We start from the raw sequence: 115,343 nt of genomic DNA, 5'->3' as shown, positions 1-115,343 counted from the left end.
TAAATCATTATTGGCGCCGATAACGCGATTTTTATCCATAGCTACTAATAGTGAAATCATCAAGATCACTCCTGCTAGTCTATATTTTATACAGCAATTGGCGCTTTTATCGTTGGATATGGATTATAATCGACTACTTCGATATCGTCGACTTCATAATCAAAAATAGATTGTTTTTCCTGATTAAGTTTTAAAGTTGGAAAAGATTTTGGTTCACGCTCAAGTTGAGTTCGGACTTGTTCGACATGATTGGAATAAATATGAGCGTCTCCTAACGTATGAACAAACTCTCCCACCTCTAGATTACACTCTTTAGCAATTAGATGGGTTAGTAGTGCATAACTAGCAATATTAAATGGAACACCTAAAAATACATCTCCACTTCTTTGATATAGCTGACAGGATATTTTTCCATCCGCTACATAGAATTGGAATAATGTATGACATGGCGGAAGTGCCATATTTGGAATATCCTCTGGATTCCATGCAGAAACAATATGTCTTCTTGAATTTGGATTATGTTTAATTCCTTCGATTAGATCTTTTAATTGATCAATCGTTTCATTTTGAGATGTTTTCCAATTTCTCCACTGTTTTCCATAAACAGCACCAAGATGACCATATTTTTCAGCAAATGTTTCATCTGTTAATATTTTTTCCTTAAATAGAGCCATTTGTTCCTGAAATAGCTCATTAAATTCTGGATCCTTTTGACATCTAATTCCGAAGTTAGTCATGTCAGGGCCGGTGTATTCCTCACTTTTCACCCATTTTTCAAATGCCCATTCATTCCAAATGTTATTATTATGTTGTAATAAATAACGAATATTTGTGTCTCCTTTCATAAACCAAAGAAGTTCAGAGACAATTAATTTAAATGGGATTCTTTTCGTCGTTAATAATGGAAATCCTTCTTGTAAATCAAATCTCATTTGATGTCCAAAGATAGAATAAGTTCCAGTATTTGTTCGGTCATCACGTTTATTACCATTTTCAAGTATATGTTGACATAAGTCTAAGTAAGCTTGTTCGCCTTTTATCACGGAATAACCTCCATCTTTTTATAACTATTCAATACACTATATTAACATATTCCGACATTTTTCTACTACCATTCTCTATGAAATTGTTCTAAAAATTGTTCCATAAATTGATGGCGATCTGCAGCAATTTGTTTTGCTTTTTCTGTATTCATCTGATCTTTCAGTCTTAGTAATTTATCATAAAAATGTTGTATAGATGTATCTTGAGGAATTTCATTGTAAATGAATTGGCCCTTTGCTCCCCCATATGCAAAAGTCCGTGCAATACCAACCGCTCCTATTGCGTCTAATCGATCAGCATCCTGAACGATTCTACCTTCTAACGATTCAGGGATGCTCCCTTTACTAAAAGATATATTTTGAATAATATCATTAATCATCTCGATTTCATTATCACTCAACGAAATGTTTTTTAGAAATTGATTCATCTCCTCCAACACTTGTTTCGGTTGTTGGAAAAGCTTATAGTCCCCAATATCGTGTAACCAAGCAGCAGCCTCACAAAGAAATTCATCTGCATTTTCATATTCGGCTATAAATTTAGCCATTTTCGCAACCCTTTTCATATGATAAAAATCATGGCCAGTAACATCCAACTTAAAAAGTTCTTTAACATATTGTTGCATTGCATTCAATTGTTCCTCTTTTTTCATCCTACACACACTCCATATTCATTCTAATTATATTATTATGTATAAAACTTCGGATTTTGTAAACGTTATAAATGTAGAGACAAAAAGTCATAAGTGATTTAGTAAAATATGGCAGCAATTTCTTGACTAACGCTTTCAAATAAGCTATATTAAACATAAGCAAAGAAGATGTACGGATTCATTAATAAACAGGCAACTTCCTAATAGAAGCGGATGTAATAATGATCCTACACTTCTAGTGGAAAGTTGCCTTTTTTATTTAATGTTTTTGTCTCTCTACTTTGTATTAACACGTTTTAATGAACGTTCAAAAAGGAAGATGAAAAGGACCGGGGTCGGCTAAAGTCAGTCGCAACGTCCTGGGGCTTCGATTACTCGCCCCACCGTAAAGATTTGTTGAACGCCGACACTAGCACGTCCTGTGCGTCGCAGTTCGAGGTGGCGTAGCTTTGAGGAACGGAACGTATGCAATTAATACGTGAGTACCGGTGAGTCTTGCCAACTAGAAACGTTGAAGTGTCATTTTCACCGGATTTTTGAACAACCTTTACGACGTGAAAGTTTTTAGGAGGATTAACATGCAAAACGGTGTAGTAAAATGGTTTAATGCTGAAAAAGGCTATGGTTTCATTCAATTAGAGGATGGAAATGATGTATTCGTACATTATTCTGCAATTCAAGAAGAAGGATTCAAATCTTTAGAAGAAGGCCAAGAAGTATCTTTTGAAATTGTAGAAGGCGAACGTGGCCCTCAAGCTGCTAATGTTGTAAAAAAATAGAATATAATAAAAAACTTATATAATACAGCGGGACTCCATTAGGGGTTCCGCTTTTTTGCACTTTTAAATCTTCCCTTTCCCCACTTATCCCTCCTCTCCTTTTCTCATTCAGATGACAGAATAAGAACATATATTCTATTTCTATCACATTATGTTCACAAACTTTTTCAACCAAAAAGTTAGAAAAATCGATAACTCACGGCCAATAAGGGTTCTTGAACAAAGTGTGAATTGTACGAAACCTTGATAAATTCTATTTTCATATTGTGTATGATAAAAACAGATAGATAACTTAGAAAGAAAAAAGGGGTGAAATGATGAAAAAGAAAACACTACCCAATTCTTCTTCACAAGAGCCAAATCTAAAAGGAACCATTATCTCTGTCTCTATTGTTGGCTTTATTATTGTGGCTTCATGGTTTGCAGTTTTTGGTTTATTTTTGTCTCGTTAGTTATTTCTTTAAAGGGGAGGAAAAAAGATGCATTTACACAAATATGAAAAATGGTGGTTGATTTTTGGTGTTGGTACATTAATTACTTTCTTATTGATTCTCGGTTATGGCGCCTTCTATTTAGGAACACATCCACAAAGTCATGGAATTACAATCGATCCACAAGAAATTGAAGCTGAAGAATCTTTTAAGCCCGAGAATTTAGGATTAACAAAAGTGGATGAAGGACAATATGTATTGAATGTAGTTGCTTCCGCTTTTAATTATGATTTAGGAACAGATGAAGAAGGTAAACCTGTCAAACATATTCAAATTCCAAAAGGATCAACAGTACTTGTTCAGGCAGTTACTCCTGACGTTATTCACGGTTTTAACATTGCTGGTACAAACGCAAACATGATGGTTGAACCTGGATTTATTAGTAGTATGGAAGTTACGTTAAACAAAGCAGGAGAATATACGCTATTATGTAACGAATACTGTGGATCCGGACATCATATGATGTTTGCTACTGTGGAGGTGACTGAATAATGGCTATCGAAAAATTACTAAAATATGAACAAGATAGTAGGTTTCCATTAACTTTATCTAAATCAGAATCCCGCCTTTATATGTCATTTATTAGCTTTGCATTTATCGCACTTTTTGTTGGTGGGCTTATGGGGTTATTACAAGTTCTCGTTCGATCTGGTTACTACACGTTACCAGCAGGAATTGATTATTATCAAGTATTAACAGTACATGGAGTTGTATTAGGACTGGTTTTAACCACATATTTTATTATCGGTTTCCAATATACTTTAATGGGAAAGACAGTAGGAATATCTGATACTCAGTATCGTGTAGCTTGGCTTGGTTTCTGGGTAATGACACTCGGAACCGTAATGGCAGCAATAACGATTTTATATGGAAAAGCAAGTGTACTTTATACATTTTACGCCCCACTACAAGCACACCCAGCATTTTATATTGGTTTAGCTCTTGTTATTATTGGTAGTTGGATTGCTTGTTTTGTGAATTGGCGTCAACTTTATGTATGGAAGAAAAAACATCCAGGTGAAAAATCTCCATTACTTGCTTTCATGGTAGTAATCAATATGATTATGTGGTTTATCGCAACTTTAGGTGTGGCAGCATCCGTTCTTTTACAATTCATTCCTTGGTCATTAGGATATGCCGCTACTATTGACGTTCTATTAAGTAGAACTCTATTTTGGTACTTCGGACATCCACTTGTCTATTTTTGGTTATTACCTGCATACATGGCATGGTATGCGATTATTCCTAAAATAATTGGTGGAAAAATCTTTAGTGATTCGCTTGCAAGATTATCATTTGTGTTATTTTTATTCTTCTCCATACCAGTCGGGCTGCACCATCAATTAACAGAACCAGGAGTCCAAACAACATGGAAATTTGTACAAATCATACTGACATTTATGGTTGTTGTTCCAAGTTTAATGACAGCATTCTCCATGTTTGCTACATTTGAAATTACGGGTAGAAGAAAAGGATTCGGCGGACTATTTGGATGGTTCGTTCACTTACCATGGAAAGATGTACGATTTTTAGCTCCATTTGTAGGGATGCTTGCCTTTATCCCAGGTGGTGCTGGTGGATTAATTAATGCATCTTATCAGTTAAATTCCATTATTCATAATACAATTTGGGTTACGGGACATTTTCATTTAACTGTTGCAACAACTGTTATTCTTACATTTTTCGGAATAACCTATTGGCTAGTCCCACACCTTACTGGTCGTAAATTAACACCGTCAGTTAATCGACTTGGAATCATTCAAACGATATGTTGGACAGTCGGAATGACAATTATGTCTGCAGCAATGCATATACAAGGTTTACTCGGGGGCCCAAGAAGATCTGCTTTTTCAGAATACAATGGTTCTGAGCAAGTTGCCGAGTGGGGAGCCTATCAGGTAGCTCAAGCCATTGGTGGAACCATATTATTTATTGGTATTGTCTTGATGATCTATATTTTCATAAAATTAGCTTTCTTTTCACCAAAGGGTAATGAAGAATTTCCAATTGCTGAAGAAGAAAAAGATGCAGAGCCAACGCCAATGTGGTTAGAAAAATGGAGGTTATGGGTGGCGATTACCATTGCCTTAATTCTATTTGCTTATACGATTCCAATAATGGATATCATTCAACATGCACCACCAGGTTCGGCACCATTCGCTTGGCCAATTGGTAATAATTAATCAATGAGGTATATTTTTATTATTCCTTCAATTAGATTGACCATTTGTAAGTATTCTAAAGACTTTTGCTCTGATTAGCATAAAAACTCATTTGCGATTTATAATGGCAAATGAGTTTTTTTCACTAACTAACATTTAGCTCCAATTTAAATTCCCTCACCTTTTATAACTTCTTTACATCCGTACAATAATTGCACCGCCACCGCTTCCCTGGACGTATTTGGTATCTTCTTGATTACACATCGATTGCAATAGTTGATTGTTCAGTTCTATCAATTGATTAAGCCGATATAGTTGATTCTCAAGATTGATCATCATTTGCCTCATGTCCTGTATGTCTGATAATGACCTAGGATTGGTACTAGCTGGATTTGATGAAGTATAACCTTGGCTGGCTGTATCCTGGAAAGGAAGTGTATGCGCTGGTAAAATACCTGATCCATACATATCACTTTGAGCTTTTGTTCCCATTTCCTGCACGTCAGTACTATCATGCCCTTGGTGTCCACCTTGTTTGTCAATAGGTCCCGGGCTTTGACTATAAGGGTACCAACTAAGCTGATATGGATTGTGAGAAGACATCTGTTAACCTCCTTTCATCGTATATCCAGTTTATGCGCCTTTTACTTTTCATGGGTACAATCATCCCAAAAATGATTGATTTGCCCTATTACAAGGCTTCAGTTTATGAACACTTATAGCATATAGAAAGCTAGAAATATATTTAAATTTTTATGTGTTAAGAAATTGACGGTTTTCTGGACACTATTCTATAAATTTATTTTAAAACTGATATTTCTTGCTTAATCAACAAAAATATACTATTATGACTACAGGTCAAAAATGACCATCAGTCAGAAAAGGTGGTTTTTGTTAATGTCGCAAAGAATGGACAAAATATTTTATGAAAGAAATAAAACAATCCTAAATCATGCAGAAACATTATTTAGATTAAAAGGTTTCGATAAAGTAACTATGAATGACATAGCGAAAGAATCAGATGTCGCAAAAGGCACTTTATATTTGCATTTTAAATCTAAAGAGGAACTACTTTTTAACATTTTGAAACCTAAATTGGAAGAATTTAATCATAAGGTAGAACTAATAGACAAAAACGAAAATCTTACAAGAGATAAAATAAAAAAAATAATAATTTATGGGTTTGACAGTGACTTTTTTGACTTTACTAAGGATCAATTTCTTTATATGCATAAGTTATTTAATGTGCAATATCACCATGAATTAAATTCAATTATCGATAAGGTCATAAATAATTTTTCGCTAATCATACAAGAAGGTAAGGAAAAAAACGAAATAAACTCTTCTCTACCTAATAACTATTTATCACATCAATTGATGCACATTTTTGACCCTCAAATTTACTTTAGTTTAGTTGAAAATGAAAAAAACACAAAAGAAAGTTTTGTTCGCAATACGATTACTTTTTATTTAAATGTATTAAGTATAGCTAATTAAAGGAGATAATATAATGGATCTACAATTAAAGAATAAAAGTGCACTTATTACTGGATCAACTAAAGGGATAGGAAAGGCAATAGCTTTCGAACTTGCAAAAGAGGGTGTGGATGTTTTAGTTAACGGTAGAAACAATGAAGAAGTAGAAATTGTTGTTAATGACATAAAGAAAAAATATCCAGAAACTAATCCTCAAAATGCTTTTGGTAATCTATTGAACAAAGATGAAAGAGAAAATATATACAATAATCATCCTAATGTAGATATTCTTGTGAATAATTTAGGAATATACGAAATGATGACTTATGAAAAAGTTAATGATGAAGTTTGGAAGAAATATTTTGACACGAATTTTCTTATTGCTGATAACATGTCAAGGTTTTATATAGATAAAATGCTGAATAAAAATTTTGGCAGAATTATTTTTGTTGCTAGTGAAGAAGCTGTCATGCCTTCAGGAAATATGCCACAGTATGCTGTAACTAAATCAATGATTTTATCTTTATCCAAATCATTATCATTTTTAACCAAGGGCAAAGAAGTGACAATTAATACCATAATGCCTGGACCAACATTGTCGGAGAATGTCGAAAATATACTCAAAGACATATATAGTAATTCTAGTAAGTCTTTCGAACAAATTGAAAAGGACTTTGTATTGTCTAATTTACCTGATTCACATATTGAAAGGTTTATTCGTCCTTTCGAGATAGGAAGAATGGTTGCATTTGTAAGCAGCCCACATTCAGGTGCTATGAAAGGTACAGCAGTTCGAATGGACGGTGGTTTGATACCAACTATTTATTAAAAAGCTAATATTACCATTAATTTAAAACATCTTATTTAATTCAATCCTTTATTCCATTAAAAATGACGCTTTTCCGTATTCCGGAAAAGCGTCTGATTATGCTGCCTATGAAAACAGCCTTTTATTTATTAATCTTTACCCTTCCCAAAGCCTTTTCCTCTAAAGGAATTCTAACTTTCATCAACATCAAATGAAAGAGGGGAAACATTAAAGCAGTGTAATAGGCGCCGAAAAGAAGCGGTATGACTATTAGCTCTAATCCAACGATAACATAATTAGGATGTTTAATATATTTGTACGGCCCCCGTTTCACTAATGCGACATTCGGCAAAACGATAATTTTTGTATTCCAAAATCTTCCTAATGATTGAATACACCATACCCTTGCTAATTGTATAAGCAAAAAGAGCGCAAATAAAAAGTTGTTTAACACATACCCATCCGTACCTCGTATTGCAACTTCAGCGAGAATAGATATAAAAAATAAACTATGTATAACGATAAACCATTTATAATGTTCTTTACCCTTTTCAATCCCTCCGTTTGCCTTCATCCATTGTTCATTTCTTTTCGCTATTATTAGCTCCACTAATCTTTGGACAATAATAAAAATAAAGAGAAGCCATAAGAACAAACTGTGCATCATTCATCCCACTCCAATAATAGTAATTCTGAGCTGAAACCAGGTCCTAATGCAGATAGGATACTTCTATTATTATTGCCCACTTTCTCCTTCATCCATTCTTCTAAAACATACAAAACAGTAGAAGAAGACATATTTCCATGCTCCGATAACACTTTATAAGAATGTTTTAGTTTATTATTAGTGGTTTGTAAGACATGTTCCATAGCTTCGAGTACCTTTTTACCACCTGGATGAGCAATATAGGAGAAAATATCACTTTCAAATAAATGCTGATCTTGTAAAAAGGATTCGATATGTTCTTTCCAAAAGGATTGTACAAGCGATGGAATGCTTTTGGAAAAGATGACTTCTAAGCCACTATTTGTTACATCCCATCCCATCACATCGATACTTTTCGGTTTCAATGAAGAACTGGTTGAAACAATCTTTGGGGATGCTACTTTTCTATAGGTTAAATAGCGAGATTTTTCCCCAACAACCAAAGCCGAACTTATTCCATCGCCAAATATGGCAGTTCCAACAATGTTACTCTTTTTCACATCCCCCTTTTGGAAAGTTAGACTACATAATTCACAACATACTACTAGGGCTGTTTTATCAGGGTTGGCAGAAATCCAATCATAAGCAGTGGACAACCCCATCGCCCCTCCTGCACAACCTAATCCCCATAGAGGTAAACGTCTAACATCTTTACGAAAGGCACGCTCATTAATAATATGAACGTCCATCGAAGGAGCTGATATTCCTGAACTAGAAACAAATATAATCATATCGATTGCCTCATATGGAATAGCATCAGTAAGAAAATCGTGGTTTTGTAAGCATTGATCAATTGCTTGAACCGAATATTCTTTTGCTAGTTTTTGAAATAAATGATTCTTTTCTTCAAAACTATGCTCTTTTGTAAACCATGATTTTTCAACTACAAACTGTCGATCATGAACATAAGCATTATCAAAAACCGGTAGCAATCTTTCCACTTGTCTACTTGTATAACTAAATATATCTTTTACTAATCGTTTGATTTCTTCTTGATTCATATTATATCGTGGTGTGGCGGTACCTATGGAACAAATATAAGGCATGGATTCTATCACCCTTTTATCTTATTTTCCCATTTTTATGTTCTCCCAAAATAAGGGTTATCATTCATAGGGGTAGTGGTGCTCAGAATTAATATAAAAAAAGACATCATGGTAAGATGTCTAATTTCAACCATTTATTAGCGTATTAAAAGGTTTGTCATATTCTTGTAATCGCGAGGTACAAAACAATAAGTACTTGCATCGCTTCCATTCTACCGCATCCAAAGGAAAGTAAGTAATGTGATGATAGAAATTAAAGTTGTACTAAAATTCTAACTCCGTAATAAAATAAACATGATAAATTAAATGATTGGTAACGTGGTTGTAACCACCAAGTGATAACCTTGAGTGTGGCTTAGAAACATTAAAGGGAGTTACGAAATGAACATAAAAGCTATTTTTTGCAAATTATTATTTAAGAAACATAAATATAACTACTTTACTGATAAATGTGTGAGATGTGGAAAGTCAAGGAGTGCCTAAACGATGAGTGAAATTTCAGCGGTAAATTACAATTGGGGCTAATATCGGGGCTGAATAAGCATTTTCAGCCCCCATACCTTAATATGGAAAAAATTAAGAACGCTCCCCAAAATACTGATAATAATTCGTTTGAATAAATCCATTAAATAATTTGCGCTTCTTGGTTGCATTTTTACCATAGGCTTTCTCAAATTCTTCATAAGCCGTCAATATATAAACACTCCAAGATGGATGTTGTTCCATAACCTTACCAAGACCACGATATATTTCTTCTACGGATTCTTTATCACTTAGTCTTTGTCCATAAGGAGGGTTCCCCACAATATATCCATTATTAGCCTTTATCGATAAGTCATTTACCTGCATTTGCTTCCAAGTAACTAAATCACCCAATCCAGCCTCAATTGCATTATTTTCAGCAATGTTTATCATTTTATGGTCTATGTCGGAACCTGTAATGAATAGTTTTTGATCATAGTTGGCCTGATCTTCTGCTTCTTCAAATGCTTTTTCCCAGTGTTTTTTCTTTATTAATGGCCATTCCTCAGAAACAAAATCTCGATTAAATCCTGGAGCGATATTTTGTCCTATTAATGCTGCTTCAATAGGAATCGTACCTGAACCACAAAACGGATCAATAAATGGATCATCGGGTTTCCAGTTGGTTAATAAAATGAGTGCTGCAGCCATTGTTTCTTTTAGTGGTGCTTCCCCTTGACCAACGCGATATCCCCTTTTATGAAGGCCAGTTCCAGAAGTATCAATGGTTAAGGTTGCAATATCTTTAAGAATGGATACTTCAATTTTATACATTGCACCTGTTTCCGGCATTTTATAGACAACACCATGCTTTAATTTCAATTTTTCAGCTATCGACTTTTTTACTATCTTCTGACAGTCAGGTACACTATGTAATTCGGATTTGACAGACTTACCTGAAACAGGGAATTGTCCATCTTCTGGAATGTATTCCTCCCAAGGTAAATGCTTGGTACCTTCAAATAATTCATCAAAGGAAGTAGCTTGAAACTCTCCTACTAAGATTTTAACCCTATCAGCAGTTCTAAGCCATAAGTTACATCTCGGTATCGCTGAGATAGGCGCATCAAAAATTACTTTACCATTGTCTACTTCCACCTCATAACCTAGATTTCGCACTTCGTTTGCCACAACGGATTCTAAACCCATTGCCGCAGTTGCTATTAATGTTACAGTTCGCATCATATAATTCCTTTCAAATAAAAAATTTATTACTATAGTTTACCACACTTAAAGGCAAAAAAACCTTTTCTATAGCATTCGCTATAAAAAAGGTTTAGGAAAACGTACTTAAGACCAATTAAATACTCGATAAGCCATGTTCTGTCCCTTTGTACTGCAAACGGTGGTCTAACCTCGTACTCCGGGCGTAATCATCTATCTACAAGTAAAATACTTGTCCCTCGTTCGGTTGAATTCCCTAGTAAAGGATGCCCCTACCATTATTTGGGTTGCTCACTCGTGGGGTTTACCTCGTTCCACCTGAAATGTTTCCATTCCAGCTACGTCACTGTGGCACTTTCAAGGATTAGATTCCATATCTAAAATGACTTAGGAATACATCCTGCCGTTAGCCCTAAAAGCTACCTTGACTTATGAATTCGTCAAGCACGAACACTACAGACATCTCAGTCTGTGTGAGCATGGACTTTCCTCTGCATGATTAATCATACAGCGATTACGTGAGTATCTAATTAAATTATGTTTATATCATAACATGCATAGACGAACTATTCAATGGTAGATTGTGGTATGATGGTTTAGTTTTCTGCTGAATCAACAAACTTTTTCCCAAAAACAGCTTTTTCTAAATTAGATAATCGTTTCAAAATATCATAATTTACTTGTGTAGGTTGCTGTGGTGCTCTTACCCTTGTAGGTTGTTCATGATCATTATTTTTCTTCAGTTTATCTAACTCTTGCTGTAATCTGTTTATCTCCTGTTGAAGTAAATCATAATCTTGAATAATGATATCAAGAAATTCATCTACCTCTTCTTGATTGTATCCTCGCATTCCAGTTTTAAAATCCTTTTCAAGAATATCTTTACCACTCAAACGAACACCTTTAACACTCATCCGTATCACCTCATAATTCTTCACTAATTACATATATCTCTTTTATTACTATTCGTGTCTATGTAAATACATTATATCATACTTCATTTCTTATTTTCTCCAAATCCTGCTGAAAAAGTGAAATAATTCTATTTTATGTGTAAAACAGGAAACTGAATGTAAGGTTCAGCTTCCTGTTTATATTAACTAAATAAATCATGTTGTCCAAACGAAAATGGTAATAATTCCTCCATTTTAACCTCTTTTGTTTCTTGTTTTAGGTTGGTTAGATATATTTTCATATCTTTGTTAAAAAATTCACTCATTACTTGTCGACAGGCACCACATGGTGGAACAGGTCTATCGGTATCCGCAGCAACCGCCATTTCAATAAATTCACTTTCACCATCTGACAACGCTTTAAATATGGTTACTCTTTCTGCACAACACCCTACAGAATAAGCGGCATTTTCAATATTACACCCAGTATAAATTTTACCAGATTTTGTTTTTAAAGCAGCACCTACGGGAAATTTTGAATAAGGAACATATGCATTTTTTCGTATGTTAATTGCTTCTTGAATTAAATTTGATGTAGACATTAGCAACACTCACCTTTATTTAAGTTCATGTATGATTTGTTCAAATATATATCGAATCGATTTGTGATACTCCATATACCTTCTTTTTCGTATATCTTTGTAATAACTATGCATGATAAGTAGATCCATATTTTCCTTTGTAGAATTAACTTGTCCGGGGTGTATGTTCACCTCTCGGTTTTTAACCGACTTTAAAGCTTGTTCCTCCCACTCTTCTAACAATTCATAAATTGGAGTTACTTCTTCCTTTACCTGGAGGAAGAAAGCTTTATCTCGAATATTATCCGGAGGTTTCCCTTCTTCAAAAAATTCCTTAAGATGCATCAAATGATTCAAAAGTAACTCTGTATTTTTAAATAAATCCATAAACTTCCGCCTTTAATTAGTATTCCTTTTTTTACTTTAACATATTTTCCTTAAAGCGGATATTATATAAACTTCTTAATAGAATTTTCTAGTTTGGAAATTTCATACTGTTGATTTTCGTAACGATAGGAAATTTCATTTTCCGTTTTCATGTTTAATTTTTCATCCATTATACGGATCTGATCTGAAATCTGTTGTAAGGAGGATTCAAATTGATTAATACTAATACCATTCGCGTATTGGTCTAATTTTCGTGCTGCAACTGACATACCATCACCCCATTCCCATTTAGCTTAGTAACAACATATTCTGTAAATGCGTTTAAACTCCTTCCCCTTCGACAAAACTAGAAAAAAACGTACAAAAGAAGTGGAAATCCTAAATCTTTTTTATGAAATTAGACACAATATAAATGAAGGAGGGGTTTAAAAATGAGTAAAAGCAAACAAATATTAAATCAGGAAAAACAACAACGTAAATCTAAATCAGAAATTAAAGGTGATAAGAAATTAAATGGTCCAAACCGACCTTCAACTTAAGAACAAAAGCGGAAGCGCCCGTTTAGCGACGTACGGACTGGACTGAGCCGTAGGAGATAAAGGAAACACGACGAACGGAGTGAGTCGATGTTGACTTATCGCACGGAGGTGAAGGAAGTCTCGCTAGTCGCTGGGCGCTGGAGCTGGACGTGGCCTTCTCTATGACAAGATTTATAGGCTAAATTTTTATACTTTCTAATCTTGCTAAATGAAAACCAATGGTCCTCTTCTTTGAATGACCATTGGTTTTGTGTTGCTATACTAACCATTAATATAAAAGTACAAAATAAGGATATATTTTGTTATCGTAGGACCTTTATAGTGGCTATTTAACCCCTATAATTAAATAAAGAATTTCGTAATATATTTTTCGAAGGTATCAACAAGAAAGATTATAGTGTTTAAAGTCTGTGCATTTTTCGCCAATGATATATAATAAAGGTAAAACATTTCCTTTAGAGTTGTAGTTTATAGTTATCATTTGTCTATTTTTTTGGTATGATACTGTAGATTAGGAGGATATGAATGAATTATCCAAATGGTAAAAAAAAGAACATGACTAGTAAAAAAAGTAGATCAAAACCGAATCACAGTTTCAGTAATAGAGGTATGTCACTAGAGGACGATATTAATGTAACGAATCAGTACTATTTGGAGACCAATCGAGCAGTTATTCATAAAAAACCTACACCGGTACAGATTGTTAAAGTGAATTATCCTAATCGAAGTGCAGCTGTCATTACTGAAGCGTACTTTAAGCAAGCTTCTACTACAGATTATAATGGCTTATATCGTGGAAAATATGTAGACTTTGAAGCAAAAGAAACAAAAAATAAAACCTATTTTCCACTGGCAAATATTCATGACCATCAAATAAAACACATGAATTCTATTCTTAATCATGGTGGTATCTGTTTTACTATTATTCGATTTTCTACTTTTGATGAAACATATCTGCTTCAAGGAACAAAACTTTTGGAATACTGGAAAGACAAAATGAATGGTGGCAAGAAATCGATTCCCTATTTACATTTTAAAGAAAATGCTTTTGAGATACCTTTTAAATACCAAGAACGTGTGGACTATTTAGCAATTATAGATCAATTATATTTTTAGCAGAAAGGAAACAGTTCTTCCTGCATAAGTGCAACTAAGGCATTCGCTAAAACTTAAAAGCGAATGTCAAATTTTCTATAATTTTTCGCATTATATAATTGTTATTTTAAAGAGTGGAGGTTAGAGCTATGGCAGAAAAGGGCCAAACTCGTTCAGCTAGAAGAAAACAAAAAAAATCAACCAAAAAACCTATATGGAAAAAAATATTATTAGGAATCGTTATTTTTATATTGGTAATAGGAATCGGAACAGGTGCAGTTGGGGCTTACTGGATTGCTACCGCTCCTGATATTGATGAGACAATGTTAAAGGATCCATATGCTTCCGTCCTATTAGATAAAGACGGAGAACAATTTGCAGAATTAGGTGCAAATCGTAAAAAAGTGGAATATGAAGACCTTCCACAAATTTTAATCGATGCGGTTACTGCTACAGAAGATGCTAGATTTTTTGAGCACCATGGTATTGACCTTAGAAGAATTGGCGGAGCTATATTAGGCAACGTTGTAAATGGATTTGGTTCACAAGGAGCAAGTACCATTACACAGCAAGTTGTAGAGAAATCATTTTTATCACCTGAGAAAAAGATTAAACTTAAAGTACAGGAACAATGGTTAGCATTAAAGCTTGAGAGAAAGTACTCTAAAGAGGAAATTTTGGAAATGTATTTAAATAAAATCTTTTACGGCGCCAATGCTTACGGGGTCGCACAAGCTGCCGAAAATTACTTCGGTAAAAAAGATTTACATGATTTAACTTTACCGGAAGCTGCTATTTTAGCAGGCTTACCACAGCGTCCAACTGCTTATAATCCATTTCAAAATCCTGAATTAACGAAGGAAAGAATGAATACTGTATTAAAGCTAATGGTTCGTCATAATAAGATTACAGAAGCTGAAGCAAACGAAGCTAGACAAGTAGATGTAGCATCACTTCTAACCGATAAAGAGCCAGATACATTTAAATATGCAGCGTTTGTTCAACAAGTAGAAGCTGAAATAAAAGAAAAACTAAATGGTGCAGATATAAACACAGACGGTTTAGTAATCCATACTACCCTAGACACTGGAGCACAAGAATATGTAGAATTTTTACTTGAAGATAGCGATGAAAATCCAATAAATTATCCACTCGAACAAATGCCAAATATGCAAGGAGCTATGGTTGTATTAGATACCAAAACCGGTGGAATACAAGCAATCGGCGGTAGATTAAACCCTAAGCAATACGGTGAATTAAATTACGCAACCCAAGGTGGAAGTCAAATTGGATCAACAGCGAAACCTATTATGGCTTATGGTCCAGCAATTGAATATAACAAGATTTCTACTTACCATCAAATTAATGACGACAAACCATATGAACCAAACGGATCTAATCCGATTAGAAACTGGAATCGTAGTTATGCTGGCTGGATAAGTGCAAGATATGCATTGGAACAATCATTAAACGTCCCTACTGCAAAACTATTTGATGAAGTTGGGGCAGGTAATGCACAAAAGTTTGCTGAAAGTCTAGGAATTAAATTTGCTGACAATCAAATTAATGTCCGTGATGCAATTGGTGGTACATCTACAAATGTTACTCCACTTCAATTAGCAGGAGCCTATCGTGCTTTCGGTAATGAAGGAGTTTACAATGAGCCATATGCAGTAAGTAAAGTAGAATTTCCAGATGGTGAAACAGTTGATTTAGCACCTAAACCTAAAGCGGTAATGGCCGATTATACAGCTTACATGGTAACAGATATGTTAAAAGGCGTATTAACAAATGGTACAGGTAAACAGGCTAATATTCCGGGACTTCCTGTCGCAGGTAAAACAGGGACAACAAACTTAGAAGGTGGTGGCTCACCTGATTCATGGTTTGCTGGATACACTCCATACTATACAATTGCTGCCTGGACGGGTGGATATGTATTAGATGATGAAAACAAACCTAAGCGTGCTGCGCTTCCTGATACTAAAATATCGCAACAACTTTTCAAACATGCAATGACTAAAATCTCAGAAGGACTTGATACACCAGACTTTAAGAAACCAGATTCTGTGGTGGAGGCAAAAGTAGAAAAAGGATCTAACCCTGCTAGAAAGCCAAGTGCAAATACACCATCATCAAGAATTGTTACCGAACTGTTTGTTAAAGGCACTGAACCAACTAGTGTATCGAAGACATATGATAAATTGAAGCCTGTTTCAAACTTAAATGCTAAATACAATGAAGAAGCAAAATCTATCGACGTATCTTGGGATTATAAACATGATGATGATGTAAACTTCACTGTTAGTGTTAGTGAAAATGGGAAAGAAATGAAAGAATTGTCAACTACAGAAGATACCTCGTTAGTCATTAACAAGGTAGAACCAGGTGATTATCAAATACAAGTTGTTGCAGTTAATAAATCGGACGGAAGTACAAGTGATCCTGTAACAGCAAAAGTTACAATTGACACTGGTGAAGAAGATGATGAAGGAAATATGAAACCAGTTGAAAATCTTTCAGCCGATTATATAGAAGATAGTGGCATCATTAGAGCTTCATGGGATTATAATGGTCCACCAGCACTATTTGAAGTATCTGTTAATGGCCAAGTACATTCCAATAATGTAGAAGCAAATGGAATTGATATTGGTAATTCTACACCTGGGGAAACGTATAATATCCAAGTAACCCCTATTGGTCAAAATGGAGAAAATAGCGGAGTTCGAGGTGAATCTAGATCAATTTCATTTAAAGTTCCGGGACAAGCTGAAGGACAGCCGGAACAACCCGAACAGCCAGAGGAACCTGAGCAACCTGAAGAGGAACCACCGGTAGAAGAAGAACAACCACAACAGGAAAATCCTGAGGAATCTGAAGTGGATGAAAACGAACCAGAAGAAAACGAAAACGAAGAGGAACCTGTTGAAGCTGATCAAAATCAAAATGAAGATGAGGAACAAGAAAATAACGAAGCATAAAACAAGAGGATAACTCCATAAAGGGGTTATCCTCTTGTTGTCTAGGAAATTATAAAATTTGTACGGCTTTGGATAACTTAGATACAGAAATAGCCACGTCCGGCTCCAGCGCCCAGTGACTAGTAGACTTCCTTCACCTCATGACACGATAAAGAAGACTTGCCGATGGTGAAACCAGAGGCTTAGTCGCACTTATACCCTTGCGGTGAAAGTCAACATCAATTCGCTTACGCTAACCGCGTTTCCTTTATCTCTTACGGTAGTGGAATGTCCGATTAAAACCGCCGCTTTACGCGGCAACATCGGACCACCTGGCATGGCCAGGCGCAGTCTATACGTCACTAAACGGGCGCTTGCGCCTTTGTTGTTTTCATTCTCTTTTGTCCTTCTCTGCATATTTCCAATAGTGGACATTCCGGGCAATTGGGATTTCTTGCTTTACAATGATATCTACCGAAAAATATCATGCGGTGATGAGTAATACTCCATTCTTCTCTTGGGATTTTTTTCATTAATGTTTCTTCTACTTCAATAACAGAATCTTTCCACCTACAAATCCCTAGTCTCTTTGAAACTCGTTCCACATGTGTATCAACAGCAATTGCCGGTTCATTAAAAGCTATGGAAGCAACAACATTAGCAGTCTTTCTTCCAACACCTGCAAGTGTCATTAGTTCTTCTTTTGTTCTTGGTACCTCTCCTTGGTATTTATCTACCAAGACTTGGCAAAGCTTTCGAATATTTTTCGCCTTATTTCGATATAACCCTATAGATTTAATATCGTCTTGTAATTCTTCCAATGATACAGCTAAATAATCTTCAGGTGTTTTATATTTTTTAAATAAATTTTCCGTAACTTTGTTTACTAATTTATCTGTACATTGTGCTGAGAGTAATACGGCAATGACTAGTTCAAAAGGATTAGAGTGATTTAGCTCCCCTTTTGCTTCAGGAAACATTTCTGCCATTTTGTCCAAACAAAATCTTATTTGCTTTTTATTTAGCATATCTTACTAATCTTCCCCTTCTAACCAATTATAATAAATAGATGTATCGCTTTTTTTAGGAGCATTTTCTTGTTTTATTGTTTGTTGACCATGATAATTTCTACTTTGTTTTCTGGCTTGGTCAACTGTATGAATTCCCTTCTTCTTCCACTCCCTAAGAATACGATCAATATATTTAAAATTTAATTTACCCATAAGTACAGATTCGCGTAATCCGGCTTTAATTAAAGCTGGTTCAATTTGATCCTCGTCTAGCCACCCATTAATCATTTCTATTTCGAAAGGTGATAAAGGTCTACCAAATTCCTGTTCAAATAATATAAAAATGGTTCCATCTGAACTTTCCTTCTCTTCTAATTCCTTACTATATAATTGATCAAATAATGGTTGTAAGGAATAAGACTCACTTAAAATATGCTGTTCATTCTCTTTTTGTTCAATCGTAAGTAGATTTTTTTGAATCAATTTTCGTAAAATCTGTGCACATTGTTTCTCGTCAATCGACATATGATTTGCAATTTCATTTGGTGTGGGAAAATCATTATTTTGTTTCAAAAAATTAAATAATTGAAGGATGACCATTGTTTCTACTTCTGTTAAACCTAAGAATCTGTAATGCTTGAGTAATTCAACAGGAATAGGAATTTGATCAAACAAAACTTGTTGAATTGAATAAGACTTTGACATGTAAAGCACCTCATTACTAGTATATCACAAAAACGAATAAATCCCTTGCTTAGGCAAGGGATTTATAATGTATGATGAAGTCGATTTTAACTGAATCACAGGTTTTATAATTAAAATATTATTACTTATTTTGATGATTTAAAACAAATCGTTTGATTCGTTTTGCTGCTTCAACTAACTCATCCATTGCTAACGCATAGGACAAACGTACATTGTCATCAAAGCCGAATCCAGAACCAGGAACAAGTGCCACTTTTTCCTCTTCTAAAATTGCTTTAACCCACTCATCTGTATTAGAAAAGCCATTCATTTTCACCGCTTCTTTGACGTTAGGAAAAACATAGAAAGCACCTTTAGGTTTTTTACATGTAATTCCAGGGATTTCCGTAATTAAACGATAGATGGTATCTAATCTTTCGGCAAATGCTTTTTTCATTTCATTTATTGCACTTTCATCGGCTTGATATGCAGCAAGGGCCGCAAATTGTGCAATCGAAGTTGGATTAGAAGTGGAATGAGATGCTAAATTCGTCATTGCTTTAATAATTTCTTCTGGTCCTGCAGCATATCCAATTCTCCATCCAGTCATTGAATGCGACTTAGAAACACCATTAATAACTACTGTATTTTCCTTCAATTCAGATGAAATAGAAGCAATAGACACGTGCTCGTCAGAAGTATAAATTAGTTTTTCATAAATCTCATCAGAAATAATCAAAATATTATGGTCTAAACAAACTTTTCCTAGAGCTTCTAATTCTTCTTTACTATACATCATACCAGTTGGATTACTTGGTGAGTTAATAACGACGGCTTTTGTTCTGTCTGTAACTGCCTTCTTCAATTCACCTGGAGTTAATTTAAATTCATTTTCCTCTAACGCAGAAACAAATACAGGAGTACCTCCAGCTAATTTCACTTGTTCAGGGTAACTAACCCAGAAAGGAGCAGGTATAATTACTTCATCTCCGTCGTTTAATAACACTTGAAATAATGTGTATAATGCATGTTTAGCACCTGAGGTTACGATAATTTCATTTGTGGAATAGGAAAGCTGATTATCTTGTTTAAACTTACGGACAATCGCTTCTTTTAATTCCATTATTCCCCCTGCAGGAGTATATTTAGTCATTCCGCTATCCATTGCTTCCTTAGCAGCTTCTAAAATATAATCTGGTGTATTAAAGTCTGGTTCCCCAGCACCTAATCCGATCACATCATAGCCTTGTTTTTTCAATTCTTTGGCTTTAGCTGTTATAGCTAATGTCGATGATGGTGTTAACGTTTCTACTCTTTTGGATAATTCCATGTCTATGTCTCCCCTCTTTAGTCAAACATCCGATTAAATCGATATTGCTCATATGACGAACCATCGTGAATGGAAAAGTAATCTAAAACATAGCGATCATTCTCGTCATAATATGTAATCTCCCATAGTAATTGATCATTTATCAGGGCAGGAGAAATTTTATTTAGTTCACAATTAGCACAATTTTTTTGCCAACTTTGTAAGATTTGTTCTTTAGGAATGATTTCTGACATGCTAATTGTTGTAATGTCCTTTTCCTTCCCTTTTAATGGATAAAAGATAATTTGTTCTTCCCCTTTTTTATCACTTCCATAAACTAAATGGTATGCTTCATCTCCATGGTATAACTCGATCTTATCTACCTTGGTAATAGGTGTTTGCTCCAAAATCACTTCTTTGGTTTGCTCAAAATTCGCTGTTTTATTTTTCATTGTACCTAGATATAAATATACACCAAAAATGACAGCAACTACAATGATTGCAATAAAAATTATGAAAGACTTTTGTATCCAATTAAGTCCTGTAGATTGTGAAAACTGCTTGTTTTTCATTTTCCTCATCCAATGCTAATCCGAACATTAAATCATCACCCTTTAGAGTTCGATTTAAAATGTCGACGATTTTATAAATTTCTGATGAATGCTCTAATTTGACTGTGGCAAGTGTCTTAGTTTTATGTTGATCCATCATATACCTCCGATTAAAAGTTCCTCATCCATTATCAAAATTTGCTAATTATAGATCCAATAAAACAGTGAACAATAATATTAGTTGATATTATGAAGATGAAGCATCTTTAGTATACCAATTTTAAAAATGATTTGCTTTATTTTATAAAATTTCAACAAAAAATTTCTACACCCCTACCATTACAAAAAACATTTATACTGATGCTCCTGCATCAGTATTTTTTTTAAAATAATTAAGTTTACTTTGGAAGTTCATCTAATTTCCTACGAAAGGCTTGTTCAAAACCATTTTTTAGCTTTTTCCATAAGCTCATTCGTGGAATCAAACGTAATAGGTACTTCTGGAATAGAATTTATAAAATATTTTCCATACCGCGCTTTTATTACCCTAGCATCACAAACAAAAACAATTCCACGGTCATTGGAAGATCGTATTAATCGACCAAACCCTTGCTTAAAACGAATAACAGCATTTGGTAGCGAGTATTCCATGAAAGGATTTTTACGTTTTGTTTTTAAATAATTAGCTTTTGCTTCATAAACCGGATGGTTAGGTGGTTGAAATGGTAACCTAACAATCATTAAACAAGAAAGGTCATCACCCGGTATATCGACTCCTTCCCAAAAAGAGCTGGTTCCTAAAAGTATAGATTGGTTAAAGGATTGGAAGTTTTTCTTTAATCTTGATCTACTTCCACTTGTTATCCCCTGTGCAATAAGCATATATTGACCCATATCCATTTTCTCTTTAAGTATTTTATACGACTGTTTTAACATATCATAAGATGTAAAAAGTACTAACATTCTTCCGTCAGTAATATTAGCCAAATCTAAAATGGTTTCACTTGTAGCCAATATAAAATCATCCATGTTCCTGTAATTAATTTCTGGAAAATCATTTGGTATCAATAATTGTACTTGATCTCGATACGAAAATGGTGAGGTTATTTTTTGAGTAATGTAAGGTTTATTTGATAAACCTAACCTTTCCACCATAAAAGAGAAGGAATTAGCCATTGTTAACGTAGCACTAGTTAAAATAACACTTTCCTTTTCATCAAAAAATTGCTCAGCAAGAAGTGATGAAATATCTGTCGGTTCACAATATAAGTAAACAGCATTGTTCTTTCCTTTTGTATCGATTTCAATCCACTTCGCCTGTGGAATGTCTATATCTGAGATAATTAAAATTTCAAGACTATCAATGAAGTTTTGTAATAGAACTTTTAATCCATTTAAATCTTCTTTATCATATTTGTCTAGCCATTCTTCCTGATCAAATTTTTGTTCTAAAGATGAGATAACGTGAATTAAATCTCTAAAATAAAACGTTAATCTTGTTGCCATCTCCGTAATAACATTCCAAGTTTTATAGTCCTCTTTTTCCTTTTCATATCGATATTGAACTCTTCCTATATCACTTAAAGCCATATCTCTTCTCATACCGAGAACATAATGATACAGAGTTCGGAATAATTCTTCTACTTCATATTTAGTGGAATCGAGAATATCATCCCATTGCTTCATAAGATTTTCTACTTGTAACGCATAAGGGGCTATAACTTTTCCAAGTAATTTATTATTTTCATGGGAATGTCCAATTTGATTTAGTGTATACTGAATCGTTATATAGTCTAACTTTAACCCATAATGATGTGCTGCCGTTTCTTCAAAATGATGGGCTTCATCAATTATTACCTTTTTATAGGGTGGTAAAAATTGGTTATCATTAAATATATCCGTGCATAATAGAGCGTGATTCGTAATAATAATATTAGCTTGCTGAGCTCTTCTTTTCGCTTTTTGATAATACGATTTAGAAAACCACGGGGAATAAGGATCTAAAACACCTTCTGACTCTGTTGAAACATTTTTATAAAATAAATAACCACTAGCAGGTAAGTTTATCTCATCTATGTCCCCTGTCTCCGTTTCGGTAAGCCATACTAATATCATTGCTTTTGTTAAAATAATATCGTAATTATCTTTATTACCATGTTGCAATTCATGAGCAAATTTTTCTAAGCTAATATAATGACTTTTTCCCTTTAATAAGGCAACCTGAAATGGAAAAGGTACGATTTTTTCAAGTAATGGAATGTCTTCATCGAGTAATTGGGATTGAAGCTGAGTCGTGTAAGTACTAATAATAATCCTCTGTTTTGATTTAACAGAGTTATGGATAGCCGGTATTAAATAGGCTAATGACTTTCCTGTACCCGTTTCTGCTTCGATTAGGGCATGTTTTTTTCCTTGAAAAGAATCAAAGACGGCTTCAGACATTTCCCTTTGTCCCATTCTTTTTTCATAATGATTCATATTTTGCTGTAATGTCCCGTTTTCTTCGTATATAACGTCCAGAAAATCTCCAAACGACTGGATATCCGTACTGCTGGGTTGGGCAATACTTTCTGTCTTTTTAAACGCCAAACCTTGAAAAACTTCCACATTTGCATCCTCTTCTGTTGAAAACGCCAATTCCTTTAGTCTATTGGATAATAAACTAGTTAAATCAGACTTAAACATGTTTTCTAGTTTAAGTAATGTATCCAATGTCTCATATGGAAGCGAAAATAACTTTTCTTTTAACTTCAAAAGTATTTTCGCTGTAACATAAGCATCTGATAATGCCCGATGTGGATCGTCATGATAAATATCCAAAAATTCAGCTAACTGGCTCAACTTATAACTCGGTGATTGTGGGAACAAAATACGAGATAATTCTACTGTATCAATTATTGGATTATTTAGGGCGTTTTTTCCACTATTCCTCAATTCCGCATTTAAAAAACCTAAATCGAAAGGTACATTATGTGCAACAAGGTAACTATCCTTAAATAAAGAAATAATTTCATCAGCTTTATCATGAAAAAAAGGCGCATCTTTCACGTCTTCATTATTTATTCCGGTAAGATTAGTTATGAAAGGTGGAATAGATTTATTTGGATTAAAAAAACTTGACTTCGTTTCTATTATCTGGTCGTTTTCAATGACTACAATACCCGCTTCAATAATCTTATCGCCATTTACTGGGGAATGACCAGTTGTTTCTAAATCAATGACAACATATCTGTTTTCCATTATTTAGTCCACCTACCTTTCTAAATCCTGAATGAGCCGGATTCTATTGCAACCTCTTTGTTAATCTTTAAACCAATCGATTTCAGCTGAATACAGTGTTGTTCTATTTCCATCCATATCTTTGGTAATAAGTGCCCCATCATTCGTTATTCCGAGAAATGGAGCTTTCCAATGACTTTTCATTGTTTTTATTGAAATCTCTTTTCCCATTTTAAAACCATAAGTTTCCCATTTTTCTTTAATATCTGTAAAACCATGTTCTAAATAATAATCATATGTTTTTTCAAATGTAACTAATATTTCTTGAATTAAATCATTTAGTTTCCATTCTATATCTGTTTCCACCCTTAGTGATGTTGCTTTGTAGTTTATATTTTCTGGTAGTTCTTCGATTGTATGATTTACATTTAGCCCAAAGCCGACAATAACATACCATATTCGATCTTGTTCAGCTTGCATTTCAGTTAATATACCTGCTGTCTTCTTACCGTTAATTAAGATATCATTTGGCCATTTAATTTGTGGTTCAACGTGAACATAGTTACGAAGAACATCAGCCAATACGGTTGCAGTTAATAATGTTAATTTTGGTGCTTCTTGAGGAGGGATTTCCGGCCTTAAAATCATACTAAGCCAAACCCCTTTCCCGCTTGTAGATTGCCAATTACGAGTGATTCTACCTCTCCCTTTAGTTTGTTCATCCGCAACTATCACAGTTCCATTTATTGCATTATTTTGTGCCTCTTCATGGGCTACCGTTTGGGTGGATGTTACTGTATCAAAATGCTTAATATTTTTACCTAGCCATTTTGTTTTTAATCCCCATTTAATCGTATTTTCACTCATTTTATCTGGAAATTTAATAATTCGATAACCTTTGTTAGACTTACCTTCTATCACATAACCATCTTTTTTTAATTCGTTTATATGTTTCCAAATCGCACTTCTTGAAATATTTAATTCATCCGATAACATTTGACCGGAAATATATTGATCATTATTTTTTGATAAAAGATTAATTAATTTATTTCGGGTGGATTCCATTTTATCCAATCCTTTATATCATTTTTTCTATTTTTCAGATTACCAAAAACAATTTCCTTTTCAACCATCGTTAATAATTTTTGAATCCACGGTCCTTTTTTTATATTTGGGTACCAGGATATTAAATCATTACCGTTAACACATAGTTCTTGACGAGACTGTATCGGTAAATCGTTGTATACCTTGTCCAAATCATTTTCATCCAGTAATGCAGGATGAAAATTATTCATGATATTGGTAAATCCCTTATAATACCTTCGATCAAGCGTATATACGAGCCATTTATCAATTCCGTATTTTTCAAATAAGGAATAGGCTTGCACAATAGCAACAGCTTCCTGTTTAACTTGATTGGAACATTTCCATTTCTTCACCCATTCTACCACACTAACTCTTGTATCTAATAAATGAAAAAACGCTATAATTTCGCCAAATGAATGTAAAGGTTGTATCGAATCCGGGACTTTATAGATTAAATCTGGAATATCTGCAAAAATAGGCAGATACTTATAACTTTCAGATTCCTTCATATAATGAATTCCATTTTTTAGATAATAACCTGCGAACAATTTACCAAATTCCTTTGTGATTCTTTCAATTGCTAAATTAGATATATCTTCACTTACTTCTTTCATCTCTTTTAGTGTCTGCGGATCGATCTTAAAACCGAGTTGACTTGCAAACCTTAACGCTCTAATAATTCGTAGAGAATCTTCCTTAAAACGTTCATAGCCATTTCCAACTGTTCTGATAACCTTTTTTTGAATATCTTCTTTTCCGCCAAAGAGATCAATAATATTACCTTTAATATCCATTGCTAATGCATTTATCGTAAAATCTCGCCGTTCTAGGTCCTTATCTAGTTGATTTATAAAAGTAACGGAATCAGGGTGACGTTGGTCTGAATATCTTCCTTCCACGCGGAAAGTAGTTACTTCATAAGGTACATCATCATAGACAACAATGACGGTGCCGTGTTCAATCCCAACTGGAATAACTTTTGGGAAAATTTGTTGAATGGTAGTTGGAGTTGCAGAAGTTGTAATATCTACATCCCCAATTGGTCGCTTTAATAAAAAATCACGAACACAACCACCAACGTAATAAGCTTGATGGTCATGTTTTTCAATATTTTCTATAACCGGCCTTGCTTTTATAAATGGCTCACTAATCATTCCACTCACCATTTCTTATTTTTTTATTACATCGAAATATAATTTTGTATACTGGTTAACAATTTGTTCAGATTTAAAAGTTGTTTTGGCATGATTATAGGCATTTTTGGAAAACTGTTCTAACTTTTTATCGTCTTCAAACAATTTAATCGCATAATTCGATGCCTGTTCAATATTTCCAGATTTAACGATAAAACCTGTTTCTTCATGTTTAATAACTTCAGGAATTCCTCCAACATTTGTTCCAATACAAGGAACTTTACATGCCATTGCTTCTAACAATACTAGGCCGAAGCTTTCTTTCTCAGACAGTAAGAGCATTAAATCAGATATGGATAATAAATCACTTATGTTATTTTGTTTTCCTAAAAACAATACGTCATCATTCAGTCCCAATTTATGTACTAATTGAACGATATCCGAATATTCCGGACCGTCACCGACTAAAAGTAACTTACTATTAACCTTACTTCTAATACGATTAAACGTCTTAACAATTAAATCCACTCTTTTTACTTTTCGGAAGTTAGATATATGGATAACCACTTTCTCATCAGCTGATATTCCAAATTCCCTCTTCAGCATTTTATTGTCCTTACGGTAATATTCTTGTTCATTTATAAAATTATAAATAACGGAAATATCTTTAGTCGTTTTAAGCATGTCTTTTGTTTGTTCTACTAGATTATTGGAAACGGCTGTTACAGCATCTGATTGTTCGATCCCATATTTAATCATTTTCTTAAAGGTATTATCTACTCCTAATACCGTAATGTCCGTTCCATGAAGTGTTGTTACAATTTTCACATCGTGCTCTGCCATCTCTTTTGCTAAAATGGCACAAATAGCATGTGGGACAGCATAGTGTACGTGTAAGACATCTAACTTTTCCTGATCAATCACATCTGCCATTTTAGTCGCCAAAGCTAAGTCATACGGTGGATATTGAAAAACAGGATAATGTCCCATTTCCACTTCATGATAAAAGATATTAGGGTAAACTTTATCTAAACGAAAAGGAAGACTTGATGTGATAAAGTGAATTTCATTGCCTTTTTCCGCAAGCATTTTTCCAAGTTCAGTAGCGATCACTCCTGAGCCACCGACTGTGGGGTAGCATGTAATTCCTATTTTCATATTTTTCTCTCTTCCTTTGTTTTTTTAATTCCAATTAAAGAAGTTGTTCAAAAAGTCCGGTGAATATGACACTTCGACGTTTCTAGGAACTTCTACTAAGATCGCACACGTCCTGCGCAAATACGTTTCTTACGTATTTACTGAACACGTTCCGGTACTCAAATGCTACGCCGCCTCGAACCTCGGTCCTCCTCATTCTCCTTTTGAACTCTCACTTAAATAACATTTTCCAACCCATAAACGAGCTCATTGAGTTCAAAAACTTTTTCCACAGAAAATTTAACTCCATCCATAAAAGAAGCACGATTAAATGAGTCATGTTTAATGGAAAGTAATTGTCCATCCCCACCAAAAATAACTTCTTGATGTGCAACAAGCCCAGGTAATCTAACACTGTGAATCCTCATGCCATCCATTTCTGCCCCACGTGCACCATTCAATGTTTCTTTTTCATCCGGATGACCTTGAGATTTTAACTCTCTCGTTTCTCTAATCATCTCAGCCGTTTTCACAGCTGTTCCAGATGGAGCATCTAATTTATTATCGTGATGCTTTTCGATAATTTCTACATCTGGCATATATTTTGCTGCCATTTGCGAAAATTTCATCATTAGTACAGCACCGATGGCGAAGTTTGGCGCAATAATTCCACCTAGGTTTTTATTTTTAGTTAATTCTTTGAGTTCCGTAATTTGCTCTTGAGAAAATCCTGTAGTCCCAATAACCGGTCTAATATTGTGTTCAATTGCTTTTTTAGTATGTACGTATCCTACCTCTGGTATAGTTAAATCAACTAGAACATCTGCTTCTACTGAATCAAAACACTCATCAATATCTTCAAAAATTGGTACATCCAGATTAGGGAATTGCGTTAGGTCCATTAATTTTTTTCCATTATTCTTATTGTCTAAGCATGCAACAAGACGGAAATTTTCTTCATTTGTAACCATTCTTACTGCCTCAGATCCCATTTTCCCACGTGGTCCTGCAATTATAATGTTAATCATCGTTAATTCCTCCAAATCATATTAGTCTATAGGTATCCATCGATCATATCTTTTGTTTTAAACTTCGTAATTGCTAAATCAAATACTTTAGATAGGTCGTTATAATCTTTCCCGTCTATATAAGTGTAACGAAGGCATTTACCTCAATTTCTTTTTGTATTGTAAATTGGTTTCTCTATTTCACTTACCTTTATTTAAGATATCTCTTTAATGTTAGCGAATTGAGGGCGATTTGACAAATCATATACTTCTATAAAAATGTTACATAGAAGCTAAATTTGTCTATACTAATAATAAAGTGAAAAATTTAAGGAAGAAATTTCTTCCTTACATGTTTAGGGAACCTAAAGACTTGATGGTTGCCATCATTATTTATTTATTCTACATCCTATGGAGACACGATAAACGGCTTAAAGATTAACAGGAGGAATTTTAAATGAGTATATTTGGTTTAAGGATTAAAAATATTTTATTTATTCTATTGGGTGCTGCTATTTTTTCATTTGGTATCGTTCATTTTAATATGCAACATAATTTAGGGGAAGGTGGATTTACAGGTATTACATTGTTGCTTTATTTTTTATGGGGAATCGATCCAGCTATAACAAATATCATTTTGAATATACCTGTATTTTTTATTGGTTGGAAATTTTTAGGTAGGAATACATTTATTTATACGATTATAGGTACCTTTGCAGTTTCCTTGTTTTTACGTTTATTTCAAATTAAACCATTTGTCATTCATTTAGAGCATGACATGTTCCTAGTTGCTTTATTTGCCGGAGTATTTATCGGAATTGGATTAGGAATTATATTTAGATATGGCGGAACAACCGGTGGTGTAGACATTATCGCACGTATCGTCAATAAAAATGTTGGATGGTCAATGGGACGAACGATGTTTCTCTTTGACTTAGTAGTTATTACAACCTCTATTTTTGTCATTCTAGAATTAAGTGAAGGAATGTATACGTTAGTAGCAGTATATGTCGCTGCAAGAGTAATTGATTTTTTACAGGAAGGTGCTTATTCTGCAAAAGGGGCGACAATCATCTCCGATCACAGTGATGAAATCGCAGAATTAATAAAAAAGAAAATGGATCGAGGAGTCACTGTTTTGGATGGACGTGGAAGCTATTCTGGTATAAAACGCGATGTTCTATACTGTATTGTAGGAAGAAACGAAATTGTTCGTCTAAAAAGTATTATTCGAAACGTAGACCCACACGCATTTGTTGCAGTAACAACCGTACACGATGTATTAGGAGAAGGATTTACGTTAGATGAAAATAAAAATCCTCTAACAGAATAATACGAAAAAAGGATGGTAAGCACCATCCTTTTTTAATCATCATTTGCAGCTACAAATATTAAAATAAACCTTACTAATTCTGCTACAGCTGTTAAAGCAGCAGCAACATATGTCATAGCAGCAGCATTGAGAACTTTTTTCGTCTCCCTTTCCTCATTATTCCGGATAATACCCGAGGAAACAAGTTGGGACATCGCTCTGTTTGAAGCATCGAATTCAACAGGTAAAGTAACAAGTTGAAACAGTACAGCGGCTGACATAAAAATAATACCTAAAAGAAGCCAATTCATTGCACCAAAAATTAAACCAGCAAATATAAAGAAAAATGATAAATTTGACCCAATATTTGCCACAGGTACTAAGGCACTTCTAAACCTCAAGAAAGCATATTCTTGTTCATCTTGGATGGCATGACCAACTTCATGCGCAGCGACTGCTGATGAAGCCATTGAATGACCATGATAATTGTCAGTAGAAAGTCTTACAACTTTTTTACGTGGGTCATAATGATCCGATAAAACTCCTTTTGTTTCTTCAATGCTTACATGATACAAACCGTTATCGTCTAATATCTTCCTTGCTACTTCTGCTCCGGACATATGCGAAGACGTCGGTTTTTTGGAGTATATTTTGTAGGCATTCTTAACTTTTGACTGTGCCCATAAGGGAATTATGAGTAAAAGAGCGATGTAAATGATATACCCTGCCATCTTCATTCCTCCATTAAAAATTTCTATCTTTCTTAAGGTCAATTTTAGTCAAATTAATAAATTTAGTCAATTATTATGACGATCTTTTTTATTATGCTTTTTTTCACCCTTATATTTTCTCCAACTTACATAAGATAATGTAATCCCAATACTTCCAGCAACAATAACTACCGCCCATATAATCGGACTCCACTCAAATATATTAATCGAGAAGAAACTTGCACGAATGGAACTTGCTTCTACTGTATGATTTCCTAGTTGAAATACGATTATCCCTATGAGCAATGTAAACGTTAACACACGATGCACTTTTTTATTATCCATAGAGATCACCCCACATACGTCTTAATTCAATGTATGTTATGGAGTTCTATTATATAACTAACTATCTTCTAGATATGCAACAAAGAATAAACGTTCTTATCCTACATAATTGCCATTAAGCCATTTGTCGAACCTATTAGCGAATCCCACGTTTTCTAATTATTTTTAACAGTTAATCCATAAGCAATCAAAATGGAAATAATACTTAACCAAAAAGTAAAATAACCTATACCATCCATATAATTATGTAAAGATGAATAGTTTGGCATCATTCCGAATACATAGTCGATGATATCATTATGTAAAACAAATATTGCTGCTACTGCGATATGCTTTAACTTTATTGTATAAAATGGCGCATATAGCAATCCCTGAATGGCCATACCTAAATGGGAGATAATTAACATATAACCTGTCCAATGTAAATAACCCTCTATTACTAGGGTGAAAATATTCATCACTACTGCCCAAATGCCATATTTGAATAAAGTTGTAATTGCTAAAGCCTCAATATAGGGTAAATGTTTATGGAAGATAAAAGCAATTAAAAAAATGGTGAAAAATAAACTAGCTGTTGGACTATCTGGAACAAATGGTAAGAAAATTGGTGGGGTGATTGCTAATTGATCTTTGTACCAATAGTACCCATAAATAGTCCCTAATAAGTTTACGAAAAATAATCCAATTAGAAAACGTTTGTCAAGTAATATCATTTTTAACATTTTCTCATCATTCCTTTATTGATAAAGTGTTACTTTACTAAGTCCTATCGTTATGTTTAGAAAACGTGGCATTCGCTATTACAGTTTAGTGATTGCATTAGTTGCACCTATACAGAGAGAAAGTTTCACACGTTCCTATTTACTAAATAAGAAGCACCTTCCTACTCAGTGAAGGTGCTTCTTATTTATCGTTTAATTATTCAGCTGATTCGTTAACTGTAACAATGAAATCGGCTAATTGTTCTAACTCTTCATCTGAACCAGTAAATATTCCTGCAGGCATTGATCCAGTACCATTAACTGCGATATCGGCAATTTCCTCTGCAGAATGTTCAGTACCAACTAGAGTCGGTGCTGCTGGTCCACCTTCTAATTCGCCACCATGACAAGTCATACAGCTGTTTTCATAAACAGCATACCCAGGATGATCCGTGTCAATTGTGACAGAAGATTGAGGAACTGGTTTATTTGCTTCAGCTCTTGCTTCCCAATCTACGTGAGAAGCAGATGTGTATGTTAACCAAATAGTTCCTATCAATGCTAGTATCATCATTCCCACTGCAATAGGACGTTGATGCGGCCTGCGTCCCGGCCCATTGTCCAAAAATGGAGCAAGTAATAATGACCCAAAAACAATACCAGGAATTCCAAGAATACCTAATAATACCCAATCTCCACTAGCAAATTCATATTTTAAAAGTTCATATAAGAATAAGAAATACCAGTCTGGTAGCGGTATGTATGCAGCGTCAGTTGGATCTGCCATTCCTTCTAATGGTGATGGATGTGCTAATGTTAAACAAAGAAATCCTACTAAGAATACTGCACCTACTAACCATTCTTTTAATAAAAAGTTGGGCCAAAATGCTTCGGTTCTACCAGGATATTCAGAATAATCTTTTGGTATCTGCGATGTTTTTTCCGAGGAGATACGAGAGTCTCCAACAAATTTCATACCTTTACCCCTATGCATGCTTTTCCCCTCCTTTTTATAGTGGTCCAGAAATACCTTGTCTACGGATTAAGATAAAGTGTGCAGCCAGAAGTCCGAATAATGCTGCTGGCAAGAAAAATACATGGATAGCAAAGAATCGAGTTAATGTCTGTGCCCCAACAATAGATGCATCCCCTGCTAACAATGTTTTTAATTGTGTCCCGATTAATGGAACTTGTTCAGCAATTTCTAAACCTACTTGAGTTGCAAAATATGCTTTGTTATCCCATGGTAATAGGTATCCAGTAAATCCTAGGCCTAACATAACAAAGAATATTAAAACCCCAACAATCCAGTTTAATTCACGAGGTTTCTTATACGCACCTTGGAAAAACACTCGCAACGTATGTAATAGTAACATTACAATAACAACACTTGCGCCCCAATGGTGCATTCCACGAACAATTTGGCCATGTGCTACCTCTGTCTGTAAGTAGTATACAGATTTCCAAGCGTTTTCAATATCCGGAACATAATACATCGTTAAAAACATTCCAGATAGGATTTGAATAACGACTACAAAAAATGTCAATCCGCCAAAACAATAAACAAATGCTGAAAAATGATGCGCTGGATTAACATGTTCAGGTACTTCGTGGTCAGCAATATCACGCCAAATAGGCGTAATATCTATACGTTCATCGATCCAATCATACATTTTTTGAAGCATAAACCATTACGCCCCCTTTCTTGATATTGTGTTACCTAAAAATAAAATCCCATCTCTTATTTCTTGCTCATAAATAGCTAATGGTGCAGTTGGTGGTGTACCAGGTATGTTTGTCCCATCTTTTTCATATCGACCATCATGACATGGGCAATAGAATTGGTTTGGATATTGTTCACTACCTTCCCAAGAAACAACACAACCGAGATGAGTACAAATCGGGGATAAAGCCACTATATCTCCATTATCGTCTTTATATACCCACGCAGAACGACTAGGCTCAGATTCATACCAACCATCTACCTGTGTAATTGTCCAATCCACACGTTGTGGTTCGCTTGTAATGTCGTCAACAGATATACCGACATTGACTAAGTCACCAGAAGTAGATTCCTTCAGCACAGGATCGATTGCCATTCGAAGCGGAGATACCAATAAACCTGCTGCCATAAACCCCCCTACACCTGTAAGCGTATAATTTAGAAACTGTCTTCGGGATACTTGTTGTTTTTTGTCACTCACGAATTTCCCCCCTCTTTTCCATTATCACAGACTAAATTTAATAAACAGATTACTAGGACAATACCAATGATAGCGCAATCTAATTATTCGGTCAATAAATAACCTAAAGTTATTACTTAATTTGTACTGAAAAGAACCTATTTTCAGGAATTTGCAATTTTTTTATTAGAGATAGTTCAAGAAAGGCGGTAAAAATGATACTTCGAATTTCTTACAAAAACTCTCATACTCCTATGTAGGGCAGCGTTGCAATGACGAATAATTGGAGTCCAAAGATGTTGTGTTTTTACCGACTCGATCCTTTTTGAACACACACTATTCATTTACCAATACGAACGAATTAGTTCACTTATTTCTGAAACCTGCCCACGAACCATTTGTTGTACTTCCTTAGATATTAAGTCTGAAGTCGGAAACCCTGGTAACCATATTAAAGTACCCTCTAAATCTTTTTCAACTTTTTTCCATTGCGAATCAAATGTAATGAAAAATATATGTTTAAAGGGCTGTTCCTGGACATTCGCCACCCATAAATTCAAGCGGTCTTTTTCCAGTTCTAAATCACTTGCTTTTATATAGTGATAATTAGGAGTTAATAAAAGCCTACCTGAGAGTTCCTTTTCCATTTCTGTTAGAAAAAGAGCAAGAGCCTCATTTTGAAATGAATCTTTTGATAGTTCTTGATCCTTAGCCATTTGAAATGGAATTAATGGGATGATTACCGTATCTATGTATTCTTTTGCTTCAACATATTGCTCCATGTCATTCTTTCTCCATTTCACCATACATCCTCCTTTCTGAACACGCATCTATTTGAAATTTCAATATACATCTTATCTTAAAACAAAAAAAAATCAACCTTATTGCTTTTGCAATCTGGGTTGATTAAACATTTTCTCTAATTCATTTAATTCCTTCGATAGTTTAATAAACTTCTCTTGATCCAATTCATCTAGAGCATTATCAATTTCTTGTTGAAGTATTTTCTTTTTATAATTAAAAACGGTTTTATCTAATAACTTTTTAGCCAATAATCTATCTTTTTTTGTAACAAAATAATCATCTGGTACGAATGGATTCTCTTCTATGACAGAAGCATAGTAAGCATGCTGATGGGACTTACTAAAGTTTAGTTGAATATATAAATCCTCGTCTTGATTCATACGAATATCATGAAATGACTTTTCAGCATCTGTCGTAACTATGTGATCTTTATAAAATCGAAAAGGAACCTCAGAAGAACATTGACTCGTTATCACTATACCTCTAGGACAAAACTTTACATCTCTAACAAAATGCACTTTGTTTAAGACTTGTTGATGGTTAAGAATATAATTCAATATCCAAACGCTCTCTCTTTTCTTTAATTGATAATTTTTTAAAAACCACTGAATAAAACTTTTTTTGTCTTGGCGAGAGATAGGAGTATTCATTTAGTTCCCTCCTTTAATCCATTATATATCGTCTTCACTTGTTTGTTTCAAACGATAAAGAAATTCTTCCATTTCAGCATCTAAAGGTACGATGGAAAGGTATGATTTTAATACTGGTATTGCTTGTTCTATCCTCCCTTCTTCCGTTAGAAAATAGCCATATTCTTTCAAGAAGTCACTATCTTGATTTAAACCATTATATGCTTCATTATAGTGTTTTAATGCATTATCAAATGATTCTATTTCATTATTTGCTCGGGCTAATTCCCAGTCATACAAGGAATCCACTGCTCCAGTTCTTTTTATTTCATTAAGCAAATCAATAATTTTCTCATGTTCATCCAAGTTTTTGTAATGATCCACCAAGGATAATACGGCTTGTTTATAATCTGGATCTAACGCAATTGCCTCTCTTAAATATGTTTCCACTTCTTTTGTATTATTTAGTTTATTGGCAACCATTGCTGTTATAAAAAATAATTCTTTATTAAATTCATCAAATTGCAGACCTTTTTGGGCCGTATGAACTGCTTCATCTAATCTCCCCTCATCTTCATACGCCTGTGCTAAATGTTGGTATACTGTGTGATAATACGGATCAAGCTCAACGACTTTTTCCCAAGCCTTTATAGCAATATCCACTCTGTCTGCTTGATATGCAATAATTCCATAACGATAAAGATAATCAGGATCTTTTTGATCATTGTCCTGATAGTAGGTTAAAGCTTTTTCGTATTCGCCAATCGCCGCATTTGCTTCTCCCAATCGGCTTAAAAGAGAAATGTTTCCCACTTCCTCCACTTTTACTTTTTCGTAGTATAAAATCGCCTTTTTATACTCTCCGATTGAAAAGTATAATTCCCCTAATGCAAAGTCAATAATTTCCTCGTTAGGTTCTAATTGTTTTGCTTTTAATAACTTCTGCTCAGCTACCTCAAATAACCCTTGTGCTTGATATAAATCTGCTAATTGGATTAGAGCTTGGGTATAAGCAGTATCCCCTTCGTTGACTTGATTCAGTAACTCCATAGCTTGTTCGTCTTCTTCTATTTCAATATAAATCTCTGCAAGTGTAATTAATATTTCACTTTCGGTAGGATATTTTTGCAGTAATTTATGTAAAATCGTGCTCGCTTCTTGTAAAAAACCTATTTGCATATACATTTGTGCAATCGTAAATTTTTCGTCATCACTTGCTTTTGACTCATACTGTTTTAATAATTGTATTGCTTTTTCGGCTTGATTATTCTCCAATAATTGATATGCTTCAAGTATGGTGTCCATTTGTACACTCATCCTTTCATTTGATTAAGTAAAACTTATAAGACGATCTATAGGTATATTATATTTTAATTAACACGCTTTGTCTCAGCTAGATTCTAACATAATATGAAAATTTTATTCTAAAAGGAAAAAGAGCCTACAAAAGGTAAGCTCTTTTTTAATTCTATATTAAGGAATTCAAATGATCAAAGAAACTTGGGTATGAGATAGATATGGATGATGCATCATCTATTGTAACATGATCGTTTGCAACTAGTGAAGCAATTGCGCTCATCATAGCTATTCTATGGTCGTGATATGCTAATACTTTTCCACCTTTTAAAGGGGTTTTTCCTTTGATAATCATACCGTCTTCTGTTCCTTGAATGTTTGCGCCTAAAGTAGATAATACATCAACTACTGCAGCAATTCTGTCTGTTTCCTTTACCCTTAATTCTTCTGCATCTTTAATGACTGTCTCCCCATTAGCTTGTGAAGCTAATAAGGCAATAATTGGAATCTCATCAATTAGTCTAGGAATAATATCTCCATCAATCGTTATTCCATTGAGTTCTGAATGGCGGATTGTAATGTCCCCAATCCATTCCCCACTAACCAATCGTTTATTTTTAATTTCAAGGTCTGCGCCCATTTTTATTAAAACATCTATAATCCCTGTTCTAGTTTCATTCAATCCTACATTTTTTAAGGTAATTTCGCTGCCTGGAACAATGGCACCTGCTACAAGGAAAAAAGCTGCAGATGAAATATCGCCTGGCACTTGTACATCTGAAGCAATTAGTTCGTTATTACTCGTTACCGTTGTAGATAAACCATTTCTAGTAATATCTGCTCCAAATGCTTCGAGCATATTTTCTGTATGATCTCTCGTTCCAATTTTTTCAATTACTGTCGTTTTACCCTCTGCGAATAAACCTGCTAGTAATACAGCGGATTTTACTTGTGCGCTTTTTACAGGTAATGTATATTCGATTCCTCTAAGCTTTTTTCCCCGAATAGAAAGTGGTAAAAGCTTACCATCATTTCTTCCATCAATCGTTGCATCCATTTCGCGAAGTGGGTTTACAACCCGATCCATTGGGCGCTTTGTAAGAGACTCGTCTCCATAAATGGTAGTAAATAGGTTTAATCCTGATAGTATTCCAAGCATTAATCTTGTTGTTGTCCCTGAATTACCAAAATATAAAGGCTCTTTTGGTTCCTCTAACGCAGAAAAGCCTTTACCATGAATCGTAACAGTGGATCCCTCTTGCGTAATCGGAACACCCATAGATTGAAAAGCATGAATCGTACGCAAACAATCTTCGCCATCTAAAAAGTTAGTGATTTTAGTTACACCATTGGCTAAGGAACCTAAAATAATCGCACGATGTGAAATGGACTTGTCACCAGGTACTTTTATCTCTCCAGATAAAGAATGATTACAAGGTGCTAGTGTTACTTCTGCCATGTTTCTTTTCACTTCCCTTACTTATTCTTGAATCGTTGCTTCGTATCCATGATTCGCTAAAATATTTAGGCTATTTTGTTGTGTTTCTTTTGTATAGAAGCTTAAACGTAATGCTCCAGTTATACCTTCCCTAATCTCTAAAATTTCAATGTTTTTAATACTTATCTTCATATTTGCTAACAGTAATACGATTGATGCAATAGCACCTGGTTTATCGGCAATATCAACATAAATATCATAAAAACCTGGAATCGCTCCCTTATCCTTAACAGGCAATCCATCTCGATAATTTTTGGCATTCGTTAAATATGTAATCATTTCTTGTTTTTCATTATTTTCAACAAGAGATTTTATATCTGTCATCTCTTGTATCCAGCCTTCTAATAATTTTAAAAGCTTCTTGCGATTATGATAAAAAATATCCTGCCATAACTCTGGATTACTGGAAGCAATCCTAGTAATATCACGGAATCCCCCCGCTGCAAGATTCGGTAAAAAAGAGTGAGTTTCTTGCCATTTTCTTGCTTGATGAACGAGTGATGAAGCAATTAAATGTGGAAAATGAGAGACAACCCCAGTCATTTCGTCATGTTCGTCTGAATTAAGTACAACAAATTGACATTTTGTTTGTTTTAAAATTTCTTTCAGAGTCTTTACATGTGCTTCTTTACTGCGTATAGATGGAGTAAGAACATAAATTGCGTTTTCAAACAAATGTTCCTTCGCTGCTTCCACCCCTTTTTTATGAGAACCGGCCATAGGATGCCCACCTATAAATACAACCTTCTCATTTTGTATTTGTTTCGCAGACTCTATGATAGATCCCTTAACGGATGATGTATCAGTCACAATTACTTCTTTCGTTAAAGAAATTGTATCTAGTTCCTTTAGTAATCTAATAGTTTCTGATATAGGAGCGGCAAGGATAATAATATCTGCATGTTGGGCTGCTTCACTGAAATTTGTACTAGCCTCATGAATCATTCCATTATGTAATGCAAATTCTAAGCTATCCTCTTTTACATCAAATCCTATAACATGATTTTCGTTTGTTTTTGATATATTGATTGCAAGAGAGCCTCCAATTAGACCTAATCCCGCAATTAAAATTGTTTGATTCAAACTTATTCACCCTTAATTAAATCTGGTCTTAGTTTTACTGCTTCATTATGATAAATATGATGGATTTCTTCCTGCGGTGTCGTTGTATTGGTTACCATCATGATCCGAATGCATCTTTCAAGACTGTTAGGTACATCGATTTCTGCCATACACATGACCGGAACATATTTCCACCCTTCAATAGTCCTTAATACTTTTGCGGGGAAAGTAGCCGTTAAATCTTTAGTGACAGAAATAAACACATGGGATACATCATGTGCTTGTACCCTATTTTCCTCTATCATTTCTTCTAGTAAGTTTTTTGTGACATCTAAAATTTCCTTTTCATCATTAGCAAGCGCTGTAGTTGCCCCACGTATCCCCCGCGTCATCTTATCACCTTTTCCATAAACGATTGTAAGTATGAATCGATTACTTCATCATCAAAATCTTTCACAGTTGGTTTACCGACTTTCTCCAATAAGACCATTTGTATTTTTTTATTCGTAGCTTTTTTATCCGATTTCATTCGTTCGACTAATTTTTTACTGGTACATTCCCTTATATCAAGTGGATAATCATTGTTTTTAAACCAAGTAAGTAAGGATTCAAGAGGTAAATCAACCTCAAACTCTTTATTGCTTACATATAGTGCAAACAACAAGCCTATTGCAACTGCTTCTCCATGAGTTAATTTTCCATAACTCAATTCTGCTTCAATTGCATGACCTAATGTATGACCTAAGTTTAAATATTTTCTCACACCCGACTCATTTTCATCTTCTTCCACAATTTTCGCCTTTACTTTAATACCAAATGATAAATGTTTCTTTAATTCATCTTTTGAAATTTCGTTTAATCGTATATTCATTAATTGATTAAAAGTAGACTCGTTAGAAATTAGAGCTTCTTTAACTAATTCAGCATATCCGGAACGTATTTCTATATCACTTAGTGTTGATAATGTTTCCACATCGTAAATAACAGCTACTGGGGAATTAAAGTTACCAATCATGTTCTTGCCGAGTTCATGATTAATAGCTACTTTTCCGCCCACACTACTATCATGTGCTAGAATGGTAGTAGGAACTTGGATAAAATCTATACCACGCATATATGTAGCAGCCACAAATCCAGCTAAGTCTCCTACAACTCCCCCACCTAAAGCAATTACAAGGGATTGACGATCTAATCCATATTGAATAGCATCCGTATGTAACTGATAAAAGACATCTATGTTCTTTGATTGTTCACCAGCCGGAATGATGGATACATAAACCTTCTCATTCGCTAGACTTTCTTTAACCGCATCAAGGTGTAATTTAGCTACCTTATCATCTGTGATAATTAAGATAGATGAATATTTTTTTGTTAAATATTGATGAAGGGTATATCTAATACCCTCACCAATCATTATTTTATATTCATGTGTACTGGACTTAACTTCAAGCTTTTCCATTAAAAGCACCTTATTTCTTCACGATATTCATCTATAGCCTTTTTAAGTTTTGAGAATTGATCATTAGGAAATTGCTCCGTTATCGCTTTAGCAAGTTCAAATGCCACAATATGTTCCATAACTACTGAAGCTGCCGGTACTGCACAAGCGTCCGATCTTTCAACAGTTGCTTTAAATGGTTCTTTCGTTTCAATATCAACACTTTGTAGAGGTTTTAACATGAGAGTTGGGATAGGTTTCATCACTCCCCGAACTACAATCGGCATTCCAGAAGTCATGCCACCCTCAAAACCACCTAATCGATTCGTTGTACGGTAGTAACCTTTGTCTTCACTCCAAGCAATTTCATCATGAACTTCACTACCATTTTTTCTTGCTGCTTCAAACCCAATTCCAAATTCAACGCCTTTAAAAGCATTGATACTCATCACAGAACCAGCTATCCTTGCATCTAGTTTGCGATCGTAGTGTACATAGGAGCCTATTCCTGCAGGCATTCCTTCGACATAAACTTCACAGATGCCACCAATCGAATCTCCAATTTTTTTAGTTTCATCGATTTTATCCATCATTTCTTTTTCGACATCTTTATCAAGTACCATTACTGGGGACTCCGAAGAAATAGATTTCCTCTCTTCAATCGATAAGGAATCCATATCTTTAGCACGAATTCCAGCTATTTCTTTGACATAGCCAACAACTTCAATTCCAAGTTGTTTAAGCAATGTTTTAGCAACAGCTCCAGCAGCAACACGAGCAGCCGTTTCTCTGGCAGAAGAACGTTCTAATACGTTTCGCATGTCACGATGCCCATATTTTAATGCACCGTTTAAATCAGCATGACCAGGTCTTGGTTTAGATACAATCCTTCTTACTTCTACATCATCAGAAATAGGATCTTCCCCCATAATATTCGTCCAATGTTTAAAATCATCATTACTAATAACAAGTGATATAGGGGAACCTAAAGTGTATCCATGACGAACCCCGCCAGTAATATTAACTAAATCTTTTTCGATTTGTTGTCTTTTCCCTCTTCCATGACCACCTTGTCTACGTAGTAATGATTCATTAATAACCTCTTTTGTAATGGGCATTTGTGCCGGTAAACCTTCTATTATAGTTGTTAATTGTTTTCCATGAGACTCTCCTGCTGTTAAATAACGCAACTTACATTCTCCTTTTCCACGCATATTATTAGAATGCTAAATATTTTCTAACTACTATAGCATATATTCTATTATTTGTGATAAAAATTTTAGAAATAAATTAACTTTTAATAGCTGAAATGTTAAACTAACAAAAATTAAATTTTCTGATAAAAGAACGTATCTATTAATTTAAAGTTATATTGGTCAGGATTAAAAATTTGTTCTGTACTTCCGACAAATAGAACTCCGTTTGGTTTAAGGCTTTTTCCAAAACCTTTATAAATCATATCCTTAGCTTCATCCGTAAAATATATCACAACGTTTCGGCAGACAATGAAATCCATATTTTTAGGATAGGGATCTGCTAATAGATTATGTTTTTTATATGTAATATCTTTTTTTAATGACGGATCAATATAAAACAGTTGATTTTTTTCTGTAAAATATTTTTTTACTAGTGGTTGAGGAAGGTCTTTTAAAGCCTGTTTTGGATAAATACCATCCTTTGCACGTTGTAATACATTCTCATCGATATCCGTTGCTAGAATTCTAACTCTTATATTAGGAAAATACTCGCGTAATAAAATAGCCAAACTATAGGCTTCTTCGCCTGTGGAACAAGCTGCACTCCAAATAGATAACGACTGATTATTTTTTAATAATAGGGGAAATATTATATTTTTTAATACTTCCCATCTTTTTGGATTACGATAGAATTCTGAAACGTTTATTGTTAATCGATCAATAAATTCATTTAGTAATTCGCCATTTGTTATTAATTCATTATAATAACTTTTAAAACTAGTAAAACCACGTTTATTTCTTAGTGTTGTGATACGCCTTCTCATTTGCGCTTCTTTGTATAAATGAAGGTTAATCCCTAATTTGCTATGTATTTGATTTATAAATTGATAATAGTCTTCCTCTATCATCAATGAACCACTCCCTATACTTTCCTACTAAAAAACCTCCGTCACATCAAACGGAGGTATACTAAACTAATATATCCAAGAACTATCTTGTTTCTCATAAGATAGTATTTCATCTTGGTTGAAAAATAGGTTGATTTCACGTTCTGCACTTTCTGGTGAGTCAGAACCGTGTATCACATTTTTCCCAACAGTTAATCCATAATCTCCTCTTACTGTTCCAGGAGAAGCTTCAGAAGGATTTGTTTTCCCCATCATATTTCGAGCCGTACTTATTACATTTTCACCTTCCCAAACCATTGCGAACACCGGTCCGGAAATGATGAATTCTACCAACTCTCCAAAGAAGGGCTTTTCTTTATGCTCTCCATAATGCTGTTCAGCTAGTTCTTGAGAAATAGACATCAATTTAGCACCCGCAAGTTTATAACCCTTTGATTCGAAACGGCTTACAATCTCTCCAATTAAGTTTCTCTGTACCCCATCTGGCTTAACCATTAAAAAAGTTTTCTCCATAAATCTACACCCCTATATGTATTATACTAGACTTGATAAAAAAACTTGGCATTCGCTAAGGCGAATGCCTTAGTTGCACTTATACAGACGGGAAAGATTTTTCACTTTCCTACCTGCCTAGTAAATCTTATCAAATTTATTAGAAAATAACAACATATTTTATCCCACCTAAACGGGCAGTAAGACTCCCACCTCAAACTTTTGGGGTGACAAAGAAGGTAGGTGGGAGATCAACTGTCCGTAAAGGTCCGATAAGTGCGACTAACCATCAATAGAAATGAAGGAAAACCCCCACTGATGGAAGTCTTCTTTATGAGCGTCTCTTACCGATATATTTTGCTATATCTTCTAAAGTTTTTCTAGCCTTTTTATCTGGTAGACTTTTCAATGTATGAAGTGCCTTTTTTAAGTAAAGTTCACTTAATTCATAGGATTTTTCAATGGCGCCAACGGATTGTAATTTATTAATGATTTCATTCATTTCTTTTTTGGAGACATTTTCCGGATTATGGAAAGTACGTTTCAATAACCTATTAAAATCTTCATTTTGCATACCATATAGAATTGGCAGTGTAATGTTTCCTTGCAATAAATCATTACCTGCAGGTTTCCCGAGAACCTTCGAGGTAGAGGTGAAATCTAATATATCATCAATAATTTGATACGACATTCCAATGTAATATCCATATTGAAACATTTTCCTGGATTCTTTGTCTGATAGTCCCGAAACAACTCCACCTAGTTGACAACTAGTTGCTATTAATAAAGCAGTTTTTCTTTTGATTCTTCTTAGATAATTTTTCAAATCTTGGTTCCAGTTGAATCGATCTTTCATTTGTTCAATTTCACCAATGCATACTTCAACAATTGTCTTAGATAAAATACGATGAACATTAGGATTTTTAAGGGAAGTAATTTCCTCTAATGCCCTTGCTAATATATAATCCCCAGTATACATAGCAACTCGATTTCCAAATCTTTTTTTTATGGTTGGTTTCCCACGTCTTAATTCCGCTTCATCAATCACATCATCATGAACTAGGGTTGCCATATGTATTAATTCTAATGAAACCGCAACTTTTTTTATTTTTTCAATATCAAATTCACCTAATTGCCCCGATAAAAGTACAAACACTGGACGAATCCTTTTTCCTCCAGCATTTAATAATTCCGTTGAAGCATTACGTAAAATTGGATGATTAGCTTGAATTGTTTGGTGTAAAGATGTTTCAATAAAATCTAAATCTTTTTTTAAATATCCATATGTTTTTGGAAGTTTCATGTGCTTCACCTTTATAATTACACATCTAATGTGTACAGATTGTTTCTATTTTTTAAACCCCATATGCATCGCGGCGACTCCAAACGTATAACTTTTTACCTTTACTTTGGAGAATCCAGCTTCTTTAAACATTTGTTTTAATTTTTCTTTATTTGGAAAAGACCTTGTTGATTCATTTAACCAAGCGTATTCATCGTAGCTTTTGGCAAAAAGTCTACCAAACAAAGGCATAATAAAACGAAAATAGAAAAAGTATAATTGTTTAATACCGATTGTGGTAGGTTGTGACGTCTCTAAGCATACCACTTTTCCACCGGGTTTAACTACACGATACATTTCTTTTAAAACCGTCATATAATCAGGAACGTTTCTAAGACCAAACCCAATTGTTACATAATCAAATGAATTATCTTCAAAAGGCAACTCCATCGCGTTCCCATGTATTAGCTTAAGATGTTTCAAATTTTTCTCTTCTTTTTTCTTTTCCGCAATAGATAACATATTTTTACTGAAATCCAAACCAACAACAGATCCATTCTTGCCAACTGCCTTAGCTAAAGAAATAGACCAATCTCCAGTACCGCAACAAACATCTAAAGCACTGGATTTATTTTTAACCTTCATTCTTTTCATAACATCTTTTCTCCATGCTTTATGACGTTGAAAAGAAATAATCGAGTTCATCGAGTCATAATTTTTATAAATTTTTTCAAATACGTGATGAACACGTTCTTCTTTAGATTGTTCTTCCATATTTATCCCTCTTCCACAATGGAGGTTTTATAGTTTAACAACTTTGAGTTTATTTGTTTATCTATATAAGTCACTATTTCCTTATCATGAAGATTATCTCTGAAGTCCACTGATAACTGCTGCTTAAGAGTTAAGATTTTTTCCTCAATCAATAATTTCAGTTGATGGAGGAATGAAGGATTACTATCTACAAATTTGCTGATAAAGACAGAATGTTCATTATTATTAAACATATTTCTTTCATGAATTAATCTTTTAATTAGTAACCATTCATTAGCTAAATCATTTAAAGATGAGTCATTAAAATACTTAGCAACGTAAGAAAGCAGTAGAGTATCTATTTTTTTTATAATCGAAACACTTTTTTCTAAAAGGTTATCATCTAGATAATATAGGTTCATCTTGTTCTCATTGATTTCTTTAATGGCAATAGATAAGGTCTGAATAAAATCAAACTGGTCTATTTGTGCAAGTAAATAATAATACTGACCACTATAAAAATCACCAGCTAGGACACGTAATTGATTAGCCTCTTTTTCTTCTTGGTTCATATCATGATAAAAAGCTACTGGAACATGTTCATGGGTATCTAACGCAATCTGAACTAACATAGTAGTTATAATGAATTGTGTCTTTTCGATAAAGGATAGGGTTGATTGCCTATTGATAAGTGTTGAGATAAACATCAATTTATCTTCATCAATAGTGGGGTTCCCTATTATCTGTTTTATGTATGAATGATTTAATTTATCTTTTAATTGTTTCTTTATAAATTCAATATCTATGCCAGATGTAGTCAAAAAAATCACCTAAAGCCTTTCTAGCCACTCTTTAACTGCTCTAGTCATTATAGCATAATTCTTATATGAACCAAATGGTTGTTTTTCTATAATGTAAATTGACAAACTTATTCAGATTCCATTTCACCATTACTAGTTTGGATTAGCGCTTTACCTCTAACTTTTACAGCTGATGTATGTTCCGTAAACTGAGCAATCATCACTTCACCTTTATCTAGTTTTTCGGAATGGTGAAAGCGAGTATCTGTTCCTCTAGTTAATCCAATTACATTCACGCCATCTTCCAATGCTTTTATGACAAAAAAGTCGGAATTATATTTCGTATTATTATCCATAGGAATCCTCCTAAATCTTTATTTATTCTACCATTTTATATTGAAACCATCCTTAATTATAACAAAAACTTATTATGTAATAGGTTACCAAACTTGCAAGATTCCATAGGTACAGTAAGAAGGTTTTATACTTTTATACTTTCTTACTCAAAGAAAAAGGATACGTTAAATAACGTATCCTTTTTATCTTGCCCGTATGTATTTATTTAACTACATCTTTTAGGGCTTTACCTGGTTTAAATGCCGGAACCTTGCTTGCAGGGATTTCGATTTCTTCACCAGTTTGTGGATTACGACCTTTACGTGCAGAACGTTCACGTACTTCAAAATTTCCAAATCCAATTAATTGAACTTTTTCACCATTTTTAAGTGAATCCATGACCGCTTCAAAAACCGCATCTACAGCTTTAGTTGCATCTTTTTTAGAAAGCTCGCTTTTTTCAGCAACTGCATTAATTAAGTCTGTTTTATTCATGACATTCACCTCCTCCCAAAAACTTACAAATAAAATCAGAACAAAATAACTATTTAAAATCATTTGTTCACTATTTTGTCCATTTTTATACGTCTGATCATCAAAGAGAATTGATGACAAGGCTTATAATAACTGAGATTACCATAAAATTCAACAATTAGTGCCTATTTCCTTAAATATTTTTTATCAGGAATCCTTTTTTCAATGAAAGAACTAACCATTTTGAATTTAAACCTATTGATCATCTCAAGTATTATTATAAGCAAATCTTACTAATGATACAAATACGACATCTATATAGGAATTCCTTTTAAATTTTTGAAAAATTTTTAAAAAGTAAAAAGCAGCTTTTAATAAAGCTGCTATAAAATAATCGCTATTAAACTACCTGTTCCTTCGTTAATAATTCTTTCCAATGTATCTTTTAATTTATACCTTGCATTTTCTGGCATTAATGAGATCTTTCCTTGTATTCCTTCCCTTACTATGGAACTTAGTGATCTTCCAAAAATATCAGACTCCCAGATCGATAATGGATCTTCTTCAAAGTCTTGCATTAAATACCTAACCAGTTCCTCGCTCTGTTTCTCTGTTCCAATAATTGGGGCAAATTCTGATTCCACTTCCACTTTAATCATATGGATAGATGGTGCTACTGCCTTTAATCTAACACCAAATCTTGACCCTTGCCTTATGATTTCAGGTTCATCTAATATCATATCTTCCAAACTTGGTGCAGCAATTCCATAGCCTGTTTGTTTTACCATTTGTAAAGCACCTGCTACTTGATCATATTCCCTTTTCGCATGTGCAAAATCCTGCATTAATTCTAATAAATGATCTTTTCCTCTAATCTCTTCCCCTACAATTTCTTTCAGCACTTCATCATATAAGTGATCTGGAGCATGAAGATCAATTTCAGCTACCCCTTCTCCCATTTCCATACCAGCTAAACTAGCTTTTTCAATATAATCATACTCATCAAAGTTTCCAACGATGAAATCCACATCTCTTAATCTCTTAATATCTTTTACTGTATTTTGAATTGCTTCTTGATAATTTTCTCTTAGCCAATGATTTTCTTTAAGAACCATTACCCAACTAGGTAAGTTTACGTTTACCTCTAATACAGGAAACTCAAACAATGCTTCACGCAATATACTATTTACATCATGTTCGGACATGGATTCCACGTTTATAGCTAAAACAGGGATATCATATTCCTCTGTTAGTTGATTACGAAGAAGTTCCGTTTCTTGGCTAGATGGTCTTGCAGAGTTAATAACTAAAATAAATGGTTTACCCACTTCTTTCAATTCTTCTACGATTCTAGCTTCGGCATCTATATAATCAGCACGTGGAATTTCACCAATCGTTCCATCTGTCGTTACAACTACACCAATCGTAGAATGTTCTTGAATTACTTTACGTGTTCCAATTTCTGCAGCATCATGAAAAGGAATTGGCTCTTCATACCATGGTGTGTTGATCATTCTAGGACCATCTTCATCCTCAAATCCTTTGGCACTTTCCACCGCATATCCAACACAGTCTACCAAACGAATATTTACGTCCAATCCTTCATCCACATTGACTGAAACCGCCTGATTTGGAATGAATTTTGGCTCTGTCGTCATAATAGTTTTCCCTGCAGCACTTTGTGGTAATTCGTCGTGTGCTCTTTCTCTCTCTCCTTCATCCTCAATATTCGGTAAAACAACTAATTCCATAAATCGCTTTATAAAAGTTGATTTACCAGTTCGAACTGCCCCAACTATACCTAAATAAATATCCCCATTTGTCCGTTTTGAAATATCTTTAAAAATATCAATCTTTTCCAAAAGATCCCCTCCCGATCTTGTATCCTTGAATTTCAGATAAACTACGAATAATGACATTAAAAGTCTATGATGTTGTCCTATCAAAATATGACTTAACTTATTAATAAAGGAGAAAAAATAATATATTAAAAACAAATAAACCCTTGCAACAATATATGTTACAAGGGAAAAAATATGTTAAATATTAATTAATTAAAAATACGGGTTCATCATTTTTAATAGTATACGGTAATGAATACGCTGGGAGAAATGGTGTATTTTCCGCTAATATATAACGGATATCGTCCCCTTCTTTATAATTATGCTCGTACTTTTGTAATGCATGATTTAAATCTATACGATAATCCACATATAACTTTCCATTTACATCCATTACAATTGGTAGTTGTTCCTTTGAATATGGACTTTCCACAGTTGGTGTGGATTCTAGGCCAATTTTTTTATAATCTATAGAATAAACATCACCAGCTATTACTTCCCCAAATGGAGGATAAAGATGTTCATCACGATATGTATTGATTCGGATATTGATGGAACGGATTGTTTCTGTCATTGTTAGATCAATTAATTTCACCCTTGGTTGATCATCCGGTGTAATCAGGGCATATTGATATTTCCCGCCATTTTCAAATGCATTACCAGGAATTTCTGAAATAAAACCTCTTTCTTTTAATAGATTAAAATCAATCAAGTATTTTTGGAAAATCGGGGTATCGCTTTCTTTTGTTCGTATTGGTACTAAACCATCCGTTGCTTCACGGTAATCATCTACTGCTTGTTGGATACGTTCCAATTGATCCTCATAGGCTTCCTGATTTTTAGACTTTTCACTTTCCGGATAGAGACAGCCACTTAAAATAGAAATAGAAATTAACAAAACAAACATTAGTTTAAAGGTGTATTTCAATTATACCTCCTCCTTCTCCACGACTATGCGGTCGGACCACTTAAAACAATATAAATGATAATAAAGGCGCCTAAAATTAAACTGATATAAGCAAATAATGATACGATTCTAGCTATCCAACCTTTTAATTTGTATCGGCTAAGAAAAATAAGTCCCATAGCCAAAAATAATAAAAGCATCCCAACAAAGGATATATACATTTTAAGCATCGAAATCGACAATTTTTTCACTCCCAAAAATTTATATGCAAATCGTATTATACCATACGTGTTCAAGTTCTAAGTATTAAAAAAGCAATTTTAACGAAGCGAAACTTATTCAGTGGGCATTTACTTCCACTTTCTCCTATAGAATGTTCATTCTTTATGAAAAAAAAACAATAAAAACCGAGATGAAGGGGGCTTTCTTCACCTCGGTGTTGACTAAATAAATTCCATGCAAGCTCTATCTTTGAATGCTTGTGCGGTTTATTTTATGCATGTAAACGAATTAATGTATCCTCACTTGCCCAGTATTGTTACTTTTTAAATAAATTATTTAAAGATTGTGCGTCTTTGGGTATTTTATTGTTAGTGATAGCTTGAACAATATGGTCTTCTTTCTCCTTTGATAATGGTTTATTAGCCATTTTCGCTAGATGACGTACCAGATTACGTACCGTTTTCTCGTCTTGAAAATTTGCATTTTTTACAGAGTCTGCTACCTTTAAAATATCTTGTGGATTTATATTTGAGTTTTGCTGTATTTTGTCAAACATTCCTTTTTGGAAATTATTCACAATTCCTTCCTCCTTGCATTTTTAGTTCAAAATAGTATATGCAAGGAGTTTCATTACGTGTTATTTTGAATAACGTTCGTATAATAAATGAGCAATATCATCCATTTCTTCTCGTTTAGAACGAGTCATTAATTGCTCCACTATTTCTTTAGGTTCTTTATGATTATAGAGAACATCATATATTCCTGTTGTAATCGGCATTTCAACATTCTCTTCCTTAGCAAATCGATACGCAGCCTTTACTGTTCTAACACCTTCTACAACCATACCCATTTGCTCGAGGACGTCATTTAAAGGTTGTCCCTTCCCTAATAAATTACCTGCACGCCAATTCCTACTATGTACGCTTGTACACGTTACAATTAAATCTCCTACACCAGAAAGTCCTAGAAAACTTAATGGATTTGCACCTAGTTTTGTTCCCAGTCTTGCTATTTCAGCTAAACCTCTTGTAATTAAGGCAGCTTTAGCATTGTCACCATAACCTAACCCATCTGAAATTCCTGCACCTAATGCAATAATATTTTTCAATGATCCCCCTAGTTCAACACCTAAAACATCTGTACTTGTGTAAACTCTGAAAGCATCATTGGTAAAAATATCTTGCGCAATTTTTGCATATTCTTCGTTCAAGGATGCTACGGTTACAGTTGTAGGATGTCTTAAAGCCACGTCTTCCGCATGGCTCGGACCGGATAATACCACGATATCGTCGTAGTTATAATGTTCTAACTCTTCATCAATCATCTGTGATACTCTTTTTAGACTACCTGGTTCAATCCCTTTAGAAGCATGAATAATTGGCACTGGTCGATTGAGAATTTTATTAAGCTCTTTCGAAACTTCTCTTATCGCTTTTGTTGGAACAACCATTACTATTGCCTTTACATCCTCGACAGCCTTTTCTATACTTGAAAACGCAACAATATTTTCTGGAAGGGGTACATGAAGATAACGTTCATTTTTATGATGCTTATTAATTTCTTCCATTTGTTCTTTTTTATAAGTCCATAAATTTACATGATAATTATTATCTGATAGTACAATGCTTAAAGCTGTACCCCAACTTCCAGCACCTAGAACTGCAATTTTATCCAATTGTCTTCCCCCTAACCACGTCTACGCGCAAAAATCTTTATAGGAGTGCCTTCAAATCCAAATGCATCCCTAATTTTATTTTCCAAAAATCTTTTATATGAAAAGTGCATTAATTCAGGATCGTTTACAAATATAACAAAACTTGGCGGTTTAACAGCTACTTGAGTAGCATATAAAACTTTTAACCTTCTTCCTTTAACTGTCGGAGTAGGATTCATAGCTAATGCATCCATAATAACATCATTTAATACGTTTGTTGGAATACGTTTGGAATGGTTTTCACTTACTAATTGAATCATTGGCATTAACGTGTGCAATCGTTTTTTTGTTTTTGCAGATAAAAAGACGATTGGGGCATAATCCAAGAATTGAAAATGTGCCCTTATTTTTATTTCAAATTCTTTCATTGCCTTTTCATTAGATTCAATCGTATCCCATTTGTTTACGACAATTACAATTGCTCTGCCAGCTTCATGGGCATAACCAGCAATCTTTTTATCTTGCTCCCTTATTCCTGTCTCCGCGTCAATTAATACTAAAACGACATCTGAGCGATCTATCGCTTTCAAAGCTCTTAATACGCTATATTTTTCAGTGGATTCATATACTTTACCACGTTTTCTCATCCCAGCTGTATCCGTTATAACATAGTTTTGACCATCTCTTTGTAGATGTGTATCTATTGCATCCCTGGTCGTACCTTCTATATCACTAACGATCACTCGATTTTCATTTAAAATGGCATTAACAAGAGAAGATTTACCAACATTTGGCCTTCCAATTAAACTGAAGTAAATCGTATCTTCTTCTTTTTCATCCTCTTCCGTTTTAGGAAAATGACTAACAACTTCATCTAATAAATCTCCTAAACCTAACCCGTGAGCACCTGAAATCGGATATGGTTCTCCAAAACCAAGTGAATAATATTCATACACCGTTGCTCGCATTTCCGGATTATCCATTTTATTAACACCTAACACAATAGGTTTATTAGATTTAAACAGCATTTTTGCTACTTCTTCATCAGCAGCAGTTATCCCCTCTTTTCCATTCACTATAAAAATAATAACATCCGCTTCATCGATTGCTATTTCAGCCTGCTGTCGCATCTGTATCAGTAATGGTTCATCTCCAATTTCGATACCACCAGTATCAATTAAATTGAATTTTTGGTTTAGCCATTCTGCTTCAGAGTATATTCGATCCCTTGTAACTCCGGGCGTATCCTCTACGATAGAAATTCTTTCTCCAACCAGTCTATTAAAAATAGTTGATTTCCCAACGTTTGGTCTTCCTACTATTGCTACTACAGATTTCCTCATAAAAAGAGTTCCTTTCTCTTTTACATTCTTAAAACAAAAGGCTCTCGCTTGTTGCGAAGCCTTAATATATTCTAGCAAAAATAGAATTTATTAACAATTATAATATGGTAATATCGTTAATTAATGTTTAACAACAATATATAATTCATCACTTAATCCGTGAACGATACCATCTGTAATTGCTTCAATATTGGCCGCAACATTTTCTAACTCATCTTTCGTTTTACATATAAAAATGGGTGCCCCACCAGATACCTTAGATGGATCTAATGTAATGATAGCTAATATTGCTTTTTCAATCATCATTTGCAGGAACCTCCTTATTATGAGCTTTTGAATTAGAAGGCATTCTTATAGCATTTTCTAAAACAGGGACCTTTCCGATAATTTCGATGGCCTTATCAACATCTCTAACTTGAGGTAGTAGAAAGACACCCAATCTACCATCATCTAAATCCCGTTTAATGATTGGTGTAAGTGCTGGCGTTCCTGAATCACGAAATACACCTAAAGCAATGGACACATCATGTAAAATAGCTTGTCTTTGTCCTAAATTGGATATCGTAGTAATGGTGTTCATGTTTTTAGGGGTTAACACAAATCCCATGCCATATTTCATTATTTCTTCTTGTCTTTCCGGTAAACCAATATTCATAACATAAATATTATCTACATATAAGCCGGCCCCATCAAAATGCAGATCCTTATATTCAATATCTACAACTTCTTTTAAGACACTTCCACTCATTAAAATTTTGGCTAGAATGTAGCATATGATAGCGGCTATTATAGCAATGATTAGATTTGTCAATATATATACAAAAGTCGCTATAAATGAGGTAATCATAACAAGATAATTTCTACTTTCAAAAGATATAGCAATTCCTTCAATATACGTCTTTCCTCTTGATACTAATTCAAATTCGTCTACCTCATTTAATGTATTTCTTTCCATGTTACGTACTTCTCTAAATTGTGTTGCCGCAACAGTTAAAATGGTAACCGCAGTATAGTCTTTTGATAGAAGAGCTGGTATAATTAATGATCCCAATGCCGCTGCGATAAATCCTAAAGATATATGAATCGTTTTACCATGAAGATAGGTTGGATATTGTCTATAATCTGTCCTTAGCATTATTATTCTTAGTAAAGTACCTATTAAAATCCCAAATAGTATAGGATAAGTAAATTCGCTCATTTTGCCACCTCTAACTTTGTTAATAATTTTGTAATGAGTGTTGTAACTTTAACTTTCCCTTTATGTAGTATGTCTAAAACAGACAATATTAAAAGGGTACATATTAAAGTATCTAAAAATGCCTTTTCTCCTACTACTTCCTGAAACCCGTAACTGGATAAAATAAAACTATAAATCATTTCTCCAGTAAGCATTCCGAATAGGCAAATACTTATCCGACCTACAAAGTTATGACAAAGTACATATACAAAACAACTAATGATAATAGAAATTAGAATTTCTCTAGGTAAAATAACCCAAATTGGTGAAATCTTTTCCCAAAGCAGTAATGCGGAATAACAGATGGTTATTGTAAATGCTGAAAGTAAATGGTAGAATGTTTTTGTTTGTTTGGACATTAATATAATACTTCCAATAAAAAGTGTAAAAATAGCTAACGAAAACATAAAAGGACCAATATAGAAATATAAAGAAGAACTTATAATCGTCAATAAAATCCAATAAGCTAAAATGGTACGTCTGGATGATTTTTTCATAAGAAATGTAACAATGATCCAAAGTAACCAACTAGCCCAAAAAAATAAAATACCTTCTTCCACTTTTTACCTTTCACCTCCTATTATTACGCATTATTACTGGATTACGTTAAATTTATACAATTTCAAAAATTGTTTTTCTGTCCCCCCTAAATAAAAATAATGAAAAAGGCTTTTTCCTAGTGGAAAAAGCCTTTTTCATTTACTTCTTATACTTATTCAGTTTATCGCCAATTAAATCACCGAGATGAATACCGAATTCTTCTTCTTCTTTTTCATATTGTTTGTACTCTTGTTCTGCTTGCTCCTGTTCAAGTTCTTTAATACTTAATGAAATACGTTTTTCACTTTCATTAATGTCAAGAACTTTTACGTTAACTTTTTGGCCAACTTCTAGAACCTCTTGGGGAGTACCAATGTGACGATTAGCAATTTGAGAAATATGAACCAGACCTTCTACACCTGGTAAAACTTCTACAAAAGCTCCGAAGTTTACAAGCCTTTTTACTGTTCCTTCTAAAGTGTCTCCACTTGAAATACGTTCTTCAATATTCGTCCATGGTCCAGGTAATGTATTTTTATGGGAAAGTGAAATACGTTCGTTATCACGGTCAATAGATAAAATTTCAACTTTAATTTTATCTCCTTCCGAAACAATGTCAGAAGCTTTTTCAACATGCTCATGAGCAAGCTGAGAAATGTGTACTAATCCATCAATACCGCCAAGATCAACAAAAACACCAAAGTTAGTGATTCTTTGAACCGTTCCTTCTACTACTTGTCCAGGTTCAAGGGATTGAAGTAATACAACCTTTTTCTCATTTTCTTCAGCTTCCACAACAGCTCGGTGAGATAAAATAATACGACTCTTTTCTTTATCTAAATCTACAATTTTTACTGTTAATTTTTTACCTTTATAATCCGTGAAATCGTCAACATAGAAAGTTTCTACAAGTGAAGCGGGAATAAATCCACGAACTCCTACATCTGCTACTAGGCCGCCTTTTACAACCTCTTTTACTTCTGTTTCGAATACTTCACCTTTTTCGTATTTCTCAACTAAATCATTCCAAGCAAGCTCTGAGTCTACAGCTCTTTTAGATAGGATTACCTCATCATCTTCCACTTTTTTAACTTTAAGTGTTAGCTCATCTCCTTCTTTAACAACATCATTAGTTGACTCTACATGAAGATTAGATAACTCACTTATTGGAAGGATGCCTTCAGTCTTGTAACCAATATCTACAAGAACTTGTTTCTCTTCTAATCTAACTACCTTACCTGTAATGGTGTCATCTACATGCAATTCTAGTAATTCTTTATTTTCTTCACCCATATCCATAACCTCCTATTGCAATTAGAAAACTTGGCAATTGCCTAAGTTGCATTAATGCAGGCGGGAAAAGATTTTTATACTCTCCCACCTATTAATAAATCTAATTAAAACCTTTTCTTTCTATATAACTTCTAATAATTGTAATTATTTGTCAAGTGAAGATACTTGATTTTCATGATTTTCTTTTAACTTTCTTATTTCATCCATAATCGCTTCTGCTACTTCTTTTGCAGATTTTTTATTTGTTCGATAATATTCCATATCCATAGGTTCTCCGTATATTACTGTTAATTTTTGAAACTTCTTATAAGGGCCGATAATTGCACATGGTATAACTTGTGCGTCAGATCTTAAAGCAAAGAAACCTACACCGGCTAATGGTTTGCCAATTTCTCCAGTCTTACTACGTGTACCCTCAGGAAATAATCCAACTGAATTGCCATCTTTTAATAATTCTAGACCTTTTCTTAACGCATTTCTATCAGCTAAACCACGTTTTACAGGAAATGCATTAATACCAGTTAACAATTTCCCAAACAAGAAATTCTCAAATAATTCTCCTTTTGCCATAAAATGAATTTTTCTTGGAGACGTGATTCCGACAACTGGGGGATCTAAATTCGATATATGGTTTGAGCAAATAATTACGGGGCCTGTTGATGGAATATTTTCTTTACCAATAATTTTAATACGGTATAAAGGAAATAAGATCATTGCCACTATTTTTTTAGCAATTGTATAAAGCATATATTCTCTCCCTTTACTAAACTAAACTTCTTTCAAATAGCTAGAAACTACATTTAATATTTCTTGTACAACTTCATCGATTGTTAAAGAAGTCGTATCAACTTCCACTGCATCATCTGCCTTAATTAAAGGAGATACTTCACGATTCATATCCATTTCATCGCGTTTTTTAATATCTTCTTTAAGTTCTTCCAAATCAGTAAAAATTCCACGACGTTTATTTTCTTCATACCTGCGCATTGCTCTTTCTTCTACGCTTGCAATTAAAAATATTTTTACTTCTGCATCTGGTAAGACGTGAGTACCTATATCTCTTCCATCCATCACTACACCACGATTTTCAGCAAGTTTCTGTTGTCTAAGAACCATTTGCTCGCGAACCGTGGGGATTTTAGCAATATAAGAAACATAATTTGTTACTTCTTGGTTGCGAATTTCTTCTGTTACATCCTCCCCATCAAGTAGAACGATTTGTCTATTTTCTTTTTGGTTTAATTCAATAATCGTATGTAATAAAAGTTCTTCTATTTTTGATTCATTTTTTAAATCTAATTGTTGTTTTAAAGCTTTTAAAGTTAATGCACGATACATGGCACCAGTATCAATATAGATATAGGATAGCTTTTCAGCAACTATTTTTGCCACTGTACTTTTCCCAGCAGCTGCGGGGCCATCTATTGCGACAGCAATTCTTTTTTCAATCATGTTATTTTTTATTCATTCCTCTCATTCCATCCTGGTAAATATTTGAAACTTATTCAGTGGTAGTTGAATTGACTTCCACCTTCCACTGATTGCAAGTTGAACTTGCAGTTTATGATTAACATTCCTAACTAGAATAATAACATACATTGAAAAAAATGGTCTATTTATTAAAAGATATTATTGCATTTCTTTTTTATCTGGAAATGGTACAACTAAAGCTGGTATTTTGGCTTCTTTTACTTCAGGGAGTATGTAAGAGCCTATCTTTATGTAGATATTAAAAAGGGAAAGGTTTTAAACCTATCCCTTAGTTAATCACGTCTTAACTGACTGTAAGCCCACTGAGTGGATTTCAATTTATAGCATAATTCATTTCACTTCCACCAAGTTTTTCAACTTTTTCTTCTTTTCCATCTAAAGCATTGATAAATATTCGATACGTATCATCACCGTTTACACCTAAAAATTCATAAGCTAAAACTTCTTCTCCCAAATCATTGTCGATAATAGCCAAAAATTCCTCTTGTATATTTACATTTGGATTCACCATTTCTTTTGCTTCTGTATTTGATATTTTCGGCTTAGGTATTTTTCTCTCTCTATGGTTTTTCATATAATTTTGTGAAGTTAATCCTAATATTTCACCATTATCTAATGCTACTTTAACTTCAATAGTATCAGAATAAACTCTTACACCGTCCTGACTATATAAGTAAGTAAATGATCCTATATTATCATATTGACTACTTTGAAATAAAACCATATCTTCAAAGCCTAATTGCTTCATATACTTTGTAGCATTTTCCATACCCTCATTTAAACTTATTTTCTTTTTATCAACTGGTCTATTTTTTAATAAGGTGATTGGATTACCGCCTTGTTTAGTAATGTCTACAAAACCACGTTGGTCTCCGTTAACATAAGTAGCCGTATATACCGGTACATCTGCTCCTTTTCCAGTTTCAGATAGGTTAATTTTCGATGGATCTTTAACTTTTAGAATATCCTTACTAATTTTTAACGCTTCATTCTCGCTTATTTTCTTACTTCCTTCTAAATATTTATACTCATGATCCTTTGTTGAAGTTCCCATAATAGACGGCTCCGCATTTGCCTCTGAAAATCCTTCAACTTTTTTTTCTACCGTTTTTAAGCCGTCTATTACGGTATTATCCCCTTTGTCTCCCTCGGTTGCTAACGCTACTTGGACGTCCATCCAACGTAAGTTTTCCTCTAATGCTATGTGCTGAACTTTTCTTAATTCCTGTTCTATTTCTGCAGATTGGTTATATAACTGTTTTAACTTTTCTGTTTCCTCATCTGTTAAGGGAGAATCATCTAAGTTTCTTACTGCTGTTTGATAAGTAAAGTCACCTACTTGTGATAGGAATTCCTCTGTTTTATTAAAAGGTAATAGCGCTAAAGGGAGTTGACCCACATCCGAGGAAGCTTCAGATGTTATTCTCCAAATGTCTACCATTTGTGGGGATAATCGCTTATCTGAATTCATCGCAAGTGCTGTACCAATCTGATCATGTAATAAATCAATATGGTAAGCGAGATTATGGAAGGCCCTCTGATAGTTATTTTCCGCTTGGATCAGAATAGCATTCTTCTCTTGGTGTTCCTGATAACCCCAAAAAGCTGTACCTAAAACAACTACGGCCAATAAGGCTATCAATATCCATCTTTTCATTAATATTCACCATCCTATTTACAGAATATATGTTTTCCAATTTGTTTAATTTGCGGTCTAGACCAAATCCAAGCTGATGTAGCTGTGTCAGGATTAAAATAATAAATAGCATTACCAGTTGGATCCCATCCATTAATAGCATCCAAAACTGCCTTCCTTGCTGTTTCATTAGGTGTAAGCCATATTTGACCATCTGCGACTGCAGTAAATGCTCTTGGTTCAAAAATAACGCCAGCTATTGTATTAGGGAAAGTTGGACTATCCAAGCGATTTAAAATAACGGAAGCCACCGCCACTTGTCCTTCATACGGTTCTCCCCTCGCTTCTCCATACACCGCATTCGCCATTAATTGAATATCATTTTGTGAAAATCCTTGGGGCACATTTACAGCAGTCACATTTGCCCCCCCACCTGTAGTTTGTCCTTGTTGATTATTACTCGGTGCTTGTTGCTTTGCCCCACCCTGATTATTGGATTTTGGTGGACTTGATTGTTTATTTTTGCCTGTACCACCATAATGAGTAAATTTATTTCCGCTCTCTATTTGTTGTTTGACATATGCCTTATCATATTCCGTAACCTGCGCCAGTTTATTTTTTGTTGTTTGTCCGGCTAGGCCATCTATTTTCATACCAAATTCATATTGGAAATTTCTTAATGCCCAGTATGTTCTCCAACCAAAGACCCCATCAATTTTGCCATTGTAAAACCCTATATATTGTAATCTTGCTTGTAATTCAATAACATCATCACCGACAGCCCCTTGTTGTATAACCTGTGAACTAAACGCGTGTACTGTTTTTGATTCATTCGATGCTTCAACTACTACAAACAAGGTGCATATAACTATAAATAATAGACTTGTTCGCTTATAAATCATTGCTTTGCCTCCTGATACGAAGTTTTGTACAACTATTTTTTGATAAACCCTCTATTTTATACACCAATAGTAAATTCTCTAATTATGATGACTTCCTAAACAACAAAAAGAACCTGATGTATAAAAACATCAGGCTCCTTTTGTTGTTTTTTATAGAAATGTTACTTGATTTGCTACTTTGATGCGGTGTAAAGCAATTAACCAAAGAATAATCATAAACGGAATAAGATAATAAGTCCAATGGCTTGATATACCAATTAAGATGTAATTGTATACACCGTGCAGTAAAAAAGGAAATAGAAATGCAAAAATACGGTTCCAATTAGTATGACAATCTATTACTTTTGCCTTACCAAAATAGTAACCCATTATCACGCCAAAAAGAGCATGTGATGACACAGGGAAGAAGGCTCTCAAAAAGGCATATTCTATCCCATTCGTTAGCAAATAAAGAATATTCTCTAATGAAGCAAAACCCAAACTGATAGCCACTGCATATACAATCCCATCATAATGGTCGTCGAATTCTTCATGATGATAAATCATATATATAAATAAGAACCATTTGGAAAATTCCTCTAATAATGCAACAAAGAAAAAAGACTGTATAAAGTGACTATTTGTCAAATTTTCCGCATTTAATGCATATTGAATAAACATAATCGGAAAAACTAATAATGCCCCAGAAATAAACATTTTAATAATTAGTGAAATTGGTTCAGTAAACCGATCTTTTAAATATATAAATGACATTATCGCAAAGGCTGGAGCTAGACCAGCCGATAATAACCCAACCATTTATCTAAACCTCTTTTCGATTCACTACTATTATCCTACCATGAGGCTTCTTTTAAGGAAATACTAAATATAAAAATCGTTCGAAGTAATCATTTGTGATCCCAGCACCAATAAAAAATAGCAGGAAAAAATTCCTGCTATTTTTTATTAATGATGGATTCAGCAATACCTTGTCCATGAAAGCGTCCATTTTCAATAAATATTTCATTGTTGTTAAAACCACTTGCTACAACTCCCGCAATATATACCCCTGGCACATTTGTTTCATAGGTTATTTCATTATAATCTGGTTTTCCAGTATTCTTGTCTACATGCACTCCTATATTTTCTAGAAAAGAAACATTAGGTTGGTAACCTGTCATAGCGAAAACAAAATCATTTTTAATGGTATGCTCTTGACCATTCACAGAATAGGAAACTGCATCATTTGTTATTTCCGTTACTTGAGAGTTAAATACCATCTTAACATGTCCATTACGTACCAATGAGTCAAATTCAGGTAAAATCCATGGTTTTACACTTGTTGAATATTCACTTCCTCGATAGATCACCGTTACCCTTGCACCAGCTTTATGTAACTCTAACGTGGCATCAACGGCAGAGTTTTTGCCACCAATTACAACTATATCTTTATCAAAATAAGGATGTGCTTCTTTAAAATAATGCATTACTTTAGGGAGATTCTCCCCAGGAACATGCATATAATTAGGTTGATCATAATACCCAGTAGCAACCACTACATGATTGGCTTTATAAATTCTTTCTTCTCCATCCATTGTCTCCGTTTCAACTACAAACGAATGATTTCCATTTCGTGTGATTTTCTGGACATTTTCAAATGAATGAATTCTCAAGTTTTTTCTTAGCGCAACTTCTCTATAGTATGCTAGAGCTTGATTTCTAACTGGTTTTTTATTCTCTGTAATAAATGGGACGCCACCAATTTCTAACTTTTCACTTGAACTAAAGAAAGTTTGGTGAGTTGGAAATTGATAAATTGTATTTACAATATTTTCTTTTTCGATAATAAGTGGATTCATACCCGCATTTTGTAATTCAATCGCACATGACATACCACAGGGTCCTCCACCTACTATAATGACCTCCTCGTGATGCAATTACTTCACTTCCTTTGTAAAAATTAAAAAACTCTTACCCTATTATATATGATAAGAGTTTTTTCGTCTTTATTCTTGGATTATACCCAGCCTCTAAATCTAGATGCTTCAGCCATTTTTCTAACACCGACCATATACGCTGATAAACGCATATCTACTCTTCTTGTTTTAGCTGTATTATAAATCGTATTGAATGATTTTATCATAATTTCATTAAGTTTTTGATCAATTTCTTGTTCGGACCAATAATAGCCTTGGTTATTTTGAACCCATTCAAAATAAGATACGGTGACACCGCCGGCCGATGCTAGCACATCAGGCACGAGTAAAATTCCTCTGTCCGTTAAAATCTTTGTCGCTTCCATTGTTGTTGGTCCATTTGCTGCTTCTACAACAATACTTGCTTTAATATTATTAGCATTTTCTTTTGTAATTTGATTTTCAACTGCTGCAGGTACTAGAATATCACATTCTTGCTCTAATAATTCTTTGTTTGTAATCGTATTATTAAATAACTTTGTAACTGTACCAAAACTATCTCGTCTATCAAGCAAATAATCGATATCTAGACCTTTTGGATCATAAAGCGCCCCATAGGCATCTGATATACCAACAACTTTTGCCCCGGAGTCATGTAGAAACTTAGAAAGATAACTACCTGCATTACCAAAACCCTGAACAATTACTCTAGCGTCTTTAACATTTAACCCTTTTTTATTAGCTGCTTCCTTAAGAACGATTGTGACTCCTTTTGCAGTTGCCGTCTCTCTTCCGTGAGATCCACCCAAAACAATAGGTTTTCCAGTTATGAATCCAGGGCTATTAAACTCATCAATACGACTATATTCATCCATCATCCACGCCATAATTTGTGAGTTCGTAAATACATCCGGAGCAGGAATATCCTTCGTAGGTCCGACAATTTGACTAACCGCTCGTACATATCCACGACTAAGTCCTTCTAATTCGCGGAAAGACATTTCTCTTGGATCACAAACAATTCCACCTTTAGCCCCACCATATGGAAGATCAACAATTCCAGCTTTTAAACTCATCCATATAGCAAGTGCCTTAATTTCATTTTCCGTTACTTTTGGATGAAACCTTATTCCACCTTTTGTTGGTCCTACAGCATCATTATGTTGAGCCCGATAACCAGTAAAAACTTTGACATTTCCATCATCCATCCTAACTGGTATTCGAACAGTCATCATCCTTAATGGCTCTTTGAGTAGCGAATAAACTTCCTCCGGGTAACCTAATTTTTCTAATGCAGTTTTGATCACCGTACGTGTAGACGATAAAACATCCATGTTTTCTTGATTTGAATTAGAGTCTGCTGGTTGTTCGGCTACCATGCATTTACCTCCTACATTATGCACCATAGTAATTTGCAAACATTCTATTTAATGACTAGTATACACGTTCACCATAAATATGCAATTAAAGAAGTTGTTCAAAAAGTCCGGTAAAAATAACATGCCACTAAAAGGAGGAAGCGTGCTTTTAGTCTGCCTTCCTTTAAAGAAGTTCGTTAGCGATGGCGGGACTTCTACTAAGGGACGCCCACGTCTATGGGCAACGTAGAAGTCCTTTTCATCCTCCTTTTTGAACATACAATTAAAGTAAAATTATATGGATAACTTAACAAATTGCTCAACCATATCTTCATACGATATACCGACCGCTTTTGCCGAATCAGGGAAAAGACTTGTTGGAGTCATTCCAGGTAATGTATTTACCTCTAAAATAACTGGTACATTCTTTTCGGATAAAATAAAGTCAACTCTTGAATATGTTTCACAACCTAGTGCTTGATGAGCCCTGACAGCAAATGCTTGAATTTGCTTCGTTAATTGTTCATCTATTTTTGCAGGTACAATATGTTCACTGCCACCATGTGCATACTTCGATTCATAATCATAATAAGAATTTTTAGGAATAATTTCAATAATAGGAAGTGCTTTTTCATTACCTGGGGAACCCATCACGGGAACTGTTAATTCTTTTCCTTTAATGAAATCTTCTACTAAAATGGTATTATCACTATTAAATGCCTTATTAACAGCATCATAAATTTCCTTTTCATCATTGATGATGGATAATCCTAAGGTTGAACCTTCTTGATTTGGTTTTATTACAAATGGTATCTGAAAGGTCTCCTTGATATTAGTAACTATACTATCCGTACCTTGTTTATCTAATAACGTATATGTTTCACTTTTTGCAACTGGAATTTGGTTCATATCGAAAATCTGTTTAGCTTTTGCTTTATCCATCGCTAGAGCCGAAGCTAAGACTCCTGAACCAACGTATGGAATTTTTAACATTTCTAATAAACTTTGAATTCTACCGTCTTCTCCAAGTTTCCCATGTAAACCTATAAAGACTAAGTCAACTTTTAATTGAATGATTTCCTCCAGATGTTCCGGGTCAAAATCAATTCCAATTACTTCATGACCTTTTGCTTTTAATGCATTGATAATCCCTTTCCCGGATGAGAGAGAAACTTCCCTTTCCCCAGAAATCCCGCCGTAAAGAACAGCAATTTTCATACTACGCACTCCTCTAACTACACGCTTTCAAACTATTATTAATAAAATACATCTAAAATTTGTTGAACAGCATTATTTTTATATATTTTTTTACCGTATTCATTTAATCTATAGGAAGTTACAATACTTGGAGCTGCATACTCAGATAATATTGCAATGATATCTTCCCTTGTCTCCAATGATACATCATCTTCCGTAAAGAGCATATAATAACGATCGTTCATATAATAAACCTGGCCACCAGTAATAGATTTAAAGGATAAATAAGAAGCTGATCGTATTATATCTTCAAATTCGGAAAAGGAAAATATAATTTCATTACTTTCATCTAAAGTAACCTTCATTTCAATATAATCATCATCCCAATCCATCTCTTCTATTTCCTGTGTTACGATAACATGCATACCTTGAGCTTGCATTAAATGAACTTGTACAAGCAGCATTCCTTCTAATTCAAATCCAATCTCTGAACTAGCCTCGTACATTACATCACTGAATAAACTTCGGACACTTGATGCATCTTTCCATAAATCTTTTGTCGTAAAACCTCGTTCCACTAGATCATCGAAATGTAGGAATATAGAAAATTGATCATCAGACAAACGTTCCACCCGCATACCAGTATCCTCCTTTTTTAGGCAGATAAGAAAGTATAAAAATCCAATCTTTCCATTCTGCATAGGTGCAACTAAGGCCATTCACCAGCCTAATAGCAATACCAAGTTTTCTAATAAATCCATTATTTACATTATTATATGCATATTGATTTATAATTGAACTTTTTCCAAGTAAGATTTCTTTCTCATTTTAGAGCTCCTTCCGATTCCAGGCAATAAAGAAGACTTCCATCAGTGGGGATTTACTACCCTTTCACCAAATCTTAGATGGACTAATCTGCCAGCTAGTTAACCTATGATAAAATAATACACAGCAACTATAATGGTCGCAAATATAATGACAGTAATAAACCTAATAAATGGCTTATCAAATTTAAAATGGGTTCTACCTTTATTCGTATGTATTTCCTTTCTAGGCGGTAAATTTAATACATCTATTTTCGCTTTTTGAGGGTCTTCTTCTTTTGATTCTTTTTCATTTTCTATACCATCTAGTAAATTTCTAAGCTCTGATGCTTGATCTTCTTTTATTTTCACACTCATGTACACTACACCTCACCATTAAAGCGATTCATAATGAAAATTGGTTAACTTTTTCCGCTATATATCTAGTAACAGAAGTTTTTTTAGTTTATTCTCCCAGTTTAACCCCAAATTACTTTCGATTTCCTGTTGTTCTGGGGTCCATTCTGACCATGTAAATCCGCAGTTACTGCAACATTGAAACTCGGCTCCACTATGTGTCGGTTGAAAACCTTGATATAAAGTATCTCTTAAACACCTATCTTCGTGAATCCATTTTATGATTTCAGTAAGTTTACTTATCTTTAGTTTAACACGGCTGTTTATAACATGGAATATAGATTGATAAATGTCTTCCCAAGTTTTATTATAATCCATAATTTTGTTGTCATGGATCAAATGATGCTTCTCTAACTGATATCGCAAAAATCTCCATTGAGTTTCGTTAAGGTTGAAAAGGTTTTGGATTTGTACATCATCTTTTGGTAAATCCATATCTTGTAAAGTTAGATCACGCAAATATCCGAATACATTGGATAAATCTTTTGCATCGGGTAATTCACTTTTTATCAAATGATTAGGTAGTAACATATCACTTTTAGAAAAAAGTAATAAGCTAACACTTGATTTTCCATCCCGCCCGGCTCTTCCAACTTCCTGAATAAATGATTCGAGTTGCAACGGTATATGGTAATGAATGATTAGTCTAATATTACCTTTATTTATTCCCATGCCAAAAGCACTTGTACAACAAACGATATCTAATTGATTATTCATAAATTGTTGCTGGATCATAACTCGATCCATTGGTTCCATCCCGGCATGGTAAAAGCCAACCCGCCTGCCTTGTAACTTCTCAGAAAGGAATCTTGTAAAACTTTCTGCTGTTAATCTACTTGAAAAATATATTAACGTAGGTATATTATACTTTTTTAATAGTTGGATAATCATGTCATTTTTTTCTTGATCATTTTCCACTTCTTCTATACAAAAAGCAATATTGGGCTTGTCCATAGGATATATATGTTTTATCATTTCCGGCTTATTCAAAGAAGTCATAATATCCGCTTGAACCTCAGGTGTGGCTGTACCACTTAATGCTAACGTGGGTGGGTTTCCTAATTTTTCAATAATGGAATTTAACTTTAAATAATCAGGTCTAAATTCATACCCCCACTGTGAAATGCAATGGGCTTCATCAATCACAAAGAGAGAAACTTTTACACGTTGTAATAAATGGATTATAAAATCTTGACTTAGAAGTTCTGGTGAAATAAAAAGAAGTTTATAGGTATGGATATTTCTATAAATTTCTCTTCTTTCTTCAAAATTCATGAAACTATTGATTGCAATTACTTTTTTGAAATGATTTGCTTTCATTTCTTTTACCTGATCCATCATTAAAGAAATTAAAGGAGAAACAACAATCGTTAATCCGTCCATCATGATGGCTGGAAGCTGATAACATATCGATTTTCCTGAACCAGTAGGTAAAATTCCTAGCACATCATTCCCGTTAAGAACATCTTGGATAATTTCCTTTTGTCCAGTTCGAAAAGTAGAAAAGCGGAAATGTTTTTGTAATTCTCGTTCCAATTCTAGTTCCAATTAATTTCCTCCTTGTCTATTATGTTTGTTCTGTATAGCCAAAACTAACCGGATTTGAAAATAGTTAATATGATCATCAACTAATTTTTTAATATCTTTTAAGCGATGAGAATTCGCTTTTTTTAATGCAGAGAGGATTTCATTTTGTTCATTTTTATTTACATATCGATCAATTGAAAACTGATGATCATACAAAGCAATCTCTACTAAATGATCTTGGATTGTATTTAGTTTTAAATGTCTTACATTTGCAATTTGCTCGATGGTTAAACCTTTTAAAAAATATTTATATGTTTCACTAGCCGAATTCGTAATTTGGGATAAAGATGATTTCTTATCAACCATAGTTGAGAGAATTGGGAATTTCGTAGAATCGACTTCCAAATCACCTAATATACGATGAATAATACTAATAAGGATTAGGTGTATATCATCCACCGTCATGTTATATTCCTTTGACAATTGAAATAAACTCATCCCATAAGACTGATAACCTGTCAGTCGATCAACAAAAATATTCGCTTCCTTTTCCAAAAGTTGGGATAAACAAAGTTTTAATTCACTGTATATCTTGTATAATATCACTGATTCAGAACCTTTCACCCGTCTGTATGCATGTTTTACCCATAATTCTATTTCCGGATTATTCACGACCGGAATAAAGGAGTAGAAATTCATCTTACTATTCGTTAAGGTTTGGATGAGCAACAATAGTCGTCCCATAAAAATATCTGCTTTATCAAAATATAATAATCCTTTAAAAGACAAGGGAAAGGCTTGATTGTTTTTCCATTCTAAACCTTTATGAGAAATATGATATAATGCTTCCTGTTCGTCTACCATTTCTAATAAATCATCTTTCACTAATTCATGAATTTTCTTATCATAATACCCTTTTGAAATACTTTTATAGACGCCATAATATGAACCTAATGAATATAAATGCGCATCCTGTACTGTTTGAATCGATCTTTTTCCTTTTAATAAGTGATATATACTAGAAGAGCTACGTTCGGCTTTGATGTTTTGAAAACAATGTAGTATTATCTGCTCAAATATCAACCTGAGAAACTCCTTTCCCTTAATATGTTCATAAAGAAGACTTCTATCAGGGGGCCTTCCCCCGCTGATAGTTAGTCGCACTTATCGCACCTTTATGGGCAGTTAATCTCCCACCTATCTTCTTTGTTTCTCCAGTGGCTTAAGGTGGGATAAAAAGTATGATTGAATAATATGTTATTTAATTTTACAATAAAATTAGTTGGTTTGGCTTTTTAGGAGGATTATAATGTCGATATTTACTATAGTACATCAAGAAACTTGTATCGCTTGCGGAGCATGTGGAGCGGCAGCACCAGAAGTATTTGATTATGATGATGAGGGTATTTCGTACGTTATAATCGATGACAATAAAGGTACAAAATGTGTTCCCAATCAATATGTGGACGATGTGTTAGACGCATATGAAGGTTGTCCAACAGATTCTATTAAAATATCTAAAAAAACATTTGATGGTAATCCATTAAAATATGGAGAATGAATAAATACATCTTTATTATATGATAATCCAATGAAAATACCAGCTTGAAATCAAGTTGGTATTTTTTTCAGGTAATAAAGATTTGCATAAGTGCAACTAAGGCATTCGCTAAAGCCTAGCGAATGCCAAGTTTTCTAAAACATTTATTTCACTTCATGTAGATCAAAAATAATTTTATCGCCAGATTGTACGTTATATTCTGCTGGCTGAACAGTAAGTGGTTCATTATTTACCATAATAACCCATAGCAAATTTTCTTCCTCATTTGCTTTTTGTCTTTCGATGGAAGTGACTTGACCGTTTACTTGCTCTGTGAAAAAATTATTTTGCATCAACTCAAGTAAATTTTCGCCACCTTTAATAGGAATTTCTTCTTCGGTTATGTGTTCTTTCCCATTATTTTTAGAAATTGTAATTCGTACTAAATCATCAGCGACTTCTTCAGAATGTGTACTATTTGAAGTTTTGGTTGTCACATTATTTTCATTATTCTCTGAACATCCTGCAAAGATAATTAAAATAAAAAAGGTAGCTAGTACGAGAGTATGTTTCCCCACTTTTGTCACTTCCTTCAAGATTATTGATTTAAGTGCATGTTCAATAATGTATTTCTTTTCAAGGAGCAAGGAGTCTTGCCGACTTGTAACATCAAAGGGTCATTTTCACGGGACTTTTTGAACAACCCTTTTAAATGAAGAATTGCTTATCCCTTGGAATATTAAATGTAAATGTTGTACCTTGATGTAGTTTACTTTTAACACTTATGGACCCATTATGCGCATTAACAATGTTCTTAGCAATTGCCAATCCAAGCCCCGTTCCTTTTTTCTGTTTGTTTCTAGTTCTTGATTTATCAGCTTTGTAGAACCTTTCGAAAACAAATGGTAAATCTTCTTCAGGTATTCCACTACCATTGTCTTCAATCGATACAACCAGTTCATTTTCATTATTTTTTACGGATACCTTCACAAAACCATTTTCATCTGTATGGCGAATCGCATTATCAATTAGATTCGTGAAAATCTGTTCTACGCGGTCGGGATCTAATATGGCAGTATTACTCTTAATATGATTTTCAAATAGTAACTCTACTTGGTTATCCGCTGCAATTCCTTGGAATTTCTTTAAGATTCGTTCAACGAATGCTTGAATTTCTACTTCTTCTTTATTTAATTGGATATGTCCAGCTTCCATACGTGCTAAATCAAGTAATTCGTTTACTAATCTACCCATTCTTAACGATTCATCTTGAATAATCTTAGCGAGTTCATTTTTCTCTTCTTTACTTTCCGCGATATCATCTACAATCGCTTCACTATATCCTTGAAGCATAGATATAGGTGTTCTTAATTCATGAGATACATTCGCAATAAAGTCTTTTCGTAACTTGTCCAAACGTCTTTCTTCGGTCATATCACGAATAACTGCCACAGCTCCACGTACCTGTGATCCATCATATAGAGGTGTCATAAGCATCACATAGTTTCTACCTTGAATAACAATTTCACGTAGTACCTTATCCTCCCCACCAATAACCTCTTCCAAAACTTCTTTTAATTCAACAGGAAGCGGTTTATTAGAAAGATTTGTACTTACATTATGTTCAAAGTACCAGTTCTCTAAAAATTTCTCTGCTGGAGGATTAATAACAATCATGTCTCCATTTCGATTTAAAGTTACGACACCATCGGCCATAGATGTTACAATACTTGAAAACTGTTCTTTTTCTTGCCTGAGCGCATTTATATGAAACTTAAGTTGTCTACCCATACGATTGAATTCAATGGCTAGGTCACCAATTTCATCATGTGTCAAAATCGGTACTTTCGTATTAAACTCACCTCGGGTTAGTTCATGTGCTGCTTCTCGCATCTTAATTAACGGTGACGTGATACGCGTAGAAAGAAAGACAGCGAAAAATGTAGTTAAGACAAGTGCGATACCGGCGGCTAAATAAATAATTTTTCTAGTTTCTAATTTTGTTTGCTCTACTGCCTGTAAAGATTGATAAACAAAAACACCACCATTATTTAAGACAGGTTTTCCGACAATAATGGCATCCATATCACTATTTGGTAATGTAATTTGTTTCTTTAATTCCTTTGATTCCGTCATCACTTCCACTAATTCAGGATCATTCTTAATCCAATCTTCCTCTAATTTAAAAAGATGATTATCATTACTTTCCGAAACCCAAAAATCACCGTCCGGAAAAATAATAGCAACCCGATTAGTAGGGTCTTTTATTAAATCGACAGTCTCTTGAATTACACTATGATCTTCTTGTTCATCTACCAAATAAGAAATTTTAGTTGCTGTTTTCATCATACTTGTTTCAGCTTCATCCAAGTGGAAGTTCTCAAAAAACTGTAATAAAAAAATTGATAATATAAATAACACAAAGCAAACTAACAGTAAAATGGTTATTGCTAGTTTGCCTACTACACTACGCCAAAACATTATTTATCATCAACCTCAAACTTGTAACCGACACCCCATACCGTTACAATCATTTTTGCTGCTTCTTTAGAAACCTTACTCAATTTTTCCCTTAAACGCTTCACATGAGTATCCACAGTTCTCAAATCTCCAAAAAATTCATACTGCCAAACTTCTTTAAGCAAAACTTCACGATTGAAAACTTTATCAGGAGATTTAGCTAAAAAGCATAGTAATTCATATTCCTTCGGTGTTAAACTAACTTCCTGCCCTTCTGCAGTTACACGGTGTGCATCGTAGTCAATTGTAATATGAGGAAATACTAATAAATCCTTCGAAACGACATCTTGTTCATTAAAAGAAGATACGTTTACTCTTCGTAATAATGCTTTAACACGTAGGACTGCTTCACGTGGACTAAATGGTTTTACAATATAATCATCTGCACCTACTTCAAAACCTTGAACTCGGTTCGCCTCTTCCCCTTTAGCAGTTAACATGATTACCGGTGTAGATTTTTCTTTTCTTAATTTTTGACAAACCTCTATTCCATCCATTTCTGGCATCATGATATCTAAAATAATAACATGGTAGTTATTTTCTAATGCCATTTCGAGAGCATCTTTACCATTATCAGCTTCTTCGATTATATAATCCTCCCGCTCCAAATACATTCTAATTAATCTTCTAATTCTATCTTCATCATCAGCAATTAAAATTTTTGTTTCTTGTGACATAAATATCCCCCTAAAGCTCTATTATACTAATTATAAACGAAAGCAAGTAAAATGTATAAGAGGTTGTTCAAAAAGTCCTTTTCATCCTCTTTTTGAAAACACACTATAAAGAAACAGACGAGGTTAGAAGTACCTCGTCTTGTACACTTTTAAGCATAAGAATGTAATCCAGCTAACACTAAGTTAACAACAATTAGGTTAAACATAATAATTCCGAAACCTACCAAAGCAAGCCAAGCGGATTTTTTACCATGCCAACCTCTTGATAGTCGCAAATGCAAATATGCTGCGAAAAATAACCATGTAACTAACGCCCATACCTCTTTAGGGTCCCAGCCCCAAAATCTTCCCCAAGCAATTTCAGCCCAAATCGAAGCAAATATTAAACCGCCCAAGGTAAAAACTGGAAATCCTATTGCAACAGAACGATACTCTATCTCATCTAATAAATCTGCTTTCATATTTTTTAATAAAGGTTGAATAGTTGCACCAACGCGTTTTCTTAAGATCAATCTAGTAATCAAATAAATGACAGTTCCTGTGATAACAGACCAAATTAATGTATTAAATTTACGTCCCGCATCTTCACCTTGGAACCAAGCAGGTGTTTCAAACCATGGTTTCATGACATCTTCCGTTACTAATGTACCACCGTTAGGAGCCGCAATAGCAGGTAAATGATAATCGGTGGTGGCAGCGCTACTTCCTTGGCCATACTCAAAAGTAGCATTATAGTTCATAAAATTAAATGAAGTTGTAATAACAATGAAACCAATGAATACAAATAAAATATACATGACTATTTCCAACCATGTTGTTTCTTTACTTCTTACAGTTTGATCAACCTCTTTAATCAAGTACATTAAACCAACTACAAAGCTTATCCCAAGAATACCCTGACCTAATGCGACCGTTGTCACGTGTATATATAACCAGTGACTTTGCAACGAAGGCACTAATGGTGATATTTCAGTTGGAAACATACTTGCATAAGCGATAATGATCATGGCAATAGGAAGAGCGAATAAGCCTAAGAAACTGAGTTTATAATATGCATATAGAATAATAAAGCCAAGTACTAAAGCCATTCCTAGAAATGTTAGAAACTCAAACATATTACTTACTGGAGCATGTCCACTTGAAATCCATCTTGTTATAAAGTAAACAAGCTGTGCTAGGAATCCAATAATCGTAAGTGTGATGGCAATCTTTCCTGAAAATCCTTTTTTCTTATTATCTGTTTGTTTATCTTTAATAGTAGCACCAAAGAAAAATGTGGCAATTAAATACAAGATGAAAGCTGTATATAATGCCGTACTACTAATACTTAATAGATCCATAAAAAATTCCTCCTTGATCACTGCGAGAAAGATTAATTATCTTTTTCGCCAAGTTCTTGCTGATCTTCAACCATTTTAATATTTGTATTTTCGGTTACAGTTTCTATATCTTTCTTTAAGCCAAACCAATTTTTATTTGTATGGGCTGCCATTACCAATGAACCATCTTTTCTCTTATGGATCCATATTCTTCTATGTTGCCAATACATACCTTGAATGACACCAATTATAAAAATAACTGCACCAATACCAAAAAACGGTAAGGATCGATCGTACTTGAATGTTAGACCACTAACATCGTGCATCTCAAAATCCTCGATACCTAGCTTATATTTATTTTCCCCTGTTCCATCTATATTTCTTCCAATTCCAACAAAACTTACCTCAGGTTTTTCACTATCCTCACTGTAAACGGAAAATACAAAAGCAGGATTTCGTGGAAAATTGGTTTCAGAAGCTGGTATCCCATTATCATCTAAATAATAGTCTGGATAAAATTGATCCAAAACAACTTTAAAGCCATTACCAAGATCAAATTCAGGTTGAGGATTTCTTAAATCAACTGTAAAAGACCCTAATGATTTCTCGTCTGCATCCGATGTTTCATGTATTTTAAATGTCATCGAAGAAAATTCATTTAGTTGATACCCTGATTGAATTAAATCATATCCGTCGAAACTCAAAGGTTTATTCATTTGAATGGAATCCTCTACGACTGGCTCTAGTTCTGGTTCTTCACCGGGAATAGATCGATTTGCTTTATACACGACTACATCTGTTTGATAATTGCTAGCAACCATTCCTTCTTTACTTAAAGCGTCCTTAAATCTTTCATCATTTTCATCATGTGTCTCAAAAATAAAGTCTTTATTTTCAACATAATACTCTCCATTTGTACCAGGTAAAACCTCTGTTTCCCCTTCACGTACCCAAACATATTCATTCATAAAAAATAATGGGGTCGAACGTAAAATAGCTGCTATAAGGATAATGATTAAGCCAATATGGTTGACATATGGCCCCCACCTAGAGAATCGCCCTTTTTCTGCTAAAAGATAACCATCTTTCTCTTTAATATTATAACGACGTTTCTTTAATTGTTTTTTTACCGTTTCCAATTCTTCATCAGTGGCTGATTCAGTTTCGCTATATAACCGTTGTCTACTTAAAAAAGATTGATGTTTTTTTGGATTTTGATGTCTTAATGCTCTAAAAAGTGGTACAAATCTATCTAAACTACAAATAACTAATGATACCCCAATTAAAGCAATAAGTAACAAATACCACCACGATGAGTATAAATTATGTAAGCCTAGTTGATAGTATATAAGACCCAACACACCGTATTGACTTTCGTAGAATACAGCTGGATCACGATTTGGTGTATTTGCAGGTATGTACATTTCTTGCGGGAAAATGGTACCAATCATAGAAGCAATTAAAGCTAAGACAATTAACCATACCCCTACTTTAACAGAAGAAAAGAAACTCCAAATTCGATCCACAACGGATTTAGTATACGTTTTGGATCGCCTTGCTGTTCCATCATAACGCATATTTAATAGTTTTTTTCCTTCATTACCATCAATATGTTGGTTTTCCTCTATAGGCTTTCCACAGGATTCACAAAGTACGGTACCTAATGGATTAACATGACCACAATCACATTTAATTTGTTTCATTATTGATCCCTCACGTTTTATCGATAATGTAAAGTTCAACATATTCAGTAGAGTTTTCTTCCATCTTAATATGAATTGAACTAATCAGGGCTCTTCTGGCTATCCACCGCCACTTATAATTCTAGTTTTAAATAGGTGGTTACGACCAGTTAAGACGTGGTAATTTATTCTGGTAAAATATTTTGCAATGATCGCTCTAACTTTTCTAATGTTAGTGCTCCATTTACAACTTCTTTAATTTTGCCATCTGGACCAATAAAAAATGTACTTGGAATCGGTCCAACTTTGTATAGATCTCTAATTTCACCAGTTGTATCGTGTAATACTGGGAACGTTAAATCATGTTTATCAATAAAGCGGTTAATTACCAATTCCGTATTATCTAAACTAACCGCGAGAATCTCGATTCCTTTATCATGATACTCCGGGTATAAAGTTTCCATATAAGGCATTTCAGCTTCACATGGCTTACACCAAGTTCCCCAAAAGTTCAGCATTACCCCTTTTCCCTTTAAATCACTTAATTGAACGCTTTCTAAATTATTATTATGACTTACCTGTTTCAATTGGAAGTCTGGAGCGGTATCCCCAGCACGATAAATAGAATTATCTGCTTTAGAATTAGAAACAATAGCAAAAATAGTGGCTCCAATTAAGACTACTAAAATGATAGATCGAAAAATTAATCGATTTCTTTTTTTAGTTTTCTTTGACTCTTTTTTATTTTCCAAACTCAATTTCAATCACTCCTTATGCGAGTATAACATTTTTTAAGAAGATGAAATTTGTCAATAATTCAACATTTTAATTTTGATTTGCCAAGTTATACATTTGTTTAACCTCTTTAGGAGTTAATGGACGGTATTCACCACGTTTTAAACCATCTAAATTTAAAAAACCATATCTTTCTCTCTTTAATTTAACTACAGGGAAACCTAACCCTTCCATCATTCTTCTTACATGCCTATTTTTCCCTTCATGAAGCGTTAGTTCAATAACCGTAGTTTCTGCCTTTTTATCTGTTGATACAATTCTATAATCTACAGCCTTAAGTAAATCTTTTTCGGATTTTACCCCTTTTTTAAGTTGCATTAAATCAGCTTTTTTAAGTATTCCTTTTACTTTAGCTACATATACCTTATCAATTTGATGTCTTGGATGCATAAGTAAGTTAGCAAAATCACCATCGTTTGTCAGTAAGATAATTCCCGAAGTATCATAATCTAGCCTTCCTATTGGAAATACACGTTCCTCTACTTCTTCACTAAGTAAATCTGTAATTACCTTTCTTCCTTTATCATCTTTAACACTAGAGATAACTCCACGTGGTTTATACATAAGAAAATAAACTGGCAACTCTTTTTCGAGCGGAATCCCTTCCACTTCTACCTTGTCATGGTTAGACACTTTCGTACCTAAAACTGTTACCACTTCTCCGTTTACTTTTACCTTTCCGTCTAAAATTAATTGTTCTGCTTTTCTTCTAGAAGTTACTCCACTTTGAGCTATAACTTTTTGAAGTCTTTCCAAGTTGTTTGTCATTATATCACCATTCTTATTATTATTATTTTCATAAATAATAATAGCGTTAACATCATGTTAACGCTACTTTTTAGCATTACCCAAATATAAGGGTAACAATTATGATTGATGCAATTATACCAACTAAATCCGCTAAGAGTCCAACTTTTACAGCATATCTCATCTTTTTAATCCCTACCGCACCAAAATATACAGTTAATATGTACAAAGTGGTGTCTGTACTTCCTTGCATAGTTGACGCAAGTCTGCCGATAAAAGAATCAGGTCCATGTGTTGCAATTAATTCGGAAGTAACCCCCAAGGCTGCATTTCCGGAAATGGGTCTAACAAGTGCTAATGGGACAATATCCGGGGGAATTCCTATTGCAGTTAGTATGGGAGCAATTAAACCAATAGATGCATCCAAGGCCCCGGAACTCCTTAAAATAGAGATGGCGACCAACATTCCAACTAAAAAAGGAAGTAAAGAAAATGCTAATTGAACACCTTCCTTTCCTCCTTCAACGAATAATTCGTATGATGGAAGCTTTTTCCACTGTGCAACTCCTAGGACTAATAATAAAAAGCAAGGAATAAGCCAAGTGCTTATAGTAGTGACAATTCCCATCATTCCTTCCTCCTAAGGCTTCTGTAATAAAAGAAACGGTCCAATAATAATGCACTAGTTAATGCAGCGGCGGAAGCAATAATAGTAGTACCAACAATTTCAGTAGGTGAACTGGAGTTGTATTGCATCCGAATGGCGATTACTGTTGATGGAATTAAGGTTAAGCCTGCAGTGTTTATAGCTAAAAATGTGATCATGGAACGTGTTGCAGTTTCTGTTCCGCTTAATTTTTTCATCTCTTCCATTGCTTTTATTCCAAGTGGTGTGGCTGCATTTCCTAGACCAAATATATTCGCTGTAAAATTGGATAAAATGTACCCCATTGCTGGATGATCTTTCGGAATCTCTGGAAATATTTTTACTACAATCGGACGTAACAGTTTTGCAAGCACTCTTAATATACCTGCTTCCTCTGCTATTTTCATAATCCCTAACCAAAACACTAGAATACTAATTAACCCAATAGATAGTTTTACAGCTTCATCCGCGCTTTCAAATAGAGCTTTGTTGACTTCTTCCATCGTTCCATTAAACATCGCATAAATAATACCAACTATTGCCATAAATGCCCATATTAAATTAACCATATATATCTACATCCCTGTTACTTTTTTATAAAATGAGAGGATTTCTGACATGAATGATTTCTTATTTGCATCTGATGAAACAGAGTCTTCAACCGCATATATTGGTGTTTCTGTAATTTCTTTATCATTTAAGTAGAATACTTTTTTTCCGATTATGTTATCTCCTGATGATGTATCAACATCTTTTAAAATATAATTCTTAAATGTTACGATATCCTCTTCATCGTCGGATAACGGATAATGAATTTTATCTCGTAAAAATCCTATTTGACTTTTATTTAAGTCTATTAAATTAAATTTTACTTCTCCTTTGTCTGTTAATGTTTTCATATCAAAATTTTCAAAACCCCATTCGTATAAGGACATATGATCTTTCCAATCATCAGGTGCATTTAACGTGACGGCAATTAAATCCATACCGTCTTTACTAGCTGTTGAAACAAGTGTCCTTCCCGTTTTCTTTGTAAAACCGGTTTTTCCACCTGTACAATATTCATAATACTGAGTTAATAATTTATTTTTGTTTATCCAACTGTATGTTCTTCCATCTGATTTATAAGAAGTAGTGCCTGATATTTCTCTATACTTCTCATTATTCATCGCATATTGCGTTAATATCGCCATATCATATGCACTAGAATAATGATTATCAGAATCAAGACCATGTGGGTTATCGAAATGAGTATTTTCCATTCCTAACCATTTTGCCTTTTCATTCATGAGGTAGACAAATCCATCTAAACTACCTCCAACATGCTCGGCAATTGCCACCGCGGCATCATTACCAGACCGAAGCATTAACCCATAAACTAAATCCTCTAGCGTCATTTTTTCACCTTGTTCTAAATAAATAGAGGACCCCTCTGTATAAATTGCTTCTCTACTTACAGTCACTTTTTCTTTCATTTTTCCTGATTCAATTGCAATAATTGCCGTCATAATTTTAGTAATACTGGCGATGGATTCTTGGGAATGTGCATCTTTTTCGAATAATACTCGTCCAGTTGATTGTTCTATTAATACAGCATTATTTGCTGATACACCCGGTGCGGCAGAAGCTGCTTGTCCATTTGTAGAGATTAGCAAATTAGCAGCAAAGAATATTACGGTTAGTAATAAAATCTTTATTTTCATTTTTGGTTGTCCTCCCACGTGTATGGTATCCATACATTTTATGCATCAAATGAAGTGATATGAGCAATTTTCTTATTTAATGTTAATGTGATAAATCCTACCTACCAAAAAATCCATACATTAAAATTTAATGTATGGATTCATCATTCATTCTTATTCAGTTCTTCATTAAAATGTTCAAAAAATAAATCCGCTTCTTGATTCACTTCACTCGAATCGGAAACTTCATCCGGAAGAGAGGGTAACTCCTCTAGTGAAGTTAAACCGAAATAAGTAAGGAAATCTTTACTTGTTCCATACAAGATAGGTCTACCAACACTATCTTTTCTTCCGATTTCTTCAATTAACGATTTCGCTACAAGGGATTGAAGCGGACGATCACTCTTAACTCCACGTAATTCTTCAATTTCAGCTTTTGTAATTGGTTGTCTATAGGCAATGATTGCTAAAGTTTCAAGTGCTGCTTGAGACATTCGATTGGAATTTGGTGTTTCCAACAGCTTTTTATAAAATTCACTATGCTCAGGTTTCGTGGTAAGATGAAGTACACCCTTTGATTCCATCATCATGATACCTCGATCTATTCGTTCATAATCGTATTTCAATTCTTCAATTAAGTGGGCAATCATTTCATCCGTGATATTTAAAATATTCTTCAATTGTTTGACTGTTATTCCGTCATCACCACTTGCAAAAATTAAACCTTCAACAACAGCCTTCCATTCTGTAACTTCCAAAATTATTCCTCCATAGAAAATACATATAACGTATCAAAATGTTGTTTTTGTTTACAATAAACCTCATGAACTTTCATTAATTCTAATATAGCAATGAAAGTAATAACAATGTGCGTTTTAGAAGGATATGGAAATAATTGATCAAAAGCAACACCATGATGAGATTTTTTCACCATTTTTAATACATCCTTCATTCGCTGTTCAATTGGAATCTCCGCTCTACTAACCTTCGTATCAAGTGGTTGATCCCATTTCTTTCTTTGAAACATTTTACCTAACGCATTGATCATGTCATATACCGATACATTCCCTTTAGAAACTGTTGTTTTATCCTGTATTAGTTCGTCAAATACAACAGGTGGCCTTGTATACGTATGAATGGCTTCTTCTTCTCTTTCTTTTAATTTTTCCGCTGCTTGTTTATATTTCCGATATTCAATTAACCGATTCATTAATTCTTCTCTCGGGTCTTCTACGTATTCATCCGTTTCATCAACTATTTCCTGTTTTGGTAATAACATTTGACTTTTAATAGCAACAAGAGTCGAGGCCATCACTAAATACTCACTTGCAATATTTAACTCTAAATATTTCATCGTATGTATATAATCCAAATATTGTTTTGTGATTTCAGCCATCGGGATGTCATAGATATCTATCTCATATTTATTTATTAAATGTAGCAATAAATCTAGTGGTCCTTCAAAGACATCTAACTTTACTTCGTAGGCTTGGTTCACCATATTTCTTACCTCTCTTTAGTTGCAATTTTAAGTTTTCGTGCTATTCGCCCATACAACATGGTAAATACCAACATAAGTTATTAATGTAAGACAAATGTTTATAAAACATTTGTTGAAGAAGAAAAAAGGAGGAATTTGTTTATGAGTCATGGATATAGCGGAGGATTCGCGTTAATCGTTGTATTGTTTATTCTTCTAATCATTGTTGGTGCCGCTTGGTTCTAAAATATATTAAGAAAAGCGTAAGCGCCCGTTTAGCAACGTACGGTGAAGGAAGTCTCGCTAGTCGCTGGGTGCTGGAGCTAGACATTAAGCAGAAATATTTATATTATTCTATCCGCCAAGTTTTAAGCCAGCCCTCAGTGATGGGCTGGCTTTTATTGTTCTTCATTTTGAATATGATTATCTTTACATTTAAGATAGAACTCTTGGACGTCATCACTAGGTAAAACTTTATGTTCTCCGTCATAAAGTTTAATTAGTTCATTTATCATTTTCTTCCCTATCCCTAGATTCCGATGGGACGGATTAACGGAAACATGTTGGATAATAATGCAATTATTTTCTAACCGAATACCAGCTGCACCTAAGACATCATCGTCCTCTTTCCATAAATAAAGATTCCAATCAGGATTGGACTCATATTCTTTAATTGTATTCTGTAATTTTTTCACATCATTTTTTACATCTGGCATAAATGACAATAATCCCATGGCAATTTTTTCCATATTCTTTTTAAAACGAATTAACATAAAGACCCCTCTTAATAAAGACTAATAAAGGTTGTTCAAAAAGATCGGTGAGAAAGATACTGCGACGTACAGACAACCTTTGCAGCTAACGTCGGTATCCCCCCTATGTAGGAGAAGCGTAGTAATAGGACGTTGCGCATTTAGCTGACCTCGGTCCTTTCCATCCTCCTGTTGAACACGCACTAATAGAGCGTTTTGAACATCCTCTAATAGAGTTATTTTTCTTAAAGCCATAATTGACTATTGAAAAGTATATATATATTTATTGCATTAAATATGCATTTTGTCAAATGAACCTAAGAAGTAAAAAAGAATTAGTATCTATCTATTTTTGCCCTTCAGATATTAATTTATACACAATATACCCATCTGTGTACTTATTATTCATGTGTATCGGGATTATATTCATAGTAAACAACCAAATATTAAACCAAAAGCTTAACTCTATGTATAAATTTACTTCATAACTCAAATAAAAATATAATAATAACGCAATAATCCCATTTGAAAGTGGACCCAATAATGAAATGTAAATTAATTCCCTCTTTTTATAGTATGGATATCGTTTACTTATTGTGTGCCCACCTATAAAAAAGAGAGAATGGATTTCGATGTTTAAATCCAGTAGTGTTATTGCTACTAATCTTTTCCCTTTACCCATTTTTAACGTAATCTCATTAGCTTTGAGCGTTCTTGCCGCAATAGCATGGCCAAATTCATGAAAAAACGTACTTAAAGGTGCAATAATTAATACTAAAATGAATATTATCTGGATTAAATTCATCACAATAACTTACTCAGAATAAACTTTAACTTCTTTCATGACATCTCCATTTTTCATTGCTTTAGCGTGTTCGATTCCAGAAGTAACTTTTCCAAATACAGTATGAACGCCATCTAAATGTGGTTGGGGTTCATGTACTATAAAGAATTGGCAACTTCCAGTGTCTCTTCCCGCATGCGCCATCGATAGTGAACCTTCTTCGTGTTTATGGGGGTTATTATCTGTCTCACATTTAATTGTATAGCCAGCATTTCCAGTTCCATTACCAATTGGACAACCACCTTGACTTACGAAACCAGGAATGACACGGTGGAAAGTTAAACCATCATAAAAGTTTTCGTTAGCAAGTTTTTCAAAGTTCGCTACTGTTCCAGGTGCCTCTTCTGGAAATAAATCGAATTCAATTTTATTTCCGTTTTCCATTAAAATATATCCTTTTTTAGCCATTTTACAATCTCCTTTTTCTGTTAATCATGTCTATTCTATCACTAATATAATTGATAGTCATCCCACGTTATAGGTAGGATAAATCATTTCTCACAACATCTTCCATCGTTTCGCGTTTTACTACCAATTTATCTACGCCATTCTCTACGAAGACGACTGCTGCATTAGGAATTCTATTATAATGACTTGCCATCGAGTAGTTATATGCACCTGTTGAAAAAACAGCTAATATATCACCATGTTCTACATTAGGTACAGATAGGTCCCAAATTAACATATCCCCCGATTCACAAGCTTTACCGGCGATAGACACTTCTTCTGTTACCGGTTGATTTGCTTTATTAGCAATTACTGCATCATATTTTGCTTGGTATAATGCGGGTCTAATATTATCTGTCATCCCACCGTTAACTGATACATATTTACGAATATCAGGAATATTTTTCATAGAACCAATTGTATATAATGTAATACCAGTATTCCCAACGATTGCTCTACCAGGTTCAATCCAAATCTCTGGCATTGATATATTCAATAAATTTACTTGGTTTCTAACTGACTTGATTAACTCTTCAACATAAATATTATAGGGTAAAGGCTGATCTTCCTTCGTGTATCTAATCCCAAACCCCCCACCTAAATTTAAAACTTCAGGTGTATAGTTATAACGCTCTTTCCACTTACCTAGTTCTTCAAATAATAGATCTACTGCAACCTTAAATCCATCTGTTTCGAATATTTGAGAACCTATATGACAATGAAGTCCTCTAAAATGAATGGTTTCGTGATTTAATAATTTTTGGAAAGCTTCTTCTGCTTGACCATTTTGTAAGTCAAATCCAAACTTTGAATCTTCATTACCTGTCATGATGTATTCATGCGTATGAGATTCAACCCCTGGTGTAACTCGGATTAATACATTAACTTTTTTACCGTATACTTTTGTTACTTGTTCAATTAATTCTATATCATAGAAATTATCGATTACAATACAGCCGATATCATGTTTGATCGCCATCGTAATTTCGTCTAAGCTTTTATTATTTCCGTGCAAATGTATTTTCTCTACTGGAAAATCAGCTAGTAAAGCTGTGTAAAGTTCTCCCTCTGAAACTACATCAAGACATAGGTTTTCTTGCTTTGCTACTTGCAGCATTGCTATAGAAGAAAATGCCTTACTTGCATATGCAACTTTCGCTTGTACTCCTAGTCTTTCGAAGGTTTCCACAAATGATCTTGCATTTTTTCTTATCATGGAGACATCGTAAACATAAAGGGGTGTTCCATATTTTTCTGCTAATTCGACTGTATCCATACCACCTATTTCAAGGTGACCATTTTTATTTATAGGAAAAGGATGGTACTCCGTAATCATAATTTTTATTCCCCCGATTATACGTAAAAATATAAAAATACTTTAACACACATAGACAAAAAACGAAAGAGCTAACGACATGGTTAGCCCTTTTTCATTGGTTGTCTATAAGTATTCTTCGGATGTACAATTCTTGGTCTCTTATTAGAATAAGGAACCGGAATCCTAAAGATAATATTAAACATTGCCTTTGCATTGAAAGGAAGGAAAGGCCATAGGTAAGGTGTTTTTAGTGATTGCAAGTTTATCAAATACATTATATGAATCAAGAATGCAATAACAAAACCTTTCACACCAAAGAAACCTGCTCCTAAAATTAAAAATAAACCTGCCAGCTTATTCGCAATACTAAGCTCATAGCTAGATGTAACATAAGTACCTATCGCACTTATTGACACGTAAAGAATAACTTCTGCGCTGAGCATTCCTACATCTATTGCGATTTGACCAATTAATACTGCCGCAATTAACCCCATAGAAGTTGCTAATGGTGTTGGCGTATGAATCGCAGCCATTCTTAAAAATTCGATTCCTAATTCTGCTAAAATGATTTGTACTAATATTGGAATATTACCTTCTTCATTTGGTCCAATATACGACAGCTCTTTAGGCAATAAAGTAGGGTCTAAAACAAACAGCAACCATAATGGTAAAAGATACAATGACATAAACACAGCTAAATAACGTATAAGACGTATAAACGTACCAACAGAGGGGGTCTGCCTATATTCTTCGGCATGCTGCATATGATGGAAAAAAGTTGTTGGTATGATAATGACACTTGGGGATGTGTCTACCATAACAATAACATGTCCTTCCAGCAAATGGCTTACAGCTACATCAGGTCTTTCTGTATATCTTACTAATGGATAAGGGTTCCATTTTTTATCACTAAAAAATTCATCAACTGCCTTATCTGCCATTGCAATTCCATCAACTTCAATAGACTCCACTTTTTCTTTAATTAAATCAACTAAATCGTCATCCGCTATATCTTGGACATAGCTAATACATACATCAGTTTTTGAACGTTCTCCAACCTTTAGCATTTCATTACGTAATCGTTCATCCCGTATTCTTCTACGTGTTAAAGCAGTATTTTCGATAATATTTTCGGTATAACCGTCCCTCGATCCGCGAATCACTTTCTCAGTGTCTGGTTCTTCTGGTGTCCTTCCCGGATACGTTCTAACATCAACGATAAAAGCTTGCTTTTCACCATCTACAAAAAAAGCAACCAATCCCGATAAAACTTGGTCAACTACCTCATCCATCGTATTTACCGCTTCTACTTGCTGATGGATTAAACGATTCTCGATGATTTCAGGTAACTTTTTCTTATTACTTTCAACATCATTAATTCCAATCATAATTTCCAAAAGTTCTTGTATTGTTGATGTATCACACAATCCATTTACATAATAAAGTTGAACTTTCTTTTTTAATATAATAAATTCTCGAAAACCTACGTCGAAAGAGACATTTATACCTATTCTTTTTTCCATGTATTCTTGGTTGCGAATTATATTAGCCGACACGGGCATTTTATCATTTTTCTTCTTCATCGTTTAAACACTCCACTCTCATTACAACCTAACCAAAATAGTCCATTGAAATAACGAACCAACTATCTTACCAAACATAATAGCCATGAGTAGAATAAGCAGACTATTTTCTAGGCGTATTCTTCTTGTTATAACTGGAAAAACATTTAATACCTCTGTCAGTGCAGCGGCAAGCATTCCATTGAAGATCCCATGAAATAATCCCCAAACCACTAAAATGAGTACGGGTTGATTTAGATTAACATTGGCAAAAGATAAGTATGATCCCATAATTAAACCAAGAACCACACAAGCGGTGTAAAATTTGATTAGCTTATAAGATTTTGTTAGTTGTAATAACCTTGGGATAATTTTTAATACCGTTATAAAAGCAACAAATCCACCACCTACAGCAAGACCTCCACTAAAACCAATAAGGACTTGAATAAAATTAATTAGAAGGTTCTCTAACATTTAAACTATTTTCTTTATGACTCAAATAATTATCAAGGTCTTGTTGATAGTTAAAAATTTCAACTTCTAGTGGACTTGGTTCTTCATTAAAGCGTTTATTAAACCAGTGATTAAAAAAAAGGATTGTTCCTAAGCCTAATCCTATGGAATAAGGTATTTGAATCCATAATGGAAATTCGTTTTCTTCACCAGTTAATAATAGATGAAGCTTTTGTTGCACTTCCTGCATACTAACATCATAATGAAAGTTCATAATTGTCATCGCAGTACCAATAAACAATACAAGCCACACGCATGCTACAAGGAAGACGGAATTGGTTTTTTTACTCGAAATTACTCTAACAATGCTCTGATTTGGTCCTACAAGTTGAATCTCTACATCTTCATAACTTTTAGTTAAATGTTCTATTAATAAAAAACTATCGATTACTACTAAATTTTTATCCTTTTTCGTTAGGCGATAAATTGGTGTATTTTCTAATTTCTTCTTTAATGAAGTGTCAGCTGTTGAAACATAAGCAATGTCTTTTAAAAAAATTTCACATAAGTTAGGGAAGTTGGCATTTTTTTTCATTCGTAAATATACAATGTTCGTCAAGGTCATCCCATCCTTAATTAAATGAACTGTACGTTTAGTTTTACCAAGTAAAGACTTTTTATCAAAAGAAATTAATACAAAAGCGCAAGCGCTATTTCAGGCTAAAAACGCGACGTCCTGTCGCAACGCCTGTACTCGCACGTCTTGTGCTTCGTAGCGACGTACGGACTGCGCCTAGCCATGCCAGGTGGTCCGATGTTGCCGCGCAAAGCGGCGGTTTTAATCGGACATTCCACTTCCGTAGGAGATAAAGGAAGTCTCGCTACGGCTTTAGCGCTGGAGCTGGATGTACAGAAAAAAACCACCACAGATGTGATGGTTTTTAAGCCTTTTTCTACAAATCCATATTACCTTTCATTTCTTTTAATATTTTCTTCTCAAGTCTAGATACTTGTACTTGAGAAATACCTAATCTATCTGCAACTTCGGTTTGGGTTTGATCTTTATAATATCGTAAGTAAATAATAAGTCGTTCCCTTTCATTTAAATTCTTAATTGCTTCTTGCAATGTTAATTTATCAAACCATTTTGTATCGGTGTCTGCTATTTGGTCTAATAATGTAATAGGATCCCCATCATTTTCAAATACAGTTTCATGAATGGAATGCGGAGATTTAGATGCTTCTTGTGCATGAACGACATCTTCTGGTGTTATTTCTAAAGCCTCCGCAATTTCATTAACTGTTGGTGATCGTCCTAATTGTTTCGTTAATTCATCTTTTTTTCTTCTTATTTTATTTCCAATTTCCTTTAAAGAGCGACTAACCTTTATACTTCCATCATCCCTAATAAAACGTTGAATTTCTCCAATAATCATCGGTACCGCATAAGTAGAAAATTTAACGTCAAAGGAAAGGTCAAATTTATCAATCGACTTTATTAGTCCGATACTCCCTATTTGAAATAGATCATCTGGATCATAACCCCTATTAATAAAACGCTGAACAACTGACCAAACAAGCCGGATATTCTTTTCTACTAATATATCTCTTGCTTCTTTATTCCCTTGTTGGCTCTGTAAAATATAATCTTTTACTTGTTCATCCGTTAAGGTTTCTTCACCCTTTGTCTTTTTTACATTTACATTCATAGGCACATATCCTAATTATAAACCGTCTTTGATTTTACTAGTTGCTTTCTCATGTAGAGCGTAGTTCCATCGGATTTTGAAGAAGTGACCTTAACAGAGTCCATAAAGTTCTCGATAATAGTAAAGCCCATTCCAGACCTTTCTAGTTCAGGTTTTGAAGTATATAAAGGTTGTCTCGCTTGATCAATATCACCAATTCCGATTCCAAAATCTTTCACCGTTATTTCAATTTCATCATTTTCAATGACACACTTAATCATCACTTTATGATCAGGTTCGTTGTTATATCCGTGTATGATGGCATTCGTTACCGCTTCTGAGACCACTGTTTTAATTTCTGTTAACTCGTCCATCGTAGGATCTAACTGGGAAATAAACGCGCCAACCGTAACCCTTGCAAATGCCTCATTTTCACTTTTACTAGAAAATTCTACAACCATTTCATTTCTCATGAAGCCACCCCCAAAGTTTCTAACGCAAATGCTTCATTTTCTTCTAAGCGAATAATCTTAAATAATCCAGACATTTCAAACAAACGTTTGACCGTTGGAGAAATGGAACATACGACCATCTCTCCACCTAATTGTAAAACCTCTTTATATCGGCCAAGAATAACTCCTAGACCCGAACTATCCATAAAAGAAACATTTTCTAAATTTAAAATGACATGCTTAATTGGATTTTTATACATCATGTCCTTCCACTTATCCCGTAAGCTTTCTGCTTCATGGTGGTCTAATTCACCTGACAGTCTAACGATTAATACATCTTCTTTTACATCAAAAACTGAATGCAGCCCCATCCTAAAAAATCTCCTCCTTACATTCTTCTGTATTTCTTCTTCTTGATGACAAGGGCTAATTCCTGCTTTATGACAAAAGAAGTCCTTATTCGTCTAAATTAGAAGATATTATTAATTTTTCGCCATTTCTTGCAGTGTTCGTTTTAACAAAGTGAAATAGGATGCTTGGGTGACATCATTATTTACCGTTAGTGGAATTTCCGAAATAATTTCATTTCCATTTTTAACGGTTAATGTACCTACTTCATCTCCTCTATTTATAGGTAAAGTAAACTTTTCTTTCAATTTCATTTCTGTTGTTACCTCTTCAGTAGACTCTCCTTTTTTATGTAATGTACTAACAGATTCAGGAACAATTATTTCAATATTGTCTTCTTCCGCTTTAATTAATTTTAAGTTTGAAACAACCTGATCCTTTTCAAATAATTGTTGTGTTTCAAATTGATTAAACGCAAAGTCAAGCATACTAGAAATGGTTGCATTTCTTTCCTTTGTAGTATTTGCACCCATTACAACGGCGATGACACGCATATCATTCTTTTCTGCCGTAGCAGTTAAGCAATATTTTGCTTCATTTGTGTAACCTGTTTTTAATCCGTCTACTCCTGGATAGAATTTCACTAATTTATTCGTATTCACGAGCCAAAATTCATTTTCTTTTCCTTTTCTTAAATAATCCTCATAAATCGATGTATAATTTGTAATATCCTCATATTTTAATAATTCTTTTGCAATCATTGCCATATCATATGAAGTGCTGTAATGATCATCACTTGGTAAACCAGTCGTATTTTGGAACTTCGTATTTTTCAAACCAAGTTCTTTCACTTTTTCATTCATTCTTTTCACAAAGGCTTCTTCACTTCCTGCAAGTCGTTCAGCTATTGCAACGCTAGCATCATTTCCAGAAGCAACAGCTATTCCTTTTAATAAATCATCTACGGACATTTCTTCCCCCGCTTCAAGGAATATTTGGGAACCTCCCATTGATGCGGCCCGCTCACTTACTCGAATCATTTCATTTTTCTTTAAGTCCCCGTGATCTATTGCCTCCATAATAAGTAGTAGTGTCATTAATTTTGTCATACTAGCTGGCGGAAGTACTTCATGGGCATTTTTGTCGAATAAAATAGTTCCGGTATCTCTTTCTATCAAGATAGCCGATTTTGCATCAGGAGCTAGATTTAAGGATTCGCTTTTTTCATCTTCCGGCTTTTCTTCCGCAAAGACTGGCAATCCTAATACAAATAATGAAAAAATCATGCTGATAATGAGAATACACTTTTTCATAGTTTTACCTCCAAACTCAATATAACTTTATTTTTTCCATCTTTATATCGAAATATACAAATAAAAAAGAGCACTACCTCTAGTGCTCTTTCCGTTTCTTATTCGATAATCTCATGCAAAAAACTATTTCCGTGTTCTGGCAATTTCACTTGAAAGTTATCTGCCACCGTTGCGCCTACATCTGCAAATGTTTTCCGAATAGGCAACGCTTTACCTTGCTTCATATTTTTATGGTGAATAAGTAATGGAACAAATTCTCTCGTATGGTCTGTGCCATGATGAACAGGATCATTCCCATGGTCAGCTGTAATAATAAGTAAATCATCTTCATTCAATAAAGCTAAGACTTCGGGTAAGCGTTTATCATACTCCTCTAAAGCCTTGCCATACCCTATTGGGTCACGCCTATGGCCATATTTAGCATCGAAATCAACTAAATTAAGAAAACTTAGTCCATTGAAATCCTTTTTCATGGAATCTATGAGTTTTGTCATTCCATCGTCATTATCTGTAGTTCGAATAGCCTCTGTAACTCCTTCTCCATCGTAAATATCAGAAATTTTCCCAAGAGCAATAACATCAAGGCCATTATCTTGTAATTCATTCATTACAGTTCTACCAAACGGTTTAAGAGCATAATCATGACGGTTGGCCGTACGTTCAAATGCTCCAGGTTTCCCAATAAAAGGACGGGCAATAACTCGTCCAACCATATATTTTTCATCTAGAGTCAGTTCTCGTGCAATTTCACAAATTCGGTACAATTCATCAACTGGAATAATTTCCTCATGTGCAGCAATTTGCAATACAGAATCTGCAGAAGTATAAACAATTAAGGAACCCGTTTTCATATGCTCCTCGCCAAGTTCTTCTATAATTTTTGTACCAGAAGCCGGCTTATTTCCAATAACTTTTCTTCCTGTTTTACCTTCTAATAATTGAACAAGTTCGGTTGGAAATCCTTCAGGAAATGTTTTAAAAGGTTGTTTAATATTTAATCCCATAATTTCCCAATGGCCTGTCATTGTATCTTTACCATTTGAAGCTTCTTGCATTTTTGTATAGTGAGCTTTAGGGTTTACTGCTTTTTCTATTCCTTTTATCTCACAAATATTACTTAATCCCAATTCACCCATGTTCGGCATATGAAGTCCATTCATTTCATCTGCAATATGACCTAAAGTATCCGCACCTTTGTCATTATATTTTTCCGCATCAGGGGCTTCACCAATACCTACTGAATCCAAAACAATAAGAAAAATTCGTTTGAAATTAGTCATTAAAAAACCTCCCAATACTATATTCCCGATTTCTAACATATATATGTAAATGCATGCGTAAATTTTCTTTACCTTATACTTCCGTTACATGTTAATTACGCTCTTGGATGGTAGGTTTTATACATATCTTTTAATCTAGTTTTTGATACATGTGTATAGATTTGTGTTGTTGAAATATCTTCATGCCCCAACATCTCTTGAACGATACGTAAGTCCGCCCCATTTTCTAATAAATGAGTAGCAAAGGAATGTCTTAATGTATGTGGAGTTATTTCTTTATTTATACCAACTTCTAAAGCAATCTTTTTTAAAATTTTCCAGAATCCCTGTCTCGTTAACGGCCTCCCATGCTGGTTTAAAAACAGTGTTGGATTAGTATTATGTTTTAGCAATTTCCCTCTTCCATGTTGTAAATATTGCTCTATTGCATGTATGGCAACCTCTCCGATAGGTACAATTCTTTCTTTTGAGCCTTTTCCAAAGCATTGAACAAAACCCATTGTTAAGTGTAAATCACTTACTTTTAAAGTAACCAATTCAGTTACCCTAAGTCCGGTTGCATACATTAGTTCCAACATTGCTTTATTACGATATGCCAAAGGAGATTTCGTTTCAATGGAAAGAAGTTGTTCTACCTCTGTTTGGGATAGAACGTCTGGAAGTTTTCTTTCTTTTTTCGGTGTTTCAATATGTAAGCTCACATCCTGGTTAACTACCTTTTCTCTTACTAAAAATTGATGAAAAGAACGAATCGATGATATATGTCTGGAAATGGTAGAAGTCGACTTACCCCCATCTTTTAAAGCATATAGAAAATGAATAATTTCAATTCTAGTAACGGAATTCCAGGATTTCACCTCTAACTTCTTCACTAAAAAATTAGTATAATCTTTTAAATCACGTCTATAAGACTTTAGTGTATTCTCAGAAAGCCCTCTTTCAATCTGTAAAAAATGAAAATAATCCTCTAGTGCATCATTTAGCATATTTTTATTCCCCTAATCTAAAAAATAGATTCATTCTATCCATAATCTCTTCATTTGAATTAAAAACCTTTACAGAAGGTCCTTCAGGTTGATCATATTTATGATAATTTTCATATTCAGCATGCATCATCTTTAATCCAAAATAGAATAGACAAGTACATATAGTAAAAATTACGAAAACTTTCAATGTATCCCATATCAATTGTTTCATATGGCATATCTCCTTTTTAAAGTTACTTCCTTCTTAAAAGATATGCCAATTTCAAATCATAATATACATATAGATAGTTAAATTTTTAAATAGTACTTAATTTTAATGTACTCTCTTTTTTTACGTATGTAAAAAAAGAAAGCACAAACCTTTATCATTCTTATCCATAATAAAAGCCTTCTTTCCCATAGAAAAAAAGGCTTAATTCTTCTTATTGTGTTGCTTTAACTGCTGATTTTTGACATTGTTTACATATACCATGAAATGTTAAACGATGGTCTTGAACTTGAAATCCCCAATCTCTTTGTACAATTTTCTCTACGTCTTCTAATAAGTCATTTTCAATTTCTTCTACTGACCCACATTCGACGCAAACGAGATGATGATGAAAATGTTTAGCTCCTTCTTTTCTTAAATCGTATCGGGAGACCCCATCACCAAAATTAATCTTATCAACAATCTTCAATTCAGATAGTAGCTCTAACGTACGATAAACAGTTGCTAAGCCAATTTCAGGTGCTTTTTCTTTAACTAATAAATAAACATCTTCTGCACTTAGATGGTCTTCTTCACGCTCAAGTAAAACTCGGACAGTTGCTTCTCTTTGTGGAGTTAATTTATAACTTTGAGAATGCAGCTGTTTTTTTATTCGTTCAATCCGATGTTCCATAACTCGTCGCTCCCCTCTTACCATCTATTTTATTATATGCACTCTGAAAAGGCGTGTCAAAAATATTATTACATTATATTTAAAATAATTATAATGTAATAATTATTATTCATAAAAAGATTTAATAAATGCTTCCATAGATCCATTCGCCACATAGGCCTCTACTCCTGAAGCAATTATAGCGGCTACCAATAAAAATCCAAACGATAATAAATACTTGCCAAACGGCTGAAATGCTGGTCCAGTCGACCTTTTTGAAAATAGTTTATTTAATAATTTTAACGAAAAGATCATCGACAGTGTACCAGCAATAATATATACAGGAATGACAATTAAATTTTGTGGAGCAATGGACAATGAAGCCAAGATTAATCCCTTAACGCCAATTTGATTCACTAAAAAACCAACAGAAAAACCAACAACAAGACCTTTAACATACAATAGAACCCACACGATAGGAAGTCCAATTACAGATAAACCTAGTAAAAATAAAATAACTAAATATTTAATATGATAAAAAAAGCTTTCTTTTAATATAAGTGTCTTTTCTATTGATTGACCCTCTACTATTTGAAGGAAAAATCGTTCTAAGTAAAAAAACAAATCTTGCTTTTGAACAAAGTTCATGCTGTTTACTATAATAGCACCAAAAATAATACCAGTTAAAAATAAAATCACCATAAACAAATATATTGTCGCATACTCTCTCATGTGTTGAATAAAAACAGCTCTATTATTATTCATCGGAATCCTCCATTTCAAAGATGGTTCTTATATTAAAAACTATGAAGAATTCCGATTAAAAATACCAAAATCTCTTTTTTATTCATAAATTCTATATTTTAATTATTCGAGACAGTTCCATATTTCCCGCCACCACCAGCTTTAACATGAAGTTTACCTTCTCTCATGGAAATGATAGATTGTGCTATAGGATTGGGCACTACCTCTAGTAAGTCTTCCAAGCTTGCGTAATGAATAACATTCATTTCTGTGCCAAACCGGTCTAATAATTTTTTAAACGTTTTTGGACCTAACTTTGGAAGATATTCAAGAGGCACTTGATATAAATATGGTGGTCGTTCTCTATTAGATTTTTCAACATTTGTTAATTCTTGAATTCTGTCAGAAACCCCTTTAATAATTTTCTTTGACTGACAATTCGGGCATATGGTACTATCGGGGGTTAGCTCTGTAAAACAATTATTACAAACTGTCATATGGTATTTACCAAGTCTTGGATTCATCCCGAAATTTCGTTGGATTTTCCGACCATTCACTTCATGCAACGCCCAATAAAACTCTTTAAAAGTAGCATTTTCCATTACGATTTCTTGGTATTCTCTAGCTATTTTCGGAAGAGAATGAGCATCTGAGTTTGTTACAAACGTATAGGAATGAAGCTCTTCTATATGATCCGCCATATAAGTATCCGAACTTAATCCTAACTCAATTCCATCAATTAAATCCGGATCGAATACCTCTGTTAAAGATTGATTTACCCCTTTCCCATAAAGACTCTTAAAAGGGGTAAAGACATGTGCTGGAATAAATATCCCTTCTAGTTCTTTTACTTTATATTGAAGTTCTTTAGCCGTTCCATAATATCTTTGAGAACTTAACGTGATGTTTTTCATCTTAGTTGTTAGCCACTCAGAGAAAATAGAGATATTTTCTAAATTCGGGAAAAAACATAATACATGAATGGGTCCCTTACAGTTTTCATCATAAATTTCAATCTCAGATCCCATTAATAAGGTTACTTCTTCAAAACGGATTCCACCGTCTTCAAGTTCTCTTGCTTTTCCTTCATTAATCAATCCTTTAATTTCCTGCTGTACATTAGGGGCATGACAATCAATTACCCCAACAAGATCTATCCCTTTATTTCTACTAGATTCTTCCAAAATATTACTCAAGGTTAAGCTTTTTGCCCCTGTAATTTTTACCGGTTTATTGTACATATCCCTTCCAATATGAATATGCAAATCTGCAAAATAGGAATTCAACATGTTACCTTCTTTCTAATGCATGTAAATATAAAACTGCATATGCTGTTTTGGCATCGTGAATTTTCTCTTCTTCCACATATTGTTTCGCTTCGTCTAAAGTTAATTCCACTAACTCTACGAATTCATCTTCATCAGCTGCTCTTGGGTTTTCAATTTTTTCAATATCATTTGTAATATAGATGTGAAGTAATTCATCAGCAAATCCTGGTGAGGAGTAAAAGGAAGTTACAAAGGATAAACTATTGGTAGAGTAACCAGTCTCTTCTTCTAATTCTCTGATTGCCGCAATCATTGGATTCTCACCAGGTTCCAATTTACCTGCTGGAATTTCTATAAGGGACCTTTCAAGTGGTTTGCGATATTGTTCCACAAACACTATCTTATTTTCTTTCGTGATAGCAATTACCGCAACCGCTCCAGGATGTTTAACTATTTCACGCTGAGATGTTTTACCATTTGGTAATTGAACTTCATCTACTTGTAATTGAACTATCTTTCCATCAAAAATCTTTTCTGACCTTATTGTTTTCTCTTCAAACTTTTTCATACGTTTTCTCCTATCAATTCATCTTTTCTTCTATTTTAGCATACCCACTCCTTATACTAAATTTTATTATCTGACCTAATTTCAATTTCCTTTCTTCCTTTAACTAAATATATTAAGATAAGATTAGTTGGTTACTTTGGAGGGATTAGATGAAGAAGAGTCAATTAGGTAAATCAGATTTATTTATTTCAGAATTAACCCTAGGTGGTATGTCACTTGGAACAGATATAAACGAAGCAAAACAAATCATTGATTTGGCTATTGATAAAGGAATTAACCACATCGATACAGCTGATTTATACGACTTCGGATTAAACGAAGAAATAATTGGTGAAATTATTCATGATAAAAGGGAAAACATTATTCTAACAACAAAAGTAGGAAATCATTTTAATAAAGAAACGAAGGATTGGTTTTGGGATCCATCCAAAGACTATATTTTAAGAGAAGTAAAAGAAAGCTTAAAAAGATTAAAAACAGATTACATCGATTTTTATATGTTACACGGCGGCACCTTGGAAGATCCCATTTCCGAGACGATTGAAGCATTTGAACAATTAAAACAAGAAGGAATTATTCGAGCATATGGTATCTCTTCTATTCGACCTAACGTTATCCGCGAATTCGTTAAACATTCTTCAATTGATGCAGTAATGATGCAATATAACTTACTCGATCGTAGACCAGAAGAAGAGACTTTGGAATTATTACAAAGAAATCAAATAAGTGTACTGGCAAGGGGCCCGCTTGCTAAGGGTATGTTAAGTAATCGATCAACCGAGCAAATAAATAAAAAAGGAAATAAAGGATATCTGGATTACTCTTATGAAGAACTACTGAACATATCTGAAAAACTAACAAAATTATTTGGTAAACAATACAGTATTCATGAATTAGCTTTAAAATATGTTTTAAAACACCCTGCAGTAACATCCACGGTATTTGGTGCAAGTTCCATTAATCAAATAAATGAAAACACTAATATTAATTTAGAGAGCGAATTACCTAACGAAGTCTATAATGAATTGAAAACTATCACCAAACCTATTAAGTATAAAGACCATCGTTAAATTTAGAAAACTTGCTGTTCGCTATTTAAACTGGACGAATACCTTACTTAAGCAGAAAGAAAAACTTATTTTTCCTTCAAAATGATAAATAGGTTGCTACTTATTCGTAGCCAACCTATTTATTTATCCCATCTAAACAAACAGTTTGAGGTGAAATAAAAGCATTTAATGTCTCTCCTTGGCTAAGTAATTGGAAAAATCCATTACGATAATCCAATTTTAACTTTTTATTAAAGAACACAGCTTGTTGCTTTGGGACAAATGTCGACATATCATCATTTGTAACTATATCGTAATAATCTTTTTTTTCGTTCGTTAAGCGAATGGTTGGAACACCATTTACACCACATCCACAATCATCACGATCATACAAAAGTAGTAAATATTTCCGGTTATCGATATTTAATTCATGTAACTTGCTTAACGATTGTTTTGTAATTTCTAGTTTCATTATTTATCCCACCTTCCTAATTACTATATCACTTTTTGTCTTACCTAAACAATGCAGTAAGACTTCTGCCTTAAGCTTCTAGGGAACAAAGAAGGTAAATGGAAGATCAACTGCCCGTAAAGGTTTGACTAACCATCAGTGGGAGATGATGGAACCCCCCACAAATGGAAGTCTTCTTTATAATTAAAGTAATTATTTGGTCCGCTTTTCATGCATGCTTCATAAAATGTAGAATAAATAAACGAATTAAGAGGGGTTCGAAAATAATGACAAATATCTACGCACATAGAGGGGCAAGCAAATATGCTCCAGAAAATACATTACCAGCCTTTGAATTAGCATATGAAATGAAAGCGGATGGAATAGAAACAGATGTTCAACTTACAAAAGATGAAATTCCGATTCTAATTCATGATGAGAACGTAAAAAGAACTACAAATGGAATAGGTTTTGTGAAAGATTTTACATTTGCAGAAATCCAAGAACTTGATGCAGGTTCATGGTTTTCAAAAAAATATACTGGTACGCCAATCATGTCCTTAGAGGAATTTTTAAATTGGATAAAATTTAAGCCGTTATACTTAAATATCGAGTTGAAAAATAATAAAATAGATTATGAGTATATAGAATCCATCGTTTTTGAAATGGTTCAAGAACATCAGTTGCTAGACCGTACTACTATTTCCACTTTCAACTCAGAAAGTATAAAGCGAATGAGAGAAATCAATCAAATGGTAGAAGTTGCCTACTTGACCTCTAAGCAAAACAATAAACTCGTAACTTATGCTAAAGATTTAGGTGCGAATGCAATACATGTTAACTACAGATTGTTAAATGACAGACTTATGAATGAATGTTTAAGAAATGATATGAAGATTCGTGTATACACGATTAATAGGTATCCTTCCATGAAACAATGTTTTCATTTAGGTTGCAACGGTATCTTTACAGATGTACCCGATAAAGCATTGTCTTATCGAATAAAAACTTTAGGAGGATGAAAAATGCCTAAATTATTTTCCCCAATTCAAATAAAGAATGTAACACTAAAAAACAGAATCGTTATGTCACCAATGTGTATGTACTCTTCCGTTAATAAAGACGGAATGCTGACCCCGTTCCACTATACCCACTATGTTTCTAGAGCTGTTGGGCAAGTCGGATTAATTATGATTGAAGCTACTGGTGTTCTTCCGGAGGGCCGTATCAGCGAACAAGATTTAGGGATATGGTCTGATGAACATATCGAAGGATTTAAACAATTAAATGAACAAATCCATAGCTATGGGGCAAAAGCTGGAATTCAATTAGCACATGCAGGGAGAAAATCAGAGGTGAATTCTTTACCTATTTATGCTCCTTCGCCAATTTCGTTTAGTGAGAATTATAAAGAACCTCTAGAAATGACGAAAGAAGATATTAAGCATACTATTCAGGCTTTCCAGCAAGCAGCTAAGCGCGCGAAAGAGGCAAATTTTGATATTATCGAAATACATGGAGCTCATGGTTACTTAGTTAATGAGTTTTTATCTCCGTTAACAAACAAACGAACAGATGAGTATGGTGTAAATAAAGAAGGACGATTTTTATTTTTACAAGAAATCATTCAAGCTGTAAAGTCAGAATGGGATGGGCCGTTATTCGTCCGGGTTTCCACTGATGAATATGACGATCAAGGAAATTCTTTGGAAGATATTCTTTATTTTACAAGCAGGTTAAAAGAATTAGGTGTAGACCTAATCGATTGTAGTTCAGGCGGGGTTGTTCCTAATCGTGTACCAACTTTCCCAGGATATCAAGTAAGACGAGCAGAAATAATTAAACATGAGATAGACATTGCAACCGGGGCTGTCGGTCTAATTACATCGGGTTTACAAGCAGAGGAAATACTGCAAAATAATAGATCTGATTTAATTTTTATTGGACGAGCACTCTTGCGTAATCCTTATTGGGCAAAAGCTTGCGCGGATGAATTAAAAACAAATTTGGAAGCTCCAGTTCCATATGAACGTGGTTGGAAATAAAATGAAACTCATTAAGTGGGGATTTCTTTCATCCCCACTTAATGTTAGTTGAACTTATAGGGCGCTACTGGCTTCTCGCCCCTCTTAGATACCTTGGTTAAACTCGACTTCTTGAAGCGGGGTCTTACGACGCACAAGATATGCTAGTACCAACATTGTAATAAGACGCCTGAGTTTTTAGTCGGCCAGTAAGTTAAGACGTGATAAAGTTGGAGGAAGATTAGAAAATGGAATTAATTTTTCTTGGGACAGGTGCAGGTGTCCCTTCAAAAGAACGAAATGTAACTAGTATCGTATTATCATTACTACAAGAGATTAATAGCGTGTGGTTGTTTGATTGTGGAGAAGCAACCCAGCATCAGATTTTACATACATCTATTAAACCTAGGAAAATAAATAAAATTTTCATTACACATTTACATGGGGACCATATCTTTGGATTACCCGGCCTATTAAGTAGTCGATCTTTTCAGGGAGGTAATACAGAATTAACGATATTCGGCCCCAGTGGAATTAAAGAATATGTAGAAACCAGTCTTAAAGTAAGTTCATCCCACCTTACCTATCCTATTACTTTTGTAGAAGTAAACGAGGGTGTAGTAATGGAAGATAATGAATTTAAAGTTTTGGCAAAAAAACTGGATCATGGAATCGATAGTTATGGTTATCGAATTGTTGAAAAAGATAAACCCGGGGAATTACTCGTTAATAAGTTAAAGGACATCGGAATAATGCCGGGTCCGATTTATAAACAGATAAAAAATAATCCTCAGGTCAAACTAGAAGATGGAACAGTGATAAATCGTTCTGATTTCATTGGTCCTGCTAAAAGTGGTAGAGTTGTAAGCATTCTAGGCGATACCCGTTATCGAGAAGAACATATAGAATTTGTGAAATATTCCAACGTAATGGTCCATGAAGCAACTTTCGATCAAGAAAAATCTGCCCTTGCCCATGAATACTACCACTCAACAACTAAACAGGCTGCAACACTGGCAAAACAAGGTAAAGTAAAGAATCTAATTCTCACCCATATTTCATCACGCTATCAAAAAGAAGATGATACCTATCTTTTGAATGAAGCAAAAGAAATTTTTCCAGATACCAAGATAGCAATCGATTTTAAAAAGATAACAATCGATTATTAAAAGAGGAGTATTTTTATGGAAACAACCGAGAAATTAATCATATCCAATGCGAGAACCTACTTTCTAAACGGAAATACCGTAACATATGAGTTTCGAAAAAAACAATTAGGAAACTTAAAACAAATGCTCAAAAATAATGAAGAAAATATCTTTCTGGCATTAAAAAAGGATTTAAATAAATCAAAACATGAAGCTTTAGTTACTGAGTTAGGGTTTCTCTATTCCGAAATTGATTTTGCTATAAAAAATCTTAGAAACTGGATGGAGCCAAAAAAGGTATCGAGCCCTATTACCCATAAAGGTTCTTCAAGCTATATCATGAATCAACCTTATGGAGTTGCATTAATTATTTCACCTTGGAATTATCCTTTGCAATTGGCTTTGGCTCCAGCAATAGGCGCCATTGCAGCTGGAAACTGTGTCATTATAAAACCTTCAGAATTGGCTGCAGAGACCTCCTCTTTAATTGCGACTATGGTAGAAGAGTACTTTGATAGTTCATTTTTCACTGTTATCGAAGGGGGAAAAGAAGAAGTTGAAGAATTATTAAAACATCGATTGGATTATATCTTCTTCACAGGAAGTTCTAAAGTTGGAAGAATCATAATGAAAGCAGCAAGTGAACATCTAACGCCAATTACACTTGAATTAGGTGGGAAAAGTCCTGCAATTGTAGATGAAGATGCAAATGTAGTTTTAGCAGCAAAAAGAATTGTTTGGGGGAAATTTACGAATGCTGGTCAAACTTGTGTTGCACCTGACTATGTCTATGTACATGAGAAAGTAAAATTTAAATTTTTAAAAGCTGCCAAAAGATACATCCGTGCTTTTTATAGTAAAAGTAATGAATACACTAAAATCATTAACGAGAAAAACTTTGATCGCTTAGTTTCATTCTTAACAAATGGAGATATCATTCATGGTGGAAATTATGATAGAGATGCACTCATGATAGAACCAACTATTTTAGATAAAATCACATGGAACGATCCTGTCATGCAAGAGGAAATATTTGGTCCTATTTTACCTGTATTAACTTTTTCAAATTTAGATGATCCTTTATACCAAATTAAAACAAAAGAAAGTCCTTTGGCATTATATTATTTCGGTGAAGACAATCAAACACAACAACAGGTGATTGAATATGTTCCGTTTGGCGGTGGTTCGATTAATGATACACTCTATCATCTAGCGAACCCGCATCTACCATTTGGCGGTGTAGGAACTAGTGGAATGGGCACTTATCACGGTAAATACAGCTTTGAAACGTTCTCCCACCAAAAAAGTATACTAAAACAAACAACTAAATTTGATTTACCATTCCGTTATCCAAAAGGAAAGATATCTAATTCTGTTGTAAAAAAATTAACACATTAAAAGCATAAAAAACTAAGGTAATAGCAATGGATATGCCAAATACTTAATTGCACTTGATTTTAGAGGTTGGGACATAACGAAATGTTTAACTCAAAAAGACGAACAATCCCACAGAATTTCGGATTTTCTTTTTATAAAACATATTTGTCCCAACCCCACTCTAATGTTAACTTTTTCAATTATTTTTTATAGTCGTCTAGAAAGTCTTTCTGAAAACTTGTTCGTGGCTGTTGCTGATCAACCTCCTTGAAGTTATCATTTAAACTTTTAAAAACATTTTCTCCGTATTTTTCTGTTAATTGATGAATGGTAGACATGAGCTTTTCTTTATTTGCTTCATTTTCATATGTAAATAAGTCTAATTGCTTACCTATATTACGTTTATTTTCTACATCTTGCACGGTAATTCCAATAAGTCGTATCGGCTCCTGATTCCAATGTTCTTCCAATAACTCATTAGCTAAGAATAAAATATCAAATTTTGAATCGATATAATTTTGTAATTTCTTACTCCTAGTTATCGTTTTGCGATCGTGGTAGCGAATCATGAGTTGAACGGTTTTCCCAGCTGCATTCTTTCTCTTCATTCTCTTTTCTACGTTATCTGCCAGATCATTCATCAATTTGTTTATTTCTTTTATATCCGTAGTGTCATGTGGTAATGTTTGTGAATTACCTATACTTTTGAAATCATATATTGCATCCGGGTCAACTGGCCTTGGATCGATACCATTTGCTCTATTTTTTAACCTTTCCCCGTTTATACCGAAAAATTGTTTTAACTCATATGTGTCTTTTTTTGCTAAATCACCAATCGTTTTAATTCCTATCGATTGCAATTTTTCTGCAGTTTTTTCACCAACACCATACATCTCTTGAACAGGTAAAGGCCATAATGTTTTATCTAATTCTCTTTTCCTTAATACTGTAATCCCTAAAGGTTTTTTCATATCGGAAGCCATTTTTGCAAGAAATTTATTTGGTGCAATTCCAATACTAGATGGTAAGTCAAGCTCTTTTAAAATTCTTTGTTGTAAATTTTGTGCTAATTCTAATGGCGTTCCTTTCCATGTCGTATTTGTAACATCCATATATCCTTCATCAATGGAAACAGGTTGCACATATGGAGTAATATCAGAAAGTATTTTAAATAATTCTTTGGATGCATTTCGATATCTATCAAAATTTGGTTTCATGACAATTAGTTCAGGACAAAGTTTTTTCGCCTGCCATACATTCATCGTCGTTTTTACTCCTTTTGCCCTTGCTTCATAGCTACTCGTTACGATAATCCCTTTTCTTTCCTCTGGGTTTCCCGCAATAGCAAGTGGCTTCCCTTTTAATTTCGGGTTAAAAGCCATTTCCACAGATGCATAAAAGCAGTTCATATCGATATGAAATATTATTCTTCTTTTACTCTGTTTCGGAATTGACATAGTTATAACATCCTTATCTTCTTGTTCCCTTTTATCCACCTAAACGGGCAGTACGACTCAGATCTAAAAGCTTCGTGAGAACAAAGAAGGTAGGTGGGAGTCTGGCTGCCCATAAAGGTCCGATAAGTGCGACTAACCATCAGTGGGGATGAAGGTATCCTGCCCACTGATGGAAGTCTTCTTTATTATAACATAACCCAAAATGTTAAATGGTTCATTAACAATGGTGGATTAACCCAAATATATGTTTACTAAAAAAGAAGCTTCGAAAGATTAATCTTTCGAAACTTCTTTTATAATAGCTACTACGAATTCCGTGATTTTCACCAAGTTTTCTACAGCAATACGTTCGTTGGTTGTATGAATTTCTTCATATCCAACAGCAAGGTTTACTGTGGGGATTCCGAAACCAGAAATGATATTCGCATCACTACCTCCACCACTTGTGAGTAATCGACTATGACGACCAATTGTTTTAGCAGCATTTCTTGCAACTTCTACTACTTCATCGCCTGCTCCTTGGCTAAATCCAGGATACATGACTTGAATTTCTACATCTGCTGAACCGCCATATTGTTCTGCCGTTTTCTCAAACACTTCTTTCATCTTAGCAACTTGTTTCTCCATTTTTTCTGGTTTTAACGATCTAGCTTCTGCTAAGATTTCTACATGATCCACAACAATATTCGTTTGTTTTCCACCTTCAAATCTTCCAATATTAGCAGTAGTTTCCTCATCAATACGTCCTAGTGGCATTTTGGAAATCGCTTTTGCAGCGAGAGTTATAGCGGAAATGCCTTTTTCTGGTTCTACTCCTGCATGAGCGGTTTTCCCTTTAATTATCGTATAAATTTTTGCTTGTGTGGGAGCAGCTACTATAATGTCACCAATATCTCCATTACTATCTAAAGCATAACCGAATTTAGCTTTAATTAAGTTTTTGTCGATAGCCTTCGCTCCTACTAATCCTGATTCCTCGCCGACTGTAATAATAAACTGGATATCCCCATGTGAAACATTATTTTCCTTTAGGAGCTTAATGGATTCTATGATTGCAGCTAATCCGGCTTTATCATCTGCACCTAGTATGGTGGTGCCATCTGAAACAATATATCCATCTTTAATGGATGGCTTTATGTTCGCACCTGGTACAACCGTATCCATATGAGAAGTGAAATAAATTGGATCTACTCCTTGCTTATTTCCTTCTAACGTACAAATTAAATTACCAGCTCCATGCCCGGTAATTTCTTTACTATTATCCTCATATACATCTACACCTAATTCAGTTAGCTTTTTCTTAAGTACTTCGGCTATCTTTTCTTCATTTTTCGTTTCGGAATCTACCTGTACTAATTCAAAAAATTCATTAACTAATCGTTTTTCGTTTACCATTATTGTCATACCTATAACCTCCTAATTATTAGGTTACTACAATTATAAAAAGAAATGAAAAGATATCTCCAAAAATGGATATCTTTTCAAATAAGTTATAAGAGGTTGTTCAAGAAGTCCGGTGAAAATGATACTTCGAATTTCGCATGAACGCTCGCTTTTGCGTTACTAACGTGTTAATTGCATACGTTCTAGTATTGGGAGTATCGCCGCTTCGAACTTCCGACGCACAGGAAACGAATTTAAGGAAGGCCGACTCGGTCCTTTTTGAACATGCACTATAACGGAATATTTCCGTGTTTTTTGTTTGGTCTTTCTTCCTGTTTGTTTTTCAGCATTTCTAATGCTTGAATTAATTTAATTCTTGTTTCTCGAGGATCTATTACGTCGTCAATCATTCCAAGACCCGCAGCAACATAAGGGTTTGCAAACTTTTCCCTATATGTATCTATTTTTTCCTGTCTGACTTTTTCTGGTTCTTCACTCTCAGCAATTTCTTTAGCAAAAATAATATTTGCTGCTCCTTCTGGCCCCATAACTGCAACTTCAGCGTTTGGCCAAGCAAAGACAAGATCAGCACCAATGGACTTACTATTTAAGGCTACGTACGCACCGCCATATGCTTTACGTGTAATAACCGTGATTTTTGGAACGGTTGCTTCAGAATATGCATAAAGAATTTTTGCGCCATGACGGATAATTCCACCATGTTCTTGTTTTACGCCAGGGAAGAAACCAGTTACATCTTCAAACGTGATCAATGGGATATTAAATGAGTCACAAAATCGAATAAATCTTGCCGCCTTATCACTTGAATCTATATCAAGCCCACCAGCTAAATATTTTGGTTGATTACATACTAATCCAACTATTTCACCTTTGATTCGTGCAAAACCAACCACAATATTTTTAGCAAAATCCTGTTGTACTTCTAAAAAGCTATCCCCATCTACCACTTGGTCAATTACTTTTTTTACATCATAAGGCCTAAGCGCACTATATGGAACAATATCTGTTAAATCCGGTCTTAATTCTTCATCGATTTGTTCATATTGTTTCTTTTCAGGTTTTTCCTTGTAATTAGCTGGGAGATAGTCAATCAATTTTCTAACTAAGTCCAATGCTTCTTCCTCTGATGATGCCTTAAAATGTGCATTTCCACTTTTCGCATTATGGACGAACGCACCACCTAAATCTTCTGAGGAAATTTTCTCTCCTGTTACTGTTTCAATAACCTTTGGTCCTGTGATAAACATTTGTGATGTTTTTTCTACCATAATGACAAAGTCGGTTATAGCGGGGGAATATACAGCACCGCCAGCACTTGGCCCCATGATCACAGAAATTTGTGGGATAACACCAGAATATATTGAATTTCTATAAAATATTTGACCATATCCATCAAGTGATGAAACACCTTCTTGAATACGCGCTCCACCAGAATCGTTAAGTCCAATAAAAGGTACACCATTTTTGGCGGCTAAGTCCATTGCTGCAGCTATTTTTTTACCATGCATTTCTCCTAATGCTCCACCATAAACGGTGAAATCTTGGGCAAATAAATAAACAGGTTTTCCATTTACTTTACCGTATCCAGTAACTACACCTTCACCTTTAGCAGAGTTATTATTCATTCCAAAATCAGAAGCACGTGTTTCAATGAATGGATATAGCTCAACAAATGTGCCATCATCAAGTAAGTACGTAATCCTTTCTCTAGCAGTCATTTTTCCCTTGGCGTGTTGTTTTTCAATTCGTTCATCTCCACCACCAAGCTCTACTTGCCTACGTTTGTCATATAATTCATTAATTTTATCGTAAATATCCATTAGGCCTCACTCCCCTCCGGATATTGACATAATTCATAAAGTACCTTACTTGCCGCATTCGGATGAATGAAAGCAATTTGACTGTTATGTGCACCTAATTTTGCCTCTTCATTTATTAAAGCTACTCCATTCGCCTTAAGTTGTTCTAGACGAGCATGTATGTCATCTACTTCTAAAGCGATATGATGTAGTCCTTCTCCCTTTTTATCAAGGAATTTACGTATAGGAGATTCTTCATTAAGGGGTTCTAATAACTCAAAACGAGTTTCACCTATTTTAATAAACGCTACCTTAACCCCTTCACTTTGAACTTCTTCTACACCTTCTAATTGTAGCCCAAGGGAATCTAGATAGAAGGTTGACGCCTGTTCAATGCTCTCAACTGCTATTCCAATATGGGCGATCTTTTTAGGTGCCGTAACTGGCGTAGTCTGTGGATCTACTAATTCTTTTATGTAATTAGCTAGCAAATCTGTAGATGAACCACTAGTAAAAATACGTTTTACACCCTTTTCTAAAAGATAAGGAATGTCAACGCTAGGTATTACTCCTCCCCCTACGACAGGAATATCCCCAGCACCTCTCTTCTCTAATTCTTCTACCACCTTTGGAAATAAAGTTCTATGCGCCCCAGAAAGAGAAGATAAACCCACTACATCGACATCTTCTTGAATTGCTGCTTGAGCAATTTGTAAAGGTGACTGTCTAAGTCCTGTATAAATAACTTCCATCCCATGATCCCTTAAAGCTTGAGAGATCACTAATGCCCCACGATCATGACCATCAAGCCCCGGCTTTGCAACTAGTACACGTATTTTTTTCCCCATTTGTTTGTCCCCCTTATTAAACTCCCTGATATTCACCGAACTCTTCGCGTAATACGTTACAAATTTCTCCAACAGAAGCATATACTCTTACTGCATCCAAAATAAAAGGTAATAAATTTGCACGTTCATTTTTAGCGTTTTCGCTTAGTGCGGCTAGAGCACTTGCAACCTTTTCGTTATCTCTTTTCTCTTTAATCCTTGTCAATGATTTAATTTGGCCTTTTTCTAATGCCTCATCCACTTTCATGAGGTCTGGTTCAACTTCCTCATCTAATGTAAATTTATTTAATCCAACTATAATTTCTTCTTCTTTTTCGATATTTTTTTGAATCTCATAAGCATTATGGTGAATTTCTCTTTGCATATACCCTTCTTCTACTGCCTGTACGGCCCCGCCTATTTCTTTTATTCTATCTAAATAGTTATTAACTTTTTTCTCTATTTCATCGGTTAAATTTTCAACATAATAGGATCCAGCTAATGGATCAATCGTATCAGCTACACCGCTTTCATAAGCAATAATCTGCTGCGTTCGTAATGCAATTCTAGCAGAATCTTCTGTCGGTAATGATAGCGCCTCATCTCGAGAATTTGTATGCAAGCTTTGCGTTCCACCCAACACCGCTGACAGCGCTTGCATTGCTACCCTTACGATATTATTATCAGGTTGCTGTGCAGTTAATGTCGAACCACCTGTTTGAGTGTGGAATCTTAATTTCCAACTTTTTGGATCTTTTGCCTGATAATGTTCTTTCATTATCTTTGCCCAAATTCTTCTAGCAGCACGGAACTTAGCTACTTCTTCAAAAAAATTATTATGTGCATTAAAGAAGAATGCTAATCGTGGTGCAAAGTCATCTACTTTTAATCCAGATTCAATTGCAGCATCTACATAAGCCATACCGTTAGCAATGGTGAACGCTACTTCTTGAACTGCATTGGATCCAGCTTCTCTAATATGATATCCAGAGATACTAATCGTATTGAATTTCGGCACATATTGGTTACAGAATTCAAAAATATTCGTAATTAATCGCATAGAAGGCTTTGGAGGGAAAATGTATGTTCCTCTAGCGATATATTCTTTTAAGATATCATTTTGAATCGTCCCAGTAATTTTCTCAAATGGTACTCCTTGCTTTTCCCCTACAGCAAGATACATACACAATAAAATAGATGCAGGCGCATTAATTGTCATGGATGTACTTACCTTGTCTAATGGAATTCCATCTAATAATTTTTCCATATCTTCTAATGTATCAATAGCAACCCCGACTTTACCAACTTCTCCCTCAGACATGACATCATCAGAGTCATAGCCTATTTGTGTTGGTAAATCAAATGCAACGGATAGACCAGTCTGCCCCTGTTCAAGCAAGTAACGAAAACGTTTATTTGTTTCTTCAGCTGAACCGAATCCTGCATATTGTCGCATCGTCCAAAATCTACTACGGTACATCGTTGGCTGAATTCCTCTTGTGTACGGAAATTCTCCTGGATATCCTAATTCCTTATTTACTTCTTCTCCCTTTGGTTGATATAGTCGATCTACCTTTATATTTGAAGAAGTTGTAAAGGTTTCTTTTCTTTCTGGAAAACGTGAAGTAGCCTTTGATACGGCTTTCTCCCATCTTTCTTTTGCATTTAAGTCTTTGGAATCTAACTCCATATGCAATACCCCCATTTGTAATTTATGAAATTATAACCATATAGTCTATTTTCAGATATTTTTTGGAATATGTCTACCAAAATCTTTTACACTTGTCCAATTGTTTATTTCACGTTAGAATATTTATAGTCAGTTTAAATGAAAAGGAGGATTTGGACTTGGCAACAAACATAAAAAATAGTACTTCTCGGGGAAAATCGAAACGTCAAAGACGGCAAAAAATTATTGTTTATATTATGATTATTGCTATGGTGTTATCTAGTATAACTGCAGGATTAGCATACTTTATAAATTTCTAAACCGGCCAAAGAGAATTGAGTCGGTTTTTTATGATAAAAGAGGCCGCCTTATATAAGAACAGCCTCTTGTTGAAAATTACACTTCTTCACAATATTCGTCAAATAATTGTTGGAGTTTATTTGTTACCTCCATTGGACTGTGTCCTTCAATATCATGACGTTCTACCATTTTTAAAATCTTTCCGTCTTTTAATAAAGCAAATGATGGAGAAGATGGTGGATAGCCTTCAAAGTACTCTCTTGCCTTTTCTGTTGCCTCAGGGTCCTGACCGGCAAAGACGGTTACTAAGTGATCCGGTCTTTTATCATAATGAATTGCATTTCTTGCTGCAGGACGAGCTACCCCTCCAGCACAACCACAAGTAGAATTAATCATCACTAGGGTTGTTCCTTCTTTCGTTAGTGAAGCGTCCACTTCTTCAGGAGTTTTTAATTCTTGATAGCCTGCTTCAATTATATCTTCACGCGCTGCATTAACTACGTCATTCATAAATAGATTAAAATCCATATCGTATCCTACTCCTTTATAATAAAGTGTTTCATATATTTAGATTACCAACTTTGAAGTGTAATTTCAATGAATTAAGACTTTAAAGGAGGGAATATTAAATAGCGCCTAATATATATTGATATTATCTTCGTTCATATTTTCCAGTCGTTCCTTTATAAAAGCTAGAAATCTTCCACAAACAAGTCCATCGAGAATACGGTGGTCAAGCGATAAACATAAATTAACGATATCACGTGCTGCGAACATATTATTTATAATCACTGGACGCTTCACAATAGATTCTACTTGCAGGATAGCAGCTTGTGGATGATTGATAATCCCCATTGAATGAATAGAACCGAAAATTCCTGTATTGTTAATAGTAAAAGTTCCACCTTCCAAATCTTTTACAGACAAACTATGATTTCTAGCTTTTGTTGCCAAATCATGAATATCTTTAGCTATTCCTTTAATACTCTTTTCATCTGCATTCTTTATTACAGGAACAAATAATTGATCCTCCACGGCTACTGCTATAGAAAGATTTATATCTTTCCTTTGGATGATTTTATCATTTTGCCATGTACTATTAACTTGTGGGAATTTTTTTAAAGCTTCTGATACTGCCTTAACAAAAAATGGAAAATAGGTTAGTTTAAATCCTTCTTTATCTTGAAAATCCCCTTTAATTTTATTTCGATAACTAACTAATTCCGTTACATCTACTTCAATGGTCATCCACGCATGTGGTATTTCATGTTTTGAACGTACCATGTTTTGCGCTATAGTTTTTCTAATTCCTGTTACCGGAATCTCTATGTCACCTTCATTTATCTTTAAATTAGTTGAAGTATTTAATAGTGCTGAAGTAATAGTGGATTTTGGCTGGGATACATGACCCATTTGTGGAAGGCCCCCGTTTTGAATAACTTTCTCGACATCTTTTCGAGTAATTCTTCCACCTTTTCCTGATCCAGTAATCTGTTCTAAATCAATATCATTTTCCTGGGCAAGTCGTAATACTGCTGGGGAATATCTCTTTTTCATAGATTCTTGATTAGATTCATTCTTAATTTCAGGGATTTCCTCTTCAGCTATAGCCTGTTGAGTTGATTTTTTATTCATTTCTTCTACTTCAATCGTACACATTACTTCGCCAACAGCAATGGTTTCTCCCTCTTTTACAACTAGTTCTTTAATTTCACCTGTAAAAGAAGAAGGAACCTCCGCATTTACTTTATCCGTAAGCACTTCAGCAATTGGATCATACTTATTTACTTCTTCTCCAACTTTAACTAACCAATTACTAACCGTACCTTCCGTAACACTTTCACCTAATTGTGGCATCGTTATTTTTTCTAAAGCCATTATTACACTCCTCCACTCAAAACTCGGCCAACTCACGCATAGCCTTTTCACATTTATCTGGATTTACCATAAAATATTTTTCCATAGTTGGAGCATATGGCATTGCTGGTACATCTGGTCCTGCTAGCCGCATTATTGGAGCATCAAGATCGAATAAACAATTTTCGGCAATGATTGCAGCTACTTCTCCTATAATGCTACCTTCCAAATTATCTTCCGTTATTAAGAGAACTTTTCCTGTTTTACTAGCTGCTTTAATAATGGACTCCTTATCTAAAGGATAGACCGTACGTAAATCAAGAATATGGGTACTTATTCCTTCTTCTGCAAGCTTTTCTGCAGCTTGCAGGGCAAAATGGACACATAATCCATAGGTTATGACTGTAATATCCGTACCTTCACGTTTGATATCAGCTTTTCCAATTGGAAGTACATAATCATCATTCGGTACTTCTTCTTTTAACAAACGATATGCACGTTTATGTTCAAAAAATAAGACAGGGTCATTATCACGAATAGCCCCTTTTAATAATCCTTTTGCATCATAAGGACCAGATGGCATTACAATCTTCAAGCCTGGTTGATTTGCAAATATAGCTTCCACCGATTGGGAATGATAAAGTGCCCCATGAACTCCACCACCATACGGTGCTCGTATTGTTATTGGGACACTCCAATCATTATTGGAACGATATCTCGTTTTAGCAGCTTCTGAAATAATTTGATTTACTGCTGGTAAAATAAAATCCGCAAACTGCATTTCAGCTACCGGACGCATCCCATACATTGCCGCACCAATACCGACCCCAGCTATTGCTGATTCTGCTAGAGGGGTATCTAACACACGATACTCACCAAACTCATCATAGAGCCCATCAGTTGCTCGGAAAACACCACCTTTTTTCCCAACATCCTCACCTAGAATAAAGACCTTGTCATCACGTAACATTTCTTCTCTTAAAGCTAAAGTTATAGCTTGGATATAAGACATTATTGGCATGTTTTCCCCCTCCTAGTCCTCATAAACGTATTTGAGAGTATCTTCAGGCATCGAATACGGCGCTTCTTCTGCATAATCAGTAGCGTCATTAACGATCGAGTTAATTTCTGCTGTCATCTTTTTTTCTAACTCTACCGTTAAAATCTTTTCTTCCCGAAGATAATTAGCAAATAGTACAATTGCATCTTGTTTCTTCGCCTGCTCTATTTCTTCCTTCTCTCTGTAATTATCATCATCATCACTAGAATGTGCTGTAAAACGATACGATACTGCCTCAATTAATGTTCCGCCTTCTCCAGCTATTGCCCTTGCTCTAGCATCTCTAACAGCTTCGTATACAGCAAGTGGATCATTACCATCTACAGTGATACCTTCCATTCCATAACTGACAGACCTTACAGATACATTTTTACTTGCTATTTGTTTATGGAGAGGAATCGAAATAGCGTATTGATTATTCTCTACCATTGTAATTACTGGGAGTTTATGAACACCTGCGAAATTTAATCCCTCATGAAAATCACCTTGGTTTGAGGAGCCTTCTCCTAAAGTAACAAATGAAACAAAATCTTTCTTTTCCATTTTTGCCGCTAAAGCAAATCCTACTGCATGAGGAACTTGGGTCGTTACTGGCGAAGATCCGGTAATAATTCTATTTTTCTTTTGTCCAAAATGACCAGGCATCTGTCTTCCACCGGAATTCGGGTCTTCTGCTTTTGCGAATGCGGATAACATGATATCCCTTACCGTCATGCCGAAAGATAATACAATCCCTAGATCCCGATAATATGGAGCAACATAATCTTTTTCCTTATTCAAAGCAAAAGAAGCCCCAACTTGAGCTGCTTCTTGTCCTTGACAGGATATGACAAATGGAATCTTACCTGACCGATTTAATAACCACATTCTTTCATCAACTTTCCTTGCAAGTAACATCGTTTTATAGATATCAAGAACTTCTTGATCTGACAACCCTAACTTAGTATGTCGGTTCGTCATCAAAATGTCCCCCCGTTTCTATTACAATACTTATGGCCAAAATTCATACTACCCTAACGATGGATTTGAAAACCATCCACAGCCAATGCTGCTTCTCCAATCACTTCAGACAAAGTAGGATGCGGGTGTATCGTTTGGCCGATTTCCCATGCGGTTGCATCTAGTATTTTAGCTAAGCTAGCTTCTGAAATTAAATCTGTAACATGCGGACCCACTAAATGAATACCTAATATATCATTTGTTTCTTTGTCTGAGATAATTTTGGTAAATCCATCTGTTTCGCCATAAACAAGTGCCTTGCCAACCGCTGAAAATGGGAACTTACCAACTTTAATATCAAAACCTTTTTCATCTCTTGCTTCCCTTTCTGTCAGTCCAATACTAGCCACTTCTGGGTTTGAATATACACAGGAAGGAACGTGTTCATAGTTAATTGGCAAAGGTTGTTTATTAGCAATATGATCTATAGCAACGATTCCTTCATGAGATGCTACATGCGCTAATTGCAATCCACCAATAACATCGCCAATTGCATATATATGAGATTCTTCCGTTTGATAAAATTTATTCGTTTGAATATAACTATTTTCAATAGTTATTTCTGTGTTTTCTAAACCAATATTTTTAATATTTGCTGTTCTACCTACAGAAACTAATATTTTTTCAGCTTCTAATGAAATTTTTTCCCCGTTTTGTTCTGCCATAATCTTGATGTCTTTATTTTTTTCTAATGTTTCTGGAAGTATTTTCGTTTCTTTTAAAATAGTAACACCTTTATTACTTAACCTTTTTTCTACCTCTTTAGTAATTTCGTCATCTTCATTTGGTAAAATACGATTTAAATATTCCACCAATGTAACATGAACATTAAAATCACTTAACATGGAAGCCCATTCCACGCCTATGACACCTGCACCGACGATAATGATCGACTTCGGTAATTGATCCATTGATAATATTTCATCTGAATTAAGAACCTGATCCCCATCATTATTTAGTCCCGGTAACATCTTCGGTTTCGATCCTGTTGCAATAATGACATACTTTGGTATAAGAATCGTATTTTCCGAACCATCTTTATATTCAATAGAAATAGTTCCTGGTAAGGGTGAAAAAATACTTGGTCCTAAGATTCGACCAAAACCATGATAGACATCTATTTTATTTTTTTTCATTAAACTTTTTACACCAGTGTGTAACTTATCAATAATAGAGCTTTTTCTCTCTTGAACCTTCCAAAAACTAAAAGTAGTATTCTCCGTTTCGATTCCAAACTCACTAGCTCTTTTAGTCTGCTGATAAACTTCTGCACTTCTTAATAATGCTTTTGTAGGAATACAACCACGGTGTAAACATGTACCACCAAGTTTTTCTTTTTCAACAATGGCCACTTTCATCCCAAGTTGACTCGCCCTGATTGCTGCAACATATCCTCCTGTGCCGCCACCAAGAATAACAACATCATATTCGTTAGACATCATATCAACCCTTTCGAAAACTTGGCGTTCGCTATTAGATTAGCGTACGCCTTTGCACTTATACGGGATAAGAAAGCTTTTATTTTCTTATCTGCCAAAATGTTACTTTCTCCTACTTAAAGCGTGGTGTCCATTAGTTAAAAATTGATTTCTTGAAGCGCGAACGGATGCAATTCTTTCCTCCGCCATACGATCCGCTGCTACATATGTAGGGATGTCTGATTTCTTGGATATTTCAAAAATACGGTTAATGTTATGGTAAATGATTTCAACCTTTTTCATTACTCGATTTCGATTATATCCATTTAATTCATCTGCTACGTTAATGACACCGCCAGCATTGATAATATAATCAGGAGCATAAACGATCCCTTTTTCATGTAACATATCGCCATGCTTTGGTAATTTTAATTGATTATTGGCAGAACCTGCGATGACTTTAGCTTTTATTCGATGAATCGTTTCATCGTTAATCGTTGCACCTAATGCACAAGGAGCATAAATATCACAATCGACATCATAAATATCGTCTGGATCTATCGCTGTTGCTTTAAATGCTTCAGCAGCGCGTTTTACTGCTTGTTCATTGATATCTGTAACAATTATTTTTGCCCCTTCTTTATAAAGATGTTCACATAAAGAGTAAGCAACATTACCAACGCCTTGAACTGCCACTGTTTTACCTTCTAATGAATCACTTCCAAATGCTTCCTTTGCCGCAGCTTTCATCCCCATATATACACCATAGGCAGTTACTGGCGATGGGTTACCGGATGAACCGAATTCAGGTGAAATTCCTGTCACATAATCTGTTTCTAAATGAATAAGATCCATATCTTCAACAGTTGTACCTACATCCTCTGCTGTGATGTAACGTCCATTTAAACTTTGAATGTAACGGCCAAATGCACGGAATAGCTCTGGATTTTTATCTTTTCTAGGATCACCAATTATAACAGTTTTACCACCGCCTAAATCTAAACCCGCGGCAGCGTTTTTGTATGTCATACCTTTCGCAAGTCTTAATGCATCCTCTACTGCAGCCTCTTCTGTGGCGTAAGTCCACATACGTGTACCACCTAATGCAGGTCCAAGCGTTGTATCATGTAAAGCAATAATTGCCTTTAATCCTGAATTTTTATCTTGACAAAATAAAACCTGTTCATAATCATATTTTTCCATTTCAACGAATATTGCCATATGTAATCACTCCTATTAACATTGTTAATTTTAGCCAAATGGCTGTAAATAGTATTGGCTATTTATGCCCTTTAGTATTAAATTGTTTAAATATCTGCAGATTTATTAATTATATCATTAAAAGTTAATTTATTATTAATAAAACGATAAAAAAATTAGATTATTTAGTTATAATAGACTTTTATACATGTTCAAAAAGGAGGATGAAAAGGGCCAAGGTCGTTTTCAAGGACGTAACGGAACTTAGTGGAAGGTCCTTAGTACCTAAGTATCATTTTCACTAAACTTTTTGATCAATCAATCCTTTTTAACCCTATGTGTAAAATAGTTCTCGGGGATTTGAAACAAAATTCTAGAAAAAAAAGAAAAGGCGCTCTATCATAAATGTA

At 34.3% G+C, this 115,343-nt stretch carries 124 protein-coding genes and 1 other RNA gene (1 of these 125 running past the window's edge); 18 read left to right on the top strand and 107 right to left on the bottom strand.

The window, feature by feature from the left end:
- From ACFQ18_RS08190 to ACFQ18_RS08180, 3 genes are all read right to left on the bottom strand, one after another.
- Nucleotides 1–60, bottom strand: the beginning of a protein-coding gene (locus tag ACFQ18_RS08190; protein WP_145543192.1) for a dihydrofolate reductase. It extends 432 nt beyond the left edge of the window; the window shows 60 of its 492 coding nt (coding positions 1–60); the start codon lies at nucleotides 58–60; its stop codon lies beyond the left edge, outside the window.
- Between the two features lie 26 nt (nucleotides 61–86).
- Nucleotides 87–1,043 carry a thymidylate synthase gene (locus ACFQ18_RS08185; protein WP_047185057.1) on the bottom strand — a complete coding sequence of 319 codons (957 nt, stop codon included), beginning with the start codon at nucleotides 1,041–1,043 and terminating at the stop codon, nucleotides 87–89.
- Nucleotides 1,044–1,108: 65 nt separating this feature from the next.
- Nucleotides 1,109–1,696 (bottom strand): HD domain-containing protein, encoded by a 588-nt coding sequence (locus ACFQ18_RS08180; protein WP_204798115.1) that lies wholly within the window; start codon nucleotides 1,694–1,696, stop codon nucleotides 1,109–1,111.
- Between the two features lie 578 nt (nucleotides 1,697–2,274).
- Between ACFQ18_RS08180 and ACFQ18_RS08175 the strand changes: the two genes are divergently transcribed.
- The 4 genes from ACFQ18_RS08175 to ACFQ18_RS08160 all read left to right on the top strand — a co-directional run bounded on the left by ACFQ18_RS08175 (nucleotide 2,275) and on the right by ACFQ18_RS08160 (nucleotide 5,149).
- Complete coding sequence (locus ACFQ18_RS08175) at nucleotides 2,275–2,475, top strand: cold-shock protein (protein ID WP_047185055.1); 201 nt, start codon at nucleotides 2,275–2,277, stop codon at nucleotides 2,473–2,475.
- Between the two features lie 317 nt (nucleotides 2,476–2,792).
- Entirely contained in the window at nucleotides 2,793–2,927 is a 135-nt protein-coding gene (locus ACFQ18_RS08170; RefSeq protein ID WP_060668263.1) for a hypothetical protein, read from the top strand.
- Between the two features lie 27 nt (nucleotides 2,928–2,954).
- Nucleotides 2,955–3,458 (top strand): cytochrome B5, encoded by a 504-nt coding sequence (locus tag ACFQ18_RS08165; RefSeq protein ID WP_204798114.1) that lies wholly within the window; start codon nucleotides 2,955–2,957, stop codon nucleotides 3,456–3,458.
- Nucleotides 3,458–5,149 carry a b(o/a)3-type cytochrome-c oxidase subunit 1 gene (locus ACFQ18_RS08160; RefSeq protein WP_204798113.1) on the top strand — a complete coding sequence of 564 codons (1,692 nt, stop codon included), beginning with the start codon at nucleotides 3,458–3,460 and terminating at the stop codon, nucleotides 5,147–5,149. Before ACFQ18_RS08165 ends, ACFQ18_RS08160 begins: the two co-directional genes overlap by 1 nt.
- 174 nt (nucleotides 5,150–5,323) lie before the next feature.
- Here the strand turns inward: ACFQ18_RS08160 and ACFQ18_RS08155 are convergent, their stop codons facing one another.
- Nucleotides 5,324–5,731, bottom strand: a complete 408-nt coding sequence (locus ACFQ18_RS08155) for a hypothetical protein (RefSeq protein WP_204798125.1) — start codon at nucleotides 5,729–5,731, stop codon at nucleotides 5,324–5,326.
- 294 nt (nucleotides 5,732–6,025) lie between these two features.
- On the opposite strand from ACFQ18_RS08155, the gene ACFQ18_RS08150 reads away from it, so the two are divergent.
- Both ACFQ18_RS08150 and ACFQ18_RS08145 read left to right on the top strand, forming a co-directional pair.
- Nucleotides 6,026–6,625 (top strand): TetR/AcrR family transcriptional regulator, encoded by a 600-nt coding sequence (locus ACFQ18_RS08150; protein WP_047185051.1) that lies wholly within the window; start codon nucleotides 6,026–6,028, stop codon nucleotides 6,623–6,625.
- Nucleotides 6,626–6,638: 13 nt separating this feature from the next.
- Nucleotides 6,639–7,433, top strand: a complete 795-nt coding sequence (locus tag ACFQ18_RS08145; protein ID WP_204798112.1) for an SDR family NAD(P)-dependent oxidoreductase — start codon at nucleotides 6,639–6,641, stop codon at nucleotides 7,431–7,433.
- 121 nt (nucleotides 7,434–7,554) lie between these two features.
- Here the strand turns inward: ACFQ18_RS08145 and ACFQ18_RS08140 are convergent, their stop codons facing one another.
- The 8 genes from ACFQ18_RS08140 to ACFQ18_RS08105 all read right to left on the bottom strand — a co-directional run bounded on the left by ACFQ18_RS08140 (nucleotide 7,555) and on the right by ACFQ18_RS08105 (nucleotide 12,980).
- A complete protein-coding gene (locus tag ACFQ18_RS08140; RefSeq protein WP_338113654.1) occupies nucleotides 7,555–8,079 on the bottom strand; it encodes an isoprenylcysteine carboxyl methyltransferase family protein in 525 nt (174 codons plus the stop codon).
- Nucleotides 8,076–9,164 (bottom strand): type III polyketide synthase, encoded by a 1,089-nt coding sequence (locus ACFQ18_RS08135; RefSeq protein WP_047185049.1) that lies wholly within the window; start codon nucleotides 9,162–9,164, stop codon nucleotides 8,076–8,078. Before ACFQ18_RS08135 ends, ACFQ18_RS08140 begins: the two co-directional genes overlap by 4 nt.
- Nucleotides 9,165–9,740: 576 nt before the next feature.
- Nucleotides 9,741–10,871 carry a THUMP domain-containing protein gene (locus ACFQ18_RS08130; RefSeq protein WP_204798111.1) on the bottom strand — a complete coding sequence of 377 codons (1,131 nt, stop codon included), beginning with the start codon at nucleotides 10,869–10,871 and terminating at the stop codon, nucleotides 9,741–9,743.
- Between the two features lie 122 nt (nucleotides 10,872–10,993).
- Nucleotides 10,994–11,376: RNase P RNA component class B (rnpB, locus tag ACFQ18_RS08125), an RNA gene on the bottom strand.
- Between the two features lie 70 nt (nucleotides 11,377–11,446).
- The gene (gene gpsB / locus ACFQ18_RS08120; RefSeq protein WP_204798110.1) at nucleotides 11,447–11,764 is read right to left on the bottom strand and encodes a cell division regulator GpsB; all 318 of its coding nucleotides are present in this window, start codon (nucleotides 11,762–11,764) and stop codon (nucleotides 11,447–11,449) included.
- A gap of 182 nt (nucleotides 11,765–11,946) precedes the next feature.
- Nucleotides 11,947–12,345 carry a cytidine deaminase gene (locus ACFQ18_RS08115; protein ID WP_047185046.1) on the bottom strand — a complete coding sequence of 133 codons (399 nt, stop codon included), beginning with the start codon at nucleotides 12,343–12,345 and terminating at the stop codon, nucleotides 11,947–11,949.
- 15 nt (nucleotides 12,346–12,360) lie between these two features.
- Entirely contained in the window at nucleotides 12,361–12,711 is a 351-nt protein-coding gene (locus ACFQ18_RS08110; RefSeq protein ID WP_047185045.1) for a DUF1798 family protein, read from the bottom strand.
- Nucleotides 12,712–12,773: 62 nt separating this feature from the next.
- Nucleotides 12,774–12,980, bottom strand: coding sequence for a hypothetical protein (locus tag ACFQ18_RS08105; protein WP_204798109.1), 207 nt, complete (start codon nucleotides 12,978–12,980; stop codon nucleotides 12,774–12,776).
- A gap of 162 nt (nucleotides 12,981–13,142) precedes the next feature.
- Between ACFQ18_RS08105 and ACFQ18_RS08100 the strand changes: the two genes are divergently transcribed.
- From ACFQ18_RS08100 to ACFQ18_RS08090, 3 genes are all read left to right on the top strand, one after another.
- Nucleotides 13,143–13,250 (top strand): spore protein, encoded by a 108-nt coding sequence (locus ACFQ18_RS08100; protein ID WP_191963090.1) that lies wholly within the window; start codon nucleotides 13,143–13,145, stop codon nucleotides 13,248–13,250.
- Nucleotides 13,251–13,775: 525 nt separating this feature from the next.
- On the top strand, nucleotides 13,776–14,366 hold the full coding sequence (gene recU / locus ACFQ18_RS08095) for a Holliday junction resolvase RecU (RefSeq protein WP_204798108.1): 591 nt from the start codon (nucleotides 13,776–13,778) through the stop codon (nucleotides 14,364–14,366).
- A gap of 128 nt (nucleotides 14,367–14,494) precedes the next feature.
- Nucleotides 14,495–17,326, top strand: coding sequence for a PBP1A family penicillin-binding protein (locus tag ACFQ18_RS08090; protein WP_204798107.1), 2,832 nt, complete (start codon nucleotides 14,495–14,497; stop codon nucleotides 17,324–17,326).
- A gap of 341 nt (nucleotides 17,327–17,667) precedes the next feature.
- On the opposite strand, the gene nth is transcribed toward ACFQ18_RS08090, so the two are convergent.
- The 10 genes from nth to dapB all read right to left on the bottom strand — a co-directional run bounded on the left by nth (nucleotide 17,668) and on the right by dapB (nucleotide 28,462).
- The gene (gene nth / locus ACFQ18_RS08085) at nucleotides 17,668–18,333 is read right to left on the bottom strand and encodes an endonuclease III (protein WP_204798106.1); all 666 of its coding nucleotides are present in this window, start codon (nucleotides 18,331–18,333) and stop codon (nucleotides 17,668–17,670) included.
- Between the two features lie 6 nt (nucleotides 18,334–18,339).
- A complete protein-coding gene (locus tag ACFQ18_RS08080) occupies nucleotides 18,340–19,020 on the bottom strand; it encodes a DnaD domain-containing protein (protein WP_047185040.1) in 681 nt (226 codons plus the stop codon).
- 121 nt (nucleotides 19,021–19,141) lie between these two features.
- Nucleotides 19,142–20,329, bottom strand: coding sequence for a pyridoxal phosphate-dependent aminotransferase (locus tag ACFQ18_RS08075; protein WP_047185039.1), 1,188 nt, complete (start codon nucleotides 20,327–20,329; stop codon nucleotides 19,142–19,144).
- A gap of 17 nt (nucleotides 20,330–20,346) precedes the next feature.
- Entirely contained in the window at nucleotides 20,347–20,880 is a 534-nt protein-coding gene (locus tag ACFQ18_RS08070; RefSeq protein ID WP_145542865.1) for a cell wall elongation regulator TseB-like domain-containing protein, read from the bottom strand.
- Nucleotides 20,843–21,016 (bottom strand): YpmA family protein, encoded by a 174-nt coding sequence (locus ACFQ18_RS08065; protein WP_083452534.1) that lies wholly within the window; start codon nucleotides 21,014–21,016, stop codon nucleotides 20,843–20,845. The genes ACFQ18_RS08070 and ACFQ18_RS08065 overlap by 38 nt, the downstream gene beginning before the upstream one ends.
- Nucleotides 21,017–21,297: 281 nt before the next feature.
- Entirely contained in the window at nucleotides 21,298–24,099 is a 2,802-nt protein-coding gene (dinG, locus tag ACFQ18_RS08060) for an ATP-dependent DNA helicase DinG (RefSeq protein ID WP_204798105.1), read from the bottom strand.
- A gap of 60 nt (nucleotides 24,100–24,159) precedes the next feature.
- Entirely contained in the window at nucleotides 24,160–25,143 is a 984-nt protein-coding gene (locus ACFQ18_RS08055; RefSeq protein WP_204798104.1) for a biotin--[acetyl-CoA-carboxylase] ligase, read from the bottom strand.
- Complete coding sequence (locus tag ACFQ18_RS08050; RefSeq protein WP_204798103.1) at nucleotides 25,119–26,318, bottom strand: CCA tRNA nucleotidyltransferase; 1,200 nt, start codon at nucleotides 26,316–26,318, stop codon at nucleotides 25,119–25,121. The genes ACFQ18_RS08055 and ACFQ18_RS08050 overlap by 25 nt, the downstream gene beginning before the upstream one ends.
- Nucleotides 26,319–26,333: 15 nt before the next feature.
- Entirely contained in the window at nucleotides 26,334–27,455 is a 1,122-nt protein-coding gene (gene bshA / locus ACFQ18_RS08045) for an N-acetyl-alpha-D-glucosaminyl L-malate synthase BshA (RefSeq protein ID WP_060668274.1), read from the bottom strand.
- A gap of 215 nt (nucleotides 27,456–27,670) precedes the next feature.
- Nucleotides 27,671–28,462 (bottom strand): 4-hydroxy-tetrahydrodipicolinate reductase, encoded by a 792-nt coding sequence (dapB, locus tag ACFQ18_RS08040; RefSeq protein ID WP_047185033.1) that lies wholly within the window; start codon nucleotides 28,460–28,462, stop codon nucleotides 27,671–27,673.
- 436 nt (nucleotides 28,463–28,898) lie between these two features.
- Here dapB and ACFQ18_RS08035 point away from each other — a divergent pair, with 436 nt between their 5' ends.
- Complete coding sequence (locus ACFQ18_RS08035) at nucleotides 28,899–29,774, top strand: YitT family protein (RefSeq protein WP_204798102.1); 876 nt, start codon at nucleotides 28,899–28,901, stop codon at nucleotides 29,772–29,774.
- Between the two features lie 32 nt (nucleotides 29,775–29,806).
- Here ACFQ18_RS08035 and ACFQ18_RS08030 read toward each other — a convergent pair whose 3' ends face one another.
- From ACFQ18_RS08030 to ACFQ18_RS07820, 43 genes are all read right to left on the bottom strand, one after another.
- Nucleotides 29,807–30,484, bottom strand: a complete 678-nt coding sequence (locus ACFQ18_RS08030; RefSeq protein WP_379566110.1) for a zinc metallopeptidase — start codon at nucleotides 30,482–30,484, stop codon at nucleotides 29,807–29,809.
- Nucleotides 30,485–30,550: 66 nt separating this feature from the next.
- Complete coding sequence (locus ACFQ18_RS08025; RefSeq protein WP_047185031.1) at nucleotides 30,551–30,808, bottom strand: sporulation protein YpjB; 258 nt, start codon at nucleotides 30,806–30,808, stop codon at nucleotides 30,551–30,553.
- Between the two features lie 155 nt (nucleotides 30,809–30,963).
- A complete protein-coding gene (locus ACFQ18_RS08020) occupies nucleotides 30,964–31,530 on the bottom strand; it encodes a DUF1405 domain-containing protein (RefSeq protein ID WP_047185030.1) in 567 nt (188 codons plus the stop codon).
- Between the two features lie 196 nt (nucleotides 31,531–31,726).
- On the bottom strand, nucleotides 31,727–32,503 hold the full coding sequence (locus ACFQ18_RS08015) for a menaquinol-cytochrome c reductase cytochrome b/c subunit (protein ID WP_047185029.1): 777 nt from the start codon (nucleotides 32,501–32,503) through the stop codon (nucleotides 31,727–31,729).
- A gap of 16 nt (nucleotides 32,504–32,519) precedes the next feature.
- Nucleotides 32,520–33,194 (bottom strand): menaquinol-cytochrome c reductase cytochrome b subunit, encoded by a 675-nt coding sequence (gene qcrB / locus ACFQ18_RS08010; protein WP_047185028.1) that lies wholly within the window; start codon nucleotides 33,192–33,194, stop codon nucleotides 32,520–32,522.
- A 6-nt stretch (nucleotides 33,195–33,200) separates the two neighbouring features.
- Nucleotides 33,201–33,713, bottom strand: a complete 513-nt coding sequence (locus tag ACFQ18_RS08005; protein WP_047185027.1) for a QcrA and Rieske domain-containing protein — start codon at nucleotides 33,711–33,713, stop codon at nucleotides 33,201–33,203.
- 323 nt (nucleotides 33,714–34,036) lie between these two features.
- Nucleotides 34,037–34,498 (bottom strand): DUF2487 family protein, encoded by a 462-nt coding sequence (locus ACFQ18_RS08000; RefSeq protein WP_244986888.1) that lies wholly within the window; start codon nucleotides 34,496–34,498, stop codon nucleotides 34,037–34,039.
- Nucleotides 34,499–34,573: 75 nt separating this feature from the next.
- A complete protein-coding gene (locus ACFQ18_RS07995) occupies nucleotides 34,574–35,146 on the bottom strand; it encodes a ReoY family proteolytic degradation factor (RefSeq protein WP_047185025.1) in 573 nt (190 codons plus the stop codon).
- Nucleotides 35,147–35,167: 21 nt separating this feature from the next.
- The gene (locus ACFQ18_RS07990) at nucleotides 35,168–36,430 is read right to left on the bottom strand and encodes a tetratricopeptide repeat protein (RefSeq protein ID WP_047185024.1); all 1,263 of its coding nucleotides are present in this window, start codon (nucleotides 36,428–36,430) and stop codon (nucleotides 35,168–35,170) included.
- Nucleotides 36,431–36,593: 163 nt separating this feature from the next.
- A complete protein-coding gene (gene aroA, locus ACFQ18_RS07985) occupies nucleotides 36,594–37,880 on the bottom strand; it encodes a 3-phosphoshikimate 1-carboxyvinyltransferase (protein ID WP_047185023.1) in 1,287 nt (428 codons plus the stop codon).
- Between the two features lie 21 nt (nucleotides 37,881–37,901).
- Nucleotides 37,902–39,002 carry a prephenate dehydrogenase gene (locus ACFQ18_RS07980; protein WP_047185022.1) on the bottom strand — a complete coding sequence of 367 codons (1,101 nt, stop codon included), beginning with the start codon at nucleotides 39,000–39,002 and terminating at the stop codon, nucleotides 37,902–37,904.
- Between the two features lie 2 nt (nucleotides 39,003–39,004).
- Nucleotides 39,005–39,373: a chorismate mutase gene (gene aroH / locus ACFQ18_RS07975; protein WP_047185021.1), complete on the bottom strand. Its 369-nt coding sequence runs from the start codon at nucleotides 39,371–39,373 to the stop codon at nucleotides 39,005–39,007.
- Nucleotides 39,370–40,440 carry a 3-dehydroquinate synthase gene (gene aroB, locus ACFQ18_RS07970; protein ID WP_047185020.1) on the bottom strand — a complete coding sequence of 357 codons (1,071 nt, stop codon included), beginning with the start codon at nucleotides 40,438–40,440 and terminating at the stop codon, nucleotides 39,370–39,372. The genes aroH and aroB overlap by 4 nt, the downstream gene beginning before the upstream one ends.
- Nucleotides 40,440–41,609 carry a chorismate synthase gene (aroC, locus tag ACFQ18_RS07965; protein WP_047185019.1) on the bottom strand — a complete coding sequence of 390 codons (1,170 nt, stop codon included), beginning with the start codon at nucleotides 41,607–41,609 and terminating at the stop codon, nucleotides 40,440–40,442. The genes aroB and aroC overlap by 1 nt, the downstream gene beginning before the upstream one ends.
- Before the next feature lie 137 nt (nucleotides 41,610–41,746).
- Nucleotides 41,747–42,523, bottom strand: a complete 777-nt coding sequence (locus tag ACFQ18_RS07960) for a CheR family methyltransferase (RefSeq protein WP_047185018.1) — start codon at nucleotides 42,521–42,523, stop codon at nucleotides 41,747–41,749.
- 66 nt (nucleotides 42,524–42,589) lie between these two features.
- Complete coding sequence (gene ndk, locus ACFQ18_RS07955; RefSeq protein ID WP_047185017.1) at nucleotides 42,590–43,036, bottom strand: nucleoside-diphosphate kinase; 447 nt, start codon at nucleotides 43,034–43,036, stop codon at nucleotides 42,590–42,592.
- 310 nt (nucleotides 43,037–43,346) lie between these two features.
- Nucleotides 43,347–44,318 (bottom strand): heptaprenyl diphosphate synthase component II, encoded by a 972-nt coding sequence (hepT, locus tag ACFQ18_RS07950; protein WP_047185016.1) that lies wholly within the window; start codon nucleotides 44,316–44,318, stop codon nucleotides 43,347–43,349.
- A gap of 45 nt (nucleotides 44,319–44,363) precedes the next feature.
- Nucleotides 44,364–45,071: a demethylmenaquinone methyltransferase gene (gene menG / locus ACFQ18_RS07945; protein WP_047185015.1), complete on the bottom strand. Its 708-nt coding sequence runs from the start codon at nucleotides 45,069–45,071 to the stop codon at nucleotides 44,364–44,366.
- 2 nt (nucleotides 45,072–45,073) lie between these two features.
- Nucleotides 45,074–45,871: a heptaprenyl diphosphate synthase component 1 gene (locus ACFQ18_RS07940; RefSeq protein ID WP_052771696.1), complete on the bottom strand. Its 798-nt coding sequence runs from the start codon at nucleotides 45,869–45,871 to the stop codon at nucleotides 45,074–45,076.
- Between the two features lie 107 nt (nucleotides 45,872–45,978).
- Entirely contained in the window at nucleotides 45,979–46,206 is a 228-nt protein-coding gene (gene mtrB / locus ACFQ18_RS07935) for a trp RNA-binding attenuation protein MtrB (protein WP_047185014.1), read from the bottom strand.
- Between the two features lie 202 nt (nucleotides 46,207–46,408).
- Complete coding sequence (locus ACFQ18_RS07930; RefSeq protein WP_047185013.1) at nucleotides 46,409–46,681, bottom strand: HU family DNA-binding protein; 273 nt, start codon at nucleotides 46,679–46,681, stop codon at nucleotides 46,409–46,411.
- 362 nt (nucleotides 46,682–47,043) lie between these two features.
- Nucleotides 47,044–48,522: a stage IV sporulation protein A gene (spoIVA, locus tag ACFQ18_RS07925; protein ID WP_047185012.1), complete on the bottom strand. Its 1,479-nt coding sequence runs from the start codon at nucleotides 48,520–48,522 to the stop codon at nucleotides 47,044–47,046.
- A 184-nt stretch (nucleotides 48,523–48,706) separates the two neighbouring features.
- Entirely contained in the window at nucleotides 48,707–49,429 is a 723-nt protein-coding gene (locus tag ACFQ18_RS07920) for a hypothetical protein (protein WP_244986889.1), read from the bottom strand.
- A 23-nt stretch (nucleotides 49,430–49,452) separates the two neighbouring features.
- Entirely contained in the window at nucleotides 49,453–49,650 is a 198-nt protein-coding gene (locus ACFQ18_RS07915; RefSeq protein ID WP_047185011.1) for a DUF2768 domain-containing protein, read from the bottom strand.
- Nucleotides 49,651–49,946: 296 nt separating this feature from the next.
- Nucleotides 49,947–50,207 (bottom strand): stage VI sporulation protein F, encoded by a 261-nt coding sequence (locus ACFQ18_RS07910; RefSeq protein WP_047185010.1) that lies wholly within the window; start codon nucleotides 50,205–50,207, stop codon nucleotides 49,947–49,949.
- Between the two features lie 60 nt (nucleotides 50,208–50,267).
- Nucleotides 50,268–51,305: an NAD(P)H-dependent glycerol-3-phosphate dehydrogenase gene (locus ACFQ18_RS07905; RefSeq protein ID WP_047185009.1), complete on the bottom strand. Its 1,038-nt coding sequence runs from the start codon at nucleotides 51,303–51,305 to the stop codon at nucleotides 50,268–50,270.
- 11 nt (nucleotides 51,306–51,316) lie between these two features.
- A complete protein-coding gene (gene der / locus ACFQ18_RS07900) occupies nucleotides 51,317–52,627 on the bottom strand; it encodes a ribosome biogenesis GTPase Der (protein WP_047185008.1) in 1,311 nt (436 codons plus the stop codon).
- Between the two features lie 120 nt (nucleotides 52,628–52,747).
- Complete coding sequence (locus ACFQ18_RS07895; RefSeq protein ID WP_047185007.1) at nucleotides 52,748–52,933, bottom strand: capping complex subunit for YIEGIA; 186 nt, start codon at nucleotides 52,931–52,933, stop codon at nucleotides 52,748–52,750.
- Nucleotides 52,923–53,825, bottom strand: coding sequence for a YIEGIA family protein (locus tag ACFQ18_RS07890; protein ID WP_047185006.1), 903 nt, complete (start codon nucleotides 53,823–53,825; stop codon nucleotides 52,923–52,925). The genes ACFQ18_RS07895 and ACFQ18_RS07890 overlap by 11 nt, the downstream gene beginning before the upstream one ends.
- Nucleotides 53,822–54,424 carry a YphA family membrane protein gene (locus tag ACFQ18_RS07885; RefSeq protein ID WP_047185005.1) on the bottom strand — a complete coding sequence of 201 codons (603 nt, stop codon included), beginning with the start codon at nucleotides 54,422–54,424 and terminating at the stop codon, nucleotides 53,822–53,824. The genes ACFQ18_RS07890 and ACFQ18_RS07885 overlap by 4 nt, the downstream gene beginning before the upstream one ends.
- 139 nt (nucleotides 54,425–54,563) lie before the next feature.
- Nucleotides 54,564–55,697 carry a 30S ribosomal protein S1 gene (rpsA, locus tag ACFQ18_RS07880; protein WP_047185004.1) on the bottom strand — a complete coding sequence of 378 codons (1,134 nt, stop codon included), beginning with the start codon at nucleotides 55,695–55,697 and terminating at the stop codon, nucleotides 54,564–54,566.
- A 144-nt stretch (nucleotides 55,698–55,841) separates the two neighbouring features.
- Nucleotides 55,842–56,444, bottom strand: a complete 603-nt coding sequence (locus tag ACFQ18_RS07875; protein WP_047185003.1) for a lysophospholipid acyltransferase family protein — start codon at nucleotides 56,442–56,444, stop codon at nucleotides 55,842–55,844.
- 21 nt (nucleotides 56,445–56,465) lie between these two features.
- A complete protein-coding gene (cmk, locus tag ACFQ18_RS07870; protein WP_047185120.1) occupies nucleotides 56,466–57,146 on the bottom strand; it encodes a (d)CMP kinase in 681 nt (226 codons plus the stop codon).
- A gap of 355 nt (nucleotides 57,147–57,501) precedes the next feature.
- Nucleotides 57,502–58,845 carry a germination protein YpeB gene (gene ypeB / locus ACFQ18_RS07865; protein ID WP_047185002.1) on the bottom strand — a complete coding sequence of 448 codons (1,344 nt, stop codon included), beginning with the start codon at nucleotides 58,843–58,845 and terminating at the stop codon, nucleotides 57,502–57,504.
- Nucleotides 58,846–58,859: 14 nt separating this feature from the next.
- Nucleotides 58,860–59,726, bottom strand: coding sequence for a spore cortex-lytic enzyme (gene sleB / locus ACFQ18_RS07860; RefSeq protein WP_047185001.1), 867 nt, complete (start codon nucleotides 59,724–59,726; stop codon nucleotides 58,860–58,862).
- Between the two features lie 150 nt (nucleotides 59,727–59,876).
- Entirely contained in the window at nucleotides 59,877–60,524 is a 648-nt protein-coding gene (prsW, locus tag ACFQ18_RS07855; RefSeq protein ID WP_047185000.1) for a glutamic-type intramembrane protease PrsW, read from the bottom strand.
- A 137-nt stretch (nucleotides 60,525–60,661) separates the two neighbouring features.
- A complete protein-coding gene (locus ACFQ18_RS07850) occupies nucleotides 60,662–61,642 on the bottom strand; it encodes a YpdA family putative bacillithiol disulfide reductase (protein WP_084824059.1) in 981 nt (326 codons plus the stop codon).
- 80 nt (nucleotides 61,643–61,722) lie between these two features.
- Nucleotides 61,723–63,000 (bottom strand): Glu/Leu/Phe/Val family dehydrogenase, encoded by a 1,278-nt coding sequence (locus tag ACFQ18_RS07845; protein ID WP_047184998.1) that lies wholly within the window; start codon nucleotides 62,998–63,000, stop codon nucleotides 61,723–61,725.
- Nucleotides 63,001–63,273: 273 nt separating this feature from the next.
- Entirely contained in the window at nucleotides 63,274–64,197 is a 924-nt protein-coding gene (locus tag ACFQ18_RS07840; protein ID WP_047184997.1) for a D-alanine--D-alanine ligase, read from the bottom strand.
- Nucleotides 64,198–64,235: 38 nt separating this feature from the next.
- A complete protein-coding gene (locus tag ACFQ18_RS07835; protein ID WP_047184996.1) occupies nucleotides 64,236–64,814 on the bottom strand; it encodes a genetic competence negative regulator in 579 nt (192 codons plus the stop codon).
- Nucleotides 64,815–65,102: 288 nt separating this feature from the next.
- On the bottom strand, nucleotides 65,103–65,357 hold the full coding sequence (locus ACFQ18_RS07830) for a hypothetical protein (RefSeq protein WP_047184995.1): 255 nt from the start codon (nucleotides 65,355–65,357) through the stop codon (nucleotides 65,103–65,105).
- Nucleotides 65,358–65,414: 57 nt separating this feature from the next.
- Nucleotides 65,415–66,944 (bottom strand): RecQ family ATP-dependent DNA helicase, encoded by a 1,530-nt coding sequence (locus ACFQ18_RS07825; protein ID WP_047184994.1) that lies wholly within the window; start codon nucleotides 66,942–66,944, stop codon nucleotides 65,415–65,417.
- Nucleotides 66,945–68,006, bottom strand: a complete 1,062-nt coding sequence (locus ACFQ18_RS07820; RefSeq protein WP_047184993.1) for a helix-turn-helix domain-containing protein — start codon at nucleotides 68,004–68,006, stop codon at nucleotides 66,945–66,947. It lies immediately after the preceding gene.
- A 226-nt stretch (nucleotides 68,007–68,232) separates the two neighbouring features.
- Between ACFQ18_RS07820 and ACFQ18_RS07815 the strand changes: the two genes are divergently transcribed.
- Complete coding sequence (locus tag ACFQ18_RS07815) at nucleotides 68,233–68,484, top strand: ferredoxin (protein ID WP_047184992.1); 252 nt, start codon at nucleotides 68,233–68,235, stop codon at nucleotides 68,482–68,484.
- Between the two features lie 143 nt (nucleotides 68,485–68,627).
- Here the strand turns inward: ACFQ18_RS07815 and ACFQ18_RS07810 are convergent, their stop codons facing one another.
- The 12 genes from ACFQ18_RS07810 to ACFQ18_RS07755 form a co-directional block, all read right to left on the bottom strand.
- Nucleotides 68,628–69,041 (bottom strand): DUF4430 domain-containing protein, encoded by a 414-nt coding sequence (locus ACFQ18_RS07810; protein ID WP_052771695.1) that lies wholly within the window; start codon nucleotides 69,039–69,041, stop codon nucleotides 68,628–68,630.
- A 130-nt stretch (nucleotides 69,042–69,171) separates the two neighbouring features.
- Complete coding sequence (locus ACFQ18_RS07805; protein ID WP_047184991.1) at nucleotides 69,172–70,944, bottom strand: ATP-binding protein; 1,773 nt, start codon at nucleotides 70,942–70,944, stop codon at nucleotides 69,172–69,174.
- Complete coding sequence (locus ACFQ18_RS07800; protein ID WP_047184990.1) at nucleotides 70,944–71,660, bottom strand: response regulator transcription factor; 717 nt, start codon at nucleotides 71,658–71,660, stop codon at nucleotides 70,944–70,946. Before ACFQ18_RS07800 ends, ACFQ18_RS07805 begins: the two co-directional genes overlap by 1 nt.
- A gap of 149 nt (nucleotides 71,661–71,809) precedes the next feature.
- Nucleotides 71,810–73,000, bottom strand: coding sequence for a c-type cytochrome biogenesis protein CcsB (gene ccsB / locus ACFQ18_RS07795; protein ID WP_047184989.1), 1,191 nt, complete (start codon nucleotides 72,998–73,000; stop codon nucleotides 71,810–71,812).
- A gap of 32 nt (nucleotides 73,001–73,032) precedes the next feature.
- Nucleotides 73,033–74,682 carry a cytochrome c biogenesis protein ResB gene (gene resB, locus ACFQ18_RS07790; protein WP_204798101.1) on the bottom strand — a complete coding sequence of 550 codons (1,650 nt, stop codon included), beginning with the start codon at nucleotides 74,680–74,682 and terminating at the stop codon, nucleotides 73,033–73,035.
- A gap of 164 nt (nucleotides 74,683–74,846) precedes the next feature.
- Nucleotides 74,847–75,419, bottom strand: a complete 573-nt coding sequence (gene resA / locus ACFQ18_RS07785; RefSeq protein WP_204798100.1) for a thiol-disulfide oxidoreductase ResA — start codon at nucleotides 75,417–75,419, stop codon at nucleotides 74,847–74,849.
- Between the two features lie 67 nt (nucleotides 75,420–75,486).
- Nucleotides 75,487–76,224: a pseudouridine synthase gene (locus ACFQ18_RS07780; RefSeq protein WP_047184986.1), complete on the bottom strand. Its 738-nt coding sequence runs from the start codon at nucleotides 76,222–76,224 to the stop codon at nucleotides 75,487–75,489.
- Between the two features lie 76 nt (nucleotides 76,225–76,300).
- Entirely contained in the window at nucleotides 76,301–76,831 is a 531-nt protein-coding gene (locus ACFQ18_RS07775; RefSeq protein ID WP_060668725.1) for a spore maturation protein, read from the bottom strand.
- Complete coding sequence (locus ACFQ18_RS07770; protein WP_047184984.1) at nucleotides 76,831–77,418, bottom strand: nucleoside recognition domain-containing protein; 588 nt, start codon at nucleotides 77,416–77,418, stop codon at nucleotides 76,831–76,833. The genes ACFQ18_RS07775 and ACFQ18_RS07770 overlap by 1 nt, the downstream gene beginning before the upstream one ends.
- Nucleotides 77,419–77,424: 6 nt before the next feature.
- Nucleotides 77,425–78,552 (bottom strand): D-alanyl-D-alanine carboxypeptidase family protein, encoded by a 1,128-nt coding sequence (locus tag ACFQ18_RS07765; RefSeq protein ID WP_047184983.1) that lies wholly within the window; start codon nucleotides 78,550–78,552, stop codon nucleotides 77,425–77,427.
- 143 nt (nucleotides 78,553–78,695) lie between these two features.
- The gene (gene scpB, locus ACFQ18_RS07760) at nucleotides 78,696–79,289 is read right to left on the bottom strand and encodes an SMC-Scp complex subunit ScpB (RefSeq protein ID WP_047184982.1); all 594 of its coding nucleotides are present in this window, start codon (nucleotides 79,287–79,289) and stop codon (nucleotides 78,696–78,698) included.
- 2 nt (nucleotides 79,290–79,291) lie between these two features.
- On the bottom strand, nucleotides 79,292–80,029 hold the full coding sequence (locus tag ACFQ18_RS07755; RefSeq protein WP_047185118.1) for a segregation/condensation protein A: 738 nt from the start codon (nucleotides 80,027–80,029) through the stop codon (nucleotides 79,292–79,294).
- A 144-nt stretch (nucleotides 80,030–80,173) separates the two neighbouring features.
- On the opposite strand from ACFQ18_RS07755, the gene ACFQ18_RS07750 reads away from it, so the two are divergent.
- A complete protein-coding gene (locus tag ACFQ18_RS07750; protein ID WP_060668722.1) occupies nucleotides 80,174–80,257 on the top strand; it encodes a YjcZ family sporulation protein in 84 nt (27 codons plus the stop codon).
- A 152-nt stretch (nucleotides 80,258–80,409) separates the two neighbouring features.
- Here the strand turns inward: ACFQ18_RS07750 and ACFQ18_RS07745 are convergent, their stop codons facing one another.
- From ACFQ18_RS07745 to ACFQ18_RS07660, 18 genes are all read right to left on the bottom strand, one after another.
- Nucleotides 80,410–80,784, bottom strand: coding sequence for a GNAT family N-acetyltransferase (locus ACFQ18_RS07745; protein ID WP_204798099.1), 375 nt, complete (start codon nucleotides 80,782–80,784; stop codon nucleotides 80,410–80,412).
- Between the two features lie 325 nt (nucleotides 80,785–81,109).
- The gene (locus ACFQ18_RS07740; protein ID WP_047184980.1) at nucleotides 81,110–81,568 is read right to left on the bottom strand and encodes a M50 family metallopeptidase; all 459 of its coding nucleotides are present in this window, start codon (nucleotides 81,566–81,568) and stop codon (nucleotides 81,110–81,112) included.
- Between the two features lie 9 nt (nucleotides 81,569–81,577).
- The gene (locus tag ACFQ18_RS07735) at nucleotides 81,578–82,015 is read right to left on the bottom strand and encodes a peptidylprolyl isomerase (protein ID WP_047184979.1); all 438 of its coding nucleotides are present in this window, start codon (nucleotides 82,013–82,015) and stop codon (nucleotides 81,578–81,580) included.
- Between the two features lie 67 nt (nucleotides 82,016–82,082).
- Complete coding sequence (gene lysA / locus ACFQ18_RS07730) at nucleotides 82,083–83,390, bottom strand: diaminopimelate decarboxylase (RefSeq protein WP_204798098.1); 1,308 nt, start codon at nucleotides 83,388–83,390, stop codon at nucleotides 82,083–82,085.
- 83 nt (nucleotides 83,391–83,473) lie between these two features.
- Nucleotides 83,474–84,955, bottom strand: coding sequence for a spore germination protein (locus ACFQ18_RS07725; RefSeq protein ID WP_204798097.1), 1,482 nt, complete (start codon nucleotides 84,953–84,955; stop codon nucleotides 83,474–83,476).
- A 21-nt stretch (nucleotides 84,956–84,976) separates the two neighbouring features.
- Nucleotides 84,977–85,408: a stage V sporulation protein AB gene (locus tag ACFQ18_RS07720; protein WP_047183900.1), complete on the bottom strand. Its 432-nt coding sequence runs from the start codon at nucleotides 85,406–85,408 to the stop codon at nucleotides 84,977–84,979.
- A complete protein-coding gene (locus ACFQ18_RS07715; RefSeq protein ID WP_165589205.1) occupies nucleotides 85,386–86,006 on the bottom strand; it encodes a stage V sporulation protein AA in 621 nt (206 codons plus the stop codon). The genes ACFQ18_RS07720 and ACFQ18_RS07715 overlap by 23 nt, the downstream gene beginning before the upstream one ends.
- Before the next feature lie 334 nt (nucleotides 86,007–86,340).
- Nucleotides 86,341–87,096: an RNA polymerase sporulation sigma factor SigF gene (sigF, locus tag ACFQ18_RS07710; protein ID WP_047183898.1), complete on the bottom strand. Its 756-nt coding sequence runs from the start codon at nucleotides 87,094–87,096 to the stop codon at nucleotides 86,341–86,343.
- A gap of 11 nt (nucleotides 87,097–87,107) precedes the next feature.
- Nucleotides 87,108–87,548 (bottom strand): anti-sigma F factor, encoded by a 441-nt coding sequence (gene spoIIAB / locus ACFQ18_RS07705; RefSeq protein ID WP_047183897.1) that lies wholly within the window; start codon nucleotides 87,546–87,548, stop codon nucleotides 87,108–87,110.
- Nucleotides 87,545–87,898 carry an anti-sigma F factor antagonist gene (spoIIAA, locus tag ACFQ18_RS07700; RefSeq protein ID WP_047183896.1) on the bottom strand — a complete coding sequence of 118 codons (354 nt, stop codon included), beginning with the start codon at nucleotides 87,896–87,898 and terminating at the stop codon, nucleotides 87,545–87,547. Before spoIIAA ends, spoIIAB begins: the two co-directional genes overlap by 4 nt.
- Before the next feature lie 111 nt (nucleotides 87,899–88,009).
- A complete protein-coding gene (locus ACFQ18_RS07695; RefSeq protein WP_047183895.1) occupies nucleotides 88,010–89,188 on the bottom strand; it encodes a D-alanyl-D-alanine carboxypeptidase family protein in 1,179 nt (392 codons plus the stop codon).
- 98 nt (nucleotides 89,189–89,286) lie between these two features.
- Entirely contained in the window at nucleotides 89,287–90,468 is a 1,182-nt protein-coding gene (deoB, locus tag ACFQ18_RS07690) for a phosphopentomutase (protein ID WP_204798096.1), read from the bottom strand.
- Between the two features lie 95 nt (nucleotides 90,469–90,563).
- The gene (gene xerD / locus ACFQ18_RS07685) at nucleotides 90,564–91,454 is read right to left on the bottom strand and encodes a site-specific tyrosine recombinase XerD (protein ID WP_047183893.1); all 891 of its coding nucleotides are present in this window, start codon (nucleotides 91,452–91,454) and stop codon (nucleotides 90,564–90,566) included.
- A gap of 4 nt (nucleotides 91,455–91,458) precedes the next feature.
- Entirely contained in the window at nucleotides 91,459–91,665 is a 207-nt protein-coding gene (locus tag ACFQ18_RS07680; protein ID WP_047183892.1) for a YqzK family protein, read from the bottom strand.
- Between the two features lie 211 nt (nucleotides 91,666–91,876).
- Nucleotides 91,877–92,335, bottom strand: a complete 459-nt coding sequence (fur, locus tag ACFQ18_RS07675) for a ferric iron uptake transcriptional regulator (protein ID WP_047183891.1) — start codon at nucleotides 92,333–92,335, stop codon at nucleotides 91,877–91,879.
- A 105-nt stretch (nucleotides 92,336–92,440) separates the two neighbouring features.
- Complete coding sequence (gene spoIIM, locus ACFQ18_RS07670) at nucleotides 92,441–93,079, bottom strand: stage II sporulation protein M (protein WP_145523331.1); 639 nt, start codon at nucleotides 93,077–93,079, stop codon at nucleotides 92,441–92,443.
- A gap of 98 nt (nucleotides 93,080–93,177) precedes the next feature.
- Nucleotides 93,178–94,347, bottom strand: a complete 1,170-nt coding sequence (locus tag ACFQ18_RS07665) for an endonuclease Q family protein (RefSeq protein WP_060668118.1) — start codon at nucleotides 94,345–94,347, stop codon at nucleotides 93,178–93,180.
- Between the two features lies 1 nt (nucleotide 94,348).
- The gene (locus ACFQ18_RS07660; RefSeq protein WP_047183888.1) at nucleotides 94,349–94,894 is read right to left on the bottom strand and encodes an NUDIX hydrolase; all 546 of its coding nucleotides are present in this window, start codon (nucleotides 94,892–94,894) and stop codon (nucleotides 94,349–94,351) included.
- 149 nt (nucleotides 94,895–95,043) lie between these two features.
- Here ACFQ18_RS07660 and ACFQ18_RS07655 point away from each other — a divergent pair, with 149 nt between their 5' ends.
- On the top strand, nucleotides 95,044–95,964 hold the full coding sequence (locus ACFQ18_RS07655; RefSeq protein WP_204798095.1) for an aldo/keto reductase: 921 nt from the start codon (nucleotides 95,044–95,046) through the stop codon (nucleotides 95,962–95,964).
- 115 nt (nucleotides 95,965–96,079) lie between these two features.
- Here ACFQ18_RS07655 and ACFQ18_RS07650 read toward each other — a convergent pair whose 3' ends face one another.
- Nucleotides 96,080–96,415 (bottom strand): iron-sulfur cluster biosynthesis family protein, encoded by a 336-nt coding sequence (locus ACFQ18_RS07650; RefSeq protein ID WP_047183886.1) that lies wholly within the window; start codon nucleotides 96,413–96,415, stop codon nucleotides 96,080–96,082.
- Nucleotides 96,416–96,681: 266 nt separating this feature from the next.
- On the opposite strand from ACFQ18_RS07650, the gene ACFQ18_RS07645 reads away from it, so the two are divergent.
- The 4 genes from ACFQ18_RS07645 (at nucleotide 96,682) to ACFQ18_RS07630 (ending at nucleotide 100,964) form a co-directional block, all read left to right on the top strand.
- Nucleotides 96,682–97,416: a glycerophosphodiester phosphodiesterase gene (locus ACFQ18_RS07645; RefSeq protein ID WP_047183885.1), complete on the top strand. Its 735-nt coding sequence runs from the start codon at nucleotides 96,682–96,684 to the stop codon at nucleotides 97,414–97,416.
- A gap of 3 nt (nucleotides 97,417–97,419) precedes the next feature.
- Entirely contained in the window at nucleotides 97,420–98,439 is a 1,020-nt protein-coding gene (gene namA, locus ACFQ18_RS07640) for an NADPH dehydrogenase NamA (protein WP_204798094.1), read from the top strand.
- Between the two features lie 227 nt (nucleotides 98,440–98,666).
- On the top strand, nucleotides 98,667–99,587 hold the full coding sequence (gene rnz, locus ACFQ18_RS07635) for a ribonuclease Z (protein WP_047183883.1): 921 nt from the start codon (nucleotides 98,667–98,669) through the stop codon (nucleotides 99,585–99,587).
- A gap of 15 nt (nucleotides 99,588–99,602) precedes the next feature.
- Nucleotides 99,603–100,964, top strand: coding sequence for an aldehyde dehydrogenase (locus ACFQ18_RS07630; protein ID WP_204798093.1), 1,362 nt, complete (start codon nucleotides 99,603–99,605; stop codon nucleotides 100,962–100,964).
- A 179-nt stretch (nucleotides 100,965–101,143) separates the two neighbouring features.
- On the opposite strand, the gene ACFQ18_RS07625 is transcribed toward ACFQ18_RS07630, so the two are convergent.
- The 5 genes from ACFQ18_RS07625 to ACFQ18_RS07605 all read right to left on the bottom strand — a co-directional run bounded on the left by ACFQ18_RS07625 (nucleotide 101,144) and on the right by ACFQ18_RS07605 (nucleotide 108,120).
- Nucleotides 101,144–102,400, bottom strand: a complete 1,257-nt coding sequence (locus ACFQ18_RS07625; protein ID WP_047183881.1) for a DNA polymerase IV — start codon at nucleotides 102,398–102,400, stop codon at nucleotides 101,144–101,146.
- Between the two features lie 273 nt (nucleotides 102,401–102,673).
- The gene (locus ACFQ18_RS07620; RefSeq protein WP_047183916.1) at nucleotides 102,674–103,795 is read right to left on the bottom strand and encodes a M20/M25/M40 family metallo-hydrolase; all 1,122 of its coding nucleotides are present in this window, start codon (nucleotides 103,793–103,795) and stop codon (nucleotides 102,674–102,676) included.
- Between the two features lie 278 nt (nucleotides 103,796–104,073).
- Nucleotides 104,074–105,624: an acyl-CoA carboxylase subunit beta gene (locus ACFQ18_RS07615; protein ID WP_047183880.1), complete on the bottom strand. Its 1,551-nt coding sequence runs from the start codon at nucleotides 105,622–105,624 to the stop codon at nucleotides 104,074–104,076.
- Nucleotides 105,624–106,451 carry a methylmalonyl-CoA epimerase gene (gene mce, locus ACFQ18_RS07610; RefSeq protein ID WP_047183879.1) on the bottom strand — a complete coding sequence of 276 codons (828 nt, stop codon included), beginning with the start codon at nucleotides 106,449–106,451 and terminating at the stop codon, nucleotides 105,624–105,626. The genes ACFQ18_RS07615 and mce overlap by 1 nt, the downstream gene beginning before the upstream one ends.
- Nucleotides 106,452–106,467: 16 nt before the next feature.
- Nucleotides 106,468–108,120 (bottom strand): acyl-CoA mutase large subunit family protein, encoded by a 1,653-nt coding sequence (locus ACFQ18_RS07605; protein ID WP_047183878.1) that lies wholly within the window; start codon nucleotides 108,118–108,120, stop codon nucleotides 106,468–106,470.
- A 62-nt stretch (nucleotides 108,121–108,182) separates the two neighbouring features.
- On the opposite strand from ACFQ18_RS07605, the gene prli42 reads away from it, so the two are divergent.
- Entirely contained in the window at nucleotides 108,183–108,419 is a 237-nt protein-coding gene (gene prli42 / locus ACFQ18_RS07600) for a stressosome-associated protein Prli42 (RefSeq protein WP_379566079.1), read from the top strand.
- A 76-nt stretch (nucleotides 108,420–108,495) separates the two neighbouring features.
- On the opposite strand, the gene ACFQ18_RS07595 is transcribed toward prli42, so the two are convergent.
- The 6 genes from ACFQ18_RS07595 to ACFQ18_RS07570 all read right to left on the bottom strand — a co-directional run bounded on the left by ACFQ18_RS07595 (nucleotide 108,496) and on the right by ACFQ18_RS07570 (nucleotide 114,954).
- On the bottom strand, nucleotides 108,496–108,927 hold the full coding sequence (locus ACFQ18_RS07595; RefSeq protein ID WP_047183877.1) for a BrxA/BrxB family bacilliredoxin: 432 nt from the start codon (nucleotides 108,925–108,927) through the stop codon (nucleotides 108,496–108,498).
- A 108-nt stretch (nucleotides 108,928–109,035) separates the two neighbouring features.
- On the bottom strand, nucleotides 109,036–110,277 hold the full coding sequence (locus ACFQ18_RS07590) for a dihydrolipoamide acetyltransferase family protein (protein ID WP_204798092.1): 1,242 nt from the start codon (nucleotides 110,275–110,277) through the stop codon (nucleotides 109,036–109,038).
- A 16-nt stretch (nucleotides 110,278–110,293) separates the two neighbouring features.
- A complete protein-coding gene (locus tag ACFQ18_RS07585) occupies nucleotides 110,294–111,277 on the bottom strand; it encodes an alpha-ketoacid dehydrogenase subunit beta (RefSeq protein ID WP_047183875.1) in 984 nt (327 codons plus the stop codon).
- A 12-nt stretch (nucleotides 111,278–111,289) separates the two neighbouring features.
- Nucleotides 111,290–112,276 (bottom strand): thiamine pyrophosphate-dependent dehydrogenase E1 component subunit alpha, encoded by a 987-nt coding sequence (locus tag ACFQ18_RS07580; protein ID WP_047183874.1) that lies wholly within the window; start codon nucleotides 112,274–112,276, stop codon nucleotides 111,290–111,292.
- Between the two features lie 53 nt (nucleotides 112,277–112,329).
- Nucleotides 112,330–113,754, bottom strand: coding sequence for a dihydrolipoyl dehydrogenase (gene lpdA, locus ACFQ18_RS07575; protein WP_204798091.1), 1,425 nt, complete (start codon nucleotides 113,752–113,754; stop codon nucleotides 112,330–112,332).
- Between the two features lie 102 nt (nucleotides 113,755–113,856).
- Complete coding sequence (locus ACFQ18_RS07570) at nucleotides 113,857–114,954, bottom strand: Glu/Leu/Phe/Val family dehydrogenase (RefSeq protein WP_047183872.1); 1,098 nt, start codon at nucleotides 114,952–114,954, stop codon at nucleotides 113,857–113,859.
- Nucleotides 114,955–115,343: the final 389 nt, after the last annotated feature.

Source organism: Oceanobacillus caeni, from assembly GCF_042678465.1.
Lineage (GTDB): Bacteria > Bacillota > Bacilli > Bacillales > Amphibacillaceae > Oceanobacillus > Oceanobacillus caeni.
The sequence above is the reverse complement of the archived record's forward strand: the minus strand, read 5'-3'. Positions and strand labels throughout refer to the sequence as shown.

Coding starts and splice junctions, on each gene's coding strand:
- ACFQ18_RS08155 (WP_204798125.1), bottom strand. CDS start 5,731: ATGTCTTCTCACAATCCATATCAGCTTAGTTGGTACCCTTATAGTCAA.
- ACFQ18_RS08015 (WP_047185029.1), bottom strand. CDS start 32,503: ATGCATAGGGGTAAAGGTATGAAATTTGTTGGAGACTCTCGTATCTCC.
- ACFQ18_RS08070 (WP_145542865.1), bottom strand. CDS start 20,880: ATGAAAAACAAGCAGTTTTCACAATCTACAGGACTTAATTGGATACAA.
- ACFQ18_RS08135 (WP_047185049.1), bottom strand. CDS start 9,164: ATGCCTTATATTTGTTCCATAGGTACCGCCACACCACGATATAATATG.
- ACFQ18_RS08035 (WP_204798102.1), top strand. CDS start 28,899: ATGAGTATATTTGGTTTAAGGATTAAAAATATTTTATTTATTCTATTG.
- ACFQ18_RS08025 (WP_047185031.1), bottom strand. CDS start 30,808: ATGGATAATAAAAAAGTGCATCGTGTGTTAACGTTTACATTGCTCATA.
- ACFQ18_RS07805 (WP_047184991.1), bottom strand. CDS start 70,944: ATGTTTTGGCGTAGTGTAGTAGGCAAACTAGCAATAACCATTTTACTG.
- nth (WP_204798106.1), bottom strand. CDS start 18,333: ATGCTAAATAAAAAGCAAATAAGATTTTGTTTGGACAAAATGGCAGAA.
- menG (WP_047185015.1), bottom strand. CDS start 45,071: ATGGAAGAACAATCTAAAGAAGAACGTGTTCATCACGTATTTGAAAAA.
- ACFQ18_RS08000 (WP_244986888.1), bottom strand. CDS start 34,498: ATGGTGAAATGGAGAAAGAATGACATGGAGCAATATGTTGAAGCAAAA.
- ACFQ18_RS07765 (WP_047184983.1), bottom strand. CDS start 78,552: ATGAAAATAAAGATTTTATTACTAACCGTAATATTCTTTGCTGCTAAT.
- ACFQ18_RS07840 (WP_047184997.1), bottom strand. CDS start 64,197: ATGAAAATTGCTGTTCTTTACGGCGGGATTTCTGGGGAAAGGGAAGTT.
- ACFQ18_RS07660 (WP_047183888.1), bottom strand. CDS start 94,894: ATGAAAAAGTTTGAAGAGAAAACAATAAGGTCAGAAAAGATTTTTGAT.
- ACFQ18_RS08075 (WP_047185039.1), bottom strand. CDS start 20,329: ATGGAATTATCCAAAAGAGTAGAAACGTTAACACCATCATCGACATTA.
- ACFQ18_RS07620 (WP_047183916.1), bottom strand. CDS start 103,795: ATGGTAAACGAAAAACGATTAGTTAATGAATTTTTTGAATTAGTACAG.
- ACFQ18_RS07725 (WP_204798097.1), bottom strand. CDS start 84,955: ATGAAGAAGAAAAATGATAAAATGCCCGTGTCGGCTAATATAATTCGC.
- mtrB (WP_047185014.1), bottom strand. CDS start 46,206: ATGGATAATAATACGAAATATAATTCCGACTTTTTTGTCATAAAAGCA.
- rpsA (WP_047185004.1), bottom strand. CDS start 55,697: ATGGGTGAAGAAAATAAAGAATTACTAGAATTGCATGTAGATGACACC.
- ACFQ18_RS07750 (WP_060668722.1), top strand. CDS start 80,174: ATGAGTCATGGATATAGCGGAGGATTCGCGTTAATCGTTGTATTGTTT.
- ACFQ18_RS07605 (WP_047183878.1), bottom strand. CDS start 108,120: ATGGAGTTAGATTCCAAAGACTTAAATGCAAAAGAAAGATGGGAGAAA.
- ACFQ18_RS07875 (WP_047185003.1), bottom strand. CDS start 56,444: ATGCTTTATACAATTGCTAAAAAAATAGTGGCAATGATCTTATTTCCT.
- spoIIM (WP_145523331.1), bottom strand. CDS start 93,079: ATGAATAATAATAGAGCTGTTTTTATTCAACACATGAGAGAGTATGCG.
- ACFQ18_RS08100 (WP_191963090.1), top strand. CDS start 13,143: ATGAGTAAAAGCAAACAAATATTAAATCAGGAAAAACAACAACGTAAA.
- ACFQ18_RS07735 (WP_047184979.1), bottom strand. CDS start 82,015: ATGGCTAAAAAAGGATATATTTTAATGGAAAACGGAAATAAAATTGAA.
- ACFQ18_RS08150 (WP_047185051.1), top strand. CDS start 6,026: ATGTCGCAAAGAATGGACAAAATATTTTATGAAAGAAATAAAACAATC.
- ACFQ18_RS07655 (WP_204798095.1), top strand. CDS start 95,044: ATGAAGAAGAGTCAATTAGGTAAATCAGATTTATTTATTTCAGAATTA.
- ACFQ18_RS07780 (WP_047184986.1), bottom strand. CDS start 76,224: ATGACAAACAACTTGGAAAGACTTCAAAAAGTTATAGCTCAAAGTGGA.
- ACFQ18_RS07740 (WP_047184980.1), bottom strand. CDS start 81,568: ATGAATTTAATCCAGATAATATTCATTTTAGTATTAATTATTGCACCT.
- ACFQ18_RS07695 (WP_047183895.1), bottom strand. CDS start 89,188: ATGAAAAAGTGTATTCTCATTATCAGCATGATTTTTTCATTATTTGTA.
- dinG (WP_204798105.1), bottom strand. CDS start 24,099: ATGGAAAACAGATATGTTGTCATTGATTTAGAAACAACTGGTCATTCC.
- ccsB (WP_047184989.1), bottom strand. CDS start 73,000: ATGGATCTATTAAGTATTAGTAGTACGGCATTATATACAGCTTTCATC.
- der (WP_047185008.1), bottom strand. CDS start 52,627: ATGAGGAAATCTGTAGTAGCAATAGTAGGAAGACCAAACGTTGGGAAA.
- ACFQ18_RS07665 (WP_060668118.1), bottom strand. CDS start 94,347: ATGTTGAATTCCTATTTTGCAGATTTGCATATTCATATTGGAAGGGAT.
- ypeB (WP_047185002.1), bottom strand. CDS start 58,845: ATGAAAAGATGGATATTGATAGCCTTATTGGCCGTAGTTGTTTTAGGT.
- ACFQ18_RS07615 (WP_047183880.1), bottom strand. CDS start 105,624: ATGGATATTTACGATAAAATTAATGAATTATATGACAAACGTAGGCAA.
- ACFQ18_RS08020 (WP_047185030.1), bottom strand. CDS start 31,530: ATGTTAAAAATGATATTACTTGACAAACGTTTTCTAATTGGATTATTT.
- ACFQ18_RS07835 (WP_047184996.1), bottom strand. CDS start 64,814: ATGCGGGTGGAACGTTTGTCTGATGATCAATTTTCTATATTCCTACAT.
- lpdA (WP_204798091.1), bottom strand. CDS start 113,754: ATGTCTAACGAATATGATGTTGTTATTCTTGGTGGCGGCACAGGAGGA.
- ACFQ18_RS07570 (WP_047183872.1), bottom strand. CDS start 114,954: ATGGCAATATTCGTTGAAATGGAAAAATATGATTATGAACAGGTTTTA.
- ACFQ18_RS08090 (WP_204798107.1), top strand. CDS start 14,495: ATGGCAGAAAAGGGCCAAACTCGTTCAGCTAGAAGAAAACAAAAAAAA.
- ACFQ18_RS07995 (WP_047185025.1), bottom strand. CDS start 35,146: ATGAATACTCCTATCTCTCGCCAAGACAAAAAAAGTTTTATTCAGTGG.
- ACFQ18_RS08160 (WP_204798113.1), top strand. CDS start 3,458: ATGGCTATCGAAAAATTACTAAAATATGAACAAGATAGTAGGTTTCCA.
- bshA (WP_060668274.1), bottom strand. CDS start 27,455: ATGAAAATAGGAATTACATGCTACCCCACAGTCGGTGGCTCAGGAGTG.
- ACFQ18_RS07895 (WP_047185007.1), bottom strand. CDS start 52,933: ATGATGATTGAAAAAGCAATATTAGCTATCATTACATTAGATCCATCT.
- ACFQ18_RS08105 (WP_204798109.1), bottom strand. CDS start 12,980: ATGTCAGTTGCAGCACGAAAATTAGACCAATACGCGAATGGTATTAGT.
- lysA (WP_204798098.1), bottom strand. CDS start 83,390: ATGATTACGGAGTACCATCCTTTTCCTATAAATAAAAATGGTCACCTT.
- ACFQ18_RS07650 (WP_047183886.1), bottom strand. CDS start 96,415: ATGAAACTAGAAATTACAAAACAATCGTTAAGCAAGTTACATGAATTA.
- ACFQ18_RS07645 (WP_047183885.1), top strand. CDS start 96,682: ATGACAAATATCTACGCACATAGAGGGGCAAGCAAATATGCTCCAGAA.
- ACFQ18_RS07585 (WP_047183875.1), bottom strand. CDS start 111,277: ATGCCAATAATGTCTTATATCCAAGCTATAACTTTAGCTTTAAGAGAA.
- ACFQ18_RS08030 (WP_379566110.1), bottom strand. CDS start 30,484: ATGGCAGGGTATATCATTTACATCGCTCTTTTACTCATAATTCCCTTA.
- resB (WP_204798101.1), bottom strand. CDS start 74,682: ATGAAACAAATTAAATGTGATTGTGGTCATGTTAATCCATTAGGTACC.
- aroH (WP_047185021.1), bottom strand. CDS start 39,373: ATGACGCGGGGGATACGTGGGGCAACTACAGCGCTTGCTAATGATGAA.
- fur (WP_047183891.1), bottom strand. CDS start 92,335: ATGGAACATCGGATTGAACGAATAAAAAAACAGCTGCATTCTCAAAGT.
- ACFQ18_RS07930 (WP_047185013.1), bottom strand. CDS start 46,681: ATGAATAAAACAGACTTAATTAATGCAGTTGCTGAAAAAAGCGAGCTT.
- ACFQ18_RS07830 (WP_047184995.1), bottom strand. CDS start 65,357: ATGAGTGTGAAAATAAAAGAAGATCAAGCATCAGAGCTTAGAAATTTA.
- ACFQ18_RS07845 (WP_047184998.1), bottom strand. CDS start 63,000: ATGGTAGCCGAACAACCAGCAGACTCTAATTCAAATCAAGAAAACATG.
- hepT (WP_047185016.1), bottom strand. CDS start 44,318: ATGAAACTTCCAAAAACATATGGATATTTAAAAAAAGATTTAGATTTT.
- ACFQ18_RS07800 (WP_047184990.1), bottom strand. CDS start 71,660: ATGTCACAAGAAACAAAAATTTTAATTGCTGATGATGAAGATAGAATT.
- ACFQ18_RS07890 (WP_047185006.1), bottom strand. CDS start 53,825: ATGAGCGAATTTACTTATCCTATACTATTTGGGATTTTAATAGGTACT.
- sleB (WP_047185001.1), bottom strand. CDS start 59,726: ATGATTTATAAGCGAACAAGTCTATTATTTATAGTTATATGCACCTTG.
- ACFQ18_RS07720 (WP_047183900.1), bottom strand. CDS start 85,408: ATGTTAGAGAACCTTCTAATTAATTTTATTCAAGTCCTTATTGGTTTT.
- prsW (WP_047185000.1), bottom strand. CDS start 60,524: ATGGTTGGGTTATTATCGGCTGGTCTAGCTCCAGCCTTTGCGATAATG.
- ACFQ18_RS08140 (WP_338113654.1), bottom strand. CDS start 8,079: ATGATGCACAGTTTGTTCTTATGGCTTCTCTTTATTTTTATTATTGTC.
- ACFQ18_RS07680 (WP_047183892.1), bottom strand. CDS start 91,665: ATGAAACAATTGATATGGGATACATTGAAAGTTTTCGTAATTTTTACT.
- ACFQ18_RS08050 (WP_204798103.1), bottom strand. CDS start 26,318: ATGATTAGTGAGCCATTTATAAAAGCAAGGCCGGTTATAGAAAATATT.
- dapB (WP_047185033.1), bottom strand. CDS start 28,462: ATGATTAACATTATAATTGCAGGACCACGTGGGAAAATGGGATCTGAG.
- ACFQ18_RS07745 (WP_204798099.1), bottom strand. CDS start 80,784: ATGTTAATTCGTTTTAAAAAGAATATGGAAAAAATTGCCATGGGATTA.
- ACFQ18_RS08165 (WP_204798114.1), top strand. CDS start 2,955: ATGCATTTACACAAATATGAAAAATGGTGGTTGATTTTTGGTGTTGGT.
- ACFQ18_RS07595 (WP_047183877.1), bottom strand. CDS start 108,927: ATGGATTTTAATCTATTTATGAATGACGTAGTTAATGCAGCGCGTGAA.
- ACFQ18_RS08180 (WP_204798115.1), bottom strand. CDS start 1,696: ATGAAAAAAGAGGAACAATTGAATGCAATGCAACAATATGTTAAAGAA.
- ACFQ18_RS08055 (WP_204798104.1), bottom strand. CDS start 25,143: ATGGAATCCACCCGAAATAAATTAATTAATCTTTTATCAAAAAATAAT.
- ACFQ18_RS07625 (WP_047183881.1), bottom strand. CDS start 102,400: ATGTCAATTCCGAAACAGAGTAAAAGAAGAATAATATTTCATATCGAT.
- ACFQ18_RS07815 (WP_047184992.1), top strand. CDS start 68,233: ATGTCGATATTTACTATAGTACATCAAGAAACTTGTATCGCTTGCGGA.
- recU (WP_204798108.1), top strand. CDS start 13,776: ATGAATTATCCAAATGGTAAAAAAAAGAACATGACTAGTAAAAAAAGT.
- aroB (WP_047185020.1), bottom strand. CDS start 40,440: ATGGAAAAGCTTGAAGTTAAGTCCAGTACACATGAATATAAAATAATG.
- ACFQ18_RS07770 (WP_047184984.1), bottom strand. CDS start 77,418: ATGGTTAATTTAATATGGGCATTTATGGCAATAGTTGGTATTATTTAT.
- mce (WP_047183879.1), bottom strand. CDS start 106,451: ATGGGGAAAAAAATACGTGTACTAGTTGCAAAGCCGGGGCTTGATGGT.
- ACFQ18_RS08130 (WP_204798111.1), bottom strand. CDS start 10,871: ATGATGCGAACTGTAACATTAATAGCAACTGCGGCAATGGGTTTAGAA.
- ACFQ18_RS08175 (WP_047185055.1), top strand. CDS start 2,275: ATGCAAAACGGTGTAGTAAAATGGTTTAATGCTGAAAAAGGCTATGGT.
- ACFQ18_RS08145 (WP_204798112.1), top strand. CDS start 6,639: ATGGATCTACAATTAAAGAATAAAAGTGCACTTATTACTGGATCAACT.
- aroA (WP_047185023.1), bottom strand. CDS start 37,880: ATGGCAGAAGTAACACTAGCACCTTGTAATCATTCTTTATCTGGAGAG.
- spoIIAB (WP_047183897.1), bottom strand. CDS start 87,548: ATGAGAAATGAAATGGTTGTAGAATTTTCTAGTAAAAGTGAAAATGAG.
- ACFQ18_RS07775 (WP_060668725.1), bottom strand. CDS start 76,831: ATGGGAATTGTCACTACTATAAGCACTTGGCTTATTCCTTGCTTTTTA.
- ACFQ18_RS07630 (WP_204798093.1), top strand. CDS start 99,603: ATGGAAACAACCGAGAAATTAATCATATCCAATGCGAGAACCTACTTT.
- qcrB (WP_047185028.1), bottom strand. CDS start 33,194: ATGCTTCAAAAAATGTATGATTGGATCGATGAACGTATAGATATTACG.
- ACFQ18_RS08170 (WP_060668263.1), top strand. CDS start 2,793: ATGAAAAAGAAAACACTACCCAATTCTTCTTCACAAGAGCCAAATCTA.
- spoIIAA (WP_047183896.1), bottom strand. CDS start 87,898: ATGGGGCTGCATTCAGTTTTTGATGTAAAAGAAGATGTATTAATCGTT.
- ndk (WP_047185017.1), bottom strand. CDS start 43,036: ATGGAGAAAACTTTTTTAATGGTTAAGCCAGATGGGGTACAGAGAAAC.
- xerD (WP_047183893.1), bottom strand. CDS start 91,454: ATGCTAAATGATGCACTAGAGGATTATTTTCATTTTTTACAGATTGAA.
- ACFQ18_RS08110 (WP_047185045.1), bottom strand. CDS start 12,711: ATGGATTTATTTAAAAATACAGAGTTACTTTTGAATCATTTGATGCAT.
- rnz (WP_047183883.1), top strand. CDS start 98,667: ATGGAATTAATTTTTCTTGGGACAGGTGCAGGTGTCCCTTCAAAAGAA.
- ACFQ18_RS07960 (WP_047185018.1), bottom strand. CDS start 42,523: ATGATAGAGGAAGACTATTATCAATTTATAAATCAAATACATAGCAAA.
- ACFQ18_RS08065 (WP_083452534.1), bottom strand. CDS start 21,016: ATGGATCAACATAAAACTAAGACACTTGCCACAGTCAAATTAGAGCAT.
- namA (WP_204798094.1), top strand. CDS start 97,420: ATGCCTAAATTATTTTCCCCAATTCAAATAAAGAATGTAACACTAAAA.
- sigF (WP_047183898.1), bottom strand. CDS start 87,096: ATGAATGTAAATGTAAAAAAGACAAAGGGTGAAGAAACCTTAACGGAT.
- ACFQ18_RS07990 (WP_047185024.1), bottom strand. CDS start 36,430: ATGGACACCATACTTGAAGCATATCAATTATTGGAGAATAATCAAGCC.
- ACFQ18_RS07580 (WP_047183874.1), bottom strand. CDS start 112,276: ATGACGAACCGACATACTAAGTTAGGGTTGTCAGATCAAGAAGTTCTT.
- ACFQ18_RS08080 (WP_047185040.1), bottom strand. CDS start 19,020: ATGTCAAAGTCTTATTCAATTCAACAAGTTTTGTTTGATCAAATTCCT.
- deoB (WP_204798096.1), bottom strand. CDS start 90,468: ATGACTAATTTCAAACGAATTTTTCTTATTGTTTTGGATTCAGTAGGT.
- ACFQ18_RS08115 (WP_047185046.1), bottom strand. CDS start 12,345: ATGTCTACATCAAATTTAATTCAAGAAGCAATTAACATACGAAAAAAT.
- ACFQ18_RS07590 (WP_204798092.1), bottom strand. CDS start 110,277: ATGGCTTTAGAAAAAATAACGATGCCACAATTAGGTGAAAGTGTTACG.
- gpsB (WP_204798110.1), bottom strand. CDS start 11,764: ATGAGTGTTAAAGGTGTTCGTTTGAGTGGTAAAGATATTCTTGAAAAG.